General features: G+C 62.5%; 104 protein-coding genes and 1 pseudogene (2 of these 105 cut by a window edge). 42 read left to right on the top strand and 63 right to left on the bottom strand.

Annotated features, from left to right (window positions below):
• Window positions 1-460, top strand: the 3' portion of a protein-coding gene (locus tag P3T24_RS02360) for a ThuA domain-containing protein (protein ID WP_429432039.1). 65 nt of this gene lie to the left of the window's left edge; 460 of the gene's 525 nt are visible here — the last part of the coding sequence; its start codon lies beyond the left edge, outside the window; its stop codon occupies window positions 458-460.
• Between the two features lie 254 nt (window positions 461-714).
• On the opposite strand, the gene P3T24_RS02355 is transcribed toward P3T24_RS02360, so the two are convergent.
• Window positions 715-1,020, bottom strand: a complete 306-nt coding sequence (locus P3T24_RS02355; RefSeq protein ID WP_074268876.1) for a DUF4148 domain-containing protein — start codon at window positions 1,018-1,020, stop codon at window positions 715-717.
• A 1,551-nt stretch (window positions 1,021-2,571) separates the two neighbouring features.
• On the opposite strand from P3T24_RS02355, the gene P3T24_RS02350 reads away from it, so the two are divergent.
• The 4 genes from P3T24_RS02350 to P3T24_RS02335 all read left to right on the top strand — a co-directional run bounded on the left by P3T24_RS02350 (window position 2,572) and on the right by P3T24_RS02335 (window position 6,834).
• Window positions 2,572-3,864, top strand: coding sequence for a hypothetical protein (locus P3T24_RS02350; protein ID WP_429432036.1), 1,293 nt, complete (start codon window positions 2,572-2,574; stop codon window positions 3,862-3,864).
• 330 nt (window positions 3,865-4,194) lie between these two features.
• Complete coding sequence (locus P3T24_RS02345) at window positions 4,195-4,374, top strand: hypothetical protein (RefSeq protein ID WP_429432033.1); 180 nt, start codon at window positions 4,195-4,197, stop codon at window positions 4,372-4,374.
• Between the two features lie 102 nt (window positions 4,375-4,476).
• The gene (locus P3T24_RS02340) at window positions 4,477-5,163 is read left to right on the top strand and encodes an HD domain-containing protein (protein WP_429432031.1); all 687 of its coding nucleotides are present in this window, start codon (window positions 4,477-4,479) and stop codon (window positions 5,161-5,163) included.
• 219 nt (window positions 5,164-5,382) lie between these two features.
• A complete protein-coding gene (locus tag P3T24_RS02335; protein WP_429432028.1) occupies window positions 5,383-6,834 on the top strand; it encodes a catalase in 1,452 nt (483 codons plus the stop codon).
• Window positions 6,835-6,860: 26 nt separating this feature from the next.
• Here P3T24_RS02335 and P3T24_RS02330 read toward each other — a convergent pair whose 3' ends face one another.
• Entirely contained in the window at window positions 6,861-7,526 is a 666-nt protein-coding gene (locus P3T24_RS02330) for an O-methyltransferase (protein WP_429432025.1), read from the bottom strand.
• Between the two features lie 2 nt (window positions 7,527-7,528).
• On the opposite strand from P3T24_RS02330, the gene P3T24_RS02325 reads away from it, so the two are divergent.
• Complete coding sequence (locus P3T24_RS02325; RefSeq protein ID WP_429432022.1) at window positions 7,529-8,251, top strand: TetR family transcriptional regulator; 723 nt, start codon at window positions 7,529-7,531, stop codon at window positions 8,249-8,251.
• Window positions 8,252-8,287: 36 nt separating this feature from the next.
• Here the strand turns inward: P3T24_RS02325 and accD are convergent, their stop codons facing one another.
• Window positions 8,288-9,160 carry an acetyl-CoA carboxylase, carboxyltransferase subunit beta gene (accD, locus tag P3T24_RS02320; protein ID WP_074268884.1) on the bottom strand — a complete coding sequence of 291 codons (873 nt, stop codon included), beginning with the start codon at window positions 9,158-9,160 and terminating at the stop codon, window positions 8,288-8,290.
• 392 nt (window positions 9,161-9,552) lie between these two features.
• Between accD and P3T24_RS02315 the strand changes: the two genes are divergently transcribed.
• The gene (locus tag P3T24_RS02315; RefSeq protein WP_429432019.1) at window positions 9,553-10,167 is read left to right on the top strand and encodes a thioredoxin fold domain-containing protein; all 615 of its coding nucleotides are present in this window, start codon (window positions 9,553-9,555) and stop codon (window positions 10,165-10,167) included.
• 48 nt (window positions 10,168-10,215) lie between these two features.
• On the top strand, window positions 10,216-11,283 hold the full coding sequence (locus P3T24_RS02310; RefSeq protein WP_429433224.1) for an SDR family oxidoreductase: 1,068 nt from the start codon (window positions 10,216-10,218) through the stop codon (window positions 11,281-11,283).
• 15 nt (window positions 11,284-11,298) lie between these two features.
• Here P3T24_RS02310 and P3T24_RS02305 read toward each other — a convergent pair whose 3' ends face one another.
• The 3 genes from P3T24_RS02305 to P3T24_RS02295 all read right to left on the bottom strand — a co-directional run bounded on the left by P3T24_RS02305 (window position 11,299) and on the right by P3T24_RS02295 (window position 13,963).
• On the bottom strand, window positions 11,299-12,567 hold the full coding sequence (locus P3T24_RS02305; RefSeq protein WP_429285836.1) for an ATP-binding protein: 1,269 nt from the start codon (window positions 12,565-12,567) through the stop codon (window positions 11,299-11,301).
• Complete coding sequence (locus tag P3T24_RS02300; protein ID WP_429285837.1) at window positions 12,551-13,291, bottom strand: response regulator; 741 nt, start codon at window positions 13,289-13,291, stop codon at window positions 12,551-12,553. Before P3T24_RS02300 ends, P3T24_RS02305 begins: the two co-directional genes overlap by 17 nt.
• Before the next feature lie 63 nt (window positions 13,292-13,354).
• Window positions 13,355-13,963 carry a TetR family transcriptional regulator gene (locus tag P3T24_RS02295; RefSeq protein ID WP_429433222.1) on the bottom strand — a complete coding sequence of 203 codons (609 nt, stop codon included), beginning with the start codon at window positions 13,961-13,963 and terminating at the stop codon, window positions 13,355-13,357.
• A gap of 304 nt (window positions 13,964-14,267) precedes the next feature.
• Between P3T24_RS02295 and P3T24_RS02290 the strand changes: the two genes are divergently transcribed.
• The 3 genes from P3T24_RS02290 (at window position 14,268) to P3T24_RS02280 (ending at window position 20,512) form a co-directional block, all read left to right on the top strand.
• Window positions 14,268-15,902 carry an efflux transporter outer membrane subunit gene (locus P3T24_RS02290; protein ID WP_429432016.1) on the top strand — a complete coding sequence of 545 codons (1,635 nt, stop codon included), beginning with the start codon at window positions 14,268-14,270 and terminating at the stop codon, window positions 15,900-15,902.
• 92 nt (window positions 15,903-15,994) lie between these two features.
• Complete coding sequence (locus P3T24_RS02285; protein ID WP_429285840.1) at window positions 15,995-17,206, top strand: efflux RND transporter periplasmic adaptor subunit; 1,212 nt, start codon at window positions 15,995-15,997, stop codon at window positions 17,204-17,206.
• A 12-nt stretch (window positions 17,207-17,218) separates the two neighbouring features.
• Window positions 17,219-20,512 carry an efflux RND transporter permease subunit gene (locus tag P3T24_RS02280; protein WP_429407934.1) on the top strand — a complete coding sequence of 1,098 codons (3,294 nt, stop codon included), beginning with the start codon at window positions 17,219-17,221 and terminating at the stop codon, window positions 20,510-20,512.
• 100 nt (window positions 20,513-20,612) lie between these two features.
• Here the strand turns inward: P3T24_RS02280 and P3T24_RS02275 are convergent, their stop codons facing one another.
• The 3 genes from P3T24_RS02275 to P3T24_RS02265 form a co-directional block, all read right to left on the bottom strand.
• Window positions 20,613-22,073 carry an amino acid permease gene (locus tag P3T24_RS02275; protein ID WP_074268893.1) on the bottom strand — a complete coding sequence of 487 codons (1,461 nt, stop codon included), beginning with the start codon at window positions 22,071-22,073 and terminating at the stop codon, window positions 20,613-20,615.
• A 186-nt stretch (window positions 22,074-22,259) separates the two neighbouring features.
• The gene (locus tag P3T24_RS02270; RefSeq protein WP_074268894.1) at window positions 22,260-22,931 is read right to left on the bottom strand and encodes a GntR family transcriptional regulator; all 672 of its coding nucleotides are present in this window, start codon (window positions 22,929-22,931) and stop codon (window positions 22,260-22,262) included.
• A gap of 96 nt (window positions 22,932-23,027) precedes the next feature.
• Entirely contained in the window at window positions 23,028-23,858 is an 831-nt protein-coding gene (locus P3T24_RS02265; protein WP_429432014.1) for a MipA/OmpV family protein, read from the bottom strand.
• 414 nt (window positions 23,859-24,272) lie between these two features.
• On the opposite strand from P3T24_RS02265, the gene P3T24_RS02260 reads away from it, so the two are divergent.
• The gene (locus P3T24_RS02260) at window positions 24,273-25,370 is read left to right on the top strand and encodes a porin (RefSeq protein ID WP_074268896.1); all 1,098 of its coding nucleotides are present in this window, start codon (window positions 24,273-24,275) and stop codon (window positions 25,368-25,370) included.
• A 113-nt stretch (window positions 25,371-25,483) separates the two neighbouring features.
• On the opposite strand, the gene P3T24_RS02255 is transcribed toward P3T24_RS02260, so the two are convergent.
• Both P3T24_RS02255 and P3T24_RS02250 read right to left on the bottom strand, forming a co-directional pair.
• Window positions 25,484-26,350, bottom strand: coding sequence for a class I SAM-dependent methyltransferase (locus tag P3T24_RS02255; RefSeq protein ID WP_429432011.1), 867 nt, complete (start codon window positions 26,348-26,350; stop codon window positions 25,484-25,486).
• A 54-nt stretch (window positions 26,351-26,404) separates the two neighbouring features.
• Window positions 26,405-27,298, bottom strand: coding sequence for an AraC family transcriptional regulator N-terminal domain-containing protein (locus P3T24_RS02250; RefSeq protein WP_429432008.1), 894 nt, complete (start codon window positions 27,296-27,298; stop codon window positions 26,405-26,407).
• Window positions 27,299-27,451: 153 nt separating this feature from the next.
• On the opposite strand from P3T24_RS02250, the gene P3T24_RS02245 reads away from it, so the two are divergent.
• Window positions 27,452-28,222, top strand: coding sequence for an SDR family NAD(P)-dependent oxidoreductase (locus P3T24_RS02245; RefSeq protein WP_429432005.1), 771 nt, complete (start codon window positions 27,452-27,454; stop codon window positions 28,220-28,222).
• A 58-nt stretch (window positions 28,223-28,280) separates the two neighbouring features.
• Here the strand turns inward: P3T24_RS02245 and P3T24_RS02240 are convergent, their stop codons facing one another.
• The 6 genes from P3T24_RS02240 to P3T24_RS02215 form a co-directional block, all read right to left on the bottom strand.
• Window positions 28,281-30,203 carry a PAS domain S-box protein gene (locus P3T24_RS02240; RefSeq protein ID WP_429285842.1) on the bottom strand — a complete coding sequence of 641 codons (1,923 nt, stop codon included), beginning with the start codon at window positions 30,201-30,203 and terminating at the stop codon, window positions 28,281-28,283.
• Window positions 30,204-30,372: 169 nt separating this feature from the next.
• A complete protein-coding gene (locus P3T24_RS02235) occupies window positions 30,373-31,749 on the bottom strand; it encodes a sensor histidine kinase (RefSeq protein WP_429432002.1) in 1,377 nt (458 codons plus the stop codon).
• Window positions 31,739-32,416, bottom strand: coding sequence for a response regulator transcription factor (locus P3T24_RS02230; protein ID WP_074268902.1), 678 nt, complete (start codon window positions 32,414-32,416; stop codon window positions 31,739-31,741). The genes P3T24_RS02235 and P3T24_RS02230 overlap by 11 nt, the downstream gene beginning before the upstream one ends.
• A gap of 20 nt (window positions 32,417-32,436) precedes the next feature.
• Window positions 32,437-33,762: an MFS transporter gene (locus P3T24_RS02225; protein WP_429431999.1), complete on the bottom strand. Its 1,326-nt coding sequence runs from the start codon at window positions 33,760-33,762 to the stop codon at window positions 32,437-32,439.
• Window positions 33,763-33,854: 92 nt separating this feature from the next.
• A complete protein-coding gene (locus P3T24_RS02220; protein ID WP_429431996.1) occupies window positions 33,855-34,874 on the bottom strand; it encodes an ABC transporter substrate-binding protein in 1,020 nt (339 codons plus the stop codon).
• A 155-nt stretch (window positions 34,875-35,029) separates the two neighbouring features.
• Entirely contained in the window at window positions 35,030-35,947 is a 918-nt protein-coding gene (locus tag P3T24_RS02215; RefSeq protein WP_429431993.1) for a LysR family transcriptional regulator, read from the bottom strand.
• Between the two features lie 139 nt (window positions 35,948-36,086).
• Here P3T24_RS02215 and P3T24_RS02210 point away from each other — a divergent pair, with 139 nt between their 5' ends.
• On the top strand, window positions 36,087-36,851 hold the full coding sequence (locus tag P3T24_RS02210) for an SDR family oxidoreductase (protein ID WP_429431990.1): 765 nt from the start codon (window positions 36,087-36,089) through the stop codon (window positions 36,849-36,851).
• Between the two features lie 83 nt (window positions 36,852-36,934).
• On the opposite strand, the gene P3T24_RS02205 is transcribed toward P3T24_RS02210, so the two are convergent.
• The 3 genes from P3T24_RS02205 to P3T24_RS02195 all read right to left on the bottom strand — a co-directional run bounded on the left by P3T24_RS02205 (window position 36,935) and on the right by P3T24_RS02195 (window position 39,863).
• Window positions 36,935-37,699, bottom strand: a complete 765-nt coding sequence (locus P3T24_RS02205; protein ID WP_429407950.1) for an SDR family NAD(P)-dependent oxidoreductase — start codon at window positions 37,697-37,699, stop codon at window positions 36,935-36,937.
• Between the two features lie 67 nt (window positions 37,700-37,766).
• A complete protein-coding gene (locus P3T24_RS02200) occupies window positions 37,767-38,780 on the bottom strand; it encodes an aldo/keto reductase (RefSeq protein WP_429433220.1) in 1,014 nt (337 codons plus the stop codon).
• A gap of 159 nt (window positions 38,781-38,939) precedes the next feature.
• Complete coding sequence (locus P3T24_RS02195) at window positions 38,940-39,863, bottom strand: LysR family transcriptional regulator (RefSeq protein ID WP_074268909.1); 924 nt, start codon at window positions 39,861-39,863, stop codon at window positions 38,940-38,942.
• Window positions 39,864-40,040: 177 nt separating this feature from the next.
• On the opposite strand from P3T24_RS02195, the gene P3T24_RS02190 reads away from it, so the two are divergent.
• Both P3T24_RS02190 and P3T24_RS02185 read left to right on the top strand, forming a co-directional pair.
• Entirely contained in the window at window positions 40,041-40,760 is a 720-nt protein-coding gene (locus P3T24_RS02190) for a carboxymuconolactone decarboxylase family protein (RefSeq protein ID WP_429431987.1), read from the top strand.
• A gap of 64 nt (window positions 40,761-40,824) precedes the next feature.
• Window positions 40,825-41,616 (top strand): shikimate dehydrogenase family protein, encoded by a 792-nt coding sequence (locus tag P3T24_RS02185; RefSeq protein ID WP_429431984.1) that lies wholly within the window; start codon window positions 40,825-40,827, stop codon window positions 41,614-41,616.
• An 89-nt stretch (window positions 41,617-41,705) separates the two neighbouring features.
• Here P3T24_RS02185 and P3T24_RS02180 read toward each other — a convergent pair whose 3' ends face one another.
• From P3T24_RS02180 to P3T24_RS02145, 8 genes are all read right to left on the bottom strand, one after another.
• Window positions 41,706-42,038 (bottom strand): Rieske (2Fe-2S) protein, encoded by a 333-nt coding sequence (locus P3T24_RS02180; RefSeq protein ID WP_074268912.1) that lies wholly within the window; start codon window positions 42,036-42,038, stop codon window positions 41,706-41,708.
• A gap of 3 nt (window positions 42,039-42,041) precedes the next feature.
• Complete coding sequence (locus P3T24_RS02175) at window positions 42,042-42,350, bottom strand: YciI family protein (RefSeq protein ID WP_074268913.1); 309 nt, start codon at window positions 42,348-42,350, stop codon at window positions 42,042-42,044.
• Between the two features lie 28 nt (window positions 42,351-42,378).
• Window positions 42,379-43,446: a maleylacetate reductase gene (locus tag P3T24_RS02170; RefSeq protein WP_429431980.1), complete on the bottom strand. Its 1,068-nt coding sequence runs from the start codon at window positions 43,444-43,446 to the stop codon at window positions 42,379-42,381.
• A gap of 7 nt (window positions 43,447-43,453) precedes the next feature.
• A complete protein-coding gene (locus P3T24_RS02165; RefSeq protein WP_429431974.1) occupies window positions 43,454-44,920 on the bottom strand; it encodes an aldehyde dehydrogenase family protein in 1,467 nt (488 codons plus the stop codon).
• 48 nt (window positions 44,921-44,968) lie between these two features.
• Window positions 44,969-45,988: a hydroxyquinol 1,2-dioxygenase gene (locus P3T24_RS02160; protein ID WP_429431971.1), complete on the bottom strand. Its 1,020-nt coding sequence runs from the start codon at window positions 45,986-45,988 to the stop codon at window positions 44,969-44,971.
• A 44-nt stretch (window positions 45,989-46,032) separates the two neighbouring features.
• Complete coding sequence (locus tag P3T24_RS02155; protein WP_074268917.1) at window positions 46,033-46,527, bottom strand: hydroxyquinol 1,2-dioxygenase; 495 nt, start codon at window positions 46,525-46,527, stop codon at window positions 46,033-46,035.
• Window positions 46,528-46,645: 118 nt separating this feature from the next.
• On the bottom strand, window positions 46,646-47,575 hold the full coding sequence (locus P3T24_RS02150) for a LysR family transcriptional regulator (RefSeq protein ID WP_074268918.1): 930 nt from the start codon (window positions 47,573-47,575) through the stop codon (window positions 46,646-46,648).
• Between the two features lie 153 nt (window positions 47,576-47,728).
• Window positions 47,729-48,988 (bottom strand): MFS transporter, encoded by a 1,260-nt coding sequence (locus P3T24_RS02145; RefSeq protein WP_429431968.1) that lies wholly within the window; start codon window positions 48,986-48,988, stop codon window positions 47,729-47,731.
• 616 nt (window positions 48,989-49,604) lie between these two features.
• Between P3T24_RS02145 and P3T24_RS02140 the strand changes: the two are divergent.
• A pseudogene (locus P3T24_RS02140) lies at window positions 49,605-49,826 on the top strand (PLP-dependent aminotransferase family protein); the annotation flags it as partial.
• A gap of 23 nt (window positions 49,827-49,849) precedes the next feature.
• On the opposite strand, the gene P3T24_RS02135 reads toward P3T24_RS02140, so the two are convergent.
• Together P3T24_RS02135 and P3T24_RS02130 are read right to left on the bottom strand one after the other, a co-directional pair.
• Entirely contained in the window at window positions 49,850-50,251 is a 402-nt protein-coding gene (locus P3T24_RS02135; protein WP_074268922.1) for a DUF302 domain-containing protein, read from the bottom strand.
• 79 nt (window positions 50,252-50,330) lie between these two features.
• Window positions 50,331-50,945 carry a TetR/AcrR family transcriptional regulator gene (locus P3T24_RS02130; protein WP_429285855.1) on the bottom strand — a complete coding sequence of 205 codons (615 nt, stop codon included), beginning with the start codon at window positions 50,943-50,945 and terminating at the stop codon, window positions 50,331-50,333.
• Between the two features lie 94 nt (window positions 50,946-51,039).
• On the opposite strand from P3T24_RS02130, the gene P3T24_RS02125 reads away from it, so the two are divergent.
• On the top strand, window positions 51,040-52,182 hold the full coding sequence (locus tag P3T24_RS02125; protein ID WP_429407973.1) for an MBL fold metallo-hydrolase: 1,143 nt from the start codon (window positions 51,040-51,042) through the stop codon (window positions 52,180-52,182).
• Between the two features lie 33 nt (window positions 52,183-52,215).
• Here P3T24_RS02125 and P3T24_RS02120 read toward each other — a convergent pair whose 3' ends face one another.
• The 7 genes from P3T24_RS02120 to P3T24_RS02090 all read right to left on the bottom strand — a co-directional run bounded on the left by P3T24_RS02120 (window position 52,216) and on the right by P3T24_RS02090 (window position 59,823).
• A complete protein-coding gene (locus P3T24_RS02120) occupies window positions 52,216-52,872 on the bottom strand; it encodes a DUF2894 domain-containing protein (RefSeq protein WP_429433218.1) in 657 nt (218 codons plus the stop codon).
• 37 nt (window positions 52,873-52,909) lie between these two features.
• On the bottom strand, window positions 52,910-53,560 hold the full coding sequence (locus P3T24_RS02115) for an OmpA family protein (protein WP_429431966.1): 651 nt from the start codon (window positions 53,558-53,560) through the stop codon (window positions 52,910-52,912).
• Window positions 53,557-55,653, bottom strand: a complete 2,097-nt coding sequence (locus P3T24_RS02110; protein ID WP_429431963.1) for a DUF802 domain-containing protein — start codon at window positions 55,651-55,653, stop codon at window positions 53,557-53,559. Before P3T24_RS02110 ends, P3T24_RS02115 begins: the two co-directional genes overlap by 4 nt.
• A complete protein-coding gene (locus P3T24_RS02105; protein WP_429431960.1) occupies window positions 55,638-56,420 on the bottom strand; it encodes a DUF3348 domain-containing protein in 783 nt (260 codons plus the stop codon). Before P3T24_RS02105 ends, P3T24_RS02110 begins: the two co-directional genes overlap by 16 nt.
• 68 nt (window positions 56,421-56,488) lie before the next feature.
• Complete coding sequence (locus P3T24_RS02100; RefSeq protein ID WP_429431958.1) at window positions 56,489-57,532, bottom strand: alpha/beta fold hydrolase; 1,044 nt, start codon at window positions 57,530-57,532, stop codon at window positions 56,489-56,491.
• Window positions 57,533-57,763: 231 nt separating this feature from the next.
• On the bottom strand, window positions 57,764-59,086 hold the full coding sequence (locus tag P3T24_RS02095; RefSeq protein WP_429431955.1) for an ATP-binding protein: 1,323 nt from the start codon (window positions 59,084-59,086) through the stop codon (window positions 57,764-57,766).
• Entirely contained in the window at window positions 59,083-59,823 is a 741-nt protein-coding gene (locus tag P3T24_RS02090) for a response regulator (protein ID WP_429431952.1), read from the bottom strand. The genes P3T24_RS02095 and P3T24_RS02090 overlap by 4 nt, the downstream gene beginning before the upstream one ends.
• A 409-nt stretch (window positions 59,824-60,232) precedes the next feature.
• Here P3T24_RS02090 and P3T24_RS02085 point away from each other — a divergent pair, with 409 nt between their 5' ends.
• Window positions 60,233-60,802, top strand: a complete 570-nt coding sequence (locus tag P3T24_RS02085) for a thioredoxin family protein (protein WP_074268932.1) — start codon at window positions 60,233-60,235, stop codon at window positions 60,800-60,802.
• The gene (locus tag P3T24_RS02080) at window positions 60,753-61,073 is read left to right on the top strand and encodes a DUF4148 domain-containing protein (RefSeq protein ID WP_429285861.1); all 321 of its coding nucleotides are present in this window, start codon (window positions 60,753-60,755) and stop codon (window positions 61,071-61,073) included. Before P3T24_RS02085 ends, P3T24_RS02080 begins: the two co-directional genes overlap by 50 nt.
• 16 nt (window positions 61,074-61,089) lie before the next feature.
• Here P3T24_RS02080 and P3T24_RS02075 read toward each other — a convergent pair whose 3' ends face one another.
• The 4 genes from P3T24_RS02075 to P3T24_RS02060 all read right to left on the bottom strand — a co-directional run bounded on the left by P3T24_RS02075 (window position 61,090) and on the right by P3T24_RS02060 (window position 65,419).
• Window positions 61,090-62,202: an acetoin dehydrogenase dihydrolipoyllysine-residue acetyltransferase subunit gene (locus P3T24_RS02075; RefSeq protein ID WP_429431949.1), complete on the bottom strand. Its 1,113-nt coding sequence runs from the start codon at window positions 62,200-62,202 to the stop codon at window positions 61,090-61,092.
• A 2-nt stretch (window positions 62,203-62,204) separates the two neighbouring features.
• Window positions 62,205-63,209, bottom strand: coding sequence for an alpha-ketoacid dehydrogenase subunit beta (locus P3T24_RS02070; RefSeq protein ID WP_074268934.1), 1,005 nt, complete (start codon window positions 63,207-63,209; stop codon window positions 62,205-62,207).
• Between the two features lie 38 nt (window positions 63,210-63,247).
• Complete coding sequence (locus P3T24_RS02065; protein WP_074268935.1) at window positions 63,248-64,231, bottom strand: thiamine pyrophosphate-dependent dehydrogenase E1 component subunit alpha; 984 nt, start codon at window positions 64,229-64,231, stop codon at window positions 63,248-63,250.
• Window positions 64,232-64,330: 99 nt separating this feature from the next.
• Window positions 64,331-65,419 carry an ATP-NAD kinase family protein gene (locus tag P3T24_RS02060; RefSeq protein ID WP_429431946.1) on the bottom strand — a complete coding sequence of 363 codons (1,089 nt, stop codon included), beginning with the start codon at window positions 65,417-65,419 and terminating at the stop codon, window positions 64,331-64,333.
• Window positions 65,420-65,839: 420 nt separating this feature from the next.
• Between P3T24_RS02060 and P3T24_RS02055 the strand changes: the two genes are divergently transcribed.
• The gene (locus P3T24_RS02055; protein WP_429431944.1) at window positions 65,840-67,801 is read left to right on the top strand and encodes a sigma-54-dependent Fis family transcriptional regulator; all 1,962 of its coding nucleotides are present in this window, start codon (window positions 65,840-65,842) and stop codon (window positions 67,799-67,801) included.
• Window positions 67,802-67,846: 45 nt separating this feature from the next.
• Here P3T24_RS02055 and msrA read toward each other — a convergent pair whose 3' ends face one another.
• The 3 genes from msrA to P3T24_RS02040 all read right to left on the bottom strand — a co-directional run bounded on the left by msrA (window position 67,847) and on the right by P3T24_RS02040 (window position 70,820).
• A complete protein-coding gene (msrA, locus tag P3T24_RS02050; RefSeq protein WP_074268937.1) occupies window positions 67,847-68,350 on the bottom strand; it encodes a peptide-methionine (S)-S-oxide reductase MsrA in 504 nt (167 codons plus the stop codon).
• A 220-nt stretch (window positions 68,351-68,570) separates the two neighbouring features.
• The gene (locus P3T24_RS02045; RefSeq protein ID WP_429431940.1) at window positions 68,571-69,692 is read right to left on the bottom strand and encodes a sensor histidine kinase; all 1,122 of its coding nucleotides are present in this window, start codon (window positions 69,690-69,692) and stop codon (window positions 68,571-68,573) included.
• 234 nt (window positions 69,693-69,926) lie between these two features.
• Window positions 69,927-70,820, bottom strand: a complete 894-nt coding sequence (locus P3T24_RS02040) for an SDR family oxidoreductase (protein ID WP_429407998.1) — start codon at window positions 70,818-70,820, stop codon at window positions 69,927-69,929.
• Between the two features lie 108 nt (window positions 70,821-70,928).
• On the opposite strand from P3T24_RS02040, the gene P3T24_RS02035 reads away from it, so the two are divergent.
• A complete protein-coding gene (locus P3T24_RS02035; protein WP_074268940.1) occupies window positions 70,929-71,765 on the top strand; it encodes a helix-turn-helix transcriptional regulator in 837 nt (278 codons plus the stop codon).
• A gap of 57 nt (window positions 71,766-71,822) precedes the next feature.
• Here P3T24_RS02035 and mdeB read toward each other — a convergent pair whose 3' ends face one another.
• The gene (gene mdeB, locus P3T24_RS02030; RefSeq protein ID WP_429431937.1) at window positions 71,823-74,543 is read right to left on the bottom strand and encodes an alpha-ketoglutarate dehydrogenase; all 2,721 of its coding nucleotides are present in this window, start codon (window positions 74,541-74,543) and stop codon (window positions 71,823-71,825) included.
• Window positions 74,544-74,693: 150 nt separating this feature from the next.
• Here mdeB and P3T24_RS02025 point away from each other — a divergent pair, with 150 nt between their 5' ends.
• Window positions 74,694-75,221 carry an Lrp/AsnC family transcriptional regulator gene (locus P3T24_RS02025; protein WP_074268942.1) on the top strand — a complete coding sequence of 176 codons (528 nt, stop codon included), beginning with the start codon at window positions 74,694-74,696 and terminating at the stop codon, window positions 75,219-75,221.
• Between the two features lie 26 nt (window positions 75,222-75,247).
• Here the strand turns inward: P3T24_RS02025 and P3T24_RS02020 are convergent, their stop codons facing one another.
• The gene (locus P3T24_RS02020) at window positions 75,248-76,159 is read right to left on the bottom strand and encodes a LysR family transcriptional regulator (RefSeq protein WP_429431934.1); all 912 of its coding nucleotides are present in this window, start codon (window positions 76,157-76,159) and stop codon (window positions 75,248-75,250) included.
• Between the two features lie 116 nt (window positions 76,160-76,275).
• On the opposite strand from P3T24_RS02020, the gene P3T24_RS02015 reads away from it, so the two are divergent.
• Both P3T24_RS02015 and P3T24_RS02010 read left to right on the top strand, forming a co-directional pair.
• Window positions 76,276-76,923, top strand: a complete 648-nt coding sequence (locus tag P3T24_RS02015) for a glutathione S-transferase family protein (RefSeq protein ID WP_429431931.1) — start codon at window positions 76,276-76,278, stop codon at window positions 76,921-76,923.
• A 51-nt stretch (window positions 76,924-76,974) separates the two neighbouring features.
• Window positions 76,975-79,122 (top strand): pyridoxamine 5'-phosphate oxidase family protein, encoded by a 2,148-nt coding sequence (locus tag P3T24_RS02010; RefSeq protein ID WP_429431929.1) that lies wholly within the window; start codon window positions 76,975-76,977, stop codon window positions 79,120-79,122.
• 18 nt (window positions 79,123-79,140) lie between these two features.
• On the opposite strand, the gene P3T24_RS02005 is transcribed toward P3T24_RS02010, so the two are convergent.
• Window positions 79,141-79,278 (bottom strand): hypothetical protein, encoded by a 138-nt coding sequence (locus P3T24_RS02005; RefSeq protein WP_429285873.1) that lies wholly within the window; start codon window positions 79,276-79,278, stop codon window positions 79,141-79,143.
• 489 nt (window positions 79,279-79,767) lie between these two features.
• Between P3T24_RS02005 and P3T24_RS02000 the strand changes: the two genes are divergently transcribed.
• From P3T24_RS02000 to P3T24_RS01985, 4 genes are all read left to right on the top strand, one after another.
• Window positions 79,768-80,772, top strand: a complete 1,005-nt coding sequence (locus P3T24_RS02000; protein ID WP_429431926.1) for a sugar ABC transporter substrate-binding protein — start codon at window positions 79,768-79,770, stop codon at window positions 80,770-80,772.
• A 106-nt stretch (window positions 80,773-80,878) separates the two neighbouring features.
• Window positions 80,879-81,868: an ABC transporter permease gene (locus P3T24_RS01995; protein ID WP_074268947.1), complete on the top strand. Its 990-nt coding sequence runs from the start codon at window positions 80,879-80,881 to the stop codon at window positions 81,866-81,868.
• A gap of 17 nt (window positions 81,869-81,885) precedes the next feature.
• Window positions 81,886-82,680 (top strand): ATP-binding cassette domain-containing protein, encoded by a 795-nt coding sequence (locus P3T24_RS01990; protein WP_074268948.1) that lies wholly within the window; start codon window positions 81,886-81,888, stop codon window positions 82,678-82,680.
• Between the two features lie 30 nt (window positions 82,681-82,710).
• Window positions 82,711-83,958, top strand: a complete 1,248-nt coding sequence (locus tag P3T24_RS01985) for an ROK family transcriptional regulator (protein WP_429285875.1) — start codon at window positions 82,711-82,713, stop codon at window positions 83,956-83,958.
• A 143-nt stretch (window positions 83,959-84,101) separates the two neighbouring features.
• Here the strand turns inward: P3T24_RS01985 and P3T24_RS01980 are convergent, their stop codons facing one another.
• Window positions 84,102-87,179, bottom strand: a complete 3,078-nt coding sequence (locus P3T24_RS01980; RefSeq protein WP_074268950.1) for a transglycosylase domain-containing protein — start codon at window positions 87,177-87,179, stop codon at window positions 84,102-84,104.
• Window positions 87,180-87,341: 162 nt separating this feature from the next.
• Window positions 87,342-88,271 (bottom strand): LysR family transcriptional regulator, encoded by a 930-nt coding sequence (locus P3T24_RS01975; protein ID WP_429431922.1) that lies wholly within the window; start codon window positions 88,269-88,271, stop codon window positions 87,342-87,344.
• A 273-nt stretch (window positions 88,272-88,544) separates the two neighbouring features.
• Here P3T24_RS01975 and P3T24_RS01970 point away from each other — a divergent pair, with 273 nt between their 5' ends.
• The 5 genes from P3T24_RS01970 to P3T24_RS01950 all read left to right on the top strand — a co-directional run bounded on the left by P3T24_RS01970 (window position 88,545) and on the right by P3T24_RS01950 (window position 93,365).
• A complete protein-coding gene (locus P3T24_RS01970) occupies window positions 88,545-89,477 on the top strand; it encodes a dihydrodipicolinate synthase family protein (RefSeq protein ID WP_429431920.1) in 933 nt (310 codons plus the stop codon).
• A 362-nt stretch (window positions 89,478-89,839) separates the two neighbouring features.
• Window positions 89,840-90,412, top strand: coding sequence for an RNA polymerase sigma factor (locus P3T24_RS01965; protein ID WP_074268953.1), 573 nt, complete (start codon window positions 89,840-89,842; stop codon window positions 90,410-90,412).
• Complete coding sequence (locus P3T24_RS01960; RefSeq protein WP_429408012.1) at window positions 90,409-91,209, top strand: anti-sigma factor; 801 nt, start codon at window positions 90,409-90,411, stop codon at window positions 91,207-91,209. The genes P3T24_RS01965 and P3T24_RS01960 overlap by 4 nt, the downstream gene beginning before the upstream one ends.
• A 59-nt stretch (window positions 91,210-91,268) precedes the next feature.
• Window positions 91,269-92,546, top strand: coding sequence for an NAD(P)/FAD-dependent oxidoreductase (locus tag P3T24_RS01955; RefSeq protein ID WP_429431917.1), 1,278 nt, complete (start codon window positions 91,269-91,271; stop codon window positions 92,544-92,546).
• Between the two features lie 117 nt (window positions 92,547-92,663).
• Window positions 92,664-93,365: a TetR/AcrR family transcriptional regulator gene (locus tag P3T24_RS01950; protein WP_429431915.1), complete on the top strand. Its 702-nt coding sequence runs from the start codon at window positions 92,664-92,666 to the stop codon at window positions 93,363-93,365.
• Between the two features lie 33 nt (window positions 93,366-93,398).
• Here the strand turns inward: P3T24_RS01950 and P3T24_RS01945 are convergent, their stop codons facing one another.
• From P3T24_RS01945 to aroQ, 3 genes are read right to left on the bottom strand one after another with little or no spacing between them, the layout of a single operon-like run.
• Window positions 93,399-94,769 (bottom strand): MFS transporter, encoded by a 1,371-nt coding sequence (locus P3T24_RS01945; RefSeq protein ID WP_429431912.1) that lies wholly within the window; start codon window positions 94,767-94,769, stop codon window positions 93,399-93,401.
• A 49-nt stretch (window positions 94,770-94,818) separates the two neighbouring features.
• A complete protein-coding gene (locus P3T24_RS01940) occupies window positions 94,819-95,688 on the bottom strand; it encodes a shikimate dehydrogenase (RefSeq protein ID WP_429431909.1) in 870 nt (289 codons plus the stop codon).
• Window positions 95,685-96,140 (bottom strand): type II 3-dehydroquinate dehydratase, encoded by a 456-nt coding sequence (gene aroQ, locus P3T24_RS01935; protein WP_429431906.1) that lies wholly within the window; start codon window positions 96,138-96,140, stop codon window positions 95,685-95,687. The genes P3T24_RS01940 and aroQ overlap by 4 nt, the downstream gene beginning before the upstream one ends.
• Window positions 96,141-96,380: 240 nt before the next feature.
• Between aroQ and P3T24_RS01930 the strand changes: the two genes are divergently transcribed.
• The 4 genes from P3T24_RS01930 to P3T24_RS01915 all read left to right on the top strand — a co-directional run bounded on the left by P3T24_RS01930 (window position 96,381) and on the right by P3T24_RS01915 (window position 100,638).
• Window positions 96,381-98,276 carry a bifunctional sugar phosphate isomerase/epimerase/4-hydroxyphenylpyruvate dioxygenase family protein gene (locus tag P3T24_RS01930; RefSeq protein ID WP_429431903.1) on the top strand — a complete coding sequence of 632 codons (1,896 nt, stop codon included), beginning with the start codon at window positions 96,381-96,383 and terminating at the stop codon, window positions 98,274-98,276.
• Between the two features lie 181 nt (window positions 98,277-98,457).
• The gene (locus tag P3T24_RS01925) at window positions 98,458-99,639 is read left to right on the top strand and encodes a porin (protein ID WP_429285883.1); all 1,182 of its coding nucleotides are present in this window, start codon (window positions 98,458-98,460) and stop codon (window positions 99,637-99,639) included.
• A gap of 265 nt (window positions 99,640-99,904) precedes the next feature.
• Window positions 99,905-100,234 carry a hypothetical protein gene (locus P3T24_RS01920; protein WP_074268962.1) on the top strand — a complete coding sequence of 110 codons (330 nt, stop codon included), beginning with the start codon at window positions 99,905-99,907 and terminating at the stop codon, window positions 100,232-100,234.
• Window positions 100,235-100,434: 200 nt separating this feature from the next.
• Window positions 100,435-100,638, top strand: coding sequence for a hypothetical protein (locus P3T24_RS01915; protein ID WP_143787772.1), 204 nt, complete (start codon window positions 100,435-100,437; stop codon window positions 100,636-100,638).
• An 82-nt stretch (window positions 100,639-100,720) separates the two neighbouring features.
• Here P3T24_RS01915 and P3T24_RS01910 read toward each other — a convergent pair whose 3' ends face one another.
• From P3T24_RS01910 to P3T24_RS01885, 6 genes are all read right to left on the bottom strand, one after another.
• Window positions 100,721-101,056 (bottom strand): hypothetical protein, encoded by a 336-nt coding sequence (locus P3T24_RS01910; protein ID WP_074268963.1) that lies wholly within the window; start codon window positions 101,054-101,056, stop codon window positions 100,721-100,723.
• A 14-nt stretch (window positions 101,057-101,070) separates the two neighbouring features.
• Window positions 101,071-101,838, bottom strand: a complete 768-nt coding sequence (locus P3T24_RS01905) for a helix-turn-helix domain-containing protein (protein ID WP_429408023.1) — start codon at window positions 101,836-101,838, stop codon at window positions 101,071-101,073.
• Between the two features lie 72 nt (window positions 101,839-101,910).
• Window positions 101,911-103,203 (bottom strand): FAD-dependent oxidoreductase, encoded by a 1,293-nt coding sequence (locus P3T24_RS01900; RefSeq protein ID WP_429433216.1) that lies wholly within the window; start codon window positions 103,201-103,203, stop codon window positions 101,911-101,913.
• Between the two features lie 2 nt (window positions 103,204-103,205).
• Window positions 103,206-103,475: a (2Fe-2S)-binding protein gene (locus P3T24_RS01895; RefSeq protein ID WP_429408025.1), complete on the bottom strand. Its 270-nt coding sequence runs from the start codon at window positions 103,473-103,475 to the stop codon at window positions 103,206-103,208.
• Window positions 103,468-104,613 carry an NAD(P)/FAD-dependent oxidoreductase gene (locus P3T24_RS01890; RefSeq protein WP_429431900.1) on the bottom strand — a complete coding sequence of 382 codons (1,146 nt, stop codon included), beginning with the start codon at window positions 104,611-104,613 and terminating at the stop codon, window positions 103,468-103,470. Before P3T24_RS01890 ends, P3T24_RS01895 begins: the two co-directional genes overlap by 8 nt.
• A complete protein-coding gene (locus P3T24_RS01885) occupies window positions 104,610-105,557 on the bottom strand; it encodes a 4-hydroxyproline epimerase (protein ID WP_429431898.1) in 948 nt (315 codons plus the stop codon). Before P3T24_RS01885 ends, P3T24_RS01890 begins: the two co-directional genes overlap by 4 nt.
• A gap of 370 nt (window positions 105,558-105,927) precedes the next feature.
• Here P3T24_RS01885 and P3T24_RS01880 point away from each other — a divergent pair, with 370 nt between their 5' ends.
• Window positions 105,928-106,833 (top strand): dihydrodipicolinate synthase family protein, encoded by a 906-nt coding sequence (locus tag P3T24_RS01880; protein ID WP_429431895.1) that lies wholly within the window; start codon window positions 105,928-105,930, stop codon window positions 106,831-106,833.
• Between the two features lie 5 nt (window positions 106,834-106,838).
• Here the strand turns inward: P3T24_RS01880 and P3T24_RS01875 are convergent, their stop codons facing one another.
• A complete protein-coding gene (locus P3T24_RS01875; RefSeq protein ID WP_074268969.1) occupies window positions 106,839-107,558 on the bottom strand; it encodes a response regulator transcription factor in 720 nt (239 codons plus the stop codon).
• A gap of 202 nt (window positions 107,559-107,760) precedes the next feature.
• Between P3T24_RS01875 and P3T24_RS01870 the strand changes: the two genes are divergently transcribed.
• On the top strand, window positions 107,761-109,263 hold the full coding sequence (locus tag P3T24_RS01870) for an MFS transporter (RefSeq protein ID WP_429431892.1): 1,503 nt from the start codon (window positions 107,761-107,763) through the stop codon (window positions 109,261-109,263).
• 122 nt (window positions 109,264-109,385) lie between these two features.
• Here the strand turns inward: P3T24_RS01870 and P3T24_RS01865 are convergent, their stop codons facing one another.
• Together P3T24_RS01865 and P3T24_RS01860 are read right to left on the bottom strand one after the other, a co-directional pair.
• Window positions 109,386-109,658: a hypothetical protein gene (locus P3T24_RS01865; protein ID WP_429431889.1), complete on the bottom strand. Its 273-nt coding sequence runs from the start codon at window positions 109,656-109,658 to the stop codon at window positions 109,386-109,388.
• A 156-nt stretch (window positions 109,659-109,814) separates the two neighbouring features.
• The gene (locus P3T24_RS01860; protein ID WP_074268972.1) at window positions 109,815-110,246 is read right to left on the bottom strand and encodes a DoxX family protein; all 432 of its coding nucleotides are present in this window, start codon (window positions 110,244-110,246) and stop codon (window positions 109,815-109,817) included.
• Window positions 110,247-110,510: 264 nt separating this feature from the next.
• Between P3T24_RS01860 and P3T24_RS01855 the strand changes: the two genes are divergently transcribed.
• A complete protein-coding gene (locus P3T24_RS01855; RefSeq protein WP_074268973.1) occupies window positions 110,511-111,236 on the top strand; it encodes a DeoR/GlpR family DNA-binding transcription regulator in 726 nt (241 codons plus the stop codon).
• Between the two features lie 6 nt (window positions 111,237-111,242).
• On the opposite strand, the gene P3T24_RS01850 is transcribed toward P3T24_RS01855, so the two are convergent.
• The gene (locus P3T24_RS01850; RefSeq protein ID WP_074268974.1) at window positions 111,243-111,644 is read right to left on the bottom strand and encodes a VOC family protein; all 402 of its coding nucleotides are present in this window, start codon (window positions 111,642-111,644) and stop codon (window positions 111,243-111,245) included.
• Between the two features lie 163 nt (window positions 111,645-111,807).
• Between P3T24_RS01850 and P3T24_RS01845 the strand changes: the two genes are divergently transcribed.
• Window positions 111,808-112,575 (top strand): SDR family oxidoreductase, encoded by a 768-nt coding sequence (locus P3T24_RS01845; RefSeq protein WP_429431886.1) that lies wholly within the window; start codon window positions 111,808-111,810, stop codon window positions 112,573-112,575.
• A gap of 7 nt (window positions 112,576-112,582) precedes the next feature.
• Here the strand turns inward: P3T24_RS01845 and P3T24_RS01840 are convergent, their stop codons facing one another.
• On the bottom strand, window positions 112,583-113,471 hold the 3' portion of the coding sequence (locus P3T24_RS01840) for a tetratricopeptide repeat protein (RefSeq protein ID WP_429431883.1). 1,205 nt of this gene lie beyond the right edge of the window; only the last 889 of its 2,094 coding nucleotides appear in the window; its start codon lies off the right edge, out of view — the gene reads right to left on this strand; it ends in the stop codon at window positions 112,583-112,585.

The raw sequence follows: 113,471 nt of genomic DNA, 5'->3' as shown, positions 1-113,471 counted from the left end.
TGCCAACCAATCGCGGCGAGTTCGAGCGGTTCGTGGCGGTGTGGGTTTCGGAGGCTGGCACGGGGGCGCCGGCGACGCGTACCGTGCGAACCCCGACTACCAGTTCATGGTGGGGGGCCAATGGGTTGCGCATCCCGGCAACATCGTGGACTACACCGTTCAGATCACGGCACCCGATGATCCCGTTATGCACGGTCTCGCCGATTTCTCGATGCACTCAGAGCAGTACTTCATGCATTTTGATCCGAGCAACGAGGTTCTTGCGACGACCTGCTTCGACGGGCCGTATGTTCGGGAACATGAGCCACAGGTAACGGGTGTCGTCATGCCGGTCGCGTGGAAACGCAAGTGGGGCAAAGGCAGGGTGTTCTATTCTTCGCTAGGGCACGTCAACGCCGATTTCGAGGTCCCGCAAGCGCGCGAAATCATGTTGCGTGGACTGCTTTGGGCCGCGCGCTGAACGGGGTGAAGCAGTTGCCCGGACGTGAACCAGCATTGATGAATAACAAAAAGCGCCCAGACCGTGAAGGCCTGAGCGAAGCCATCGGGAATCCGACGGCGGAGGTGTTCAAAACAAAACCGGCTCGCTACTGCGGTCCAACCCGCTAGCGAGCCAGTTTCGTGGATGGTAACGTGTCGCGGCGCAATGCTTTGACTGCACGGTATTCGCTATGCCGACGCGTCAAGATCCTTCAGCGTGTGTCTGGCTAGACCTTAGTGGCCGTACATCTCGTTCCACTCGGCCTTCGAAATGGCCCGGTGTCCTGTATCCGACGAACCGTTTGCGACGCCGCCGACGTCAGTTGCACCGTTTTGTGCGGCGACTTTGGCTTCTGCAGCCTGCAGGTCAGCCGGGTACGTGGCATTGTCGGCCGAGGCGGGGTTATAACCGGCCTTTTCCAGTTGCACCAGTTGACTGCGCACTTCTGCACGCGTCAAAGGTTGGTTCGATTGAGCAAATGAAACCACCGGAGCGGAAAGAGCGACAGCGATGGCGACAGCCTTGATGATCGAGTTCATGATTAAAACCTCCACAAATTGTTTTACACGGCGCTGCAAACAGGTTGGTGTGCAGCAGGTGAATACAGTCTATGAGGCGAGCAGCCCAGGGTAAATACCTAAGTTTGGAAATGACTTTTCTCGGAAATCTGACAATCGGGACGCCCGCTCGGCGCAATGCCGACGGCCGCGGGCAGCGGGGCCGGATCAACACCTCGCCCCGGATCCTGCGCTCAGCCCACTAGCGCGCTCAGAAGTCGGTCGCCCGCGGTGGCGGCAGGAATGCCCGCTTCAGATGCGAACTCGAGTCGTCGTTATGGCGGAACAATGTGCCCTTCAGCGGGCCTTTCGACAGACCACGAACGCTCACCATCCAATTTGAATTGGTGTCCGAACTATCAGTCTTGGCCATCCGTGCCTGCGTATTGCTGCCGTCGGACGCGATGCTCGAACAGGCGCCGAAACGCGCGCGTGTAAAACATCCGAAGCACATCGAACTACACGTCAAAGCTGACATCGAAAAACTCGAAGCGTGAGGCGCGAACAACCTACTACGAATGCTCTGAGCCATGCATCGCTCATCTCATTCCCAGGTTTACCCTCGGCCGCCCTTGCATCAGCGGATGGCATTCACGCAAATTCGGTCGTTTTTGCAGCATTTTTCTCGCCGAGGAAATTTTTTACTCTCGATCAATGATCAGATGAGAGTGTCTCCCAGATTCTAAAATCCCCTCACCGCCAAATCTGTATGACCGACGTTTGACGGAGAAATCGCATCGGCCTCTGCGGGCGCAATCCCCTCTATCAACGCACTCCCATCTGTTTAAAACCAGCACGTTTAATTCGGATTCCATATTGATTGTCAGAAAATTCCATTTTCATTTTAGCCCGGTAAATCTAACGCTATTTGACAGTTTTTAACTTCGTATTACGAGTAAATCCGCTCGCATCTGCTCTATGCGTGTGGTGCCGAACAGTGTGTCTGTACCTGCTCCACTACCTTTCATTTGCGTCTGTATCAACGGGATGCATCCCCTTTGCGTCGGGTATAGAGGTGCACGCGCCACGCGCACGGATCACATTCCGTCATATCCAGATCTGTTCTACGAGCGGACTTCGGGGAATGGTTAGGAGACCCACGATTCCGCCTGACACGGTCACGAAGACCCGGCCTCTGTAAACGGGAGGACTTTGAACGGCTCCCCAGGAACCGGCTTCGAATAGATAATTAGGGGTACGATATGAAAAGATATAAAAGTGCATCCGGCTCGATCGGAATGTGCAGGATAGCGATTGCAACCGCAGTGACCTTATATGCGGGAATGGCTTGTGCCCAATCGAATCCATACGCCGCGCAAACTGCGCCACTCTGGAAGAGCGAGAGTAGTCCCCCGCAATTTGTGTTGGCTCAAGACCCGACACAAGATTGTCCCCAGTCAAGCACGCATGGATGCCGCAAGGAGGACGGTAATGGCCTGCCGGCGTTGCTTAGTGGCCTGCAAGATTCGGATACCGGTGGCACGGTAGGTCCGCAAAGCGCATTCGGCGCGGGTACCCCGTCGAGTGGAACGAATGGCACGGCGTCCGGAAGCCAGGGATCAGGGAGTAGTGGAACCGGCAATGCCGGGGCCGGGGCTGCGGGTGGTGGTGGTAAAGGTAGCGGTGGTGCGGGTAGCGGGAGTGGTGGGTCTGGGAGTGGTAGTTCGGGCAGTGGTGGATCTGGTACGGGTGGATCGGGTACGGGTGGGTCTGGTACGGGTGGGTCTGGTACGGGTGGGTCTGGTACGGGTGGATCTGGTACGGGTGGATCTGGTACGGGCGGATCGGGTACCGGTGGTACTGGCACGGGCGGCTCGGGTACCGGTGGTACTGGCACCGGCGGCTCTGGTACGGGTGGCTCTGGTACGGGTGGCTCTGGTACGGGTGGCTCTGGTACGGGTGGCTCTGGTACGGGTGGCTCTGGTACGGGTGGCTCGGGTACGGGTGGCTCGGGCACGGGTGGCTCGGGCACGGGCGGCTCGGGCACGGGCGGCTCGGGCACGGGTGGCTCGGGCACGGGTGGCTCGGGTACGGGTGGCTCGGGTACGGGTGGCTCGGGCACGGGTGGCTCGGGCACGGGTGGCTCGGGCAGTGGTTGTGCGGGCGACAGCGGCCACGGTAGCGGCGACGGCGGTCACGGCTCCGGTGACGGTGGTCGCGGCAGCGGCGATGGCGGCCATGGTAGCGGCAGCGGCCACAGTTCCGGCGATGGCGGCCATGGCAGCGGCGACGGTGGTCACGGCTCTGGTGACGGTGGTCACGGCTCCGGTGACGGCGGTCACGGCTCCGGTGACGGCGGTCACGGCTCCGGCGACGGTGGTCACGGCTCCGGCGACGGTGGTCACGGTTCCGGTGACGGCGGTCACGGCTCCGGTGACGGCGGTCACGGCTCTGGTGACGGTGGTCACGGCTCCGGTGACGGCGGTCACGGCTCCGGTGACGGTGGTCACGGCTCCGGCGACGGTGGTCACGGCAGCGGCAACGGTGGTCACGGCAGCGGTGACGGTGGTCACGGCAGCAGCAACGGAGGCCACGGCTCCGGCGATGGCGGTCACGGCAGCGGTGACGGAGGCCACGGCTCCGGCGACAGCGGCCATGGCTCCGGCGACGGCGGCGGTCACAGCAGCGGCGGCCATAGCGGCGGCTTCGGCAGCGGTGGCTTCGGCAGCGGCGGCCATAGCGGCGGTTTCGGCAGTGGCGGCTTCGGCAGCGGCGGTCACGGGGGCGGCTTCGGCAGTGGCGGCCACGGAGGCGGCAGTAGTGGCGGTTGCGGCGGTGGTCACGGCGGCCACTAACCTCAGCAACTCCGCACTAAAACCGCTCTAGCGAACCGAAAGCATCTTCGCGTAAGCCCTACGCGAAGATGCTTCATCCCATGCGCGAACGTCATCCAGACCCAACGCAACGAAACCCACACAACCACCAGAATCAAACCATCCGGGCCTTCACAGCGTGCACTGAACACGCACCCCAAGCCCGCGAATCGGCACTCCCCGCTCGCCCGAAAACGAGCCAATCACCTCAATAAACTCACCCTATCCCCCGCCACGGCAGAAAACGTCGTGCGCCTGGCAGTGATGCACGGTTCTTCGTCGTTGCCCGTCAAGGGGCGTTGACCAATACTGGTCTCCATCAACGCGACTTCGGACGGACATCATGAACCACCCTGTCGAACACCCCTCACTCGCTGCCGCGCCCGCTTCGGCTACCGTCCGCGCCACGTTTCGCGCACTCGCCGAACACGCTGTGCATGCGAGTGAAGACGATCTCCTCGACGAGTATTTGATGCTGACGTTTCCCGCCAGCGATCCAGTCTCACCTGGCTTTTTCACCTGAATAGCAGCATCGGGTCGCGGGCGCCCCGCTTCACCGCTCGCGGCCAGCACACTCGCCAGAACCACTATCAACAGCTCCTCAACCATCACTAAGGAATACTATATGACTACCACCATCGCCGGAATCAAGATCCCCGACAGCATCATGGCACGTGCTGCTACTGAACTGGTCCGCGACACCGAACCGGACCTGCTCTACAACCATTCCCGGCGTGTGTTCCTGTTCGGCGCACTCTCCGGTCAACGCAAAAATCTCAAGTACGATCCGGAACTGCTGTATATCGGCGCGATGTTCCACGACATGGGGCTCGTCGATGCATACAGCAGCAAGACAGACCGCTTCGAAGTCGATGGTGCAAACGCAGCGCGCGACTTCCTCACGCAGTATGGCGTGAACGAATATGACATCGAGCAGGTCTGGACCTCCATCGCACTGCATACGACGCCCGGCGTTCCCGAACACATGAAGCCCGTCGTCGCGCTGGTCACCGCCGGCGTCGAGATGGACGTGCTCGGTCTCACCTATCACGAGTTCAGCGAAGAACAACGGATCCAGGTCGTCGCCGCGCACCCGCGCGAGAAATCCTTCAAGAACGACATCATCGATGCGTTCGCTCAAGGCACGATCAAGAAACCCGGAACCACGTTCGGCAACGTCAAGGCCGACGTTCTCGAGCTTCGCGACCCGACCTACAAGCGCCTGAATTTCTGCCAGATTATCCTTGGCTCCGCATGGGACGACAGCCAGGCCGGTCACTCTCACCACGCCGGCTGCGGCTGCGCGGACTAAAGGAGGATCGTCATGCAGCACCTCGCACACGGAGAAAACGCAATGGGCGCGGTCAATCGCATGGGAGCGCCCGATACGCCGGCGCAGCTGGAACGGATCCTCTATCTCGCGAAGCCTTCTTCGTAATTCTGGACAGGAAACGGCGAGTCTGCAGGCAATGACCACTTCTGCACCTCTCGCCCTCCCTCTATATCTTTGGAATCAAAGGAGTTGATTAGCATGGCGAAGCTCACAACCGTATTCGGCGCGCCCGTCGTCGATAACCAGAACATCAGGACTGCCGGACAACGCGGTCCCGCATTGCTCGAAGACGTGTGGTTTCTCGAGAAGCTGGCGCATTTCGACCGTGAAGTGATCCCCGAACGGCGGATGCACGCGAAGGGATCCGGCGCATTCGGAACCTTCACCGTCACACACGACATCACGCAATACACGCGGGCAAAGATTTTTTCGGCGATCGGCAAGAAGACCGAGATGTTTGCCCGTTTCTCGACCGTTGCCGGCGAACGCGGTGCGGCTGACGCGGAACGCGATATCCGCGGTTTTGCGCTCAAGTTCTATACCGAGGAAGGTAACTGGGATCTGGTTGGCAACAATACGCCGGTCTTTTTCCTGCGCGATCCCCTTAAATTCCCCGACCTGAACCATGCAATCAAGCGCGATCCGCGCACGGGTCTGCGCAGCGCAGAAAGCAACTGGGACTTCTGGACGCAGCTTCCTGAAGCGTTACACCAGATCACGATCGTGATGAGCGAGCGAGGCATCCCGAAAACTTTCCGTCATATGCACGGATTCGGAAGCCACACGTTCAGCTTTATCAATGCGAAGAACGAGCGCTATTGGGTCAAGTTCCACTTCCGTTCGCAGCAAGGAATCGAAAACCTGACGGATGCCCAGGCTGAAGGGCTGGTTGGCCGCGATCGCGAAACACATCATCGCGACCTTTACGAAGCGATCGAGCGCGGCGAATTTCCTCGCTGGACTCTGTCCGTGCAGATCATGCCGGAGAAGGACGCCGGCAGCTATCACATCAATCCATTCGATCTGACCAAGGTCTGGCCGAAAAGCGACTATCCGCTCATCGAAGTGGGTGTGATGGAATTGAACCGCAATGCCGAAAACCACTTCGCCGATGTCGAGCAGGCAGCATTCGCGCCGGCCAACGTCGTACCGGGCATCAGCTTCTCGCCCGACAAGATGTTGCAAGGGCGCCTCTTCTCGTACGGCGACGCCCAGCGCTATCGTCTGAGCGTGAACTACCATCAGATCCCCGTGAACGCTCCGCGCGGCGCAAGGTACGTGCACAGCTATCACCGCGACGGGCTCATGCGCGTCGACACGAACTCGGGTGGCGCGACCTCCTATGAACCCAACACGCGCGGCGAATGGCAGGAACAACCCGATTTCCGCGAACCGCCGCTGTCAATTGAAGGCACAGCCGATCACTGGAATCATCGTGTGGACGACGACTACTATTCTCAGCCCGGCGCGCTGTTTCGCCAGATGACCCCCGCGCAAAAGCAGGTGTTGTTCGAGAACACCGCGCGGGCCATGAACGGCGTATCGAAGCCGATTCAGCAACTGCATATCGAGCATTGCACGATGGCGGACCCCGCCTACGGCGCGGGCGTCGCCAAGGCCATCGAGGCGCTGCAAAAGCAGTCTGTGTAGTCTTCGTCGCGGCGTGGCGCGGCGGCCTACAACTTGATCGAAACTTCTACGTCGTCCGCCAAGCCTTGCGAGAAGTATCTGCCGCTCGAACGCACGATTTCCAGGTACTCCGGGCTCCAGTCGGCGTTGTCGGCCACGAGCACGGAGCCTGCGCGCAAGCGCGGTTCAAGCAGCGAGCAAACCGCCGGGTACAGCGCCTTCGCTCCATCGAGCAGGACCAGGTCGACGTGCTCCGGCAGTCCGCTCGCAAGCGTTTCGAGCGCATCGCCCTCGCGCACCTCAACCAGGTCGCCGAGACCGGCAGCGGCAATCGTCCTGCGCGCCGCGGCAACCTTCGAAGACTCGAACTCGGTGGTGATCAGCAGTCCGCCGCCGTTGTCCCGCAACGCTGTGGCCAGGTGCAAAGTCGATACGCCAAACGACGTACCGAACTCGATAATCGAGTGCGCCTTCGTCATGCGCGCATACATATAGAGCAGCGCGCCGGTCTGCCTCGAGACCGCAAGATGGAATTCCTTCGCATGCCTATAAAACCCCTGATAGTCCTCGGATCGCGCGCTTGCCATCAATGCATCGCGTTCCGCGGATGAGAGAGCGGCCATCTGCCTGTGCATAAGCGCCCGCGATGCGTCTGCATCGGCGAATAGCTGTTCCAGAACGGTAGATACGGGCGGTTGAGTCAGTGTGATCATGAATGAACCCTTTGAATGGAATACACGTTGTTGTGCATGTGGATAGAATACGAACAATTAGTCGCATTTACTATTCGCATTCGGAAGGCACAGACATGAAACGCCGGCAAGGCCCCGTCGTGACAGCACGTAAGCGTCCACAGCAGGAACGTTCAACCCGCCTTGTAGCGGACATTCTTGAAGCCGCAGTTCGCGTTTTAGAGCGGGAAGGCGCGCCGCGTTTTACCGCAGCACGGGTAGCGGAAGCGGCTGGGGTGAGCGTCGGTTCTCTCTACCAGTACTTCCCGAACAAAGAGGCCATGCTGTTCCGGCTGCAGACAGAGGAATGGACAAGGACCCACGCGTTGCTGGAGAGCCTCCTCAACGACCCCACGCGCCCTCCTCTGGACCGGCTGCGCTCAGCCGTGCAGGCATTCTTCCAGACCGAATATGAGGAAGCTGCGTTTCGCATTGCACTCGAGGACGCGGCGCCGCTTTATCGCGAATCGCTCGAGGCGCGCGAGCAGAAACAAGCCGGTATGCGCGTGGCAGTCGCCTTCGTGAAAGAAGCGCTTCCTGATCTGACGACCGCGCGCCGTGCGTTTGTTGCCGAGCTGTTGGTGACAACCATGTCGCAAGTCGGTGAAGCGGTTTCCGAAAAGGCGAAGTCGAAAGCCGATGTCGAAAAATGGGTCGCGGAAATGGCCGACATGTTATGCGCGTATGTGGAACACCTGGCCGCGTGATAGCCGGCCAGCGCATCTAACTTTAGTCCGTCAACATCACATAATCGCATCCGTCGCCTGCAAGGTCAGGAGTGCCATCAGTTGTGCGATTTCGTCGCGCATCTTGCGGCGGTCCACAATCATGTCTATCGCGCCCCGCCGCAGCAGGAACTCCGGGCGCTGATATCCCGCCGGCAACGTCTCGCGTACTGTTTGCTCGATTACCCGCTCGCCCGTAAACGCGATCATTGCTTTCGGTTCGGCCATCACCACGTCGCCGAGAAAGGCGAAGCTTGCCGATACGCCACCTGTGGTTGGATTCGTGAGCACAGAGATGAACGGCAGTCGCGCGTCCGCCAGCCGGGTCAACATGGCGGTGGTTTTGGCCATTTGCATCAACGAATACACGCTTTCCTGCATGCGTGCGCCGCCAGACGCGGCAATGCAAACGAAAGGCGTACGTTGCTCGAGGGCGTTTTGTACGCCGCGCACAAATCGTTCGCCGACAGCCGACCCCATCGAACCTGCCATGAATCCGAACTCGAAGCACGCCACCACGGCCGGAATCGAGTGGATCGCCCCTCCCATGACCACCAAGGCGTCAGTCTCGCCCGTGTCTTCCATTGCTTCGCTCAGGCGATCGGGATAGGTGCGGTTGTCCTTGAAATTTAGAGGGTCGACCGGCAATACTTCGCGGCCAATCTCACAGCGCCCTTCCGCGTCGAGCAGATGGTCCAGCCGCTCACGGGCGCCAATAGGCATGTGATGAGAACATTTAGGGCAGACATGAAGATTCGCTTCGACGTCGCCGCGATAAAGCACCGCTTCGCACGCTGGGCACTTGAACCACAGGCCTTCAGGAATGACCTTGCGGCGCGCCGGATCGCTTTGCTTGATCTGCGGCGGCAATAAATTGTCGAGCCAGTTCATACCCTCTCCCGTTCACAGCGTCATCGCAACCACATTCAGTGCGACGACATGAATGACAAAAGTCAGCGAGCAGATAATCAGTAACTGGGCGTCCATGACCGATCCGGTAGTCGCGAGCCGTCCAAAGTCTACCTGATCGAGGAACGGCAACCGTGGGGTCGCCAACCAATCAAGGCCGAAGTCCAGGCAAGCGCGGGCCAATCTGATATTCGGGCACGGTCACGATCGCCAGATCGCTACGAGACCCCATTTTGCCGCTGTGAATACCGCGCGGCGGACCTCCTGCCTGCGTAGCTGCGCACGCCAAACTCCAGGATCGTGGACAATTAGCGAATTCACGCCGTGGTACGTTCAACCTGCGTACGTTCGACCTGCATCCAGAGGAGCGTTTTATGTTCAAACCTGTAAGACATGTCGCTGCTGCGGCCGCGATCATGGTGTCCGGTTTTGCTGTAGCGGCGGACCAGCCCGCCCCCACCTATCTGCCGGCCTCAGCAGCGGCGACGTTCGAGAACGCGCCGGCGATCGTGGAAGGCGCTTCGGGCAAAAACGTCAAATCGACGATCTATGTTTTCATGGACCCCAACTGCATCTTCTGTCACTACGCATGGAAAGCGTTCCAGCCCTACGAAGCCGCCGGCTTGCAGGTGCATTGGATCCCGATGGGCTTCCTGAAACCGGATTCGGCCGGCAAGGCCGCCGCGCTGCTCCAGGCACAGAATGGTCCGGCGTTGATGCATGAACTCGAGACGAAATTCTCCGAGAAAGAAGAGTCGGGCGGCATCGCACCGTTGGCAAAGGTGCCGCCAGCGACGCAAACCAAGCTGGACGGCAATATAAAAACGTTCCAAAGCCTCGGCTTCGACGGCACGCCGACCATCATCTACATGACGAGCGGTGGCCGCTGGGCAGATGTCAGCGGCTTGCCGCCTTTGAGCTCATTGCCGGCCATGCTGAATCTGCCGGAACAGCCGATTACCGATCCGTCTTTGCAGCGGTTCCGCTAGATCACCACTGCTTTCGACAGACATTTTCATTTTGTGACTATCAATCTCATGCAAAACCGGGCACTTATTATTGGCGCAAGCGGTATCGTCGGCAGCAACCTGGCCGATCAATTGCTTTCGACCGGCTGGACTGTTGCCGGTCTTTCGCGCGGCCGCACAGCGTTGCCGCAGGCGGTCGAACCGATTACCGCCGATCTGACCTCCGCGGCATCCGTAAGCGAAGCGTTGGCTGGAAAATCCTTTAGCCATATCTTTTTCACTGCATGGTCTCGCCAGGCGACGGAGAAGGACAACATTCGCGTGAATGGCGGCATGGTGCGTCACGTGCTGGATGCCGTTGGGCCCTCGGGCAGCGTTTCGCATGCGGCGCTTGTCACGGGCCTGAAACATTATCTCGGACCGTTCGAAGCGTACGCGACCGGCGCGGTACCCATTACGCCGTTTCGCGAGGAACAGGGCCGCCAGGTCGTGGAGAATTTCTACTACGAGCAGGAAGACCGTGTGTTCGAAGCCGCGCAACAGTATGACTTTAGCTGGAGCGTGCACCGGCCGCATACGATCATTGGCTACGCGATCGGCAACGCAATGAACATGGGCGTCACGCTCGCGGTCTACGCGACGCTTTGCAAACAGACGGGCCAACCGTTCCTGTTTCCCGGCTCCGCAGCGCAGTGGAACAGCCTGACCGACATGACCGACGCGCGCCTGCTCGCACGTCACCTTGAATGGGCCGCCACGTCCGACGCTGCGCGCAACGAAGACTTCAACGTGGTCAACGGCGATGTGTTCCGCTGGAAATGGATGTGGTCGCAGATTGCCGGCTATTTCGGCATCGAGGCCGTGCCATTCGACGGCGAAGTCCGTCCGCTCGAGACACGCATGCAGAAAGCCGCGCCGGCATGGAGCGAGATCGCCACACGCTTCAACCTGGAGGAAGCGGATATTGGCAAGCTGGTGTCATGGTGGCACACCGACGCTGACCTTGGACGCCCCATGGAAGTGGTCACGGACATGACGAAGAGCCGCAAAGCCGGCTTCCTCGATTATCAAAGCACTCCCGACTCGTTTTTCGCGCTGTTCGACAAGCTTAAGACCGAGCGGATCATTCCTCAGTAAGGTACGAACTCCTGACTATCCCGCACGGTCCGGAAAGGTCAGCGTAACCAGCAAGCCGCCGTCCGCCGCATTGACCAGACAAAACGTCCCGCCATTGCGGCGCACCAGTCTTCGCACAATCGAGAGTCCCAGCCCGCAATGGGCATCGCCGCCACGAGCCTCATCGAGACGGACGAACGGTTGCAAGGCGTGCTCGAGCTGGTCGTCGGGAATCCCGGGGCCGTGATCGCGCAGCGTCAAAACGCATTTGCCGTGCTGCAAGCTGGTCGCGATTTCGACGGGCGGTTCGCCGTACGTCATGGCATTCTCCAGCAGATTGGCGAGGATGCGGTCGAGGTCGACCAGCGGCAGTCTGAAGTGTCCAGCAGCACGCAGATCCAGCGTCACGAGCGAGCTTTCCGTGTCCCCGTCCTGCGGAACGTTGCCGTACTGGCTCTGACAAAACGAGTCCACGGACACGAGCGGCGATCCATCCGCACGGTCGCGCACGAAATCGAGGAACTGCTTGACGATGCGCCCGAGCGATTCGACATCGCCCAGGAAACCCATCCGCTCTGCCCCGTGCGGCAGCAGATCGGCGCGAACCTGCATCCGCGTGAGCGGCGTGCGCAGATCATGAGCGACGCCCGCCAGCATCATCGCCCTCTCCTGTTCGTATTCGCTGATCTCGCGAATCATCTCGTTGAAGCTGACGATCAGTTCCGCCACCTCGCGCGGCCCGCTCACACTGACGACGGGTGTGCTGACGCCAATACGAAACTCGCGTGCCGCATTGGCCAGCCTGCGCAGCGGCCGCTGGGCCTGCCAGGCTCCGAGGAACGCCACCGCGATGGCCAACGCGAGCATCAAGGCCAACGCGGTGTGCATGCGGGCTTCGGTCAACGTAGCGCCCGGTATGCGGATCCAGTTGGCGTCGCCGGCATAGCGCACCCAGACCGTGCCTGTGTCGCCGGACAACACGACCTGACTGCCCGGCGGCAGATTCTCACGCAACGCGTTCTCGTACAGTCCGTGTGTTTCGCGCCGTGAAGGCGGTCCGTCGCCTGGGTTCGTATCGCGCCCGTCGAGATAGGTGGCGCCGAGCGCCGAAGCAATGTGCCTCGTCGCCTCGATACCATCACGCCGCGACTCTTCGACCACCTGGATGCCGCGCGACGCATGCTCGGCATGCATCTGGTTGGCTTCGCGGCCGAGCATGAACACCATGGCCGCGTAGGCCAGCACGAGCAGGCTCGTGGTCATCAGTGCCGCGCGTCCAAAGAGTGTATTAAACGGATTTTTCATTGCCGTCGCCGCCATCGCTCGGAGCAAACATATAGCCCACCCCGCGTACGGTCTGGATCACGCAGGGTTGGGAGGGGTCCTCTTCCAGCAGTCTGCGCAGGCGCCACACGGCCAGATCCATGCCGCGCTCGGTGATGTCCGCGTCGGGGCCGTACAGCATGTCGAGCAGTTTTGTGCGCGACAGCGTCTCCATCGGATGCGTCACCAGCACTTCAAGCAGCGCGTAGTTCGTGCCCGTCAGCTTGATGCGCTTGTCGTCGCAGAACAGGGCGCGCGCAGTGAGATCGAGGCGAAACCGGCCAAAGCGGTAAATCGCCTGGCGTCCATTGACAGCTGGGGACGGCTGGCCCGAATGGCGGCGCAGCACCGCTTTGATACGCGCCAGCAGCTCGAGCGGCGTGAACGGCTTGCCCAGATAGTCGTCGGCGCCGAACTCGAGCCCCACGACCCGATCCATTTCGTCCGCAAGCGAAGTCAGCATGATGACGGGAATAGTGTCGCCCGCCTCGCGCAATTGCCTGAGTGCGGTCAAGCCGTCCACGCCTGGCATCATGACGTCAAGCACTACGATGGATGGCCGCTCGAGCGCGAGGCGATTGGCGATATTGGTGGCGTTATGCAAAACCGAGAACTCGATGCCGCGCTGCTGAAAAAATTTCCTGAGGAGGTCACGTAGACCGGCATCGTCGTCTACGAGCAGGACCTGAATCGCTTCACTCTCCATCCACACCCTCCTGTCAGTCCTGATTGAAACGTGAACCCGCAGGCGAGTCGCCGGGGGCTCATGTCAGTGCCGTGACAGACACTGAAACGTCAAACCGACAATCCTACCCAGATTCAGCCTGGTGTTGTGCCGGCGTCTCAGCAGGTCATTTCGAAAGACTCCTGTAAGGGTGGCGTGAATAAACAAGGCGGATTGGTACGCGTCGAGGTCGGCGGACAACTGGTCGCACGAGACCGCATGGAGCAACGCCTGCTCGATCTGGGTCTCCGCCAGACGGTTGGCGGCCCGGACGCGCCGCCAGAACCGCGCCGTCTCCTCAGTCGATTCACAGCGCGCAAACACGATGCTGTAGAGGTGGCGCATACGCGTTTCGCGCAACGCCCGCGAGAGCCGCACTTCAAGTTCCGTGCGCAGCGTACCGAGTGGATTGGGCTCGTCCGGAGGCAGGGGAACGCCGAAAGGGTCGAGCGGCAGAGCAAATCGCTCAAAAATGGCATCGAAGATCGCGTCTTTATTTCTAAAATGACCGTAGATCGCCCCTCGGGTCACCCCGGCCGCATCGGCGATTTCGTCCAGCGTGGTTTGCGTGACGCCATGACTGAAGAACATGGCCTCTGCTGCATCGAGAATCGTTGCACGCGTGTCGAGCGCTTGCGCCTTCGTCCGCCTCATTAGCATTCAGCCGCTTTCTGTCGCGCATCCATGCCCTGCGACACCGCGGCTGCTCAATAGCTCAGATGATGCGATCATAGCCGCCGTGCATGGGAGCGGACGTTAGGCTTTTTTTCGGATTATTTCAAAGTGAAATTTATCGAAGTGCGATTTCATTTAACGTGCTCCTGCTTTTTGCACATCGAGTAAGATCACCGCTCATTCTGCTGTTGCGGTTCCACCGATGTCGGGTGCGCAAATCAGTGTGGCGCTCATCTGTTGCCCGACAACATAGAAGTTTTGAATACGGCTAAACGGAGTTCACTTGAGCAACCAGTCTCCACTCGGTCGACTCGCTCTATATGTATCCAGGATGAGTAGTCCGGTTCGCACGGACGCTTCCTCCCGGTCGACCTTTGTATCACCCGACTCACGCCGTCCCCGCAAGCCAGCGCCAGCAACGGCGCCGCTACGCACCCTGCGCTCCGGCTGCGCGCTGGCGGCTACGCTATGCCTCGCGGCTTGCGCCGTCGGTCCCGACTATCACAAGCCGCCGCAGGACATTCCCGCCACCTTCAAGGAAGGCGCCGACTGGCAGCGCGCGCAGGCCAACCCGCAAGGGGCGCTTTCCAGCACCTGGTGGCTCGACTATCACGACGACACGCTGTCCCACCTTGTGGATCAGTCGCTTAAGGCCAACCAGTCGATCGCCGCAGCGGAAGCCGCCTACCGGGTCGCCAAGGCCACGATCGATGCGAATGTCGCGAGCCTGTTCCCCACCATCGGGGTGGATGCGTCGGGCTCGCGCTCCCGTACGGCCGCTGTCGAGAGCATCACGGGTCAGCCTTATACGAGCAACCTCGTGTCCGCCAGCGCGTCCGCCAGCTGGGAAATCGACCTGTGGGGCAGTGTCCGGCGCTCGATCGAGTCGGCCAAGGCCAGCGCTCAGGCCAGCGACGCCCAGCTCGCCGGCGAGCGTCTGTCGATCGCCGCCAGCCTCGCCATCGATTATTTCGCACTGCGTCAGGCCGATATCGACATCGATTCGCTGAAACAGCAGCAACAGATCGACGCCAAAATTCTGGAGATGGACCGCGCGGGCTTCCTGCAGGGAACGGTCTCGAACGACACGCTCCTCGATGATCAGGACAACCTCGAACTGGTGATCGCCGACCTGCAAGCCACGGAGACCTCCCGCGAGCAGGACGAACACGCCATCGCGGTGCTGATCGGCGAGCCGCCGGCCAGCTTCACGCTGCCGGCGCAAAGCGACTACACGTTCGCGACCCCCGCCGTGCCGCTCGGATTTCCGTCGGAATTGCTGGAACGGCGCTATGACGTCGTGAGCGCGGAACGTACGGCCGCCGCGGCTAACGCCAAGATCGGCGTCGCCGAGGCCGCTTTCTTCCCAACGCTTACGCTCTCGGCGCAAGGCGGCTTCGAACACAACGCCCTCGCGCATCTGTTCTCGATGCCGAGCCGCTTCTGGACGCTCGGCCCGGATCTCGCCGCGACGATCTTCGACGGCGGTGCGCGCTCTGCGGCGGTCCACGAGGCCGAGGCCACGTACGACCAGCAGGTCGCCACGTATCGCGGGACCGTGCTGTCCGCGTTCCAGAGCGTCGAGGACAGCCTGTCGTCTTACAACCATCTGCAGCAGCAGGAGCAGGCGTTCGCCAACATCTACAAGCGCAACCAGCAGCTTTTCTCGAGCCAGCAGGCCCAGATGCAGGCCGGCACGGCGAGCCAGGAAGCCGTGTTGACGCAGCAGCTCACGCTGTTGCAGGCCGCGCAGAATCTGAAGGACACACAGGCAGCGTTGACGGAAAGCAGCGTCACGCTGGTCAAAAATCTCGGCGGCGGCTGGCAGTGGGATGACGCCAAGGGTGTAGCAGTCAGCACCAGTGCGAATGCCGCGCCGCAATCGTCGAATCAAACATCGGGAGCCCCGTCGCAATGAAAGATCGCCTTGAACGTGATCGCTTTGGAGAGCGAAGCGTCCAGTCCAGCGACGGCCGGTTGCGTCGGGAATCGGAAAAAAATGGAGTCTCCATGAAGTCAATACCGTTGCTGTGCGTTGCCCTGTTTGCACTGTCCGCGCTTTCCGGTTGCGGCAAATCCGGTCAGGCGTCGGCGCCGCCTCCGCCGCAGGTCGGCGTGGTCACCGTCCAGCCGACCACCGTGGCGCTGACGCGCGATCTGGTCGGACGTCTTTCGCCTTACCTGAGCGCCAACGTCACCGCGCGCGTTTCCGGCGTGCTGATCAAGCGCGTCTACAAGGAAGGCAGCGACGTCAAGGCCGGCCAGGCGCTGTTCGAGATCGACCCGACCTTCTATCAGGCGCAGTTGAACAACGACCTCGGCATTCTCGGCGAAGACGAGGCCACGTATCTCAACGACAAGGTCAACGCAGCGCGCTTCCACAAGCTGTTGCCGGTTGGCTCGGTTTCGCAACAGACGGTCGATAACGCCGATGCGCTGGTGCGCACCGACGCGGCCAAGGTCAAGGCCGACCAGGCACTCGTGGATAGCGCGAAGGTCAACCTCGGCTATACCAAGGTGACCTCGCCGATCAGCGGCATCGCCAGCCAGCAGCAGGTTACCGTCGGCGCCGTGGTGGGCAGCAGCACCGCCGACGCGGGTTCCAGCGGCACCTTGCTGACCACGGTCAATCAGGTCGATCCGCTCTACGTGAACTTCACCATCAGCGCTTCGGATCTGCTGACACTGCGCGAAGCGGCCAGCCGCGGCAACGTCGCGCTGAGCCAGCAGGACAAGACGACCGTGCAGATCGTGTTGCCCAATGGCAGCCCGTACAACCAGACAGGCACGCTGGATTTCTCCGACGTCACCGTGAACGCAACCACCGGCGCCGTGAACCTGCGCGCGCTGGTGCCGAACGCACAGCACACGCTGCTGCCGGGCATGTACGTGACCATGAACGTCAACCTCGGCCAGCAGCACGACGTTTTCCTCGTGCCGCAGGAGGCGCTGCAACGTGACACGGTCGGCGCCTATGCGCTTGTCGTCGATGGAGGCAGCAAGGTCGTGCGCAAGGACGTCACGGCAACTGACAACTCCGGCAACAACTGGATCGTCACCGGCGGCCTCGCAGCCGGCGATCAGGTGATCGTCACCGGGCTGCAAAGCGCGCACGAAGGTGCTCAGGTGAAGGCAAGCCCGTGGCAGGCACCGGCTGCTGCACAAGGTGGCTCGGCCACCGCCGCAGCATCAGGGGTTCAGACCGCCGGCAACGCACAATAAGGACTTCGTCCCATGCCAAAGTTTTTTATCGATCGCCCAGTCTTTGCCTGGGTGATCCCGATTCTCATCTGCCTGATAGGGGTGATTTCGATGCTGAATCTCGGCATCGACTCCTATCCGGACATCGCGCCGCCAGAAGTAACGGTCACGGCAACTTACCCTGGCGCCAGCGCGGCGACCATGGAATCGACCGTGACCCAGGTGATCGAGCAGCAGCTGACCGGCATCGACAACCTGCTGTACTTCAACTCGGCATCCAATTCCAACGGCACTGTCACCATTACGCTGAGCTTTGCGACCGGCACCAATCCGGATACGGCGGAAGTGCAGGTGCAGAACAAGGTTGCACTGGCCCAGCCGCTGCTGCCGGCCGCGGTGACCCAGCAAGGTGTGGTGGTCGCCAAGGCGAGCCCTGACATTCTGCTGTTCATCTCGCTGCAGTCGAGCAACCCTGCCATCGACGCTTACCGTCTGAGCGACATCGTCGCCTCGCAGATCCAGCCGGTGATTGCGCGGGTCAATGGTGTGGGCAACACGTTCGAGCTGGGATCGGAATACGCCGTGCGCATCTGGCTGAATCCGGACAAGCTGCAAGGCTATGGCCTGTCCACGACCCAGGTGCTCAACGCCGTGAGCGCACAGAACGCGCAGTTCGCCACGGGTTCGCTCGGTGCCGATCCGGCAGTCAAGGGCCAGGTCTTCACCGCGACGGTGTCCGGCGATTCGCTGTTCTCCTCGATCAAGCAGTTCAACGACATCATCCTGCTCACCAACAGTAACGGCACGGTGGTCAGGCTGAGCGATGTTGCACACATCACCTTCGGTGCGCAAAGCTACGGCTCGGCTGCGGTCTACAAGGGCAAGGCGGCCGGCGGTATGGGCGTCTACCTGCTGCCGGGCGCCAACGCTCTTGCCGTCGCCAAGGCGGTGAAGGCCGAAATGGGCGTGCTCGCCAAGGATCTGCCGCCGGGCGTCACCTGGAATGTGCCTTACGACACGACACCGTTCATTACCGCTTCGATTACCGATGTGGTGCGCACGCTGATCGAGGCCATTGCGCTCGTGTTCGTGGTGATGCTGATCTTCCTGCAGAACCTGCGTGCCACGATCATTCCGACCCTCGTCATTCCGGTCGCGCTGCTGGGCACGTTTATCGGCCTCTCGCTGCTGCATTACACGCTGAACCAGCTGACACTGTTCGGGATGGTGCTCGCCATCGGCATTGTGGTGGACGATGCGATCGTCGTGATCGAAAACGTCGAGCGCATCATGACCGAGGAGAACCTCCCGCCTCGAGAGGCGACCCGCAAGGCGATGGGCCAGATTACCGGCGCCATCATCGCGATCACCGTGGTGCTGTCTGCCGTGTTCATCCCTTCGGCTTTGCAGCCTGGCGCCACCGGCATCATCTATGCGCAGTTCGCGCTGACCATTGCGGTCTCGATGGCGATGTCGGCGTTTCTCGCCATGTCGTTCACGCCAGCCCTTTGTGCCGCGATTCTCAAACCGACGGACCACCACAAAAAGAATGTCGTGTTCCGCTGGTTCGACAAGGGCTTCGACCGGGTCAACGCAACCTACTTCAGGCAGATCGGCGGTGCGGTACGTCACGCGCCGCGCTGGATGATCGTGTTCCTGCTGCTGGTCCTGCTGACGGGCTTCCTGTACACCCGTCTGCCGACCAGCTTTGTGCCGGACGAAGATCAGGGCTTTATCCTCGCCCTCGTCAATCTGCCGACTGGCGCCACGCTGCAGCGCACGGATGCGGCAATGACCGCGATGTCGCAGAAGCTCGAGCATAGTGCGATCGCCAAGGACATCGACAGCGTGTTCCAGGTCGAGGGGTTCAGCTTCGTCGGCAGTAGCGAGAACGTCGGCATGGCGTTTATCAAGTTGACCGACTGGGGCCAGCGCTCGCAAACCGCAATGCAGCTGATTCCGCAGGTCAACAGGCTCTTGCATGGCCAGCAGGACGCGCAGATCTTCGCCGTCAATCTCCCGACCATCCGCGGCTTGAGCCAGTTCGGCGGTGTCGACATGTATCTGCAGGCGCGTGCGGGCCAGTCGCGTGCGGAACTGGCGAAGGCGGAAGGCATCCTGCTCGGCAATGCTGCCAAAAATCCGACGCTGTACGGCATTCGTCCCAATTCGCTGCCCGAAGCGCCGCAGTTGCAGGTGTCTGTCGATCGTGTGCAGGCGCAGGCCATGGGGCTGTCGCTCACGGATGTCTACAACTCCATCCAGATGGAGCTCGCGCCGTTCTATGTGAATCAGTTCACTTATGGCGGCCGGGTCAAGCGCGTGTATCTGCAGGCCGATGCCCCGTACCGGATGGGCGTGGACGCGTTCCAGCACATCTACACGCCGAGTGGCATCACCAGCGCATCGACGGGCGCGACCAGTACAGCCACGAGCACGACCAACACCAGTGGCTATCTGACCAACGTCAACCCCTCGGCAACCGATACCTCGCTTAGCCCGTACAACATGGTCCCGTTGTCCAGCGTGGTGAAGTCGCACTGGGATGTGGGTCCGGTCGCGCTGCCGCGCTATAACGGCTACTCCGCAATCGAAATCGTGGGCAACCCTGCGCCGGGCTACTCCACGGGTCAGGCCATGGATGCGGTCCAGAAAATCATCAACACCCAATTGCCATCGGGTTTCGCCGCGGACTGGACAGGTCAGTCCTACCAGGAAATCATCGCCGGCAATTCGGCAACGTTGCTGATGATCCTGTCAATCGTGGTGGTGTTCCTGTGTCTCGCGGCCCTGTACGAAAGCTGGTCGATTCCGGTCGCCGTGCTGCTCGTGGTGCCGCTGGGCATGCTCGGTATGTTGTCGTTCTGTCTGTTGACCGGCGTGCCTAACGACATCTACTTCAAGATCGGTCTTGTCACCGTGATCGGTCTGGCTGCGAAGAACGCCATTCTGATCGTGGAGTTCGCGGTGGAAGGACAGGCCCACGGCATGACGCTTTACGATGCCGTGCTGACCGCGGGCAAGCAGCGCTTGCGCCCGATCCTGATGACCTCGATGGCCTTCATTCTTGGGGTATTGCCGCTCGTGCTGTCGTCAGGGGCTGGCGCCTCTTCCCGGCATGAAATCGGCACGGGCGTGATTGGCGGGATGATCTTTGCGACCTTCTTCGGGCTCTTGCTGATCCCGGTGTTTTACGTGGTCGTGCGGCGTGTGCTGGGCGATAAGCTCGACGAGGTCTCGCACAGGCTGCCGCACCATGGTGGAGATGATGCAGGTGGCACAGGCGGTACGGGTGGCACAACAACCACAGGTGACGCGAATCCCTAAGACGGGGTTTCCGTGATCTGAAACGCCTCGGTGCTACCGAACGGGCGATGCCGGCAGAGATGCGCGGCAACGCCCGTTTTTTATCGAGGCTCGTTATCGGTCAGTGACGCTCGGGAAAGCGCAGCTTCGAATGATTGCGGCCGTACGAAAAATAGATGATCAAGCCGATCACCAGCCACACGACGAGCCGCATCCACGTGACGAGCGGCAGCCCCACCATCAGCAACAGGCAGAACAGAATCCCCAGCACCGGCACGATCGGCACGCCCGGGGCCCGGAACGGGCGAGAAGCGCCGGAGTCGCTGCGCCGCAGATAGATCACGGCGCCGCAGACGAGAATGAACGCGAACAGCGTGCCGATGCTGACCATCTCGCCCAGCACGCTGATCGGCGTCAGCGCCGCCACGATGGCGACGATCGTGCCGATCATGATCTGGCTCAGATGCGGAGTCTGAAGACGCGGATGAACCCGCGCGAAAAGCGGCGGCAGCAAACCGTCCTGCGACATCGTGAAGAAGATCCGGCTCTGTCCATACAGCAGCACGAGAATCACGGTGGTGAGCCCCGTCAGCGCGCCGATCTTGATCAGGACTGAGAACCATGTGAGGCCGATGGCATCCACGCCCTTGGCGATCGGATCAGGCACGTTCAGATCCGCGTACGGTACGAGCCCGGTGAGGACCCCGGCGACGAGGATATACAGCACGGTACAGATAATCAGGGATCCCAGGATACCGATCGGCATGTCGGTCTGCGGCTTTCTCGCCTCCTGCGCCGCGGTGGATACCGCATCGAAACCGATGAACGCGAAAAACACCACGGCCGAGCCACGCAGAATGCCGCTCATGCCGAAGTTGCCGAACTCACCTGTATTCGCAGGAATGAACGGATGCCAGTTGGCCGGCTTGATGAAAAACATCCCCAGCGCGATGAAGGCCACCACCACGATCAGCTTGACCGCCACCATGATGTTGTTGAGCCGTGCGGACTCCTTCGTACCGAGCACCAGCATCGTAGTCAGGATGGCGATGATCACGATGGCCGGCAGATTGACGATACCTGTGGCCGTGGTGCCGTCGGCGAGCTTGATGATCGTGCCGGGGGCGGTCGACAGGGTCGGCGGGATGTTGATTCCCGCGTTATGCAGCAGACTCACGATATAACCGGACCAGCCGACCGCGACGGTCGCGGCGCCCATTGCATATTCGAGGATCAGGTCCCAGCCGATGATCCACGCGAAGATCTCGCCGAGGGTTGCATAGGTGTACGTATAGCTGCTGCCGCATACGGGCAGCATGGCAGCCAGTTCCGAGTAGCACAGGCCAACGAACGCGCACGCGATGCCACCGAGGATGAACGAAAGAATGATGCCCGGGCCGGCGAACTGCGCCGCCGCGGTGCCGGTCAGGACAAAGATGCCGGCGCCGATGATGGCGCCGATTCCCATCGCTGTGATGCTGGTGGCGCCCAGCGTTTTCGACAGCGAGTGGCCTCCCTCCGTATCCGCGCTTCCGACGATATCGGCGACGGATTTCCGTGCCATGTAGCTCGTATCAGCCATGATGAGTCGTCCCGTTCAAATGGTTTTTGGACGCGAACCGACTCGGCTTGCTTCGGCCCGCGAAGCACGACAAAAGCATCTGTTACCGAATACTGGCAGGGCTAAGGTGGAGAGAAAGTGGAATTAAGTGTAGTCCGAATCAGAAGTAAAGTGAAATAACGGCTCGGCGCCGCTCGCAGAGTCTTGTCAGCCCTGGTCCGTCTCAAGCATCCTCATCGCGGCTTTTTCCGCATTCGCCACGTGTAGCCGGGCGGCTGCCTCTGCAGCTTGCGCATCGCGCGCCTTGAGCGCTTTGTATAGCTTGTCGATTTCCCGCAAGCTGGCTGGCAGGCGGTCGGGATGCATCAGGGACGTGGCGCGTAGCAGATTGACGCGTGAATAGAGGCTCGTCAGGATCTCCTTGATCAGGCCGTTGCCGCAGTTGCCGAGCAGCACGTCATACAGGTCGCCCTTGGCCTTCAGCACGGCATCCTGATTGCCGGAGTGCGCCGCCACCTTCAATGCCTGGGCGCGCTCGCCAAATTGTGCGATCGCCGCATCGTCGGCGTGACGGGTAAACTCGGCGGCGGCAAATCCTTCGAGCAGGCCGCGGATCGCATACAGCTCGGTCGCTTCCTCCCTGGAAATGACCGCGACAGTCGGCCCCTTGTGCGGCACAATGCGCACCAGCTTCTCGGCTTCGAGCCGGCGCAGCGCTTCGCGGATCGACGTGCGGCTCACGCTCAACGACTCGCAGAGTTCACGCTCGATCAGGCGCGCCCCAGGCGCAAAGCGTCCCGACATGATCGCCTGCCGGAGCACGTGCTCCACCTGGTGACGTAGCGTCTCAGGCCGTATCAGCTCCATATCGGCTGCCATGATTGTATTCCCGTCTGACAATTCACATGGCTGCTATGGTACTCGAATCCCTGTGACAGGCAAAATCCCCGGCAGGAACCGGGGCTGAGGCTTCGCTCAGAACCGGTAGCTCGAGAACAACCCATATGTGAGCTGGGTTTTCTTCTCGACAATGGGACTGCCGCCGACATCGCCGCGGAGCCTGGCGGCGATCACGGTAGCGCCCACGTCCCATTGCCTGGAAAGCCTGTAGTCAGCCTTGACGGAGACGTTCAGCGAAGCGACGCCCGCCCCCGGCGCGTATTCAGGCAGACCGGAACGCTGGCTCTGGCCGGGGTCGACACCGTAGAAAGTCCGGTTGTACTGGCTGCTGCCCCACGTCAGTCCGGGCCCAGCGCTCAACGTGAGCGCGTCGACCGGCTGATACTTTCCTTCCAGGCCCAAGGTGGCCACCGTGCCCTCGTGCTTGCCGAGAATGTCGGTCATGACGCTGCCGCGCGCCGTGAACCAGTCGAGCGTATAGCTGCCGAACAGGCCGGCATGGGCGGTACGGGAGATGTCGCCGAGGCCTTGCAGGCGTGCATCGTCGGACTGGTCGCGCGGCTGGATGAAATCGTACGACAGCAACGCGGCGAGCTGCCAATGCGAGTCCTTATAGAGGTAGGCACCCATCCCCAGCGGCGTATTTGCCTCGGGCACCGTACCGATGAAATAACGCCCGTTGCTCGCGCCGAGTAACGGAATCGGCTCAAATTTGCGATCGCTCGCGCCCGGATATTCGGGCAGGCTCAAAACTCCCGCGCCGACGGTGAAATGCCAGCCGTCGGGCAACATCGCGTTCGGCGATGCGGGCGCTGTAACGTCATCAGCCATTGCGTCAATCGAACCGGCACACAGTATTGCGCCGAGTAACAGATATTTTGAATAATGATGGACGCGTACTTTCATCGAAATCTCCGGGCTGGAAGCTCATGACTTCAGCCGATCAGGGAAGGGAAGCGGCATGATGCGCAGCGCGGGCATGGGCGGCCAGCCGCTTGCGATGAAACGACGGGAGGTGGCGCGAGAAGGGATAAAGACGGCGCGAGTCGCGGGAGGCTTTCAATCAAAAAAGCCGTCAACCGGTTTCAACAAAAAAACGACATTTATCGTTCGAAGCTATTACCGCTGTAATCGTTGAAACGGCTTTATCGTAAAATCAGCCCGCGGCGGTAAGGGGTATTAACAAAGCCATCGCGCTGCACAAAATAGTCGCGGATCTTCATAATCAGGATCCCTCGACAAAAACTCGCTCAGCTGCGTGCGCTCGCCTCGAAGACCGCCTAAACAAATTTTCAAACAATAGAAAAGATGGAGAGACGGATGAAAAAATTCCACCTGATGGCGAGTTCCGGCGCAGCCGCTGCAGCACTCGCAATGTTCGCGCCCAGCGCATTCGCCCAAAGTTCAGTCACGCTGTACGGCCTCGTCGATACGACGGTTCGTTACCTGTCGAATGCAAATGCGAACAACGACGGCCAGGTTGCGATGGGAGAAGGCGTCGAAACACCGAGCCGGTGGGGCTTGAAGGGTACCGAAGACCTGGGCGGCGGCCTCTCGGCCGTGTTCCGGTTGGAGAACCAGTTCCAGCTCTGGTCGGGCAAGCTCGATAACAGCAGCAACCAGTTGTTCCAGCGTCAGGCGTACGTCGGGCTGTCGAGCAGCCAGTACGGCACGGTGACGTTGGGCCGCCAGCAGACGCCGTTCTTCGAGCAGATGGGCAACACCTACGACCCGTTGACCGTCGCCGACTTCTGGCAGGACAGTTACGTGTATAACCCGGTCGGCCCGTTCCTGTTCACGAACAGCTCGGTCAAGTACAGCGGCACGTTCGCCGGCCTGACGGTCGAGGGCATGTACGGCTTCGGCGGCGTGCCGGGCAGCGTCGGCTCGAACAGCATGTACGGCTTGACGGCTTCGTACTCGATTGGACCGCTGTCGGCCGACGTCGGCTTCCAGCAGAATGACGTCGAGGGCAAGAAATTCAACATCGTCAACGTAAGCACCGTGTATGCGTTCACCCCGGCCGTGAAGGTGCTTGCGGGCTGGCTGCATTCGCAGGACGAAACCGGTACGGCCGACTTCGCCCAGCAGCAGGTCGGCGCGCCGTTGCTGGCATCCGCGAGCCCGGACCGTATTGACGACAGCTTCTATGTCGGTTCGAGCTGGCAAGTGACCTCGCCGCTGACGTTGACGGTGGCAGGCTACTACGATCACGCCCGCAACGCGGCGTTCCTCGACGGCGCGCTCGGCGTCGGTATCAACTACTCCGCCACGGTGCTCGCCGAGTATGCGCTGTCCAAGCGCACCGAGGTCTACGGCACGGTCGACTTCACCCGCGGCAACGGCGCGTTCCTCTCCGACTACCCGGGCCGCAACAACCAGACCGGCGTCGCAGTCGGCCTGCGCAATCTGTTCTAAATCCGCAGCATCTCCGCGAGGTGGCTGAAACGGCCGCCTCGCGGACGATCCTTTGCTGCTAGCCTCACCCTCTGAAGGCATCGCGTCAACAATGGCGCTCCAAGCAATGCACGCTAACTGCTGGTCGTTGCGACCAGCAGTTCCTCAGCGTTGTTCGGCGGGCGCAAGCCATCGGTCCTGCCGGCGAAGTAGCGTTGTGTCAGATCAGCCGCGGATACGTGCCGTGCTTCTTCAAAGCCCGCTTCGCAGGCCATTTCCCGGATCTCCGCCGGGGTGAAGAAACTCACGAAAGGCGTACCGCTTGCCCGCGCGCCCTTCTCCGCCATCTCGAGCCCGGGTCGCACCTCCGGGTCCGCCAGTTCCAGCGGTAGCAGAAACGTCATGGCGAGCGTCGACCCTCGGGCGAGCGCCGCCACTTCGCGCAACGTGGCCGAGTTCGCCTCTTTGCTGAGATACATGCTGACGCCCGTCGACACGACAATGGCCGGCTGGCTCTCATCGAAGCCGGCAGACATGAGCCCTTCCCGCCAGCTTCCCCCCGCCTCGAAGTCCACTGGCACGAAACGTAACCAGTCCGGCACGCCGAAGCCGAGTTCGATCAGGCGCTGACGCTTCCATGCCTGCGGGCCGGGCTGATCGATCTCGAAGACCTTGAGATGGGACGCAATCTCCGGGCGCCGCTGCGCGAAGCTGTCGAGGCCGGCGCCGAGAATCACATACTGACCGACGCCGCGGCCGGCCTGTTCCACGACCAGATCTTCGATGAAGCGGGCACGCGCCACGATCGAGGCACGAAACGGCCGCGTGAACTGCGGGTCCATGTCGCCACGGCTGCGCCAGTTCTCGTCCGGCGACAGCAGCTTGAGGCCGATCTCGTCTTCCAGCACATGCGGCAGCGAGTCGGACTGGACATGCAGTGCACGCCACAACGCGACTCGCGCTGCGGTGCTGTCGGGTGCGATATCGTGCCCGTCGGTCATGACTGTGGCTCCTGTGGGTTCGTGTTCGTCTGGACAAAAAAACCATGCGCAACGCTAGGCCACGACCGTCTTCAATGAGGCGATATCGCGCCGGGGCGGCGCGCCAAACATGCGCGCGTATTCACGGCTGAATTGCGATGCGCTTTCGTAGCCCACCTGATACGCGGCCACTTCGGCGTTGGCGTCCCCTGTCACCATCAGATGCCGCGCTTCGAGCAGGCGTAGCTGCTTCTGGTATTGCAGCGGCGTCATCGAGGTGAGCGCCTTGAATTGCCTATGGAATGCGGAGGGACTCATTTGCGCCACGGCCGCCAGTTCCTCGATGCGAATCGTCTCGGCGAACTGGTCCCGTAATGTATGGATCGCTGTAACCACTCTCTGCGCATGACTGTTCGCCAGCACAACCTTGGCGACCTCGCCGCCATGAGGCCCCGTCAGCAGCCAATAGCAGATCTCCCGCATGATCATCGGCGCAAGGATAGGAATCGCCTGCGGCGTATCGAGCAGACGCACCATGCGCAGCACGCAGTCGGCGAGCGGACCGTCGAAGTCGGTGACAAATACACCGCGGCCCAGATTGTCTTCCAGTTCGGGCGGCGCCTCGAGACGCTCCATCACATCGCGCATCACCGCAAGGTCGAACTGAATCACGATGGCGAGGAACGGTTCGGCTGGACTCGCCTCAACCACCCTGCTGAATGCCGGCATCTCGACGCTAACGACGAGCGCTCGCCCTGCCGGATAGTCGTAGCGCCGGTCGCCGAAAGTCGTCCACTTGGTGCCTTGCACGACGACGCACAGCGCGGGCTTCATGATCAGATGAGACGCAGGTTTTTCATGATCCGCGCGAAGGATGGCCATTCCATCAATCGCGGTAATGAACGGGCTCCCCTTCCCGGCCTGCTGGTCGGTATAGCGTTTGACCGCTTCAATCAAGGCATTGGACATATGCATTCCCTCCTTTCCTGAATGGTACATGCTCACGTATCCAAAGGAGGCGCTCCGAGCAGGATCAGGCAAGAACCGAAGCAGTTCGGGCATTCAGCGCCTGGGGAGGCCGGAATAAGCTTGACTCCTGTTCAACCGGAAGTGGAGCACAGCATGACCGCAGGAAATACAGGCACAAAAATCGCAATCGTTACCGGAGGCAGTCGCGGTCTGGGACGCAACACGGTGATCAACCTTGCGCGGCGCGGCGTCAATTCGCTCTTCACCTATCGCGCGAATCGGGCAGAAGCCGACAAGGTGGTCAGCCTCGTGGCAGAGGCGGGGCAAAAGGCCATTGCGCTACCGCTCGATACCGGCAAGGTGAACACGTTCGACGCCTTCGTGGAACAGGTTCGAAAGTCGCTTCCCGAGTTGGGCGCCGAGCGTTTCGACTTCCTCGTCAACAACGCCGGCACTTCGAATCACACCCCATTCGAGCAGACGACCGAGGAAGAACTCGACGGTCTCTACAACGTCCATTTCAAGGGCGTTTTCTTTCTCACGCAAAAACTTCTGCCGCTCATCAACGATGGTGGCCGCATCGTGAATATTTCCTCGGGACTGACCCGCGTCGCTTTTCCTGGCAGCGGATCGTACGCGTCCATGAAGGGTGCGGTCGAAGTGCTGACCCGTTATCTCGCGAAGGAACTCGGTCCTCGCAAGATCGCCGTCAACACCGTCGCTCCGGGCGCGGTCGCGACCGACTTCAGCGGCGGCATGGTGCGCGACAATCCCGAGATTAACAGGCGCGTGGCGGAAGCGACCGCGCTCGGCCGCGCGGGCGTGCCAGACGACATCGGCCCGATGATCGCCTCGCTGCTGTCCGAGGATAACCGCTGGGTCAATGCCCAGCGTATCGAAGTCGCCGGCGGCATGGTGATCTGAGAAGGCGCTCGTGCCCGGTTAGCCCCTCTACGTACCAAGGGGCTACCCAGGCACCCGCTCAACCAGCGCGCAAGGCCTTCGCGAGATCGGCGAGGCGATACGGCTTGTGGACGAACGTGAACTCGCCGAGCTCGCCATGTTCGCGGCGCAGCACCGCAAGGGGATAGCCCGAGGCAAGCACGATCTTGACAGCCGGAAACTGCTCGCGAACCAGCCGCGCCAGCTCCAGTCCACTGATTCCGTGCGACATCACGATGTCGCTAAAGAGAATGTCGATCCGCGAACGCCGCATCAGGATATCGACGGCGTCCAGGCCATTACTGGCCGTCACCACCTCGTAGCCGATGCTTTGAAACAGCTCGGACGCGGCGGCCAGCAGGTCAGGCTCGTCTTCCACGAGCAGGACGGTTTCCGCCGTCAGATGCGCTGAATAGTCCTTGGCAGGGACGGGAGCGCCCGCTATGGCGGGAAGATAGATCTCGATCGTCGTGCCATTGCCGCCCACGCTGCGGATCACAACATCGCCGCCCGACTGGGTAATGAACCCATACACCTGGCTCAAGCCGAGTCCCGTCCCTTTGCCTATCTCCTTCGTGGTAAAGAACGGCTCAAACGCTCGTGCCGCAACTTCGGGCGACATGCCCGTGCCGGTGTCCGATACCGCCGCCCTGATATAAGTGCCGGCCGGAAGTCCTCCGACGTCGCCAACCTTGAGCTCGACGCGCTCAGTGCTGATCGCGATTGTTCCGCCCCCGGGCATCGCATCGCGCGCATTCACTACCAGGTTCAGCAAGGCGGCCTCGAAACGTGCAGCGTCCAACAGCACCACCGTCTGCTCCGCGGCCAACTCGACCTCGAGACTGATTGAGTCGTTCACGGCCCGATGCAGCACCGGTTCGAAGGCCCGGATGATCGTGTTCACGTCATGGGACTCGGCCTTGAGTGGCTGTTGCCGGGCGAACGAGAGAAGCTGCTGGGTCAGCGAGGCACCACGGTCGACGGCACGCTGCATCGCATCCAGCATGCGCGTGTCCAGATGGGTGCGCGATTGCGCGGAGAGCACCTGCAGCCCGTTCGAAATCACGGCCAGCAGATTATTGAAGTCATGCGCGACACCGCCTGTGAGCTGGCCGATGGCCTCCATCTTCTGCGATTGAAATAGCGCGGCATTGGCGCGTTCCAGTGCAGCGGCCGCTTCCTTGCGCTCGGTGATATCGCGAGTCACTTTCGCAAATCCGAGGAGCGTGCCGAATTCGTCGCGGATCGCATCCACCACCACGTTTGCCCAGAAGCGGCTCCCGTCTTTGCGAACCCGCCAGCCCTCCAGTTCCGCCCGGCCGTCGCGCGCCGCCATCGCGAGCGTCAGCGCCGGCACACCGCGGGCGCGATCTTCCTCGGTATAAAAGCGGGAAAAGTGCTGACCGACGATCTCGTGTTGCTGATATCCCTTGATACGCGCTGCCCCGGCATTCCAGCTGGTTATTTCTCCGGCGGGGGACAGCAGATAGATGGCGTAGTCCGTGACCCCATGGACAAGGAGACGGAACTGTTGCTCGCTCTTGCGCAACTCTTCCTCAGCCACCTTGCGTTCGGAAATATCACGCGTGATTTTCGCAAATCCCACCAGCTCGCCGGAATTGTCGCGGATGGGATCGACCACGACGCTGGCCCAGAAGCGCGTGCCGTCCTTGCGCACCCGCCATCCCTCGTCTTCGAACTTGCCCTCCTCGAGCGCCGTGCGCAACGCCCGTTCCGGGACGCCGGATGCGCGGTCCTCATCCGTGTAGAACTGGGAAAAGTGTTTTCCTATGATCTCGCTGGCGACGTAGCCTTTGAATCTTTGGGCCCCGGCATTCCAGCTGACGATGTAGCCGCGCGTATCCAGCATGTAGATCGCGTAGTCCTTTACGCTGGTCACAAGCAGTTCGAATCGCTGGGCATCGGTCAGTCCGGCGGGCGCTGCGTGATTGTCGGTTGTCATCGTCGTGGGTGGAAAAGTCGATACCTGGCCGGAGACACTCTATCCTGCCAGCGAAGTCAGCACACAACCTCCTATGAGGCAAATTCTAGATCAACCCCACCGGCAGGGGTGGCGTATTACCGATTTTTGACAAGAAACCCGCCTACGCCCCTGAACCTCGTGGGTCAAATCACCCACGTACGGCCGGAAACACCACCGAAGCAGTCAGCCCCACCCCGCCCGCGCCATCGCCATCGCCATCGCCCAACACGACTTCGGCCCGATGCGCCCGGGCGATTTCGCGGACGATCGACAATCCGAGCCCGCTGCCCTCCTCGCCGGAGGCCCGAAAGAACGGCTCGAACACCCGGTCGCGTAACTCGGGGCCGATCCCCGGGCCTTCATCCGCGATGGTCAGAACGACCCGGCCGTCCTGCGAGCTCAAGGTAAGCGCGACATGGCCACCGGCTGGCGTATAACGAATCGCGTTGTCGAGCAGATTGAACAGCAGCACCGAAAGCAGCGGCTCGTTGCCCATCACTTGCCCTGGTTCGTCGAGATGCGCGGACAATTCGACGCGGCGTCGTTGCGCGAGCAATGCGAGCTGTTCAAGTGTCCCGGTCGCAACCGCGCGCAGATCCACGGGCGCACCTTCGAAGTCGGCGTAGTCCGCGGCCTCCGCTTGCGCGAGCAGCAACAACTGGTTGGTGAGCGCCACCAGCGACTGGTTGCTGCGGTGCATGGCCAGCAGCGTCTCTTTCAGTTGACCAAGATCGTCCTGGCGTCGCGCGTATTGCAGTTGCGTGCCGAGCAAGGTGAGCGGCGTACGCAACTGATGCGCCGCATCTGCGATAAAGCGCCGCTGCATGGCGGTCTTCCGTTCGATGATATCGAGGCACTGGTTGAACGCGGTGACGATGGGGCGCAACTCATTGCGCAAAGGATCGGCATGCACCCGCAGCGAGGCATTCGGCGCACGCGCCAGCATGTCTTTCGCGAGCCGCATCAATGGCTGCAGTTCGAACGTGAGTCCGACGCAAACCAGCACCACGGCAATCGTCACGATGCCGGCAAAATGCAGCATCTGCGGCCGCCATAGTTCGGTGGCTGCCGCATCGCGTTGCATGAGTGTGCGCCCCACCGAAACGACAACCTGCTTCGTCGCGCCCGAGTCGTACATTGGGCGGATCAGCGACACCGCGCGAATCGGGTGTCCGCTCACCGCTGCGTCATACCAGAGGGGTGTATCGCCCGGCACGCGCAACGGAAAATCCGAGGTGCCTGCAATCGTCGCACCACCCACTTCGCGAATGCTGAAATACACCTCGTCGCCATACGGCGAACTCAGGATCTCGATCGCGCTCGGCGAGATCTCCGCGTGCAGATAGCCATTTTCCCATTGGATGTCACCGGCCATCACGCGCGCCGACGACAGCAACGCTTCGTCCTGCAACAGGCTCGCTGTGCGCTGCGCGTTGTCGCGGGCGATCAGACCCGCCGCGAAGACATAGACGGTCATCGGCAACAGCAGCCACAGCAGAAGCCTTAAGCGCAGGCTATTCGTCATCGGCGCCGTCTTCGAGCAGATAGCCGAGGCCGCGCAGCGTGATGATGGTCGCAGTGCTCTTTTCAAGCTTCTTGCGCAGCCGCGACACGTAAATCTCGATGGCGTCTTCGCTGGTCGCCGTATCGGCGTTGCTGAGCGAATCCGCCAGCAGCGCCTTCGCCACCGTCTTTTTGGCACGCAGGATCAGCGCCTCGAGCACTGCGTGTTCACGCGGCGTCAACGTCAGCGGCTCGCCTTCCACCGCGAACTGGCAGCGGTCCATGTCGTACGTGAGATTGCCGCATTTGAGGCGGTTCGAGCGCGACGACGATTGCCGCCGCGCCAGCACCTTCACGCGCGCAACCAGTTCACGCGCATCGAATGGCTTGACGATGTAGTCGTCGGCGCCTGCGCCTAGACAGATCACTTTTTCGTCGACGGCGCCGGTCGCTGTCAGGATCAGCACCGGCGTTGCATCGCCCCGCTCGCGCATACGGCGCAACACGCTCTTGCCAGAGAGCTGTGGCAGATTCAGATCGAGCAGCACGACGTCGTAGGGCACGGCGCGCACGGCGGTGTCGGCCGCTTCGCCATCGCTCACACGGTCGAGCATGAAGCCGTCGTCCTGCAGAATCCGCGCGAGCCAGTGCGCGAGCTGATCGTTGTCTTCGACGAGCAGTAGCCTCATCGCCTCTATCCCCAATGCGTTCATGCCGTCCTGTACTGCTCCCGCGACTGGGTCGAACGGTACAGAACGAGCGTTGCGACTATCCCGCACAGCGCAGCAAACGACATCCATGCGCCCGGGGAAGCCTTGTCACCCGTAGTATGAATCAGCCAGGTCGAGATGGCCGGCGTAAACCCGCCGATCACCGTGGCGAGACTGTACGCCATCGAAAAACCGGTGGTCCGCACATGCGCCGGCATAAGCTCCGTCAATGCGACGACCATCGCACCGTTGTACCACGCATAAAGCAGCGACAACCACAGTTCGACCAGCAGCAGACGGGCGAACGACGGTTGCGTCACCATCCATTGCATGACCGGATACGCAGTCAGGATCGCGAGCACGGTGCAGGCGATCAGCACAGGACGGCGGCCGATGCGATCGGACACGGCACCAGCGATCGGCAACCAGATGAAATTCGACACGCCCACACAGACCGTGACCAGCAGCGAATCGAGCGAAGACAGCTTCAGCACGACTTTGCCGAACGTCGGCGTGTACGCCGTGATCAGATAGAACGACGCCGTCGTCATGATGACGAGGCCCATGCCGGCGAGGATCAGCCGCGAATGCTGCACCATCGACTTCGCGATCTCGGCCATACCCGGACGATGGCGGCGCGCGGCGAATTCTTCGGTCTCCTGCAGAGAACGACGCACGTAGAACAGGAACGGCACGATCAGACAGCCGACGATGAACGGGATACGCCAACCCCATGCGTTCATCTCCGAAGCAGGGATGAGACGGTTGAGCAGCACGCCGAGCGACGCCGCGAACACCACCGCCACCTGCTGGCTCGCGGACTGCCACGAGCAGTAGAAACCGCGATTGCCCTTGGTCGCGATCTCCGAGAGGTAGACCGATACGCCACCCAGTTCGACGCCCGCGGAAAAGCCCTGCAGCAGCCGTCCAAACAGGACGATAGCGGGCGCGAGAAGACCGATCTGCGCATAGCCCGGCACAAACGCGACGCACGCAGTGCCGACCGCCATCAGCATCAGCGAAAGGATCAAGCCCTTGCGGCGGCCGTGATGGTCGATGTAGGCGCCGAGCACGAGCGCGCCGATCGGACGCATCAGAAAGCCCGCGCCAAACACGGAAAGCGCGAGCATCAACGAGGCGAACTCGTTGCCGGTCGGAAAGAACGTGGCTGCGATTGCGGCCGCGTAATACCCGTACACGGTGAAGTCGTACATCTCGAGAAAATTGCCGCTGGTGACGCGAAACACCGAGCGCAGGCGCGATTCCCTTGAAGCAGCAGGGACGGCAGCGGCAGCCGTTTCGTTCGATGAAGTTGCAGATGTCATGGTGACCTCGATTGGGAGGGACAGGCCCGTGCCCGGCGGCCATCGGGGCAACCAGGTACGGCTTCGTTCAAAGTGGAAATGCGTCGAATGCCTCAGTGGGCCGGTACGGCATTGGCCTCGTCGGCAAAGCGGTTGGTGTAGGTTCGCGCCAGATCGACATGGCGCGGCTCAATGGCCGGATTGACTGCCGCGAGCGCAGCCAGAACCGTCTCGGGCGCGCCGTCCGGCATCCTGCCGTCGCGCGAAAACGCTGGCATCGATGCAGCGAGCGTCTGTTGATAGAGCGCCCCGTTCGCGCCGATAAAGTCCTTCGGCAAAACCGCCATAACGTCGCCGGCACTGTGCGATGAAATAAACGCGAGAGCCCGTGTCATCGCGCGGACCAGGTGCCGGGTTTCGTCCGGATGGGTGGCGACCCACTTGCGCTGCGCATACACACATGCGCCGGCAAAGGGGCCGCCCAGCACCGCACGCGTGCCCTCGACGCTGCGCATGTCCACCAGCACCTGCGCGGTGCCGGCGGACAGCAGCCGCGAGGCCGTCGGCTCTTCGATCATGCCGGCGTCGACCGTGCCTTTCGTCATGGCATCGACGAAGCTGTTGTCCGAACCGAGCGGCACGACCGTGTACGAGTTGGTGGTGAGGCCCGCACGCTGCGCGAGATAACGGCTCAGGAAATACGTGGACGCGCCAAACCCCGTCACACCGAGCCTGCGGCCGTTAGCGTCAGCCATGGTCTGCATCGGCTGCGGCACTTTGGTCGACGCCAGTTCGGCGAGTCCCGCCGCGCGGTTCAGAACGACAATGGCTTCGACTTCGAGACCGCGGCTCTGCAGATCGATCGTATGGTCGTAGATACCCACTGCGCCCTGGACGGCACCCGCGATCAGTTCGGTGGCGGTATCGACGCCGGCCGGTTCCGAGAGAATCTCGACGTCCAGCCCTTCGTCGCGGAAGTAGCCGAGGCGGGCCGCCAGCGTGACCGGCAGATACATGATCTTCGACGCGCCACCCGTCATCAGCGTCAGCTTCTGCGCGTCGGCAGGCGGCGTCCAGCACAGAACCGCGCAAGCGGTCGAAGCTAGCGCCGTGAAGCGGGCGAAGGGTGGCATATCGGAAGGGTCTCCATGGTCGAGGGCGCCGGCCCGCTATCTACGGATCGTCTGGTGCAGCGCTTGCCGCGAGTATAAAAAACCGACGCCTTCTGCCTGCTTTCGGCAGGGAGGAAATGTTGTGGGTGTTTACCCTCGTCCGGCGCGAACTCCGCTCAAGCTCCGTCGGCCCGATCCCACGGAGCCACTCCACCGAACGCATCGACCAGGAAATCGATCACCGCGCGGGTCTTGGCGCTCAGGTGCCGGCGACTGGGGTACAACGCGAGCACATCGATGTCGGGCAACCGATACTCCGGCAACACCTGAACCAGCTTGCCGACGCGCAGGTCGTTGCCGACCAGAAACGTGGGTTGCCAGATGACGCCTTGCCCAGCGAGTGCGGCTGCGCGCGCCGTATCGCCGTTGTTTGTATGCATGTGACAGTTGACCTTTACGGTGTGAGCTTTGCTCTCGCTGTCGATCAGTTGCCACTCGTCGCCGGTGGCCGCATACGAGTAGCCGATGCATCGATGCTCGATCAGGTCGGCTGGTTTAACGGGATGTCCGCAACGCGCCAGATAGGTTGGCGACGCACAGAGGATGTTTCTCGATGTTGCCAGCTTGCGGGCTGCCTGGTTAGTCGAGCCGGCGCGGGAGATGCGAATGGCGAGGTCATAGCCTTCATCGACAATATCGACGACGCGGTCGATCAACGCCACGTCGAGTTCCACTTCGGGATATTTCCGCATGAACTCGGGCCATAGCGGCGCCAGGTACAGAATCCCAAAGCTCACAGGCGCATTGATGCGCAGACGGCCACGCGGTTCGACCGAGGCCGAGGATACGAGCCCCTCAGTCTCGGCGACGTCGTCGAGGATCGATTTGCAACGCGAGTAAAAGGTCTCGCCGCCCTCGGTAAGAGACAGCCTGCGTGAAGTGCGATTCAGCAGGCGCGTGCCGAGATGCGCTTCCAGCTCACTCACGTAGCGGGTCACGTTGGCAGGCGACGTCTCGAGCACATCGGCTGCGCGCGTGAAGCTGCCACGGCCCACAACGGTCACGAAGACTTCAAAAGCACGCAGCCTGTCCATGGGATTCCCCGATCATTCACAAATGCTGAATGATATACCCATGTTTTGTGCCTTTCTGCATTTATGGCTGAAGCCTATATTGCTTCTCACGGACCAGGGCATTGGGCACTGGTCAACAAACTGCAGCAGGAGATTGAACATGCAACGCTTGACAGGGAAAGTCGCTATCGTGACCGGCGCCAGTGCCGGAATTGGCCGTGCCACCGCAAAATTGTTCGCCGCGGAAGGCGCAAAAGTGGTGATCGCGGCGCGCCGCGAAGCCGAACTTGAAACGCTCGCTGCCGAGATCGCGAGCGCAGGCGGTGAGGCCGCGTTTCTGGCGGGCGACGTGCAGTCAGAGGACTTCGCGAAAGCGCTGGTCGCGCTCGCAGTCAGCCGCTTCGGCCGTCTTGACATCGCCTATAACAATGCCGGCACGCTGGGCGAAATGGGCCCGACCACCGGTGTGTCGGAGGCAGGCTGGTCGTCCGCATTGGCGATCAATCTGACGAGCGCCTTCCTCGGTGCGAAGCATCAAATCCCCGAAATGCTGAAGCAAGGCGGCGGATCGATCATCTTCACGTCGACGTTCGTCGGTTATTCATTCGCTTTCCCGGGCACCGCCGCATACGCTGCGAGCAAGGCCGGGTTGATCGGACTGACCCAGGCACTGGCTGCCGAGTACGGACCACAAGGGGTACGCGTCAACGCCATCCTGCCGGGCGCAGTGGACACGCCGATGTCCCGGGACATGAATGACACAGCCGAGTCGCAGGCCTTCGTGACCGGGTTGCATGCGCTCAAGCGGGTCGCACGGCCGGAAGAACTCGCGCGCTCGGTGCTGTATCTCGCGTCCGATGATTCATCCTTTGTGACCGGCACCGCTTCGCTCGTCGATGGTGGCGCATCGATTACGCGTACCTGAATCCCCTCGCGCCATGAGACGTTCAAGACGCTTCGTTTGACGCCGTTGTCGGCGTCAACGAAAGCGCCTTGTCCGGATCTCGCTCATCGCATGATGAAACCCCCATCGACGGAAATAGACTGACCGGTCACGTAGCTCGAGGCGTCGCTGCAAAGCCAAAGCACAACATCGGCTATCTCTTCTGGTTTCCCATACCGGCCCATCGGAACCGCTTTCAGCAGTGCGTCGAGAGCCTCGCTTTGGCCAGAGGCCGCCATCTGCGCGGCCATCGGTGTCCAGAACAAACCTGGACAGATGGCATTGATCCGGACACCGCGTGACGCATATTCAAGGGCGGCACTCTTCGTCAGCCCCAGTACCCCATGCTTTGCAGCGTGATAGGTGCCGCGCTCCGGTCCGCCAACCAGTCCGCCCAGCGACGAACAATTGACGATCGCACCATTGCCCTGCTTGCGCATCTGTTGCAATTCGAATTTCATGCAACTCCAGACACCGCCCAGATTGATCGACATCACGCGGTCGTAGTCGTCCCGGGACGAATCGGCGGTTTCAGCAAGGACATTCTGAACGCCGGCGTTGTTGTAGGCGACATCCAGCCTTCCAAAGACCGCCACGGTTTGCGCAACCATTGCTTCCACCTGCGCATCGTCGGCCACATCGCACTGGACGGCGAGGACTGCACAACCTTGGGCCTTCAGTTCGTCTGCCGCTGACTCCACGGAGTCTTTGTGCCAGTCTGCCAGTACGACCGAGGCCCCCGACAAAGCAAACGCCTTCGCCGTGGCCAGACCCAGCCCGGAGCCCGCGCCCGTGACGAGTGCGACCTTGTTCTCAAAAGTTATATTCACAACGCGTTCCTCCAGCCTCTTACGGCTCAGGTTTTCAGTGCTGTTTCTGGCTGGCGCGAGCGGCAGATCAGCCCATCACGCGCCGGCCTTCCACCGGGTAGTTCGGATCCGTATATCCGGGCGTCGATGCATGGCCCGGAGGGACCAGACTGTCCACAAACTTTTCGTCTTCCGCTCCCAGTTGCAGCGTCAGTGCGTCCATGTAGCTGTCCCAGTGCGCTTCCGTGCGTGGCCCGGCGATGGCGGAACTCACCAACTGGTTCCTGAGCACCCACGCGATGGCGAATGCAATCGAGGTGGTATTGCGCTCAGCGGCGTGCGCCGCGACCTTCTGTGCAATGGCGAGAGATTCCGGACGCCACTCGGTCTGCTGGATGCGCTTGTCACCGCGCGCAACGCGAGAGTCGGCAGGCGGGGCATCGTCGAGTGCGTATTTGCCCGTCAGCACGCCCCGTGCGAGCGGGCTGTACGGCACGACGCCGATGCCGTAGTGTCCGGCGGCAGGCATCAGTTCGACCTCGGCCGTGCGGTCGACCATGTTGTAAACCGGTTCGATTGCAACGGGACGATCAATGCCGAGCTGATCGGCCAGGCGCACGATTTCCGCGATACGCCAGGCGCGGAAGTTGGACAGACCGAAGTAACGCACCTTGCCTTGGCGAATGAGGTCGCCGATGGCACGAACCCCTTCCTCGAGCGGCGCGTCAACAAGCGACCGGTGGAAGTAGAGAACGTCGATGTAGTCAGTGCCGAGGCGTCTCAGGCTGGCGTCGACTGTCTGGCAGATCCATTTGCGCGACTGCCCCTGTTCGTTCGGACGGGCGGTTGCCGAGGCCGGGTAGCCGAACTTGGTTGCCACGACCCAGTCGTCGCGTCGTTCCGCGATTGCCCGGCCGATAATTTCTTCAGATCGGCCAGCGTGGTAGACATCCGCGGTGTCGAGGAAGTTGACACCTTGATCAAAGGCCTTGTCGATAATCCGGCGGGAGGTAGCTTCATCCGTTTCGCCGCCAAACATCATCGTACCCAGACACAAGGGCGAAACCTTGAGGGCGCTGCGACCCAGATACCGATAGTCCATTCTCATCATCTCCATGCAGGCTGCGCCTGCGGTTACCAGAGCGTGCGCGCCGGAAACGGCGCACCTGCCGGCGTTTTGATCGCCGTCTGTATGGAGGATGATAGGTCGAGGGTATCTAGCGATAAAGCCCGTAAAACGGCAAACCCTCATGAGCTGAAATCATGAATCCCGTTTTCGGCGTCCGGGCTCTTCCGTGCGATAACGGATCGCATCGATCACCACGGTCATCGCCCGTGAGAACTCACGACGGGTCGCGTAGCAGGCGTGCAGCCCTGGGAACGTAGGACACCATTCGTCCAATACCTTCACGAGACGACCCGCTTCGACATGAGACTGGGCGAGATCAGCCGGGATGTAAGCGAGGCCGTATCCCGACAACGCTGCAGCCAGCATCTGATACGTCCCGTTGAACGCGAGCTGTCCGTCCACGCGAACCTGCACTGCACGGCTGCCTTTCTTCAACTCCCATGGATAAAACCCGCCCAGCGTCGGCAAACGAAGATTGATGCAGTTGTGTGTGGTCAGGTCCTGAGGCTTCTTTGGCAACGCACGCGTCTTCAGGTACTCCGGTGCTCCGACAATTGCCATCCGCATTTCGGGCGCGAGGCGGACCGCGATCATGTCCCTGGCTACCTGGTCGCCGTGACGAATGCCGATGTCGTACCGGTCTGCCACGATATCCGAGAGACCGTAGTCGGTGATGATCTCCACCTTGAGGTCTGGATATTCACGAAGGACCGGCGACAACCTGGGCCACAGGACTGTCTCAGTCGCGTAATCGGTTGCGGTAATGCGGATCGTACCCGCGGGTTTGTCCCGAAACTCGGTGACGGCTGCCAGTTCGGAATCGATCTCTTCAAAGCGGGGCGCGATGGTCCGGATGAGTCGCTCGCCAGCCTCCGTCGGCGCGACGCTGCGCGTGGTTCGGGTCAGGAGCCGCATGCCGAGCCGGGTTTCAAGCGCCCGGATGGTATGGCTCAAGGCCGATTGCGATACGCCGAGTTGCGCAGCCGCACGCGTGAAGCTGCGCTCGCGAGCCACGGCAATCAGCGCCAGCAGGTCGTTGTAGCTTTCTCGACGCATTGATGAACTCATCTCATAGGTGTTTGCCGATTCTAGCGCCTAGTCGGCCATGAGTGGGTACGTTAAATTTCAGATATGGCGCTATCGAGGAAACTGCCGATGAGGATATTCGCTATGGCCATGATGTCGCTTGCGCTAGGCACCGCGGCCTGTTCGCAGTTCGAAAGGAAACCTGATATGGAAACTCTGGATCGCTCGTCCTCCGTCAACCTGCTTGCCGGGATGGACACCGTTTCACCCGCCCTTGAGCGCTATACGCACGATGTGGTGCTGGGCGACCTGTGGAAACGTCCGCAGCTTTCCGCGCGGGACCGCAGCATAGTCACCCTCTCGGTATTGATTGCGCGTAACCAGAGCGCAGAGTTGCCGTTCTATCTCGATCTCGCACTCGACAGTGGCCTTAAGCCGAGCGAGATTTCGGAAATCATCACGCACCTGGCGTTCTATTCCGGTTGGGCCAATGCGACCGCGGCGGTGAAGATAACGAGCGCCGTTTTCGAGCGCCGCGGGATTACGGCGGCGCAACTCCCGCCAGCGGCGGTTGACCTTCTCCCTCTCGACGAGGCGGCAGAAGCCCAGCGCGAAAGCACCGTACAGCAAAACTTCGGCGCCGTCTCACCCGGAGTCGTTCAGTTCACGCGGGACGCGTTGTTTAACGACCTGTGGCTGCGACCAGGTCTTGCGCCCCGCGACCGTAGTCTCGTCACGGTCAGCGCGCTGGTTGCGACCGGGCAGGTCGCGCAACTGACCTATCACCTGAACCGTGCAATGGATAACGGACTGACGAAGGCACAGGCGTCGGAGGTGATGACACAACTGGCGTTCTATGCGGGTTGGCCGAATGTATTTACGGTACTTCCAGTCGTCAAGGACGTACTTGAAAAGCGACCCGGCTGAGGTCTCGCACCGGGTCTGATGGCAGGAGCAAACGTTCCTGCCGATTCAGCACAAGAGAAACTGGATGTCACAAAAACTGAATGGCGCCACCCGGCTGTACCCGATTATCGGCGACCCGATCAGATTCGTGAAATCGCCGCAACAGCTGACCCGTGGTTTCGAGGCACGAGGCCACAACGCCTTGTGCCTGCCCATGCAGGTCGCGAAGGACAACCTCGATGCGGTCATGCATGCGCTGACACTGACCGGCAATGTCGATGGCCTGCTCGTCACCATGCCGCATAAATTCTCGGCATTCACATACTGTGCGACCAGTTCCGACACTGCAAGGTTGCTAGGTGGAGTAAGCGTCATGCGGCGCAATGCGGGCGGCACATGGCACGGCGACATGCTCGACGGACTCGCATTTGTAAAAGCGCAGATCGATCACGGCGCGCGCGTGAAAGACGGTCGTGCATTACTGGTGGGCGCCGGCGCTGCGGGCAGCGCGATCGCTATCGCTTTGCTCGAAGCAGGCGTGGGCGAACTCATCATCCACGACGCCGACGAATCTCGCGCAACCCGCCTGAACGGACTTGTTGCCGAACTTGCCCGGGGTCGTGTACGCGTTGGCGCAGCCGATCCGGCGGGATGTACTTTGGTATTCAACGCAACACCCATGGGCCTGGCAGAGGACGACCCGCTTCCGGTCTCCGGCGAACTGCTGGATTCGTCGATGTTCGTTGGCGATGTGATTGCGGGGCATGGAGTGACACCGTTGCTGATTGCCGCCCAGTCAGCGGGCTGCAAAACGGCGAACGGCGTCCAGATGGTCGACGCAGTGCAAGAGATGATGCTTGATTTCTTGCTGCGCTAGAAGCACGACGCCATCCAAAGTCACACGCACAAATGTAGCGTTCCGGATGCGCCTGCCAGATCGGATGTGCATGGTAACGCGCGTCGGCGCTATTGTTTCAATACGATCCACGCATCCCTATCGACACCCACCCGAATCGCATCCAGACTCGCCCCTGCGCACGGACCTTCGATGCAATGTCCGTCCTCGAAGCGAAACAGCGCGCTGTGGTGCGCGCACATCACCACCTGCTTGCGATAGCACAAGACTTCGCCGGGCTCGAAATCGAGCGGCACCGAAAAATGCGGGCAGCGGTTGGCATAGGCCCAGACCTGCTCGCCACGCCGCACGATCACCATGGGCACACGCTCATCCGTTCCATCCACAACCCGCGCGCCGCCATCCGGCACGTCGGCGAATAGACAGAGGCGCGTCCCGTTCATTGCCTACACCCTCCGCTCGGGATTGCCGAGGCTCCAGTCCCACGGCCGCACTTCAACGCGATCGAACAGTCCCGCCTGCATGTACGGATCGTTGCTCACGAACGCCATCACATCGTCGATACCTTCCGCTTCGACGACCAGCAAGGTGCCGTTCATCGCGTCGCATTGCGGCGCCAGCGTCGGACCGCCGAGGCGCACGAGCACCCCGTGTGCGGCGCTGCGCAGCCAGCTTCGATGATTCGGGCGCACGCGTTCGCGCACGTCGCGCATGCCAGGTTTATCGGTGGCAAATACGGCGAAGAAACGTCGCATGTCTTCCTCCATGAATTCGTCTTTGTGCTCAGGCCGGCGCCGAACCTTGCCACGCGCGCTGCAGCAGCGCACGAAGCGCGTCGCGTTCGATGGGGCGTGGATTCGCATAGGGATTCTTGCACGCGAGGTCCGCCGCTTCGTCGAGCCCTTCTTCCGGCATGCCGATCTGCTCAAGCGCCGCCGGAATATCGAGTGTGCGGTTGAGCTCGAACAGCAGCGGACCAGCATCGGCGGCAACGTTGCCGCCGAGCGCGCGTGCCACGCGCGCCAGCGCTGCGGGTGCCGCGGCATGGTTATAGTGCGCGGTATGCGGCAGCATCGCTGCATGTGTTTGCGCGTGCGGCAGATTGAACGTGCCGCCGAGCGTGTGACACAGTTTGTGATGCAGCGCCATGCCCACCGATCCGAGGCACGTTCCCGCGAGCCACGCGCCGTATAGCGCGCGGCTGCGCATCGCCTTGTCATCAGGTGTACGGACGATGACGGGCAACGCTTCGCCCAGCGCGCGGATCGCTTCTTCCGCCATCAGGCTGATGACAGGGTTCGCGTCTTCGGCATAGAGCGCTTCCACCGCGTGCGCCATCGCGTTGATGCCCGACGCTGCCGACACCGCCGCCGGCAACGATAGCGTGAGCGACGGATCGTAGATCACCGTGCGCGGCAACACGCGCGTGTCGCGGCCCGTGCGCTTGAGACGGCCTTCGGTGAGCCCGTAGATCGGCGTCATCTCGGAACCGGCGTAAGTCGTCGGCACTGCAACGATCGGCAGCGACGATTCGAGCGCGATCGCCTTGCCAAGCCCGATCGTCGAGCCGCCGCCAACGGCCACGCAACAGTCGGCATCGAGCGCTTGTGCTGCATCGCGTGCAGCGCGCGCCACTTCGACTGGCACATGCATCACGGCCTGCGCATGCACGCCCGCGGCGCGGGCGCCGAGCACGCGCGCTACTTCATCGGCTAGCGGACGCTGGTCGGGCGTCGCGAGAATCAGCGCGCGGCCGGCGCCGAGGCGCTCCACTTCCGCGGGCAGCGTCGCGAGCGCGCCCCATTCGAACACTACGCGCGAAGGCATGCCCTGATAGACGAAGCGCTCCATGCGAACCTCAGCGCTGGAAATGCGGCAGCACATTGCCATCGACATTGACCCATACCGATCGCGCTTCCGTGTAGTCGTGCATCGCCTCGAAGCCCATCTCGCGGCCGTAGCCCGATTTCCCCACACCGCCGAACGGACTACCCGGATTGACGCGCTTGTAGCAGTTGATCCAGCACATGCCCGCCTGAATCTGCCCAGCGATGCGATGCGCGCGCGACAGATCGCGCGTCCACAGCCCGCTGCCAAGGCCGTAGTCAGTGCCATTGGCGATCGCCAGCGCTTCTTCATCGGTACGGAAACGCAGCACCGTCACGAACGGTCCGAACACTTCTTCCTGCGCGATGCGATCGTTCGGGGTCGCAGCTTCGACGACGGTCGGCCGCACGTAATAGCCGTTCGCGAGCGCAGCCTCGCGCGGCGCGGTGCCGCCGGCCAGCACGCGGCCACCCTGTTCGCGCGCGACATCGACATACGCGAGCACGCGTTCGAGATGCTGCCTGGATGTGAGCGGCCCCATTTCGGTCTCGGGATCGAGCGGATTGCCAACGCGAATCGTCGAGGCCAGCGCGACGAAGCGCTCGAGGAACGCATCTGCGATACGCTCGTGCAGGATCAGTCGCGATCCAGCGATGCAGGCCTGCCCCTGGTTGTGGAAGATCGCCCACGCTGCACCGTTGATGGCTGCGTCCAGATTGGCATCGTCGAAGACGATGTTGGCGCCCTTCCCGCCCAGTTCGAGTTGCACGCGCTTGAGATTGCCCTGCGACGCCTCGACGATACGCCGCCCCGTCGCCGTCGAACCGGTGAACGCGATCTTGCCGACACCTTCATGTTCGGCGAGCCGCTGTCCGGCCGTGTGGCCGTAGCCCGCGACGATATTGACGACACCTGCCGGAAAGCCGACCTCGGCCATCAGCTCGACGATGCGCAGCGTCGAAAGCGGCGTGATTTCCGAGGGCTTGAGCACAACCGTGTTGCCGGCGGCCAGCGCGGGGCCCATCTTCCAGCTCGTGAACATCAGCGGGAAATTCCACGGCACGATCTGCCCCACGACGCCGATCGGCGCGCGTTGCACGTAGTTGAGAAAGCCGGTTTCGACGGGAATCACGGAGCCTTGCAGCTTGTCGGCCATGCCTCCGAAGTAGCGGAAGCACGCGGCCGTACGCGGCACGTCGAGCGCACGCGAATCGCGGATCGGATGGCCGGTGTCGAGCGATTCGAGTTGCGCGAGTTCTTCGGCGTTGGCTTCGATCGCGTCGGCAAGACGCAGCAGCAGACGGCCCCGATCCGCGGCCGCCATCGCGGACCACTTCGGGAATGCGCGCGCGGCGGCTTCTACGGCGAGATCGACATCGGCCGCAGTGGCGGCGGCGATTTTCGTGATCAGCGAGCCGTCATGCGGATTGAGCACATCGATCGTGCCGCCTTCGACGGCATCCGTGAACCGGCCGTCGATGAACAGTTGGGTTTGCATAGTAGTCCTTCAGGGAATGCAGGCGCAGTGAACCGAGTAACCGGTGGCTCAGAAGTCGACCGGATAGGGCTTCAGTTCGCCGCTCTCGTAGCGCTTCGGCAGGCCTGGCGTAGCGTTCTCCCAGACGAGCAGCATCGAGCGTTTGGTCGAATAGCCTTGATGGCGGATATCGGCCGGCATCGCGCAGATGTCGCCCGCGCGCATCGTGATCCGCGCGCGCGGCGCGCCCGTGTTCTTGTCGCCGATATCCCAGACGATCTCGTCGGAGAGCTGCAGGAACCACTCGACGCGATCGTTGCCATGAAAAACCGGCAGGATGTATTCCTCGGTGGTCGGACAGAACAGGCTTTGCCCGCACACCGACGTGACCGACGGATTCCACGTGACGTCCGAGCGCGACAGATACTTGAACAGATTGAACGCGTGCAACTGCCCTTCGAAGCCGGGTTCGACATGCACTTCGGGCTCGTCCTGCACGACGTCGGCGAATGCGCGGTTCACGGGAAGCTCGTCGCGCAGCGGCGAGTCGCCTTCGAGGCCCGGCATGCGGCGTGTCGCAACACGCGTGCGTTCGATCGCTGCGTCGTTGTCGCCGTGCTTGCGGCCGAATGCCGTGCCGGTTTCTTCCGGCGCCGCGAACGGATCGAAACCTTCGTTGGTCCAGTCGTGCAGGATCGCCTTGAAGGTCGCCATGATTGTCGGCGTTTCGAAGGTCTCGATATAGTCGACGCCCGCCTCCTTCATGATGCCGTTAAACGAGCCCGCGTACACATCGACCTTGCCGTAGTGATTACGCGTGCCGAACACATGATCGAAATTGACCCAGCCGTAGAAGAAGCCCCACGCGACATCGCGCATCATCGCGCGCAGGAAAGCGTCGGCGGGAACGTTATGGGTGCGGGTCTGACCTTTGGCCGGCCAGTTGATCTTGACGAAGTACTCGTCGCGCGTGAATTCGAATTCGCCGAGCGTGAAGCGGCGATAGCCGGTTACGGTGTCGGGTTCGCTTGCGCGCACGGTGTCCGCGGCAAAGCCGGCCGGATGGTCGTTGGTCGTGAGGGTTGCCATGGCTTGTCTCCTGAATGGGGCGATGTTCGGTTCGGCGATGCGTTTCAATGCAGGCAGATGTCGGCCCACTTCTGTACCGAGAGCTCGCCGACCATCGTCTGCACGAGCGCGACGCCGCTTTTCTCCGCGCTGAAGCGGTACGCACAGCCGGCCGGCAGCAGCGCCTGGTGGCCACGGCGCAGTACCACGTGGCCCATCGGACGGCCAGCGGGGTTGGCGCCCGCGTGAACGGTGCCGATGCCGCTCTTCGGCGGCGCAGCCAGCTGGATAAAGTCGATGCGGACTTCGCCATCCATCAGGATCACGAATTCGTCGTGCGCGCAGGCAAACCAGGCGGACTGTCCTTCGGTACGCAACGTCTCGATCACATAGTCGAGGTTCTTGCCGACCACGACCTTTTCGTAGGGCGCGGAGTGGGCCGCGACTTCGAAGACGTTGGAGAACACGTAGTGGCGCGCGTCGCCGCTCGTGATTTCGATCTCGCCCTTGCGGTAGCCGTCGAGCGAGGCAAAAACGGTGTGGAATGACGACTCGGTCATCGCTGTCTCCTGTGATGAAAAGTGTTTGTCGTTGGATTGAACTTTAGGAGCACAGCAGGGTGGCAACAACCGGCAATCGGGCGACTACGGCATTTGCGCTTTGCAAATAATCGCCGCGCTAGCTCACCCAGCCGCGCTCGATCAGCGGCCGATCCCATGCGGGCTCGGGGCCGAGATATTCGGCGAGAAACTCGACGAGCGCTTTCACCTTCAGCGCCTGTCGTTGCGTTGCGGGATAGACGGCGGCGAAGCTCAGCGCCGACAACGTGTACTCCGTCAGGATCGGCACGAGCGAGCCGTCCAGCAGCGCGGCGCTCGCCACGAGCGTCGGCAGACACACCACGCCGCCGCCCGTGAGCGCGTAGTCGCGCAGCAGGTGCACGGAGTTCGACCGGATCATGCCCGGCAACTCCATTTCGACGACTTCGTCGCCGCGCGTCATGGTCCATCGATTGCGCGACGGATAGCCCGAATACAGCGCCGTGGTGTGCTGCAGCAAATCGCGTGGATGTTGCGGCGCGCCATGTTCGCGGACATACGCGGGGGTCGCGCAGAACAGCCGGCGCACCGCGAAAAGCCGTCGCTCGATCAGCGACTCGGAAATGGGTGGGAAGATCTGGAACGCGACGTCGAAACCTTCTTCGATGGGATCGACGACCCGGTCGTTGACGATCACGTCGAGCTGGATGCCGGGATAGCGGCGGTTGAATTCGGCGAGCGGCGCCCCGAAATGGCCTAGCGCGAAGCCCGGCAGCACCTGGATGCGCATCCGGCCAGTGGGCGTCGCGCGCAGTTCGCGCATCTGGTCGGTCAGTTCGTTGACGCGCCCGACCACTTCCGCGCATTCGCGATAGAACGCCTCGCCCACTTCGGACAGCCGCACATGCCGCGTGCTTCGATGAAATAGCGGTGCATTGACGAACTTCTCCAGTTGCTGGATGCGGGTCGTGATGACCGAGCTCGTCACGCCGAGTTGCCGCGATGCTTCGGCAAAGCTGCTGGTCTCCGCGACGCGCACGAAAGCTTCGATACTCAGAAAACGGTCCACGCTGCTTCCCTCTCCGCCGATCGCACCGGCCTCTCCGGTTCAGCACGTCAGTGTACATGGGCGGTGCTGCAACAGCCGGCGGCGCATCGCTCCGGAATGCCTGGGGTTTTTCCGGAGCAATGCGCCGCGCGTAATCGTGCGGAATCGGACGACCTAGTCGGGCCGTCCAGTCGCTGGCAATTCGAGCGAAGCGCGGATATTGCGCCGGCGCAGGATAGCCGGCGCAGTTTCTTCGAGCAGCAGACTCACACCGATGCCGAGCAGCACTGCGCAGATCGGCAGCCAGAGAATGTTCTGGATTCCGAAATGCGTTGCGACGAAGCCGGCGAGCGCCGGGGCGACGCCGCCGCCAAAGATCTCGCCCGCGCCCACCACGACACCGATTGCTGTCGAAATCATTCCCACGGGTGCGGCCTCCGTCGCGACGGGTCCGGACAGCAGCGAAACCAGGCCAAGCGTGAAGAACGACGCGACGAACAACACTGCGAACAGTTCGACCGGCTGCGCGCCGAGTCCACGGAACAGGTACAGCATGACCGCCGTGCCCGCAAAGCCGACGATGCTCGCCACGCGCCGCCCGACGAGATCGGACAGGCCCGGCAAGCCGAACTGTCCGATGAATCCACCGAATCCGATCGCCGATACGACGACGCCCATGCGCTGCGTGTCGAGCGACAGATATTCGGTGAGATAGAGCGGCAGCATCGCGCCCAGCACGAACACGCCCGTCATCGCGCAGAACAGCACTGCCATCGCGACGCGAATGTTGCGGCTCTTCAGCACGTCGCGCCAGTTGCCACGGGCGGCGGTCGTCGCGACGGGCTTCGGCGCGCCTTGTGGCTCGCGGATCACGCGGAACATCAGCAGACCGAGAATCAGGCCAGGAATCGACACCAGCGCGAACACCCCGCGCCACGACATCACGCTAAGCAATTGCGTTGCGATGATCGGCGACAGTGCAAGTCCGAATAACGCGAAGCCGCTTTGCTGGAGGCCGAGATTGAAGCCGCGCCGCTTCGGATGAGACGCATCGGCGGTGGCGGCGAAGCTCGTCGGACAAAACGATCCTTCAGCGACGCCCATCAGCGCGCGCACGGCGAGCAGACTCATCAGGCCGCCGGCGAGCCCGGAAAAGCCCGACAGCAGCGAAAAAACGATGATTGCAGGAATCAGTACCTTGCGACGTCCGATCTTGTCGGAGATGCCGCCCATCAGTGCCGCGAAGATGCCCCACGAAAGCCCGAGTATGCCGATGCAGTTACCGACGTCCTGCGCGGTCAGGTGCAGGTCTCGCATGATGGACGGGAACAGCGGCGCGATCAGCCACCGGTCGAGGCCCACCAGCCCGAAGCCGAGTGCCAGCAGCACCACGGCTTTCCACTCATACGCCACATCCCAGTCGTTCGATTTCATCTTTGTCTCCTTGAGCCGCTCGCCGCATGCGGGGCGCCTGGCGACCGGCGCCTTCGCTGCTGACGAACGACGTTTGCATGCTCCGGCCGCGCCGTCGGGTTCGTTGAACAGGTATCGATCGGCGCGCGTGGATGCACGACATCGATGCTGCAAAGATAGGTGCAAGAGCGGCATGGCCGGTACGGCACAACCGCCGAATACGTCATTCGCGAATCGCAAACAATGACGGGCGGATGCGCTGAAAACGAGAGTGGGTAAGGCGAGGCAGTGGGACCCGGCAGGAAAGCGAACCCGTTTTCAGGCGTACCAGGAGAAGTACGGGGGTATGGGAATCCGGCGAAATCAGCGCTTTGGACGACGCTTGCGAAGGCCCGAGGCGCCACGCGAACAACTGCGAGAGGCGTTACTGCAAAGACTTTCTCGCTTGCAGCAAAGCGACGGCACGATTAGCGCGGGATGGGGTCTGCGATTGATTACGGCTCAGGCTGCCTGATGTCGCCTGAACGTTCTGCATACCGAAGCGGCGGCCCACGACGGCGCCATTTGCGTAGCCAGCGCGCAAACGACCAAACTCAAAAGCCAATAGCGGCGATTCATGATGCGCTCCTTGCGAGAAGTGCCGCCGCCCTGGCGCGCCGACGATTTCGCCGCCAACGCGAAGGCGCGCGGCGTGGTGGTGATGCCGTCGTCGGCGTTTGCGGTAGACCGCTCCGAGATCGAACATGGCGTGCGGATCAACCTCGCCTGCGCGACGAGCCGCGATCAACTGGTGAGTGCGTTACGGTTGTTGACGGGCACGCTAAAAGACCGTCCGAGAGCGCTGTTCGGCACGATCTGAATCTGACTCGTACGCCGCTGCGCTCACTCAGCCGCGGCAGCCTGCACGAGCGAGACAACGGCGTCTATGGGTTTCATCAGATCCGCGGCGAGGCCATGCCGTTCCTGCAGATAGCTTGTCGCGTTATACGAGTACCAGACGCGGCCGTCGCCGTCCTGCCACACCAGCACCTTGAGCGGCAAATCGAGCGCGGCGGTGGGCACAGCCTGCATCAGCGGCGTACCGGCTCGCGGATTGCCGAACACGATCAATTGCGACGGATTCATCGCGAGCCCGGCGCGCTCCGCATCCGCCGCGAAATTGATGCGTGCAAACAGGAGGATGCCCTTGGCTTCGATCAGCGAGGCGAGTCTGTCGGCGGCTTGCTCCACCGTACGATGCGTCGGCACCGTGACGATGCCGTTTTCAGTTGCGGGTATGGACATGGTCGCTCCGAAGATCGCAGAAAGGACGGACGCTATAGCATAGGCCGGATTTCCCACTCCTCTTCAGCTTTCACGCGCTTCACGCATAGCGCGCCAGAAACATATCCACTGCGGATTCCGCTACGTGCGTCTGTTCGGCCTTGCCAAGCGGCGGCTGCCCCATCGTCACCTGCGGCCAGAAAGCGAACGCTTTCACAAGACTCTGCAACTGCAGCGAAGCGAACACCGGATCCGTGGTCTTAAGACGCCCATCGGCCGCCGCCGCGCGGACCCATACGGTCAGGTCTTCTTCGCGCTCACCCATGCGGGCCACCATGTCGCGTGCGCGCTCCGGCGAATGAATGCCCGCCGCAATCGCCACCCGCGCGAGCGAGAGAAACGCCTCGTTATTCAGCAGGCTGAGCTTTTTCAGCAACAGTTGGAGCAACTGCGGGCGCAACGGCTCCGAGGGGGAATAAGCCGGCGCCGCACCAGCGTCGCTCGACTCCCACAGTTGCCGCATGATCGCGGCGAACAGCGCTTCCTTGCTCGGAAAATGGTTGTAGACCGTGCGTTTCGAGACGCCGGCCCGAGCGGCGACGCGGTCCATGCTGGTGGCGTCGAAACCGGCCGCAAGGAATTCCTCGATCGCCGCACTGATGACGGCGGCGCGCTTGCGGTCGGTCAGACGAAGAGGCGTATCGCGGGTATCCATAGCCAAATTTTACACTATGCAGTTTACTTTTTTTCAGGATAAACTACACTGAACAGTCTACTTTCCGCCCACCTTCTGCATCGGGACGCCTTACATGACATCGTTCACCGGATCTATCCGCCGCGCTTTGGGCCTGACAGCAGCCCGTCGCGGGCGTGAGTCGTTCGACTCCTCAGCCCAGCACGACGGAGAACGCTTTCGCAACGTCAAGCCGCGTCCTGTAGAAGGATTCGGCAAGACCTTGAGCATCGCCTGGAACGTGTTGCTCAACAAGCCGGACGGTACGGTGCCGGCGGCCGCGATGCCCGTCGACGCGCTGACTCGCGAACAGCTCGATGCGGCGCCGGATCGCAGCCTGTATCGCCTCGGGCATTCGACCATGCTGCTTAAGCTGCGCGGCGAATTCTGGATAACCGATCCGGTCTTCGCCGAACGGGCGTCGCCTTTCCGGCGCTTTGGCCCGAAGCGTTTTCACGCGCCGCCGATCGCGCTGGCCGATCTGCCGCCGCTGCGCGGCGTGATTCTCTCGCACGACCACTACGATCACCTGGACCGCGAGACGGTGCTCGCGCTCGCCTCCAAAACCGGCGTGTTCCTGACGCCGCTGGGTGTCGGCGACCGCCTGATCGAGTGGGGCATCGATGCGTCGAAGGTTCGTCAGTTCGACTGGTGGCAAGGCACCGACATCGACGGCCTGACGTTTACCGCAACGCCTGGCCAGCATTTCTCTGGACGCAGCCTCTTTGACGGCAACAGTACTTTGTGGGCCTCGTGGGTGATCGTCGATGGCGATCTGCGCGTGTTCTTCAGCGGCGACACCGGCTATTTCGATGGTTTCAAAGCCATCGGCGAGCGGCTCGGTCCGTTCGATGTGACGCTGCTCGAAACGGGCGCATACGACGCGCAATGGCCGTATGTGCACATGCAGCCCGATGAAACCGTGCAGGCCCACGTCGATCTGCGCGGCCGCTGGATGGTGCCGATTCACAACGGCACGTTCGATCTGGCCATGCATCGCTGGCAGGAACCGTTCGAGCGCGTGGTAGGACTCGCCATGTCACGCGGGATTCTGCTGGCGACGCCGCGCATGGGAGAACGGCTGGATCTGGGCGCGCCGCATCGCGGTCAGCGCTGGTGGCGCGAGGTTGCGGAGGCTGGCGTGGTGGTGGAAGAACCTGGGACGCTGCGGCGTCTGTTGGGCTGCCGCAATGCCGAGCAGACAAACTCGTCGAGCTAGCCTCTGCAGCGCGATTAACGATAACCGTCAGCGCTAGCGGTGTTTGGCCCGGGCGCCCTTCTTCGCGCTTCCGGCACGAGGCGCGTCTTTACTCGCTGCAGTGTCGTCACCGTTCAGTTGCTCCATCCACGATAAAGCGTCGACGTACGACAGAAACTGCTGCAGATAACCCGGCGAGAGCTCACGCATTAGCGAAAGCGACCGATGCACGAGGCTGCTCGAATTGAGCGGCCCGGCATTGCCAGGCACCTGCTCCAGCGACTGGCGCAACTGACTGTCGGCGCTGAGCTTCGACCAGATCTCTCTGAAGTAATCGAGCAGCTCGAGTTCGGGATACGAATGCAAGCGCGACGTGGGGTCATCCGCCGTCCGCGCATGATTCGCGATATATATGGTCAATTCAGCAAGCGCTCCGCGAGCGGACGGCACATTGCCCAACGACGACGCCACGGCCGTAGATCCAGCATCTGTATCACACGACGCGGTGCGTTCAAGATCCTGCGCATATGCCTCGACCAGCACAGAAAGCCTGTCGTCGAGAATACGTCGTGCCTCGCCGTTATGGCCGGCGGCCCGCCGCTCCAGCGCCTCAATGAAACGAAAGCGAACAGGGTTCAGACGATCCGCGCCGCGCTCGCGCCAGGCGTCGAGCGTCGCGCGGACTCCGCTTTCCATATCGCTGCCGCTCATCTCGCCGCTGCCGTTACCGTTACCGTTACCGTTACCGCTAGTCACCGGATTTCACCGTAGCGCCAGACGACGGCCTCGGAACCGGTGCGATTTCCACGCGCCGGTTGCGGGCACGTCCTGCTTCGTCGGCATTCGAACCGACCGGCTGCCCGGAGCCAAATGCGGCCGCAAATACTGAGGATGACGGAATACCTTCATCGATCAACGCACGCGTCACCGTCAACGCGCGCTGCGCCGAGAGCTCCCAGTTGTCGGCAAAGCCGCGGTTAGCCCCCTTCACCTGACGGTCGTCGGTAAAGCCGCTCACCATCAGGATCTGGTCACTGGCCCGAAGATACGCAGACAGCGGTCCGGCCAGGCTCTTCAGTATCTCGCGGCCCTCAGGCTGCAACTGATCCGAGTTCAGCGCAAACAACACGCTGCCGTTGATGCCGATACGTCCGTTCACCAGTGTCACGCGTCCCGCAGCCAGCGGCCCCGCCAACGCCTGCTCGAGAGTCTTGCGGCGCTGCGTTTCCATCTGCCGCTGCTTGACCTCCTGTTCGAGCCGCGTCGACAGTTCGAGTTGCACGCCAATCACACACACGAGGATCAGCACGAACGCGCCCAGCAACGCCGACATCAGATCGGCGAAGGCAGGCCATATCGGCGCGATCGCTTCCGCGCCGCCATCGATATCCTCGCTCATGCCGCATCGGCTCCGGCGGAAGCGCGCTGACTCGCGATCGTCTGCAGATCCTCGACGATCTGCTTCTGCGACATCATGCTCAGGTCGATCACTTCGCGAGCCTGCGCCACGTAGTAGGCAAGCTGTTCGTCGCTGCGCGCGAGGGACTTGTCCAGCGCGGTTTCGATGCGCTGCAGATGGGCGACGAGCTTGTCGTTCGACTCGCCGAACATCTGCACGGCCGCCCCGAACGCTTCGCCGAGGCTCGCCACTTCGACGGCGCTGCCGGTCACCTGCGCGGCCACAGCGCCGAGCTTGCCGGTTTCAGCTTCGACCTTGTCGGTGAACTGCGTGCCGACGCGATCCAGCAGATCTGCCGAGGTGGACACCAGCGCATCCACGGCCGAGCGCTGTTCCGTGGACGCGTGGTTGACGGCGTCGAGCAGCGTCTCCAGCGTAGCCAACAGACGGCTGCGTTCTTCGAGCATCGCGGTATCGCGGACCATGCTGTCGGAGAGTTTCTGGCGCAATTCGGCGACGACTTCGGCCGCCGCTTTCGGTGCTTCCGACGCCGCTTGCACAAGCCGCGAAATCTCGGCAATCGTCTCGCTGGCGTGCGCCTGACTCTGAGCGGATATGTCCCGCGCGGTTTGCTCCAACGTTGTGCAGATTTCCTGTTGCCGGTTCGCGGTGCTGGTACCCGCCTGCTCCCACTCCCTGGCAAGGGACGCCGCCATCGAGCCAAGCACCTGGGTCCACGCCGCCAGACGTTGTTCGTCGCGCGAAGCCAATTCCGTCTGCAAGTTCGCATGCGACTCGCTCACGGCGCGCAGGAGCGTCGCCGAGTGCTGTTCGAAGGTCGCCGCGGCGGCAGCCAAAGCCTGCTCGTTGTGGCCAGCCAGCGTCTCGCCTGCGCGTTCTTGCCGCGTCAGAGCTTCGCTCCACGCTTGCGACACGCTGCCTGCCGTGGCATCCATGCGCGTAGATACGCTTTCCAGCAGCGCCGCCGAGCGTTGCTCGAACGTCTCGGTGAAGCGCTGCAGCGAAGTATGCAGATTCTCCGCGAGCGCCTCGCTCGAACGTTGCTGTCCTGCCAGCGCCTCGGTCCAGATGCCCGCCACGTTCGTGGTAGCCGCTGCGAAGCCGCTCGACAGCCCATTCAATTGCCGTTCTACGGCCTGCGTCACGGTGTTGTGCAAGCCAGCGGTTTCGCGCGCGAGACCGGCCATCGTCGCTTCCATGACCGGCTGCAGCGCCGCGCTGGCGGCGCGGGCGCTATCGGCGACGCTCGCCCTCATCGACTGCTCCACCGAAGCCGCGAGGCGCGTGTAGGCGGCTGCAGCCTTGCTATGGAAGGCATCCTGCGTGGCGATCTGCCGTTCGCTCAGGGCGACGCTCTGCTGCTCGATGGTGGCCATCATTGCCTGCAGACGATCGACCAGCGTCGGCATCGTCTCAGCCTGCCGCTGTAGCAGCTTGAAGGTCTCGTCACGCTGATGGGCCTGCGAGTAGACGCGTAGAGTCGTCGCCACCTTGAGGTCGAGCAGTTGCGCCGCTTCGACCCGTTCGCGCCGGCACAGCGCGGAGAGCAGCCCAAGCATGGCGGAGGTGGCCACCCCGGCAATGGATGTACCGAACGCGAATCCCAACCCTTTGACCGGTGCGGCGAGCGAGGAGCGGATCGCATCGAGATCCGTCGCGCTCTGCAGCGCCTGGCCGGTGCCCCGCAGGGTCGCTACCATGCCCAGCAGCGTCCCCAGCATGCCCAGCAACACGAGCAGGCCGACCAGATACGGCGTCAACGCCGGTCCCGGCATGGCCACGCGCTCGCCCTCGACGCGCAGACGCACTGCATTGCGCAGGCTCGGATCGATCGGTTCGAGCCAGGCGCCCAGGCTGGACGGTCGCGCGGACAGGCCGGCGACGGCCCGCGTCAACGTGTTCGTACCCTGACTGTAGCGCCACAACTCAAGCGCGCCAGCGACGTAGCAGGCGCCCACAAGCAACGTCACGGTCAGCGCCAGCGGATTCGAGCCGATGTAGCCAACCCCAATCCAGCACACGGCGGCCAGACCGGCCAGAAAAACAGCGAGATTAATCAGATACTTGGACATAGCGTCCCGGTTACGGGGTGCAAAGGGGTGCGAAGAGCCGCAAGCAGCCCCTCGACCGGTTGAAAACGAACCTCCAGTTCGGCGAGCAACACGCTCTGCATATCCTTGCGGAACACGTTCTGCCATGTGCCGGCTTTGACCGCTGAGGCCTCGCCCGCGGCTTCTGCGTCGGCAAGGGAAGCCTGCTCGGCCAGACGCAGACGGTCGAAATGTCCGGCGAGCATGCCGGGGACAGCCGTCAGCAGATTCCGCTCACGCGGGCTCAGAGCACGCTCCATGACGGCGTCGACGACCGCGAGGCGGGCCATGGCCGGCGTTCTGGCGGCCAGCATGGCCCGCAGCCGGCCGCGCAGGTTGCCGATGTCGGTCTCCATGGTCTGCTGGATCGACTGGTATTGCTGACGAAACACCGCGTAATCGAGCACCGTCCCGGTAGGCTCAGCTTGAGCACGCTCTCTCGGCGAACCGCGCCGGTTGGTGGCGGAGAGCGTGGTCTCGCGGACGATGGTACTCGTCAACGAAGCGCGCACGCGGGCGCACTCGCTCTCCTCCGCGCTGCCGAACGCCCGCGCACCGGGCGCGACGACCGGCGGGTTGCCGCTCAGCGCGGTGGAAAGCCCAATGGCATCGGTCCAGCCGAGCCATTGGCTGAGCCGGTCCGAGAGCGATTGGCTCGATTCGGCGACCTCGACGTCCGTCAGACGGGCGAGTAAGCGAATAAGTGCCGGACCGCTGGAAGCTGCTGTACGCTGCGAAGCTTGCACCATTCCGTCAGAGGCAAAAAAGGCAGCAGTTTACACTCAGACGGGAGGAAGGCGGCCGGATTGCCTCGCGGTTAGAGTCGGGCGACGTCGAGGATGGCGTCGGCAAAGGCCTTCGGCGCCTCCTGGGGCAGGTTGTGTCCGATGCCGCCGTCGATGTTCCGGTGTTGATACTTGCCGGTGAACTTCTTCGCGTAGGCGGCCGGTTCGGGATGCGGTGCGCCGTTGGCATCGCCTTCCATGGTGATGGCCGGAACCGAGATGGCCGGCGCTGTCGCGAGACGCGCTTCGAGTGCGTCGTACTGCGGCTCGCCCTGAGCCAGACCAAGACGCCAGCGGTAGTTGTGAATCACCACGGCAACATGGTCCGGATTGTTGAACGACTCAGCCGAGCGGTCGTAAGTCGCGTCGTCGAAATTCCACTTAGGCGACGCGAGGCGCCAGATCAGCTTGTTGAAGTCGTGACGGTTCGCTTCATAACCCGCCTGGCCACGCTCCGTGGCGAAATAGAACTGATACCACCACTGCAGTTCCGCCTTCGGTGGCAGCGGTGCCTTGCCCGCCGCCTGATTGCCGATCAGATAGCCGCTCACAGAGACGATCGCCTTGACGCGTTGCGGCCACAGCGCGGCGATGATATCGACCGTGCGTGCGCCCCAATCGAAGCCGCCCAGGATTGCCTTGTCGATCTTCAAGGCGTCCATCAGCGCAATGATGTCCACGGCGACCACAGACTGCTGCCCGTTGCGCGGCGTGTCCGTAGAGAGGAAGCGCGTCGAACCATAGCCACGCAGATACGGCACGATGACGCGATAGCCCGCGGCAGCAAGTATCGGCGTCACCTCGGCGAAGCTGTAGATATCGTACGGCCATCCGTGCAGCAGAATGACGACAGGGCCGGTCTGCGGGCCCGCTTCTGCATACCCAATGCTCAGTGTCCCGGCGTTGATCTGGCGAAGGTTATCGAACGAAGCAACACGCGTTGCGCCAGGTGTGTTCGCCGACGTGCCGTTCGATTGTGCTTTGGCGAGTCCGCTCAGGCCCAACTCCAGCAGACTGATCCCCGCCACGGTCGTCCCCAGCAGAAGACGACGTCGACTATTGATCTGTTCCGGCATCACTGATTCTCCTCAAAGAATGGTCACAGGTGGTTCGCATACACGCCCTTTAGGACGTCTGATTTGCGAAGCCAGAGCGTCTGGCGTGGAAGTATTAAAGCCCGTGGACGTATCTGGCTTGTGTCCTGGAGTAGCACCAGTGCAAGCGTTTGTATTTATCGAGGATGCAGATACATTGCGATACAAAACGACGGAGGCGGCAGGTTCAACCGCCGCCTCCGTCCGGAAACGCTAGCGAACGCTCTTCAATACGAGCCTGGCTTCCAGACCGCCTTCGGGACGGTTCTGCAATGAGAGCGATGCGTCCATCGCCAAAGCGAGTTGACGAGCAATCGCGAGGCCGAGTCCCGTACCCCCCGTGCCGCGGTTGCGCGATCCTTCCAGCCGATAGAACGGTTCGAACACCGCGTCAAGCGATTCGGCCGGAATACCCGGCCCGCGATCAAGCACGGAGATTGTCACTTGCCCATTCGGCGATGCGGCCAATCTGATTTCAGCCGAGCCGCCGAACTTCAGCGCGTTGTCGACCAGATTGCCCACGATCCGGCGCAACGCCTGGGGGCGCGTCACTAACGCGGTGGAGATTTGCCCATGCAACGACACGTCCTTGCCGGCATCCACGTAGTCGAGCACAAGGCTGTCGAATAGTGCATCCGGATCGATCCGCAACGGCGCCTCGGTGGCGCCGTGCATGGTGCGCGCGTACGTGACACCTTCCTTGACCATCGTTTCCATTTCCCGCAGGTCCTGCTGCAGTTTTACGCCCTCGGCACTGTCGTCCATCACATCTAGGCGCAAACGCATGCGTGTGATCGGTGTTTGTAAGTCATGCGAAATTGCCGCGAGGATCTGCAGGCGCTCGGTCATGTACATCTTTATACGATCCTGCATGGCATTGAACGCCCGCGCTGCGCGTGCCACTTCGTCCGGTCCGTCTTCGGGTAGACGTTCCGCTTTGAGATCGGGGCCGAGCGTATCGGCCGCCCGCGCCAACTGGCTCAATGGGCGCGTCGCAATGCGGACGGCCAGCCAGCAGCATGCGGCCAGCACCACCAGCTGCAGCACCAGCACCCACGACAACCACGGTGACAGCGGCGCGCTGGGCATGGGGTGATAGTCGATCGTCAGCGGCGTGCCGTCACTCAGTTGCAGATGAACCTGCAGGCGATCCGGGTCGCCCGGTACGGCGTTGGCCGTGAGCGGATAGCGCTTGCCGATGCCATCCGCGATGGATTGCGCCACCTTCGCCGAGAGCGCCGCGTCAGGAGGCGTACCGCTTACGCCGGGCCCCAGAGCGAAGGTATAGGTGCGCCGCGCCAGCCGCGGCAGCCATTCCGCACGCTCGCTGGGCGGCAGATGATCGAGCAACGCAACCGAGCTCGTAACCTCGCGCTCGATGTAACCCATCATCACGTTGGTCATGGTCTGGTCCCGCTCCGTCCTGGTGAGCCAGACCGACAGCGTTTGCACCAGCGCAAGGCTGACAAACAGAATCAGCGCGAGCCGGGCGAACAGCGTGCGCGGCGGCCATCGCAGCAAGGCATTGCGTTTCATTGATCGCCTTCGACCATGGTCACGGCAGCAGAGAACACGTAGCCCTCGCTACGCAGCGTCTTGATGTAGCGCGGTTCGCGTGCGGTGTCCTGCAGGCGCTGCCGCAAACGGCTCACCAGCAGATCGATCGAGCGGTCGAACGCGTCGGCCTGACGGCCCTGGGTCAGATTGAGCAACTGGTCTCGCGTCAGCACGCGTTGCGGGTGATCGAGAAATACGCGCAGCAGGCGGTACTCCGCGCCACTCAGGGCCACCATGGTGCCCTCGGTGTCGAGCAGATGACGCGCGACAGTGTCGAGCCGCCAGTCGCCAAAGCTGATCATCGGCGAGGTTTCCGTCACCTGCATGCCGGGCGGCAGCATCCTCGCGCGGCGCAAGACCGAGCGGATGCGCGCCAGCAGTTCGCGCACGGCAAACGGCTTGGACAGGTAATCGTCGGCGCCCATTTCCAGCCCGACAATGCGATCGGTCTCTTCGCTGCGGGCGGTCAGCATCAAAACCGGCACCGCGCGAAACTTGCCCGCACGCAATTCGCGGCACAGGACGAGACCATCCTCTCCGGGCATCATCAGGTCGAGCACGATCAGATCAGGCGCACCCTGCTCCAGCACGGCGCGCATCTGGCGACCGTTAGCGGCCAGCGATACGCGCATGCCGTTCTTCTCGAGATAGGTCGCAATGAGTTCGCGGATGCCGCGGTCGTCATCGACGATCAGGATGTGGTCGGTGTTTTCCATCAATGGCTCAATCCTTCCGACGATTGACGCGCACACGGTTCACGTTGACCAGCAAACACTGCACGGGGTGCGCCATCTCCGCTGCAAGTCCGCCCGCCAGGAAGGCGAGAATTGCCATCAGCCGCCTCATACGTCCTCCGCGACTGACTGGTTCGCGCCATTGGCCACGCTGACCTCCAGCGTATACGGGTCGATGCCTTCAAGGCAATCGACGGGCAGTTGGGCACTCATGGGATTCTCCACCATAGGAATGGCTGCTTTATAGCCTGGTACCGGCGAGGCTTTGTATCCCAATGTATCTGGGCATTCCCGCGACACAAAACATTGCACTGTAGCCACCGCGGCGACACAAGCCAGATACGAACGGGCGTTCCAATACAGCCATCCCGTTCAACGAAAGGCCCCTGACATGTTCTCCAACTTCAAATCCGTCGCCGCCACGATCCTGTTTGCCGCCACCGTGGCTGGCGGTGCCGCTGCCATTACCGCTCTCGCGGCGAGTCCGGCCGCGGCCCCGGCTGCCACCCTTCCCGGCAAAAACAATACCGCTCCGGATTTCACCGGTATCGACAACTGGATCAATAGCAGCCCGCTGACTATGCAGCAGTTGCGCGGCAAGGTGGTGCTGGTCGACTTCTGGACCTACACCTGCATCAACTGTATCGACGTGCTGCCTCACGTGAAGGCCTGGAATCAGCAGTTCAGCAATCAGGGGCTGGTGGTAGTGGGCGTCCACACGCCCGAGTATCCGTTCGAACGCAACACGGACAACGTCAAGGAAGCGATCAAGCGCCTCGGCATCACCTACCCGGTCGCGCAGGACAACCACTATGCGACGTGGAACGCCTACGACAACGAGTATTGGCCGGCGTTCTATCTGGTCGACAAGAAGGGACGCGTCGTCTACACGCATTTCGGTGAAGGTGCTTATGACCAGACCGAAGCGAAGATCAAATCCTTGCTGGCGGAAAACCCGTGATTCGTATCGCCATGCATCTGGGCATCGAGGTGATACACGACATTGCAATTCGCCGCTTTCCCAACACAACCCCGATACGTCTGCGGGTTCAAATGCATCAACGCCGGCAACGACCGCCGCTCAACCGACGGTCGCCGCACAAACGCAGCAATGGAGTCCGAATCAAATCAACGCGGCGCCGAAGGCGCGTGCCGAAGTTCGTCATGAACTGGCTCAGGCCGAGCACGATGGCGAGATCGCCCGTCTGAACAAGTTGTATCAGGGTGGTTGATCGGCCTGCGCCACGGCTAGTCTCCGAAGAAGTCGTTGAGCAGGCGGTTCACCTCCGATGCAGCCTCCATCTGCACCATGTGTCCCTTCCCTTCAACGACATGCACAGAGACATCTCCCGCCAGTCCTTGCGCGTGACTGGCGGGAATGATCTGATCCTGCGCGCCCCAGATCACCAGCGTGCGCGGTGCGAGCGTTGCGAGGCGATCGCGATAGAGCTTGCGCTGCACGTTGCCTTCGAAGGCCGACGCGGCGATCTTCTGCAAAGCCTCGTTCACACCCTCCAGACGCTTGTACTTGACGATGTCTTCGACCAGTTGACGGGTCACCAGCGACGGATCCGCAAACAGCTTCGTCAGATGCGGTTTTATCGTGTTGCGGCTGCTGCCAGCCACAAAGCCGTCGATATACTCGCGATTGATCTCCTTGCCGAGACCTGCGCCCGCGATCAACGACAACGAAGCAACCCGCTGCGGCGCCTTATCGGCGACCGTCATCGCGACGAGACTGCCCATCGAATGTCCGACCAGATGCGCGCGCCCGATACCGCGATCGTCGAGAAACGCGATTACGCTCGCCGCCAGTTCGTCCGCGTCGCCTGCCTCGACCGCCTTGCCTGACTCGCCATGCCCCGGCAGATCAAGCGCCCATACCGCGCGATGAGCGGCAAGATCGGCGTGATTGAAGAGCCAGTTATTGAGGTCCCCCCCGAAACCGTGGATCAGGACCACAGGCGTGCCGCCCTCGCCGATCTTCAGATAGCGGATGGTGCGCCCGCCGATCTGCGCCTTCTCGGGTTGCGGCCCTACGTCGGCGGTATCGGCGCTGGCCGGCACGAAGTCGCGCTGGAATGCTTCGACTGCCTGATCGATTTCCGCCTCCGTGGTCGCTTCGTCGGACACCACCGCCAGCAGTGCGCCCACCGGCAATGTATCGCCCTCCTGCGCGATCTGACGACGCAGGATGCCATCGAAAGCGCACTCGACGCCGGACGCGATCTTGTCCGTTTCGACGTCGAGCACTTCATCGCCTTTGCCGACTTTCTCGCCCAGCGCCTTGAGCCATCCGTTGACCTGCCCCTGCTCCATCGAGAGGCCCCACTTGGGCATCGTAATCATGTGAACCGGCATTGCTAGCTCCTCACTTTCCGCACCGCAGCGGCGATTTTTTCGGCCGACGGGATGTACATGTCTTCGAGCACTCCGGCAAAAGGCGCCGGCGTGTGCGGCGCCGTGACGAGTTCGATCGGCGCTTTCAGCGAGTGAAACGCGCGTTGCGCGACCAGCGCGGCGATATCCGTTGCCATCGAGCAGCGCGGATTGGCTTCGTCGACCACCACCACGCGTCCAGTACGTTCGGCGCTCTCGAGGATCGTTTCTTCGTCGAGCGGCGAGGTGGTGCGCAAATCGATGACTTCCACCTGGATGCCTTCCTTGGCGAGTTTCTCTGCGGCCTCGGTCGCGAAATGCACCATGCGTCCATAGGTCACGATGGTGACGTCGTCGCCTTCGCGCACCACGTTCGCTTCGCCGAACGGAATCGCATACGACTCTTCGGGCACATCGCCTTCACGGCTGTAGAGCAGCTTGTGCTCACAGAAAATCACCGGGTCGTTGTCGCGGATCGCCTGGATCAGCAGGCCCTTTGCGTCATACGGTGTGGACGGACACACCACTTTCAGCCCGGGAATGTGAGTGAATAGCGAGGTCAACATCTGCGAATGCTGGGCCGCTGCCCGCAAGCCGGCGCCCTGCATCGCGCGGATCACTACCGGCGTCACCGCTTTTCCGCCGAACATATAGCGAAACTTGGCGGCCTGATTGAAGATCTGATCGAAGCACACGCCCATGAAGTCGATAAACATCAACTCCGCGACCGGACGCATTCCACAAGCGGCCGCGCCCACTGCCGCGCCGATATAACCGCCTTCCGAGAGCGGCGTATCGAGCACGCGCCCCGGATATTTGTGAAAGAGCCCCTTCGTTACACCGAGCACGCCGCCCCATGCGTCCTGCTCGCCGGGCGAACCTGCGCCGCCCGCGTTGTCCTCACCCATCACGATGACGCTTTCGTCGCGCGCCATCTCCTGACTCAGCGCTTCGTTGATCGCCTGAGAAAATGTGATCTTCCGTGCCATTTCCGCCTCCAATGCCAATGGTTAGATATGCTTTGCGTTTACGGATAAGACACGTAGACATCAGTCAACAGATCCTCGGCGGTCGGCAAAGGCGCCGCCTTGGCCTCTTTCACCGCATCGTCGATCAGTTGCCTGACCTTGGCATCGACACCACGCAACTCATTGGAAGTAAGCATTTCCGCGCGTACAACACGCTCTTCGAAGCGCTTCAGGCAATCCTTCTCGTCACGCAGCTTCTGCACCTCACCCGGCGCACGATAGGTTTGCGCATCGCCTTCGAAATGGCCGAAATAGCGCGAGAACTTCACTTCGACGAGCGTCGGGCCGCCGCCATTGCGGGCACGCTCGATGGCTTCGCCCAGCGCCTCATGCACCGCGAAGAAATCGAAACCGTCGACGATCACGCCCGGCATGCCGAAGCCGCTCGCCCGGTCGGCAATGTTGTCGGTAGCCACCGACCACGTCGACGAGGTCGCCTCGGCATAGCCGTTGTTTTCCGCCACGAAGATGGCCGGCAAGCGCCAGACCGAAGCGAGATTCATCGATTCGAAGATCACCCCCTGATTCGACGCACCGTCACCGAAGAAGCACACGCCGACGCCGCCGGTTTTCTTGTACTTGGCAGCGAGCGCCGCGCCGCAGATCAGCGGGCCGCCCGCTCCGACGATGCCATTCGCGCCGAGCATTCCCTTCGACAGATCCGCGATATGCATCGAGCCGCCCTTGCCATGGCACACCCCTGTCTGACGACCATAAATTTCGGCCATCATGCCGCGCACGTCGACGCCCTTGGCGATGCAATGGCCGTGACCGCGGTGCGTGGTGGCCACATAGTCCGCAATATCCAGATGCATCATCGTGCCCACCGCCGACGCTTCCTCGCCGGCATACAGGTGCACAAAGCCGGGAATCTCGCCGGTGGCGAATTCGACGTGCAGCCGCTCTTCGAATTCGCGGATCGTGCGCATCAACCGGTACGCCTCCAGTAGCTTTTCCTTGCTCAACTGACTCGAAACCGACATGGCGTGTCTCCTTGGAATGAATCAAATGCACTGCTACCTAAACAAGCGTCGCGCACGGCAGTTTGGAGCCACGGCTGACGCTGACTCAAATACGCTCTGCTAAGCGCCTGCGCCGGCCGCTGTCTGCATGACAGCGCCAGCCCTATAAGCCGCCTCGCGCATGAGCTGATGCGAAGCGCAATAGCGCAAGGTGCGCTCGACATCCACCGTGAGCGGGCCGTCCCAATCGAGCGAAATCTCATAGCGGTCGTCGCGCTCGAGCTCGATCTCACGCTCACCGTCGAAGGCGAGCGTGCCGTGCCCGGTATTCAGCGGCGTCCACACGCCGGCCTCAAAGCGTTCGCAGGTGCGCAACGTCACCTGCTCGACGCGGCCAGGCGCAATCGGCGCGACGAGCGGCACACCCGGTTCGCCGTTGCTCCCAAAACACAAATGCAAGCCGTGTGGCGCGCTGCGTTCCACCGGAGCCCATGCGCCGCCAATCGACGACAGTCCGATGCCGTCGGGAGCCGCAAACGTCAAAAACAGCGTTTCGATATCCGCTGGTTCCGATACGGCCCGCGCGCCGACGAAGCGTTGACGGCTGACACACACGTCGACCAGCGCAATCTCTTCGCGGCCACGATTTGGCCCTGCCACGCAGCGGACCACGAGGCGTTTGTTGCGCCTCAACGCGACCTCGGCCGGCACCGCGCCGGACGCGACGAGCGCGCCCGCGAGGCCGGCGACGGTTGCCTCGCGCATCTCAGGGAAGGCGTTGTTGGTGCCGGTGGAAAGCGTCAGCAAGGGCACTTGGGCGCAATGTGCGGCCACTGCGCGATGCGTGCCGTCGCCGCCCAGCACCGCGATCAGCCCAACTTCTGCGCGCACCATCGCAGCGACGCCGGCATGGGTGTCCGCCACGCTATCGGCAATCGGTTGTTCGAGGAATTCGACTTGAGGCCAGGGCTGTGGGCCGGCGAGCGCCGTATGGGTATCGATTGCGCGCAGCAGGAGCGCCGCGACGCCGGTGCGATCACGCAGGGTCAGCACGCGCTCGACACCGACCACGCCGAGTCCCGCGAGCAGCCGCACGACCATGTTGGCCTTTTCCGATGTCGGGAACACCGACGCGTGGCTGGTGAGCCGGCGAATATCGCGTCCCGATGCGGGGTTCGCGATCACGCCGACCGTAATGGGCGATGGCACTGTCTTGTCTCCGGTCTTTTTTTGTGAAGCGCTGCCGACTGCTGCGCTTTCATGCATGACAAAGACACTGCAAAGGATGTGCCAAAAAAACCAAGCGGCACCGCATGACAACGAAAACCGCTTGTTTAAAGGGGTTTCCGTGGGCGACGCACTCGCTGGTCATGCGGAACGAACAGCATCAGATAGCCATTGAGACGTCTCAAGCCCTCGACTCGTACGCTCGCAGGCGTCTCACCGGGCCACGCAAAGATCACGGCAAGCCCCACCGCATAAGCATCAACGCGACAACCCCGCAGTCTCACGACCCGCTTGAGACAATCGTCTCAGCCGTCTCGTATGCTGCATTGCAGTGTGATTGCGCACGTCAGATGTGCTACAAAAACAGCCTGCACTCACCGCGTGACTCGACGGGAGCCGGCCATGCCCTATGTCTCTCAAACCCAGCACGTCGACCGGGTGCGCGGCGCCATCGAGGGACGGCTGCCTGCGCCCGCTGGTTCGCCGCGTCTCGTGTCGTCATGGCAGCGCTCGTTCGAGGAATACCGGCTCGATCCGAGCTCCGTGATCGGACCGCGGGTCCTCACCTCCAATGAACTGCGCGAAGTGCGAAGCAAGGAGGAGGCCTTTCTGCGCGCATCGGGCCAGTGTCTGGCGCGCCTGCACGAGATGATTCGCGTGGCCGACTATTGCGTGATGCTGACCGATGCACATGGCGTCACGATCGACTACCGGATCGACCGCGACCGCCGCAACGACTTCAAACGCGCGGGGCTGTTCATCGGTTCATGCTGGTCGGAGCGCGAAGAAGGCACCTGCGGTGTGGCAAACGTCCTGACCGATCTGGCGCCGATCACCGTCCACAAGACCGATCACTTCCGCGCAGCCTTCACCACGCTGACCTGCAGCGCGGCCCCGATCTTTGCACCGAACGGGGAGATGATCGGTGTGCTCGACGCGTCGGCGGTGCAGTCGCCGGATAATCGCGATAGCCAGCGCCTCGTGCTGCAACTGGTGCGGCAAAGTGCGGTGCTCATCGAAGATGGCTATTTTCTCAATCAGACGGCACAGCACTGGGTTCTCTTCGGCCACGCGAGCCGCAACTTCGTCGAAGTGCAACCCGAAGTGCTGATCGCACTCGACGAAGGCGGCAACGTGGTCGCCGCGAATCGCAAAGCGCACGAATGCGTCCCAGGACTCAAGGAACCGCGTCACATCGACGAAGTCTTCGATGTGTCAGCCGAGCATCTGCATGACGCCGCGCGCAGCGATGCGATTGTCGGACTACGGGTGCGAGCCACCGGCATGATGCTGTATGCACGAATCCGCGCACCGCTTAGGCGCTCCGCACGCCACAGCAGCAACAGCAGCGGCAATCTCACGGCGGCAAGCACGGCGCGCGAAGCGCAGGCGGACAGCAACCTCGGTTCCCTCGCTCGCTTCCTGCATAGCGCGGATCGCCGTATCGCACAGAACGCGCAGGTAGCGTTGCGCGTTGCCGGCAAACGGCTACCGCTCCTGGTCCTCGGCGAAACCGGCGTCGGCAAGGAAGTATTCGCGCGTGCCGTGCACGACGCTAGCGAGCGTCGCACCCGCCCCTTTGTTGCGGTCAATTGCAGCGCGATTCCCGAAGCGCTGATCGAAAGCGAGCTGTTCGGCTATGCGCCTGGCGCCTTTACCGGCGCTCGCAGCCGTGGCGCGACCGGCAAGATCGCGCAGGCCCACACGGGCACGCTGTTTCTCGATGAGATCGGCGACATGCCGCTGAATCTGCAAACGCGTCTGTTGCGCGTGCTCGCCGAAGGCGAAGTGATACCGCTCGGCGGCGATGCACCGCAACAGGTGGATATCGACGTGATCTGCGCCACCCATCGCGATCTCGCGCAGATGGTGATGGACGGGCTCTTCCGCGAGGACCTGTACTACCGGCTGACCGGCGCGACGCTAAGCATGCCGCCATTACGCGAACGCGCGGACATCCGCGATGTGATCGATGCGGTTTTCGACGAGGAAGCGCGCACGGCCGGCCATGTGCTGACGCTCGATGCGCGGCTCGCAGCGCATCTGTGCACGTATGCGTGGCCTGGCAACATCCGCCAGTTACGCAACGTGCTGCGCTACGCGTGCGCGATGTGCGAATCGACGCGTGTGGAGATGCGGCATGTGCCGCCGGATATCGCGGCGCTGCTCGCGCCTGACGGCGATGGCCGGCGTGCGCAGGAAGCCAGCGGATGCGATGAACACGACGAACGCGCCCGGATCATCGAAGCGCTCACGCGTCACCAATGGCGGCCCAATGCAGCCGCGGTCGCGCTCGGCATCTCGCGAGCGACCTTGTACCGGCGCATTGCCCGCCTGAAAATCTCCGGCCCGCATCGCGTGTGAGATGCCGCGGCCCGGCGGCTCAGCGGCACAGTCAGGCGGCTCCGCTCAAGCAGCGGGCAGCTTCCAGCCTTGCCGCACGAAGTGGCAGGTATATCCATTGGGAATCCGCTCCAGATAATCCTGATGCTCCGGCTCCGCCTCCCAGAACGGACCTGCGGGCGCGATCTCGGTGACAACCTTGCCAGGCCACAGATCCGATGCGTCGACATCTGCCACGGTCTTCAACGCCACCTGCTTCTGCTCATCGCTGAGATAGAAGATGGCTGAGCGGTAGCTCAGCCCAATGTCGTTGCCCTGGCGGTTCTTCGTGGTCGGATCGTGGATCTGAAAGAAGAATTCGAGGATCTGGCGATAGCTGATCTTGCCCGGATCGAACACGATCTCGATGGCCTCGGCGTGCGTACCGTGGTTGCGGTAGGTGGCGTTGGGTACGTCGCCGCCCGTGTAGCCCACACGCGTGGACAGTACGCCGGGGTAGCGGCGCAGCAGGTCCTGCATGCCCCAGAAGCACCCGCCAGCCAGTAGGGCGGTTTCGGTTTGCGTCGTCATATCGGTTCTCTCCATGAGTGCGGTGACTTCACTGAGTCCGTCACTCGTCAATGAATAAGTTAGCGTGTTGGGGTTTGCCGCCGGGAGCTGCGGTTCGCATCAGGCAGGCATCGGAAGCAGCATGCCAGAAGTCGACCATTTCCGTCGACTCACAGGTCAGGCCGATCCTGTCGCGATTGGCATCGACGCGCCTGGCGGCGAATTCGGAAACTCCCGTGGTCTACGAACCCACAGGAATGCGAACGGAAAACCGGGTTCCAAACTCCACGGTAGACTGCACTTCCAGGGCTCCCGCGTGGGCACTGACGATCTGCTTGCAGATGTAAAGGCCGAGGCCAAGGCCGCCTCCGGGCGCACTGGACGCTGGACGCCAGTAAGGCTCGAAGACACGCGACAGCGTTTCCGGCGCGATCAGGTCGCCACCGTTGGTGACGGAAAGCACCAGCTCACCGGCATCGATCGATCCTTCTATCACGATGGGCGCATCCGGCGCGCCGTGGCTAATGGCATTGCCCAGAAGATTGGACAGCAACTGCTGCATACGCGCCAGATCGCAACGAACGGGAGCGGCAATGGCCAGATGACACAACACTTCGCGCGACGGGTTCGCTTCGCACAGTTCGTCGACGACGGCACGCAGATGCTGCCCCAGGTCATCTACCGGCTGAAGAGAAACCGTGATTCCCGAGCCCAGACGACCGCGTGCGAAGTCCATCACATCGTCGATCAGCCGCGCCATGCGCGACGCGGTGGTTTTCAGACGCTTGCCGATATTTGCAATCTCGGGGTCCTGGACGCGGCGGCTCAAAAGCTCCGCGGTCGCTCCCACTGCAGCAAGCGGATTGCGCAAGTCATGCCCCAGCACCGCAATAAACTGCTCGCGCAGGGTCGCCGTCTCGCGTTCGTTCGACAGCAGCGCCTCCGTCGACCATTGGCGCTTTTCGCTGTCCAGTTGCATCCCGATCAGCGTCGCAAACACCTCGAACATGCGAACGATGCGCGGTTCCGAAACCTTCGCCGGGCGCGCATCGATCGCGCACAGGTTGCCGAAGTATTCGCCGCTCGGCAGGATGATCGGCACCGAGATGTAGCTTTCCAGACCGTAGATTGCAGGCGTGTGATGCCCGCAATAGGTCGCGTCCTGACTGAACTGGTCGATCACGATGGCGGTTCTCGCGGCGCGCGATTCGAAGCACAGCGTAGTGTGCAGGTCCAACTGGCCGCCCGGTTGCAGGCCGAAGTCGACGGTATCGCGCACCGCACAGGCTGTCCAGGTCGCGTCGGTGACGCGTGCAACGGCCGCGAAACCCATGCCGGTTTCGTCGCAAATCATTTGAAGCATGGACGGTACGGCCCCAATGCGCGCGACTGCGCCTATGTCGCGCGCGAGGGACTCCCGCGAGTCAATCGAGCTTGGTAAGTTGTTCACGTGTGGGATGTTGGCCGTCCGGATGGGTTTTATTTTGCCCTATTCCGGATCGGACTGGGGCCGCGAACAACCGGCGTTGCCCGCGGCAGGCGGATGCGCTGGCGGCGATCGCTTACCGTCAGGCTAACAGACCGCCGTCATCCGGTGTCACGAATGCTCGAAATAGCCGGGCTGGTCGATGTCGCCCAAAAGGTCCGGCCCGACTGCGTGCCAGTCCAGCATTGCCTGAGTGCGATGGCTCGAGGTCGGCGCATCCATTGCCGCGAACATCCCAAACCAGCCGAAATGCTCGTTCATTGCCTCTGGACGCTTGCTGACGACAGGCAGGTTCAGACGACGGCCGATCACGCTGGCGATTTCCCTGAACGGAACCCCCTGATCGGCAACCGCGTGGTATCGCGCGCCGGCCTCGCCTTTCTCAACCGCAAGCCGGTAAAGACGGGCCGCATCGCGACGATGAACGCCAGGCCAGCGGTTAAGTCCTTCGCCCACGTAGGCCGACACCCCTTTCTCACGCGCGATAGCGATCACCCTCGGAATAAAGCCGTGGTCGCCGACGCCATGCACCGAGGGCGCAAGGCGCACGGTGCAGACATTGATGCCGCGCGCGAACAGCGAGGCCGCCACCTGCTCCGGCGCACGCGGGAAGGCGGGATCGAAAGGCCGGACGTCCTCTTCGGTCGCGAGGCGCCCCGGTGCCAGCAGCGCGACCCCGGAGGTGACGATCAGTTGCCGGTCGGAGCCTTCGAGCGCGTCGCCGAGCGCCTCGAGCGCACGCCGTTCCGTCTCGCAGTTCTCGGCAAACTTCGTAAAGTCATGATTGAAGGCGGTGTGAATCACGCTGTCCGCGGCGAGTGCGCCGCGCTGCAGGCCGTCCAGCTCTTCGAGCGAGCCGCGCTGTACTTCGGCGCCTGCCGCGGCAAGCGCCGCGGCTGCCGCGTCCGAGCGCGCGAGACCGAGCACCTCATGCCCCGCCTCGATCAATTCCTTGACGACCGCAGAGCCGACAAAACCCGTTGCGCCGGTCACAAAAACTTTCATGGAAACTCTCCTGAGCCAAAGTGGACAGGAGAGATTCTTGGCGCGTACCCTATCAGGGTAAAGTAGTGACGTTATACAGGTATAACGACTAACAGCGTGAGGGTAAGCATGCCGGCCGCGAATGAAAATCCGCTGGGCACCTATTTGAGGGATCGCCGTACGAAACTGGATCCCGCCACCTTCGGCATTGCGTTGACCCGCCGGCGCACACCGGGGTTGCGGCGCGAAGAAGTCGCGCAGCGGGCCAACGTCAGTGCGACCTGGTACACCTGGCTCGAACAGGGCCGGGGCGGAGCGCCCTCCGCTGAAGTGCTGGAACGCATCGCGCGGGCGCTGCTGCTGACTGATGTCGAGCGCGAACATCTGTTTCTACTCGGACTGGGCCGCCCGCCGGAGGTCCGCTATCAGACAAGCGGTGGGGTGACACCGCGCTTGCAGCACGTGCTCGATGCGCTGGAGCCAAGCCCCGCCCTGATCCGCACTGCTACATGGGACGTCGTCGCGTGGAACCACGCCGCCGCTGCGACGCTCGTCGACTACGGCGCGCTGCCGCCGGAGCAACGCAATATCCTGCGCAGTGTTTTCTGCGACCCCCGCGTGCGCGCCGCGCAAACCGATTGGGAAACCACCGCGCGTTTCGTCGTAGGCGCATTCCGGGTGGATGCCGCGCGCGCCGGAGCCACCAGCCAGGTCGCCGCGCTAGTGGAGGAACTCTGCCAGGTCAGCCCTGAATTCGCCGCAATGTGGCGCGACCATGACGTGCGCGCACACGGCGAGGGGGTCAAGCATTTGCGGCATCCGATCGCCGGTATGATCGCGTTCGAATATTCGGCGTTTGCCGTCGACGGTCGACCGGATCTTCATATGGTGGTCTACAACCCGGCAACGCCACACGATGCGGACCTGGTAAAGTCGTTGATCGAGTCGCGTGCCGTCACGGCTTAGTGACAGCACGACAGCACGGGCACGCTGACGTAACGGTGATTCGGGCGTACCGCGCCCTCACCGTACCCAGGCCGCGCCATCAGGCCAGCCGCTTTTGCCATATCGCTCCACCGCGTCCCGAACCACCCGCGCCTCCACTTCTCCCTCATCGGCCAGCGCCTTCAACGCAGCAATCGCGATCGAAGCCCGATCCACTTCGAAGAACTCCCGCAGCGCGGCGCGAGTATCGCTGCGGCCGAACCCGTCGGTCCCAAGCGTCACATACCGGCGCGGCACATACGCCCGAATCAGTTCCGGCACTGCACGCACATAGTCCGTCGCGGCAATTACAGGTCCTTGCGAGGCGCCAAGCGCCGAACTCACATAAGGCTGAGTCTCCACGCCGCCCAGTCTGGAAGACCGCTCGGCCGCCATGCCGTCGCGCTGTAACTCGGTAAAGCTGGTTACGCTCCACACGGCGGCGTCGATGCCCCAATCGTCCTTGAGCATCGTCTGGGCGGCGATCACTTCGCCGAGAATCGCCCCCGCACCAAGCAACTGCACGCGCGCTACTGCGGTCGACCCGGTAGGCAGCGGGTAAATTCCCTTCAGAATTCCGTCACGTACCGCCTGCAAATCGCCCGCGGGCACCGAAGGCTGTGCGTAGTTCTCGTTCATCACCGTGACGTAATAGAACACATCGCGCTGCTGCTCGACCATCTCGCGCATGCCTTCATCGACGATCGCCGCTACCTCATACGCGAACGCAGGATCGTAGGCACGGCAATTCGGAATCGTCGATGCCGCGAGGTGGCTGGTGCCGTCCTGATGCTGCAGGCCCTCACCGCCAAGCGTCGTCTTGCCCGAGGTGGCGCCGATCAGGAACCCGCGTGCGCGCTGATCCGCCGCTGCCCAGATAATGTCGCCAATCCGCTGAAAGCCGAACATCGAGTAGTAGATGTAGAAGGGCAGCATCGGCAGGTCATGCACGCTGTACGACGTGGCCGCCGCAATCCATGACGACACCGCGCCCGCCTCCGAAATCCCCTCCTCGAGAATCTGTCCTTTGGTGTCCTCACGGTAATACAGCATGGAACCGAGATCCTCCGGCTCATACAACTGCCCGAGCGGCGAATAGATTCCAACCTGGCGAAACATGTTCGCCATCCCGAACGTGCGCGCTTCGTCGGCCACGATCGGCACCACCCGCTGACCGATCTCGCCATCCTTCAACAGCGCGGTCAGCATCCGCACGAGCGCCATCGTCGTGGACATCTCGCGCCCGTTCGCATCCAGCGCGAATTGCCCCCAGGTCTGGATCGAAGGGACGGTCAGCCCCTTCGATGCCACTCTCCGCCTTCTGGGCAGATAGCCCCCCAGGGCAGTCCGGCGTGCATGCAGGTATTGCATTTCCGGGCTGTCTTCCGCTGGTTTGTAAAACTTGACCTGCTCGACGTCTTCGTCCGGAATCGGCAAGCGGAAGCGGTCGCGGAATGCCTTCAGGTCGTCGAAATCGAGCTTCTTTTGCTGGTGGGTCGTCATCCTGCCCTGCCCGGACGTGCCCATGCCGAAGCCCTTCATCGTCTTCGCAAGGATCACCGTAGGCTGGCCGCGGTGGGCCAAAGCCTTCGCGTAGGCTGCGTGCAGTTTGCGCACGTCGTGACCGCCGCGGCGCAAGCGGTCGATTTCCTGATCGCTCAGTTGCGCAGCGAGCGCCGCGACTTCGGGATTCTGGCCGAAGAAACGTTCTCGGTTATACGCACCGTCATTCGCCGAAAAGGTCTGGAACTGGCCGTCCACGGTGTGAGCGAAGGCACGCGCGAGAGCGCCGGTACGATCGCGCGCAAACAACGCGTCCCAGTCCGAACCCCACACCACCTTGATCACGTTCCAGCCGGCGCCGCTGAAGTGCGCTTCGAGCTCGTCGATGATGCGGCCATTGCTGCGCACCGGACCGTCGAGCCGCTGCAGGTTGCAGTTGATCACGAAGATCAGGTTGTCGAGCCCTTCGCGCGCCGCCAGCGACAACGCGCCGATCGATTCCGGCTCGTCCATCTCGCCATCGCCGAAGAAACCCCACACCTTGCGGCCTTCGGTCTGCGCGAGGCCGCGATTCTGCAGATAGCGCATGAAGCGCGCCTGGTAGATCGAATTGATCGGCCCAATGCCCATCGAGCCAGTCGGAAACTGCCAGAAGTCCGGCATCAGCCACGGATGCGGATAAGAACACAGGCCAGGCCCGGCGATTTCGCGCCGGTAGTGCTGCAGATTTTCTTCGTTCAGGAATCCTTCCAGATATGCCCGCGCATACACACCCGGCGACGAGTGCGGCTGGAAATACACGAGATCGCCGCCGCTGCCCTCGCCTGCGTCGGGCGCTGCGGCGCGAAAGAAGTGATTGAAGCCCACTTCGAACAGATCCGCCGCCGATGCATAGCTCGCAATGTGGCCGCTTAGTTCGCCATACGCCTTGTTGGCCCGCACCACCATGGCGAGCGCATTCCAGCGCAACGCGGCCGCGAGCCGCTCCTCGAGTTCGAGATCGCCCGGATAGCGGGGCTGCTGATCGAAGGCAATCGTATTGACGTAGGGCGTCACCCGCGCGCGGGACGATTCAACGCCCTGCGCGAGCGCATGCGCCGCAAGCCGCTCGAACAGAAAGTGCGCGCGGTCGCGACCGACGTGTTGTACGACGGCATCGAACGCTTCCAGCCACTCGGCTGTTTCTTCGGGGTCGCTGTCGTCCTGAGCGCGCCCAGGAGAACCCAACTGCAATGCACCGCTCGACAAATCCGTCATGACGCCACTCCAGGAGGAGGTATCCGGTTAAACAGGGTTGACACCATGGTAACCATCAATCCGCAAAATAGGCCTCTGATTTGCTTGTCATTCCGGGTCTGGATAGTGTATTTATTCTTCATAGACGCCAATTTCCGGAATATGTCATCTATGACAACAACGCCGAAACGGTTGGACCGCATCGATATCGGCATCCTCAGCCAATTGCAGCAGAATGCGCGTATCACCAATTCCGAGCTGGCGCGCGCGGTCAACCTGTCGCCCACGCCGTGCTTTAACCGGGTGCGCGCGCTCGAGAAACTGGGGTTGTTCAAGCAACAGGTCACGTTGCTGAATCCGGAGCCGCTCGGGCTGCGCATCAACGTGTTCATTCAGGTGAGTCTGGAGAAACAGGTGGAAGAAGCGCTGCAGCGCTTCGAACAGGCCATTGCCGAGCGCCCGGAAGTGATGGAATGCTATCTGATGACGGGCGACGCGGACTACCTGCTGCGCGTCGTGATGCCGGACATGCAGACGCTCGAGCGCTTCATCCTCGAACATCTGACGAAAATACCGGGCGTCTCGAACATCCGTTCCAGCTTTGCACTCAAGCAGGTGCGGTATAAGACGGCACTGCCGTTGCCGTCGTCGGGGCTGACGCTGATCGACCCGGACGATGTTTCGACGGACTGGCGGTGAGCGGCATACGAAGGCTGCGTTTTAGTTCACGCCGCTTCTGACCCAATATGGGCGCGAAGTGCATCGACAAAGGCGCGCACCTTGGGCGGCGTATAACGCGCAGGCGGAAACAGCGCATGGATGCCGGCGGGGGGCGTCGACCAGTCCGGCAGCAAACGGACGAGGCGTCCTGCCGCGACATCCTCGCCCACCGAGAAATTCGTCAGTGCTCCGACTCCACCACCCGCTAGCGTCGCTGCCAGGCACGCCGGCGCGGTGTCCGCAAGAAAGCCCGCGGTGAATCGGACCGTCTGCTTCTTGCCACGTGAATTCTCGAGCGAGACCGTCAACGGCTTCGGCAACACTGCGTTCCCTACGAACGGCAACCGCACCAGCGCCGCAGCTGTGGTCGGCGTACCCCACGCCTCGACAAACGCGGGGCTCGCCACCAGCCAGCGCTCGAAGCTGTCGACCTTCACCGCGCGGTGGCTCGAATCGGCCAGCTTTCCCACGCGGATCGCCACGTCGACACCTTCCGCCAGCAGATTCACCAGCCGGTCGTTGGATACCATTTCAATGTGCAACTCGGAATGCTGCTGCCGCAGCGCGACGAGCACGGGTGCCACCACGATCGCACCGTAGTCGACCGGCGTGGCCACCCGCAATGTGCCGCGCAGCGCGCCGCCGTCATCTCCCGCCGCCTGCAGCGCCTCGTCGGCAATGCTGAGGATTTGCCGGCTCGCTTCGTAGAACGCCCTGCCGGCCTCGGTGACGCTGATCCGCCGCGTGGTGCGCACTAGCAGGCTCGCCCCCACTTCCGCTTCGAGCCGCTGCATATGGGTGCTGACCATGGTCTTGGCGATGCCCAGCCGCTCGGCGGCAGCCGTCAACGAGCCTGCTTCGATCACCGCGACCAGAACCGCCAGCCGGTTGAGATTCACATCGCTCGCGCTTGCCATTCGATTGTCCACTTTGAGAGGATAGAGTAACCACGATTATCCATCTTCTCAGGCCAGTCCGCGAAGCATAAGCTTCATCAACACCCCGAATTTAACTTTGCTTCAAGGAGCACCCGATGTCCTCTACCAAGCCCGCTCAACCCATCAGGCTGCATACGACGCTGCTGTCCGGCCATGGCCACCGCGTCAAACTGTTCCTGACGATGCTCGATCTGCCGTTCACGGTGGTCGAACTCAATATGGCAGCCGGCGACAACCGCACGCCCGCTCATCTCGCGCTCAATCCGTTCGGCGAGGTGCCGGTGATCGAAGACGGCGACGTGGTTCTGAGCGACTCGAATGCGATCCTGGTTTACCTCGCGCGCAAATACGGCGATCCGTCCTGGCTGCCCCAGGATCCGCTCGGTGCCGCCGCTGTGCAGCGCTGGCTTTCGCTGGCTGCGGGCAAGATTGCCTACGGCCCGTGTGCCGCACGCCTGGTGACGTTGTTCGGCGCACCGCACCACCTGGAGACCGCGCAGAAGATCGCCGCCGGTCTGTTCAGAGTTCTGGACGCCGAGTTGAGCGACAAACGGTTCGCAGTCGGCGAAACGCCGACGATTGCCGATATCGCGGCGCATTCGTACATCGCGCACGCGCCTGAAGGCGGCGTGTCGCTCGAGCCGTACCCGCATATCCGTACGTGGCTTAAACGAGTCGAAGCGTTGCCGCGCTTCTTGCCAATGCCTGCGAGCAAAGCCGGTTTGCTCGCCGAAGCCTCATAGCTCATGCGGGCGTGCTACGCCTGCCAACGCTGACCGTCGATCGAGGTCATCATGTCTACCCCTGCTCCCGCCCCTGCCTCTGCCCCAGTTCGTGTTCCCGCGCCCGGCTGGCGCGCCGCGGAATCGCCGTTTCATGTAGGCGAACTCGCAGCGCAGGAGCGGGTCGGCGTGCGGGAACGCATGAACGTCGACGCACGCCGCGGCATCCGCGACTACATGCCCGAGCAGCACCGTACGTTCTTTGCGGAACAGCCGTTCATGGTGTTGAGTGGACTCGATGCGAGCGGCCAGCCGTGGGCCACGCTCCGCGTGGGCGAAGCGGGTTTTGTTTCGACTCCTGATGAACGGACCGTGCGCATCGCCGCACGTGCTCTGCCAGGCGATCCGTTGGCAACATCGTGGCAGGTCGGTTCGCTGATCGGCGGCCTTGGCATTCAGCCGGCTACGCGTCGGCGCAATCGCGTCAACGGTGTGATCAGCGCGCTCGATCACGACACGCTTACTTTCAGCGTGAGCCAGAGCTTCGGCAATTGCGCCAAATATATTCAGAGCCGCGCGCCGAGTTTTATCTCGTCTGCGCTGGACGAACCTGTCACGCCGGAGGTGTCTGCCGAACTCAGTGACGCGGACCGCGCGCTGTTGTCCCGTGCGGATACGTTTTTTATCGCCACCGCCAACGCTTCCAGCGAGGCCGGTCTGGCCCGTGGCGCCGATGTCTCGCATCGCGGGGGCAAGCCCGGCTTTATCCGCGTCGACGACGCGCATACGCTGACCGTGCCGGATTTCAGCGGCAACCTGTTCTTCAATACGATTGGCAACCTGCTTGAGGATCCGCGCGCGGGTTTGCTCGCGATCGACTTCGAAAGCGGCGATCTGCTGTACCTCGCTGTGGATGCCGAGATCATCTGGGAAGGCGCGGAAGTGGCGTCGTACGAGGCGGCCGAGCGCCTCATGCGCTTTCATATCCGCGAGGTGCGGCGCACGCCGCGCGTGTTGCCGTTTCGCTGGTCTGCAGTGCAATACGCGCCTCAGCTTGCGAAGACGGGTAGCTGGAAAACGCAGCCCGAAGCGGTTGCTCCGGCTGCAGGTGCGTGGCGTCAGATGAAGGTGGTCGAGGTTCGCGAAGAGACGCCGACCGCGCGTTCGTTCTATCTGCAACCGGTGAACGGCGCTCCATTGCCGCGCTTCGAACCCGGTCAGTTCCTGCCCATTCGTCTGAACGTGGCGGGACATGCTTCACCGCTGATCCGGACATACACGCTCTCCGACGCCGCCGACGGCCGCCACTACCGGATCACCGTAAAGCGCGAAGGTGTCGCATCGACGTGGCTGCATGAGCACATCGCTGAAGGCGCAATCATCGAGGCCAGGGCCCCGTCAGGCGCGTTTACGCTGGTGCGGGCCAACACGCGTCCGGTCGTGCTGCTGTCGGCAGGCATTGGCATTACCCCGATGATCGCGATGCTTAACAGCCTGCTCGCCAGCCAACCTGGGGACGCGCAGCCCGAACACATCTACTTCGTTCACGGCGCGCGCGACGCCAACGATCATCCGTTCTCCGAACAGTTGATGGCCGTGGCCGCGGCGCATCCACACGTTTCGGTGCATCTGCGCGACAGCCGGCCCAACGAGGTTACGCGGGAAGATGGAGTGCGTTCCGTGGGGCGCGTGGATATCGAGTTTCTCAAACGCGTGCTGCCGTTCGGCGATTACGATTTTTACCTGTGCGGCCCTGGCGCGTTTATGCAAGACCTGTATAGCGGTCTGCGTGCTCTGAATATCGCGGATGACAGGATTCGTTTCGAGGCTTTCGGGCCCGCGAGCGTCAAGCGGACTCAAAGCGCTGCGGTTGTTCCGGTTGCAGAGGCTGCTGCGACTGCTCTGGCCGCAGGGCAGCGCGCGTCGGCTCCGGACCCCGCGAAGGTGTCGAAAGTCGTATTCACGCGGACGGGGCGCGATGCGATGTGGTCGAAGGAAGCGGGAACGCTACTCGACTTCGCCGAAGCGAATAACGTGCCGGCGCAATCCAACTGCAGATCCGGCGTATGCGGGACATGCTCGACACGCGTGCTGTCCGGCGAGGTCAGTTACCCCACCCCGATAGAAGGGGACGTCGCGCCGGGGCATGCGCTGATCTGCTCGGCGATTCCCGCGAGAACGGGAACCGGAGAAGAGTCCACCGTGGTGTTGGACCTGTAATGCCCAACCCGGCGATGCTTAATTCGGGCGGCGATGTGCTTCGGCAATGATGGCGCACGTTTGCAGATGCAGTTGCAGGGCATGGCGCGCGACGGCGGCGATGCGGGCAAACCAGCTGCTGGCGACGGGGGTAGAAGTCGTGGTGATGTGGCTCATGGCAAGCTCCAGTTCAGGCTACGCTTAAGAGATCTAGGTTAACTACCTAGGTAATAACCCTATTATAGACCGATCATGCCGCAGCGCAACAAGAGAAAACAATTCCGCTAGACCTCCCCTTCTGCCTGAGTTTTCTTACATCCGAATAACAATCAAATTCACCGCGCGGCGTCATTTGGCCTCCAGACTTACCCCAATCCGGCGCCGCCGTTTCCGCATCGCATCAATCTGGCCAGACCTATACCAGTAAAGCCACACCGGGTGATTCAGACCGCTTCATTCGACCGCGCCGCACCAATTCCCCTCCTTGACTCTGCTCCGTCGTCCTGCTGTACTAAATAAACCAAAGTGATTTAATCGAAAGCGGCCAAGCGAACTGCGTCATTCGTCGCAGCCAGCGCGGCCACAAGAGGCGCAGCAGCGCCCATCAGCTATTGAATCGACCGCAGTCCAAAAACGTCGTTGTCAATTATCCGGAGGAGCGTCCCCATGAATCAGAAAACCCGCAGGCAACCCGTCGCCCGGCGTCTCGCCACCCTGTGCGTCGCCGCATCTGCCGTATGGTGCGCAAGCGCCACGCTGGCGGTCGCTGACCAGCCCATCGTCGGCCTGATCACCAAAACCGACACCAACCCGTTCTTCGTGAAGATGCGCCAGGGTGCAGAGGCCGCTGCGCAGAAGGATGGCGCCAAGCTGCTGACCGCGGCGGGCAAGTTCGACGGCGATAACGCCAGTCAGGTCACCGCGATCGAAAACATGATCACCGCGGGCGCCAAGGCGATTCTGATCACGCCGAGCGATACCAAGGCCATCGTGCCGAGCATCAAGAAGGCGCGCGACGCCGGCTTGATGGTGATTGCGCTCGATACGCCGACCGAACCGCAAGACGCAACCGACGCCCTCTTCGCCACGGACAACTTCAAGGCCGGCGTCCTGATTGGCCAATACGCGAAGTCGGCAATGGGCGGCAAGCCGGCCAAGATCGCCACGCTCGATCTGGCGCCGGGCGTGTCGGTGGGCGTGCTGCGTCATAACGGCTTCCTGCAGGGCTTCGGCGTCAAGGAAGGCGATCCGTCCATCGTCTGCAGCCAGGACACGCGCGGCGATCAGTCCAAGGGACAAACGGCGATGGAAAACTGCCTGCAGAAGTCGCCGGACATCAACGTGGTCTATACGATCAACGAACCGGCCGCAGCCGGCGCGTATCGCGCGCTCAAGGCGGCAGGCAAGGATAAGGACGTGATGATCGTCTCGATCGACGGCGGTTGTGAAGGTGTGCGTAACGTCAAGGCTGGCGCCATCGCGGCAACGTCGCAGCAGTATCCGTTGAAGATGGCTTCGCTCGGCGTGGACGCAGGTGCCGAATATGCCAAGACCGGCAAGAAGGTTTCGGGCTATCACGATACCGGCGTCACGCTGATCACCGACAAGGCAATGAGCGGCGTCGACAGCAAGGACACCAAGTTTGGTCTGGCCAACTGCTGGGGTCAATAAGGCAGGCAATCAGCCTTCCTAAGCAACCGGGAGACCCGCGCACGGGTCTCCCACAGATTTGCCGCGTGGCCGCCGCGCCACGGCTCTAGCATCGAGGAAACACATCATGTCGACCCCTTCTGCCCCGGCTGGCGGCCACCGCCCTCTCTCCGAGCGGCTGCCTTCACTCGCCGAAATCGGTCCGCTTGTCGCGCTTGTGCTCGCCTGCATTTTCTTTATCTCGCAGAGCAACCGCTTTCTGTCGTTCCAGAACCTCTCGCTGATTCTTCAGCAGACCATGGTAGTCGCCGTCATCGCGATCGGCCAGACGCTGATCGTGCTGACCGCCGGCATCGATCTTTCCTGCGGCATGGTGATGGCGTTCGGCTCCATCGTCATGACCAAGTTCGCCGTCAACCTCGGCGTGCCGCCGATCCTCGCGATCCTCTGCGGCATCGGGGCCAGCGCATTGTTCGGCGCGCTCAACGGGGTCCTGATTACGCGCATCAAACTGCCCGCGTTCATCGTCACGCTCGGCACGCTGAACATCGCCTTTGCGCTCACGCAGATCTACTCGAACGCAGAAAGCGTCTCGAACCTGCCTGATGCGATCATGTTCCTCGGCAACACGTTCAGCGTCGGTCCGGCCCAGGTGACCTACGGCACCGTGCTGACGCTGTTGATGTATCTCGTCACCTGGTTCGTGTTGCGTGATACCGTACCCGGCCGGCACCTGTATGCACTCGGCAACAACGCCGAAGCCGCGCGCCTGATGGGCCTCTCGTCGCAACGCATCCTGCTCACCGTCTACACTCTGGCGGGCGCGATCTACGGCGTTGCCGCGCTGTTGTCGGTTTCGCGGACCGGTGTGGGCGATCCGCAAGCGGGTCAAACGGAAAACCTCGACAGCATCACTGCGGTCGTGCTCGGCGGCACCAGTCTGTTCGGCGGACGAGGCTCGATTGTCGGCACCCTGCTCGGCGCGCTGATTGTCGGCGTGTTTCGCAATGGCCTGACCTTGATCGGCGTGTCGTCGGTCTATCAGGTGTTGATCACCGGCATGCTGGTGATTCTCGCCGTCGCCGCCGACAAGCTGTCCCATCGCGGCGCTCGATGATCCACCAGGAGCCTGTCATGTCTACACCCCAAACTGCTTCCCAAACGCCGGTTCTGCAGGCGCGTGGAATCGTCAAGCGCTATGGTCAGGTTACGGCCCTCGACGGCTGCGACTTCGAAGTGATGCCCGGCGAAATCATGGCCGTGATCGGCGATAACGGCGCGGGCAAGTCGTCGCTGATCAAGGCGCTCTCGGGCGCGACCGTGCCGGACGAAGGCGAGATTCTGCTCGACGGCAAGCCGGTTAAATTTCGCAGTCCGCTCGATGCACGTGCCCAGGGCATCGAAACCGTGTATCAGGATCTCGCGGTGGCGCCGGCCATGAGCATCGCCGAAAACCTGTTCCTCGCGCGCGAACTCGTCAAGCCCGGCTGGCGCGGATCGATCTTCAAGATGATCGACAAGCGCCGCATGCTCGAAGAGGCCACCGCACACATGAAGGGCTTGCAGATCGGCATCCGTTCGATGCGCCAGGCAGTAGAGACGCTCTCGGGCGGCCAGCGCCAGGGTGTCGCGGTAGCGCGTAGCGCAGCGTTTGCCCGGCACGTGGTGATTCTCGATGAGCCGACCGCAGCACTCGGCGTCAAGGAAGGCAACATGGTGCTCGAGCTGATCCGGCGCGTGCGCGACCGCGGGTTGCCGGTGATCCTGATCAGCCACAACATGCCACACGTGTTCGAGATTGCCGATCGTATCCATATCCAGCGGCTGGGCCGGCGCGCGGCGCTCGTCAACAAGAAGGACATTCATATGTCCGACGCGGTGGCGATCATGACCGGCGCGAAGGAAGCGGACGTCAAGGCAATCGCATGACGCACGCACCCTGCTGACGGGCCGCCCACGATGGATACCACCGGCACCCGCTCGCCGCTCAAGCGCACGGTCGGCTCGAATCAGGTCGGCATGCGGCAATTCAACGAGCGGATCGTGCTGCAGGCGATCCGCCTGCATGGCCCGCTCGCGAAAGCCGACGTGGGCCGTCTGACGCGTCTTTCGATGCAGACGGTTTCGATGATCGTCGACCGTCTGATCGACGACGGCCTGCTCGCGCGGCAGCCGCGCGTGCGCGGGCGCATCGGACAGCCGTCGGTGCCGATTGCGTTGCGTCCCGAAGGCGCCTACACGATCGGCATCAAGGTCGGGCGCCGCAGTCTGGATGTGCTGGCGATGGACTTCGTCGGGCACGTCTGCAGCCGCGATGTGCTCGAGTACGCGTATCCCGATCCGCGGGTGCTGTTTCCGGCGCTCGAAACCAAGCTCGCGCGGCTGAACGAAACGCTCGGCGAGCGGACGAGGCAAGTGGTTGGCGTAGGTGTGGCTGCGCCTTTGTGGCTCGGCGGCTGGCGCGATTTTCTGGGCGCTCCGCCGGACGCGCTCGATGCGTGGCACGACATCGATATCCGCGCGCGTATCGCGGCGATGACCGGCTTGCCGGTCGAATTCGCCAAGGACACCACTGCCGCTTGCGCCGCCGAACTGGTGATGGGTCAGGGACGCGGCATCCATAACTTTCTCTATCTGTTTGTCGGCACGTTCATTGGCGGCGGGATGGTGATCGACGGACGGCTCCACAGCGGTCCGCACGATAACGCAGGGGCCGTTGGTTCGATTCCCGTCGCGGGCGGTGGCGGCGGTACCGGCGAAGTCGGGGCGAAGCAACCGACGCGTCAATTGCTGCACGCCGCATCCGGCTTTGTGCTCGAACAACTATTGAGTGATGCCGGAGCGCCAGCCGCTGCCGCACACGATCATCGGGCCTTGTCGCCGGAATGGTGGCGTGTGACCGAACAATGGCTCGATACGGCTTGTCCGGCGATTGCCGGAGCGCTGATCAATGCGACTGCGCTGCTCGACCTCGAAGCGGTGGTGATCGACGGCGAACTGGACCGTCAACTGGTACGAGAAATCATCCGCCGTACTGAGCGCGTTCTGGATGGTTTCGTCTGGGAGGGCATGGTGCGGCCGCAATTGCTGGAGGGCACCATCGGCGCGGACGCGCGTGCGATGGGCGGCGCGATCCTGCCGCTCTACGCGCACTTTGCCCCAGTGCATGAACTGTTTCTCAAGCCCGCGACGGAAGCGGGATATTAAAAGGCGGGAGCCAGGAGCGACATGCGGCCGTTAAGAGCCAGTGCTAAGCATCAGGCATGCGGGCGATGCGTTAGACAGAAGTTCAAGGCCAAAGCAAGCGAAAGGTCGGCCTCGCCGAAGCCGCCCTCGCCCTTCTCCCCCACTCAGCTCCGCTTCACCGCATCCGCACCCGCCGTCGGCGCAGCCGGCGCCTTCGGTTCATCCATCAACGGCTGCAACGCGGGCGCAAGCGACTTCAGCAGTTGCACCGACATCGCACTCGTAAAGTCATACCGCGCCGCATACGGCTCGTGAACGTAGGCAGTCAGCGTGCCATAGAACCGGTCGCCCATAATGAACACAAACGTCGCACTCCGGTTCACCTTACGCGACTCGATCAGCCTGCCGCCCTTCGCCCACACCTCGAACCGCTGATCGCCCGTACCGGTCTTGCCGAATACCGGCAGGGTCTTGCCATCGGGGAACGTCATGCCGTCCGCGAGGCGCTTGGCCGTGCCGCCCTGCACCACATCGCTCAACATCCCATGCACGACATTGACGATCTGCGGCGACAACTGCGTCTGCGGCGCCACGCTTGCGCGCACGAAATGCGTTTCGTACGGTGTGCCTTTTGCGAAATCGAGTTGCGTGATGTTCTCGGTCGGCACCTTGTTGCCGCCGTTGGCGATCACGCCAATCAGTTCCGCCAGCGCCGCCGGCCGGTCACCCGATGCGCCGATCGCCGCCGCATACGAAGGCGTCAGGTTGGCGAACGGATAGCCGAGCGCCTGCCACGACTTGCCGATCGCATCGTAAGCGCGCAACTCGATCATGCGCTTGATGCGGCGGTCCTGAGTCGCGTGATAGCGTGTCTTGAAGAGCCAGGAATACGTCGAGGTCCGCACGTCGGCGCTCGCCTGCTGAACCTGATCGAGCGTAGCGTCCGGATGTTCGCGTAGATAGTTCACCAGCCACAATTCCAGCGGATGCACGCGCGAAATATAGCCCCGGTCGTTCAGATTGAAGCTGTCCATGCTGTACTTCGTATAGAGCTTCGCCAGATCGTCGTCGCCAAGCCACTGCGCCGGCGTGCCTTTTAGCTGGGCACGCATCTGCGCATCGAACCAGCTCTGCGATCCGTTGGGCGCCACACTGCGCAGCACGGTCGCAATCCGCGGCGGCGACTTGTGCACGCTGTGCAGCATCACACTGAGCGCGTCGTCGGGCGTCTTGCCGTGGTACTTCGCGTAAAAGCGCTTCATATAGACGCGGCTTTCCTGATCGGCGAAGCTCTTCAGATAAAGCTGGCGCGCGGCTGGATCGTCGAGCCATGCCGTCGACGGCCCGGAAGTCTGGATCATTTCGTAGCGCACGATGTCGCGCATCAATCGCACGAACACCAGGTTCACCGAGTGCTGGAACGCCCGCTGGATGGTCAGAATCTGGCCGTTGTCGCTCGATTCGAAATTGGTGAAAGTCTGCGCACCGCCGCCGGTGTAGAACGTTTCGCCTGCGTTGGCGGAGTATTTGCGCTGCACGGCGGCGTCGAGCATCGCCTGCAGCGAGCGGTCCTGAGTCTGCGCCAGATAGTCCAAAGACCACTTCGTCAGTGCATCTTGTGGATCGGGCTGAACCTTCTTGAGGTCGGCCGCGCTCATCGACGAGTAACGCGCGTGCAGATCGGACACGATCTGCAGATAGGTAATGACCGTGCGCAACTTCGCGGTCGAACCCAGATTCAGACGCGCGCCCGAGTTGATATCGAACGGTTCGTTGACGCTGTCCGTTTGCACCCGCACGAGGTTCGAACCGTTGTGGCGTTCATAGAGCGTCAGGCTGTAGGTGATTTTCGACGGGTCGTCGCCGGGACGCAGCATTTCGAAACCATACAGCCCCGCGGCCTGCGCGCCGTCCTTGGTCGCCGCACTCGCGAGCCGGTCGCTCACCGCCTGCTGAACCGCATTGTTGAGCGTGCCGGTCGCCTGCAGGTCGAGCCGGTCGAGTTCATAAAAGCTGCGCACGCCAAGCGCCGCCAGCAAATGCGCACGCATCGACGTGACCGCTTTGCGGCTGATAAACGACGCGTCCGCTTCCGGAATCTGCGTCGGGCTGAGCGCAAGCTGCGCGTTCAGTGCCGCGTCGCGCAATGACGTGGAGATGACACCGCCCGCCGCGAGCAGCCGCAAATAGCTGTCCGTCATGCGCCCGAGTTCAGCGTAGCCGTGGTGAAGAAAGAACGATGGCGCGCGCTGCGCGATCATCAGCGAGAGCACCTGGCGGAACGCCAGCGCCTGCTCGGTGAGATTGTCGGCTGACGTCGGCGCGTTCAGCAGCGCATTCACTTCGGCGAAATCGCGTCCGTACCACGCAGCAAGACCATCGCCGATACCGTTGATTTCGCCAGCCCCCGCCTGCGCCGACAGCGGCACTGTATTAAGGTACTGCACGACGATTTCGCGCCGCGCCGGCATGGTCTGCGGTCCGTCAAGATAAGCGCGAACCGAAGCGGAGGCGATCTGGCGCAATTTCTCAGGCGGCGTCGCGGTACGCCCATCCGGCGAGTGGCGGAATTTTTCGATCTGCGTGGCGAGTGTGCTGCCGCCCGGCTGCGCCTGATGGCGGTTGAAAAAGCGCGCGCCCTGGTCGAGCAGCGCGTGGCCGAACCGGCCCCAATCGATGGCCGGATTACGGTTCGGCTGGTTGGGGTCCAACAGTTCGCGGTCCTCGATAAATAGCAGCGACTTGACGACGAGTGGCGGCACCGCGTCGAAACTGCTATAGATCCGGCGCGGATAATTGGCGTCGAAAAGCGGTGCGCCGGTGCCGTCGAACAGTTGCAGGCCCGCCTGATCTTTCTCCTGATACGGCAGGAACAGGCCGTTATCCGCGAGCGAAAGCATGCGCTCGGAGTCGCGCGCCTGGGAAGCCACGACGAAACCGTGCGCGGTCAAACGTTGCTGAAACGAAGGCAGCAACGCGTAGCCGAGCCGTTCGTCGTACGGACCGTTAGCGGGAAAACGGATATTGGGGCTCGCTCCGTCCGCGAGCGTGAAGTCCACGTCGCGTGTCAGCTCGGACAGGTAGCGCGCCTGCAGGCGGGAGGTTTCTATTTCGATCTGGCAAAGCTTCGCCAGAATTGCTAGCGCCACCAGAACGGCAGCGACCAGCGACCATTTGATCCACTTCCACACCGACGGAGCGGCGGTAATGCGAAGCGGTAACCGAACAAGTGGCCGATTCATGGCGGCATCCCCCTAGCAGGCGTTTATCTGTGAAACGTGCCTGCATCCGGCTCAGTGTAGCGCGGATTGAGAGCGTACAAACGGTCCGAAATTACCCCACAGTCTCGCGCCAACAACACCATTTTAGCGAGACGTAGCGCAGCGGCTTGCGAAGTGCGATATTCATGGTTTCCGCGCACGCAATAGCTGGACAAACTGCTCCGCCGGCGGCGACAGCACCCCTCCCTTGCGCGACACAATCCCGAAGGTTTGCGACTGCGACTTGAGCTTGACTGGCAGGATGCGCAGCATCTTGTGCTTCGCGAACAGTTCGGCAATTCCGGTCGGCAGAACCGACACCAGATCCGCCGCTTCCTGAAGCAGCGCGACCGTGACGAACGTCGACGCGGTCGAGATCGGGCTTACCGGCATGCTCAGGCCGGCCAGATCCATTTCGCGCTCGAGCAGCGCATGCAGCGGCATATGGCTCGGGTAGGTCACCCAGCGGTGTCCGGCCAGATCGCGCAGCGTCAGTTTCTTGCGCGAGATGGGCGGATGCGCGTATCCCACCACGAGCGAAAGCGGTTCGTCACCCAACGACTGATACTGATATCTCGACGGATCGGCGCTGACTGCCGCGCGCCCGATTACCAGATCGAGCCTTCCCTCGTCGAGTTGCAGCAACATGCGCGCGCTCGTGTCTTCGACAATCTCGATCGACAGATTCGGCTGGCTCGCGTGCAACTCGTTGAGCACCGGCACGACCTGCTCCGGAATCGCTCCCATGATGGCGCCGATCGCCAGACGTCCGCCGCGCCCCGAGCGGAGTTCCGCAATGTCCTGGCACAACGAAGTGAGATCCGTTGCCAGTAGCCGCGCGTAGCGGATCACGCAGTGGCCGAACTGGTTCGCGATCATGCCGTTTTTTGAACGCTCGAAAAGCGGCGCTTCCAGCATCGACTCCAGTTCCTGCAGCGCCTTGCTCGCTGCGGACTGCGTCATCGCCATGGCGCCGGCCGCCTTGTGCAGCGACTTATGGTCGTCGAGCGCGATCAGCAGTTGCAACTGCTTCATTCGCAAGCGCGACAGCAGCACGTTCAACGTATCTTTCATGTGAGATGTGAAATGTGGGTTTCGTATAAGCGCGGGACGAATCCGGGTGAGTCGTAAAAGCGATCACAGGATGGAAACATTTCACTATACAGGCCGGAACGGACCGCCGTATAGTCGGTCCTGGAGACAATCAGATGCCCCCACGGGCGACCGAGCCGCGCGGCTGCCTACGCTTGCGCCGGGCGACACCGACCTTTTTCTCTACCCTCTGGCAACACGTTTTAGCCCATCCATCAGGTCAACACGAAAGCTCATCGTCAAGCACACCCAGCCATGAACCAAGCAACCCACCCGACACCTTATCGCGGCGTCTTTCCCGTCGCGCCGACCGTCTTCGACGACAACGGCCAGCTCGACCTCGAAGGTCAAAAGCGCTGCCTCGACTTCATGATCGACGCGGGCTCCAACGGCCTGTGCATCCTCGCGAATTTCTCCGAGCAGTTCACGCTCTCCGACGACGAACGCAGCACGCTGATCAACGTAGCGCTGGAGCATGTCGCCGGACGCGTGCCGGTGATCGTCACGACCACGCATTTCAGCTCCTACCAGTGTGCACAGCGCAGCCGCGCCGCGCAGGATGCGGGCGCCGCGATGGTCATGGTCATGCCGCCGTATCACGGCGCGACGATCCGGGTGGGCGAGCGCGGCATCTATGAGTTCTATAAGAAGGTCTCGGACGCGATCGATATTCCAATCATGATCCAGGACGCCCCGGTTGCCGGCACGGCCCTCTCGGCACCTTTTCTGGCGAAGATGGCGCGCGAGTTGCGCAACGTCTCGTACTTCAAGATTGAAGTCCCGCAGGCGGCCTCGAAGCTGCGCGAACTGATCGAACTCGGCGGCGACTCGATCGTCGGCCCGTGGGATGGCGAAGAAGCGATCACGCTGATGGCCGATCTGGATGCGGGCGCAACCGGTGCGATGACGGCCGGCGGCTATCCCGACGGCATCCGGCTGATCGTCGATGCCTATGCGGCCGGCGACACCGAAGCGGCCGCGGCTCAATATCAGCGCTGGCTGCCGCTCATCAACTTCGAGAATCGCCAAGGCGGGCTCGCGGCCTGCAAGGCGCTCATGAAGGAAGGCGGCGTGATCCGCTCTGAGGCGGTACGTCATCCGCTGCTGCCGATGCACCCCGCTACCCGCGCCGGCCTCTTGACCATCGCGCGTCGTCTCGACCCGCTGGTGCTGCGCTGGGGCAAGTAATCCGGCTCATTCCGGTCAGGCCGGTGGCGTTTTTCGCCAACCAGCCTGACCATCCCGCCAAATGAGTCTGCTCTACTCCATCTTTACTGCCTGCCCGCCAGACGCTTGCTGTCCCGCCCGGCGTGACGCTGTTCCCGGCACCTGCCCCCGTCGGAATACAGCACTGGTCACCACCACTACCCCGTCCTCCCTTCCCTGCGCGGCCATTGACACACGGCGGTTACGGCTCTTGGCGCAGGACTGCCTACGACCCCTATACGTAGCCACAGGCGCAACGGATGCAGATAAGGCGTTAGAAATGCGGATATAACCCTCGACGGAAATTGAGTAACATACCTCCGCATGCCATCACTCATTTCCCCATGACCGCAAACACTCACGAACTAACGCCGGAGACGCTCACCGAGTTGCTCGAACGCATTGCCAGGGAGGATTCTGCGGCACTGCGGGAGCTATATGACGCCGCGGCACCGAAACTGTTTGGCCTTGCGCTCCGTATATTGAGCAAGCATGAGTGGGCCGAAGAGGTCCTGCAGGATAGCTTCGTCAACATCTGGCGGTTTGCGGGAGACTACCGGCGCGGTTTGTCGGCTCCCATGACCTGGATGTCGGCGATCGTCCGCAACCGTGCGCTCGATCACCTGCGGCGGGTGAATACGCAGGAAACAGAATGGAGTGATGCGTTGGACGATCTTGTGGCCACGGGGGATCCTGATCCGGAAGCGCTGTCGGCAGTGAGCCTGCAGGCACGGCTTCTGGACGGCTGCATGCAGCAGCTCGAACCGGCGCAGCGGCAGGCAGTCGCGCTGGCGTATCTGCGCGACCAGAGCCATAGCGAGATTGCGGAAACGCTGACCGTTCCGCTCGGCACGGTCAAGTCGTGGATACGGCGCGGCCTCGCCAAACTGAAAAGCTGTCTGGGGGGTGTGCAATGAATCTGCACCGCTATCCCCAACTGGTCGATATGCTGGCCGCCGAATATGCCGTCGGCACACTGCGCGGCGGCGCGCGGCGACGGCTGCAGTTCTACGCGGAACACGACGTCGTGATTCGCCGCTTGCTGGAAGAATGGCAGCAACGGCTCGAGCCGATGGCTGAACTCGTCCCGGCGCGCATGCCGTCGGCGGCGGTCTGGGAGGCCATCGAGCAGCGGCTCGGTTTCGTCTCCGCGCGTAACGCGGCGGCTGGCCTGCAGCCGGTGCCGCCAGTGCCTTCGGAAGCAGCTGCCCGCCCGGCGCGCAACTGGTTCGACAATCTCGCCTTCTGGCGCGGCTGGGCGATCGGCGTCACCGCGCTCGCGGCGATTGCCGTGGTGGTCGCCGTCCGCTCGCTGCTGCCATTCGGCGCCGGTCCGTCCGGATCTTCGCAGACGGTGGCGGAGCAAGGCGAAGCCGTGGTGTCGCACGTGGCGGTGCTCAACAACAAGGACGCGCAACCGGTCCTGCTGGTGGCATGGGACGAAGCTCATTCGTCCATGACGCTGCACCGCCTCGGCGATGTCCAGTTGCCACCTGACCGGGCAATGCAGTTGTGGGGTATCCCGGCAAGCGGCCATCCGGTCTCGCTTGGGATCATGCCCAACAGTGGCAACGGCAAGGTCACGGCGGGCCAGCAACGGCCTGAAAACTACGCCGCCCTCGCCATCTCGATCGAGCCGCCCGGTGGCTCGCCGAATCCGGACGGCCCGAGCGGTCCGGTTGTATTCAGCGGCAAGCTGTTACCGGTGTCCTGATCTCAACGTCTTATGCCGGCGCCTGCCAGACAAAAGCAGGCGCCGGCTCTCTCCCTCTCATGCAAAGCTTTTACGAAGCCACCGTGGTTCGCCCCGAGCGGGCGTCTCTGTCCGGCAAGCGCGCCGCCGACGTATGCATTATCGGCGGCGGCCTCGCCGGTTTGTCGACCGCGCTTGGACTTGTCGAGCGCGGCGTGCGCGACGTGGTCGTGCTCGAAGCGCAGCAAGTGGGGTTCGGCGCGTCCGGGCGCAACGGCGGTTTCGTGTTCGGCGGCTACAGCCTCGACTGCGCCGATCTGCTCAACGTCCTCGGACCCGCACGGGCTCGCGAGCTCTACGCGCTCACCACCGACGCGGTCGATCTGATGCGGCAGCGTATCAGGCGCTACGGGATCGAATGCGACGACACCCACGCCGGTGTGATTCTCGCGAACTGGTTCGACGAACCGGCACGCCTCGAGACGCAGCGGCGTCTGATGAAAGACTCGTTCGCTGTCGAGTGGGAGCCAGTCGACGCCGCCACGCTCGCCACGCAACTGAAAACGCGGCGCTATCACGGCGGCCTGCTGGAGCGCAACGCGTTTCACTTCCATCCTCTGAAGTACGTCCTTGGCGTCGCGGCTGCCGTTGCCGCGGCGGGCGCGCAAATCTACGAGCACTCGGCAGTCGTACGGCTGCAGCGGCAGGGCAGCGGCTATCTGGTCGAAACCGCCAGCGGCGCCGTCGAGGCACGGCAAGTCGTGATGGCAGGCGGCGGCTACGCGCGCAACGTCTACCGGCAGGTCGAACGCGCGGTGCTGCCGATCGCCACCTACGTCATGGCGACAGAGCCGCTGGGCGAGCGTCTGAAAGAGGCGATCAATACCGCCGCGGCAATTTACGACACGCGCTTCGCCTTCGACTACTACCGCCCGCTGCCCGACACGCGCATCCTCTGGGGCGGCCGGATCTCCGTGCGCAACCGCGAGCCGGAGGCCATCGCCAGGCTGCTGCGGGCCGATCTGCTGAAGGTCTATCCGCAACTGCACGACGTGCGGGTCGAGTATGCATGGGGCGGCCTGATGAGCTACGCGCGGCACAAGATGCCGCAGATTGGCCAGAGCGCCGACGGTGTCTGGTACGCGGTCGGCTTCGGCGGACACGGGATGGCTCCCACTACCGTTTCAGGCGAACTGCTGGCGGCGGCGATTGCCGGCGAGCGGGCAGTCCCGGAAGCGTTCGCCACGTTCGGACTGACGCCCACGTTCGGCACGCTCGGGCTGGCCGCCGCGCAGTTGACCTACACCACCATGCAAGCCCGCGACGCTCTCGCGGCACGCCGCCGGACGCGTTCCTGATACCCTCCGCCCCGCGCCCGACATCAAGCAGCAAACCCGCCGCAAGCGGTAAAACGCAGCAACAAGCGGCGATTTTCGCCATGCTAGAATGCGCCGTCATCGCCGCTTAAGCACACAATGAAAAAGGGAAGCAAGGCCGCCGCGCCGGATCAGAGCGGCATCCCGTCCGAACCTCGGGGCAGCGACGCCCGCCGCAAGTACGATCCCGAAGAGACGAAACGCAACATCCTCGAAGTCGCCACCCAGGAGTTTTCCGCCATGGGGCTGACGGGCGCGCGCGTGGACGCCATCGCCGAGCGCACCAACACCACCAAGCGGATGCTGTACTACTACTTCGAGAGCAAGGAAGGCTTGTACCAGGCCGTGCTGGAGAAGGTGTACGGCGACATTCGTGCGCTCGAACAGGATCTGCACGTCAGCGAACTCGATCCCGTGGAAGGGATGCGCAAGCTGGTCGAATTTACTTTCGACTATCACGACCGTCATCGCGACTTCGTGCGCCTCATTACCATCGAGAACATTCACGGCGCCAAGTACGTCGAGCAGTTGAAGACGTTCAAAAATCGCAACGCGAGCGTGATCGAAACCATCGAAGATCTGCTGGCGCGCGGCGTCGCAAGCGGGCAGTTTCGCAGCGACGTGGATGCGATCGATCTGCACCTGCTGATCAGCTCGCTGTGCTTTCACCGGATCGGCAATCGCCACACGTTCGGCACCGCGTTTGGCCGCGATCCGTCGCATCCGCGTCTGCGCACGCGGCACCGGGCCATGGTGGTCGACGCCGTGCTGCGCTTCGTGCGCAACGAAGCGCAACACTGACGCGCGCGGCCGGACAGGCGCGCGCTGGCTGGCTTAATCGGTCAGCACGATCCGCTTGATATCGCCGACGATAAAGATGTACGACAGTGCGCCGATCAGCGCGATCGCGCCGATGAACACCAGCGCGCCGACGAACGAGCCGGTCCACGCCACGATCAGCCCCACCGCCAGCGGCGTAATGATCCCAGCCAGATTCGCCGCAAAGTTGAAGATGCCGCCCGTCACGCCGAGCAGGCCGTCCGGTGCGATGTCCGAGACGAGCGTCCAGCCGAGCGCCGCCATCCCCTGCGCAAAGAACGCCACAGACAGAATCACGATCACCGTCACGTTGCTTTCGACGTAGTTGGCCAGCACGATCGTCGAGGCAAGCAGCAGCCCGGCGATGATCGGCAGCTTGCGCGCCACGTTCGGCGAGACGCCGCGCCGCAGCAGCCAGTCCGAAAACGTGCCGCCGAACATCACGCCGATCGACGCTGCAATAAACGGCATGATCGCGAAGAAGCCGATCTTGAGCCAGGCCATATGACGCTCGGTGGCCAGATAGGTCGGGAACCACGTGAGGAAGAACACCAGCGTCGAATTGCCGGCGAACTGGCCGAGACAGATGCCGGTGAGCTGGCGATGCTTGAGCAGTTGTCCAATGGTGCGCCACTCGAAGCCGCCCGACTTCGGCTTTGCTTCGCCCGTGTTGTTCTTGCGATGGATAAGCCCGCCGCCTGCTTCGATGTAATCGAGTTCCGCCGCGTTGGCCGCCGGATGATCGCGCGGTTCGCGGTAGCAGAACCACCAGACGAGACCAAACACCAGGCCTACGGCACCCACCACGTAGAACAGCGAGCGCCAGCCGAACGCACCCATCAGCGCGAACAGGAATGGGCTGAAGAACGCGAGGCCGATATATTCGCCGACGGTGTAGGTGCCCGTCGCCATCGCCCGCTCGCTTTGCGGAAACCACGTCGCCACGACGCGGCTGTTGGTCGGAAAGCACGGCGACTCTGCGACCCCCAATCCAAGCCGGAATGCAAACAGCGGCGCAATGCCGTGCACCAGTCCCTGGGCGAGCGTGCACAGGGACCAGAACGTCATCGACAGAAAGTACGTGACCTTGCTGCCGAAGCGGTCGAGAAACAGTCCACCCGGAATCTGCGACGCCACGTAGCTCCACGAGAAAACCGAAAACATCAGGCCCATCAACGCTGCATTGATGCCCAGTTCCTTCGTCAGCTGCGGCGCCGCGATGCCGAGCACGGTACGGTCGAGATAGTTGATCATCGTACCGATCGCTAGCAGCGCGAGGATGCGGTAGCGCACCTTTGTACGGCGCGCGCCGGCCACGGCGGCGTTAGCGGTCTGCGGGCCCGGCTCCGGAAGATCGGAATGGGCGGAATGAAGCGGATGCGGCATCTTTGTCTCCTTCATGTCTCGTTAGATTTGCGGCACGGCCGGCCGCTGTCTACTCGCGCGGCAACAGCGTCTGGAAGTGAGCGAACATCCGCTCGGCATCCGGCTCCAGTCCGGTAAAGATGCGGAAGGCGTCGACCGCTTGATAGACCGCCATGCCGCCACCGGACAGCGTGCGGCAACCCGCTGCTTCGGCCGCCTGCAACAGTGCTGTACGAATCGGGAAATAGACGATATCGGCAACCCACAAGCCGCTGTGCAGCAACTCAGCCGGCAGCGGCATGCCGGGCAACTTGGCCATGCCGGTCGGCGTCGCGTGAATCAGGCCGTTGGCGTGGGCGAGCGCATCCGCAAGCGAGTCGCCTGCACGCACGATCGAAGCGGGGAAGCGCGCCTGCAATTCATCGGCGAGGATGTGCGCGCGGGATGCGTCCACATCGAACAGCGTCAGCGCCTGCGCACCCATCTGCAATGCCGCATGGGCGACGGCCGCACCCGCGCCGCCTGCGCCCAGTTGCACGACGCGTTCGAGCGACACGTCCGGCAAACCTCGCTCGAAGGCCCGGGCAAAACCGGACCAGTCGGTGTTGTGGCCGATACGCTTGCCGTCCTTCAGCAGTACTGTGTTGACGGCGCCTAACGCATGAGCGTCAGGAGATAGTTCGTCCAGCAGAGGAATGATCTGCTGCTTGCATGGGTACGTGACGTTCAGGCCGTTGAAACCCATCCGCTCGGCCGCGACGAGAATGTCGGGCAACGCGGAGACGTCGACCTTCAGCGCTTCCAGATCGATACGGCGATACACGTAACGCAGACCGAGCTGGCTACCCTCTTCCTCATGCATCGCCGGTGTCAGCGAACCGCCGATGCCGGAGCCGATCAGCCCGACCAGATACGATTTGTTGCTAGCCGACATCGTCATTTTGCAGTCCTCGCCTTCAGAATCACCGCCATCCGTTCCAGTGCCAGCACGTAGCCCTGCGTGCCGCAGCCGATGATCACCGCCTCGGCAATCGGCGACACATACGAGTGGTGCCGGAACGCCTCGCGGCGATGCACATTCGAAATGTGCACTTCGATCACCGGCTTGTCGATCGCGGTCAGTGCATCGGCTAGTGCCACGGACGTATGCGTATAGGCCGCAGGATTGATGATCACGCCGTCCACCTTGGTACGGGCCGCGTGCAGCCAGTCGATCAGTTGATGCTCCGCGTTCGACTGGCAGAAGTCGAGCGCCAGATCGAGCCGCTGTGCTGCGTCGCGGCACATGCGCCCCACGTCTTCGAGCGTTTCGGAGCCGTAAATGGCCGGTTCACGCGTGCCAAGCAGATTGAGATTCGGTCCGTTCAGGACCAGTACCGAGGCGAAACTCATTGCAGCCACTCCATAAGATCAGTGCACAGGTCAGGCGGCCGGCGCGCGGCCGCTTTTCCCCATCATGGCGCTAGTGTGCGCCCGATCGACAGTTTGGTCTTCTGGGGTTTATACGAATTTGTACGATCTAGTTAGTTTGTATAGAATCACGAAAAATCCAGCTAATGTGGCGGATAGCACCCCTTGAGTCGATACTCATAGGTAACGGATTGGTCCATTTCTCGCTTGCAGGAGCCGTTGATGCAAACTTCGATCGCCACCGTTTCGATTAGTGGAACACTGGTAGAGAAGCTGACCGCGATTCAGGCGGCGGGCTTCGACGGCGTCGAGATCTTCGAGAACGACCTGCTCTATTTCGACGGCTCGCCCGCCGACGTGCGCCGCATCGCCGCCGATCTCGGTCTGAAAATCATGCTGTTCCAGCCGTTTCGCGATTTCGAGGGCGTGAGCGCCGAGCGGCTCGCGCGCAATCTCGATCGTGTGAAGCGCAAGTTCGATCTGATGCATGAACTGGGCACCGACCGCATTCTGGTCTGCAGCAATGTGCAGGCGGATACGCTGCGCGACGACGCGCTGATCGTCGATCAGCTGGGCGCGCTCGCGCTGGCGGCGCAGCAGGCGGATGTGATTGCCGGTTACGAGGCGCTCGCCTGGGGGCGTCATGTGAATTCGTACCGGCATGCGTGGCGGCTCGTGGATGCCGTCGGTCATCCGAATCTCGGCATCGTGCTCGACAGCTTCCATACGCTGTCGATCGACGATCCGGTGGACGAGATTGCGGCCATTCCAGGCGAGCGCATCACCTTCATGCAGATCGCCGATGCGCCCAGGCTGGCGATGGATGTGCTCGAATGGAGCCGCCACTACCGCTGCTTTCCTGGCCAGGGCGATTTTGATGTTGCGGGGTTTACTGCGCGTGTGGTCGAAACCGGCTACCAGGGGCCGCTTTCGCTCGAGATTTTCAACGATGGATTTCGCGCAGCACCTACGGCAGCGACCGCAGCGGACGGGCATCGTTCGTTGCTGTTTCTCGAGGAGCAGACGCGTGCGAAGCTTGATCAGCAGGGCCACAGCAAGCAGCGGACCGAACAGCTCTATCAACCGTCTCCTGCCCCTGCTCACATCGGCTTTCAGTTCCTCGAATTCGCAGTGGACGACGCGGCACGCACGCATCTCGCCGACTGGCTCGGCAAACTCGGTTTCCGCAATGCCGGACGGCATCGCTCCAAGGACGTCACGTTGTATCAGCACGGCGCCGCTTCGATCGTGCTGAACGCCGAGGCCGATTCGTTCGCCAGCGCGTTCTTTCAGCAACACGGACTGTCGTTGTGCGCGTCGGCGCTGCGCGTCGATGACGCGAGACTCGCGTTCGAACGCGCGGCCGGGTTTGGTTATGCGCCGTTCTCGGGCCAGGTCGGACCGAACGAACGCGTGCTGCCCGCCGTGCGCGCGCCGGATGGCAGCCTCAACTACTTCGTCGACGAAACGCCCGACGAACCCACCCTGTTCGAAGCCGATTTCCTGTTGAACAAAAGCGGCAATATTGCCGAACCTGCGCTTCTGACGAACATCGACCACGTCGTACTGTCGCTGCCCGCGGACTCGCTCGATACGTGGGTGCTGTTCTTCCGCACGGCCTTCGGCTTCGAGGCGGAGCCGAGCTGGCTGGTGCCCGATCCGTACGGCCTCGTGCGCAGCCGGGCGTTACGCAGCCGCGACGGCTCGGTGCGCATCGCGCTGAACGCTTCAGTGGATCGGCACACGGCGGTGGCAGAGGCGTTGCACGCCTATCGCGGCTCCGGCCTGAATCACGTGGCGTTCCGCACAGGCGACATCTTCTCGGCGATTCCTCGATTCGTCGAAGCCGGTCTGCCGATCCTGCGAATCCCGCGCAACTACTACGACGATCTCGCCGCTCGCTACGCGCTGCCGGACGAGACGATCGAAGCCCTGCGCGCCCGCAACATTCTCTACGACCGCGACGAACGCGGCGGCGAGTTCTTCCACGCCTACACCGCACAACTCGATCAACGCTTCTTCCTCGAAATCGTCGAACGACGCGGCGGCTACGACGGCTACGGCGCTGGGAACGCCGCGGTCCGTCTGGCTGCACAGGCACAGCACCGCAAGCAGTAGATCAACCAGGCGCTCCACCAGGCGGCGCCCCGGGGGGCCTTCAACCAGACCCTGGCATTTTAGAAAGATGTACCCGAGCACCGAAGCAGTGTTCGGTAAGTTACGGGCCGCGACAGGCCACGTACAAAAAATCAACGCTTTACCTTGGCGATCTTTTCTCACAACGAAGGAGACACAGTCGATGAAGCAGTCCCGTAGCACACTCACCAAACTCGCCTTTACGGCCAGCGCAACCCTCCTCGCCAGTCCGGCTTTCGCGCAAAGCAGCGTCACGCTGTACGGCGCAGTGGACGACGCAATTGTCTATGCCAACAACCAGAAGGGCGCGTCGAACGTCTATCTGCGCCAGGGCAACCTGTATGCGTCGAAATGGGGTCTGCGCGGTGTCGAGGACATTGGCGGCGGCACCACCGTCGTCTTCGATCTGCAGAACGGTTTCGATCCGAATACCGGTGCGCTGTCGTCGTCCACGCAGATCTTCAACCGCCAGGCGTATATCGGCATGCAAAACCCGATGTACGGCACGTTCACCGTGGGTCGGCAATATACGACGTATTACCAGTTCGTGGGACCGCTCGCTTCTTCCAACTGGCTGACCGGCGCGACTGGCGCACATCCGGGCGATATCGACGGACTCGACACGACGATCCGCATCAACAATTCGCTGATCTACACCACACCGAACTGGAACGGCCTGCAAGCGAGCGGCATGTACGCCCTGGGCGGTATCGCCGGCAGCACCGGCAAAGGCGAGACGATCAGCGCCGGCGTGCGCTACACCACCGGCCCAGTCAATCTCGCCGCGGGCTATCTGCGCATGGACAACGCGCAAGAGACCACCGGCTTCGATGCGGCTTCGACAGGCAGTTTCGGCACCTCGTCGCTCAACACCGGTTACGTTTCGGCGAAGGCGCTTCAGCACATCGCAGCGGCAGCCGACTATACGATCGGCAACCTGATGATGGGTCTCACGTACACCAACGTGCAATACGTAGCAGGCGGCCGTTCCATTTTCCACGACACCGCGATCTTCAATACCTACGCTGCACTGGCCACCTACCGCTTCGCACCGGACTTCGACGTGGCCGGCGCATTCTCGTACACGCTGGCATCGCAAGCCAACGGCATCACCAGCGCCGCGCGCTATCAGCAGTATTCGCTCAAGCAGACTTATCACCTGTCGAAGCGCACCTCGCTGTACGCAGTGCAGGCCTATCAGCGAGCTAGCGGCGAGACGCTCGGTTCGAAGGGAGCGGGCAACATCGTCGAGGCGACGCCGGCGGTCGGTGACTCGCAGAACTCGACGCCGTCATCGACAAACGCGCAGTTCGTCGGCATGTTCGGTATCGCGATCCTCTTTTAAAAAACGGCTGGGCAGGTTTGTGGCGCGCGCGGGGTCGGCCATGCGTGAGCTTGAACGCGTTTTACGGATGCTTTACTTAGGCGTTACATGCGTTCAGGGTTTCGCAAGGTTCCCGCGGCGTCCGCGTCTTCCAAGGGGCACGCTTTTTGCGCCGATATAATGGCGTTTGATCCGCCATCCGCCACCTGACGCGGCGCGCTATCCGCGGCCGACGCCCGTCCGGCGCCGCCCCGCAGGCCGCGAGGACCGATACCCCTGGAGACCTATGAAGAAGTTTGCCGTAGTCCTGTCCGTTCCCCTGCTGCTCAGCGCATGTGCCTATTTCCAGAATCCGGATTCGGGCGAGCCCGTGATCGACGGCAACACGCAGCGCCCCGTAAGCGACGTGGTGGCGTGCATGACGCAGGAAGCCGCCAAACACAACGCGACGTTCAAGACCACGCCGCTGCCGGAAGGGCAAATGCTCGATTTCGGCGACTCGAACGTCGTCAAGATCCGCGCCGACAACGGCGCTACCACCTACCGCTTTTACGCGGGCAAACGTCACGCCAGCAACCTGTGGATCGAAGGCGCGAGCAAAACCTGCGCTCCGTGACATTCCTGTGACGTAAGTGCCGGTAATCGACGCGACATCGAATGCAACACATTCCTACCGAATGAGGCTCGAGTCTTAAGAATCGTTTAAGACTTGGGCCCCATGATCCACCGGACAATGAAAAGCTGGAGGTGGATATCTTGAACCTGAACAAAACAAATCGCGACGTAAGCGACCCGGCGGTGCCGGCCAAGCGGACCATGCTGCGCCGCCTGTTGAGTCACCATGAACTCGCTACGCTGTTGCTGTTGCTGCATGCGCCGATCGATGCGTCCGCGAAACCCGAGATTCCGATGCTGCATGAAGCGGGGCTCGTCGAAACGGTCGCTACCGAAGCCGGTGCACCGCACATTCGTCTGACGCCGGAAGGCAATGCAGTCTTGCGTGGACTCGGCATCCGTTAATTTGGTGGATTGTCTGCCTGCGCAACAGAGCCGGTAACGTTTCCGTTACTCGTCGTGCCATTCGTTTGACTATTGGCAGTTTTCACGCCTGCCATACCGCGTAGCCCGCTTCACGCAGGCCGATCGCCAGTTCCACTTCCATGTCGCGCGCGCCGTCGTAGGGCATCGGATTGAATACTTCATACAGCTCCGGCAGTAGCCGCAGGCCGTAATCGCGCACATAGCGATTCGCCTGGATATCCGCCTTGTGCCGGTCGAAGCGCAGGTCCGGGTCCAGCCCCGTCATTCCCACATACACGCAAGGCTTGTCGAACCGGTAGTCCGGATTCGCACGGCGAAAGCGCGCCTCGTTCCAGACGGTGTCTTCCAGTACGACCACGTAGACGTAATAGTGATGACTCGGACGGCGACGGGCCATTGCGACGCGAACGCTCAGCTAGAGGTGGTCCCGTGCAGCAGCATGCGGTACTCGGTCGGTGTAATGCCGACGGTCGCCTTGAACTGCCGCGTGAACGCGCTGTGATCGGTATAGCCGCACAGGGCGGCCACATCCGTGACCTTGTCGTGCGACACCAGGAGCGCAGTGGCCGCATCCAGCCGCGTTTTCAGCAGCACCTGGCGCGGCGTCAGATGAAAGACCTTGTGAAAGTAGCGTTCAAGCTGCGCTACCGACATATCCGCCATGGCCGCGAGCTGCTTCAGGTTCAGCGGCTGCACGTAATTGTCCTGAATGTACTGCACGACCGCGGCGAGCCGGCTGTACGCGGGATGACTGCCCTCGTCCGCTTTCAGATCGCGCGAAATGCCCGCGAGCCCCACCACCTGCCCCGCCGGATCGCGCAACGGCTGCTTGCAGGTCAGGCACCAGCCGGGTTGCCGTCCGGGGTACAGATGCAGTTCCAGCTGATCGACCATCTGGTTGCCGACATTGATGATCGCGATGTCCTGCGCCGTGTAGATGCGCCCGAAGCGGCGCGGGAAGACGTCCTCGGCGGTCCTGCCGAGCAGCGCCGCCTTGTCCTTGTAGCCGCAGCGCGAAGCCAGCGTGCGGTTCACCAGCGCATAGCGCGCCTGGGCATCCTTGACGAAAAACACGACGTCCGGCATCGCATCGAAGACCGGCTCGAGCAGCGTGAAATGCGAGAGCATGCCGGTCAACGTGGCGTCGGGCGGGTCGAGCGGGTGAGCCAGCGTGTTCATCTTGCGTATCCCGTGCATCCGGTGCGTGATCTTGTGCGCTCGATTATAGGTCCGCGCGATGGGGCGAAAAAATCAGGGGCTCGACGAGGGCGATGCGACGCAATCGGCGGCCTTGATGAGCGTGCCGATCTGCGCCGGGTGAAACGGTGGACGCGGCTGCGCTGTCTGCCAGCCGAAATACGTGCTGGCGGCCGTGCCGCAGATACGCCCCTGACACGCGCCCATTCCACAGCGCGTGTGCAGCTTGGCGTCGCGCCAGTCGCGATGCAGGCGCACTTCGCCGAGCGTCACGTCTTCACAGCGGCAGAGTATGGTCTCGTCAGCAGGGAGCGCGCGGGCTGCGTCGCCCAAGGCGAAAGCGGTCTCAACACGCTGCGCGAAACGTTGCCAACGCTGGCGTTGCGTGCGCAGTGCGCGCAGGTCCAGCGTGGCATCGCCGCTCGCAATGCATCCTGCCAGCGCGCCTTCGACCCGCGCCAGTTCCATGCCGCCAATCCCCGTGCATTCGCCCGCAGCGAGGACGCCCTCCACCGAGGTGCGCTGCATGTCGTCGACGCGAATCGCGCCGTGTTCATCGAGCGCACAACCGAGCGCCTGGGCGAGCGTCACGTTTGGCACCAGACCATAGCCGCATGCAATGCGGTCGCAGGCGAGCGTGACTTCGCGGGTGCCGCGCACGATCGTCGCCTGCTCCACTCGTCCTGCGCCGCGCGCTTCGCGCACTACGCTGCTGGTCCAATAGGGCAGCCCTGCTCCTCCACGCGTGAGCTGCGCGGCCTGCAGCAACTTCGAAGGCGTGGCCGCGAGCGAGGCGACGAAGCGCGCCAGCGCAAGCGCCGGTGCCTGTTCGACCACCGCCACCACGTGGGCGCCCGCCGCGCGAGCGGTGGCGAGCGCGGCGAGCAGCAATGGGCCGCTGCCGGCGATCACGACGCGCTCGCCGCGTACCGGCGTGCCGCCTTTGATCAACGCCTGCAACGCGCCCGCGCCGGTCACGCCTGGCAGCGTCCAGCCGGCGAACGGCAGCAGCCGCTCACGCGCACCGGTCGCGAGGATCAGTTGGTCGTAGCTGATGCATACGCCACCGTGCCCAGCCGTTTCGAGCAGCAGCGCACGTGGCCCCAACGGAACAACGACACGCGCGGATGACCACACGGTGACGTTCGAATGCTTGCGCAAGGCCGCGTCGACTTCGCTCAATGGCGCCTGCGGGGCGTGGCCAGGCCCTTGCCGCCAGACCTGACCGCCGACGCACGGATTGTCGTCGAACACCGCCACGCGTGCGCCCTTCTGCGCTGCGGCTCGCGCCGCGTTCAGCCCGGCCGGACCGGCGCCCGCGACGACGACGTCGTAGTGTTGATCCACGCTCACAAAGGCCCCGTCGTGTGAATGATCTGGCCGTCGCGACAAAGCGTCTGGCACGCGAGCACATGCGCGCGGCCGTCGATGGTGACGCGGCATTCCTGGCATACGCCCATGCCGCACAAGGCAGCACGAGGCTGGCCAGCCACCGAAGTGCGCGTGCCACGCAGGCCTGCAATCGCGAGCGCCGCCACGACCGTCGTTCCGGCTTCGACCTCGATCGTGCGGGAGTCGATCGTCACGCGAATGCGCGCTTTGATGCCCCGGCTAGACATGACACACGCTCTGCGCGAAACGTTGCGGCAAATACGGCTCACATGGGATCGGCGTGGCGTCTCCCGTGATCTGCGATGCAAGCAGTTTCGCCGTCGCGAGAGATGTGGTGACGCCAAGACCTTCGTGCCCCACCGCCACCCATAGATCTGCTGCTGCATCGCTCATCCGGCTCATCCGCCCCATGCGGCCGATCAACGGCAAGCCATCCGGCGTCGCGGCCCGAAACCCCGTCCACGCACGAATCCCGTTGAGCGATGGCAACGTCGGCAGATAACGCGCCGCGCGCTGCAACATCTGCGCGAGCACGGGCATTTCGACAGCGGGATCGGTCGTGTCGAACTGGCGCGACGAGCCGATCAGCAGTTGGCCCGTCGGCCGCGGTTGCGCGTTGAACGCCACGGAGGTGCCCACCGCGTGATGGGCGCTTTTGATGTATCCGAGTTCGAGCAGTTGATGCCGGATCAAACCGGGGTAGCGGTCCGTGATCAGCAGATGACCCTTCTTCGGCTGCAGCGGCAGCGACGGCACCAGCTTCTGCGCGCCCGTGCCGTTAGCCACGATCACATAGGCCGCCTGCTTGCGTTCGCCGTTCGCGAGGGTCGCGCCATGCGCGTCGACGGCTGCCACCTCCATTGCCAGCGTCACGCGAATATTCGCCGCCGCCGGTGATTGCGTGAGCAACCACTCGGCCGCGGTCGGCGCGTAGACGATGCTGTCGTGTTCGATCCGCAGGCCGCCCGCCATGCCAGGTGCGAGCGCCGGTTCGCAGGCACGCAACGCGGCGCTGTCAAGCAGTTGTGCGGCGACGCCTTGTGCCACAAACGTATCGTGCATCGCGCGCGCGGCTTGCCATTCCTCGTCGTCGGTCGCGACCCACAGCGTGCCGCAGCGCGAAAACGCGTCACGTGTTCGCAGTTGCGGCGCAAGTTCGAGCCACAAGTCGCGCGAATACGCGCTTAAAGCAAATTCCGCGGGGGAGTCGTTCATCACGACAATGTGGCCCATCCCGGCAGCCGTTGCGCCACCACCGATGCCATGCGTATCGAGCACCTCGACCTGCATGCCGCGCGCGGCGAGTTCCGCCGCGCATGCCGCGCCGATAATCCCCGCACCGACGATGAGCGCATCCGCCGTCATGCCGCGCGCAGACCCCAGGCAAACGGATCGCGTTCATCGAAACACAGACGCCCTTCCGCCATGATGTGCGCATGTCCCGTGATGGTCGGCACCACCGTCTTGCCGTCGCCGCTCCCTTGATACGTCGCTTCGAAGACGCTGCCGATAATGCTTTCCTGACGCCACACCGCTCCCTCGGCGAGCTTGCCGTCAGCGGCGAGGCAGGCCACTTTGGCGCTCGTGCCGGTGCCGCACGGCGAGCGGTCGTAAGCGTTGCCCGGACACAGCACGAAGCTGCGGCTGTCGAGACCGTCGCGCGAGCCGGGTCCGAACAGTTCGATATGGTCGATCAGGGCGCCGTCCGCACCCGTGATGTGCTGGGCGATCAGCGCGTCGCGGATTGCCGAACTGAATGCCGTCAACTCGGGAATATGGCGCGCCTCGAGCGTATGACCATGCTCGGCGATGAGGAAAAACCAGTTGCCGCCCCACGCGATATCGCCGGTCAACACGCCGTGACCGGGCACGTCGACGCTCACCGCCTGACGGTAACGATAAGACGGCACGTTGCGCACCGCGACGCTGCCATCGCCATTGAGCGTGGCCTCGACGATGCCGACCGGCGTCTCGATGCGGTGCTGCCCCGCGCCGATGCGGCCCATATGCGCCAGCGACACGACGAGTCCGATCGTGCCGTGTCCGCACATGCCGAGGTAGCCGACGTTATTGAAGAAGATTACGCCGGCCGTGCAATCGGCGGCATCCGGCTCGCACAGCAGCGCGCCGACGACGACGTCCGAGCCGCGCGGTTCCGTGACGATGCCGGCGCGCCAGTCGTCGAAACGCGTGCGAAACACGTCGAGCCGCTCGGCCAGCGTTCCGTTACCGAGATCCGGGCCACCGGACACAACCAGGCGGGTCGGTTCACCGCCGGTGTGCGAATCAATCACGTTCAAGGTTTTCATGCTGCAATCTTAGAAATGCCGGCACGGCCAGTCTTGGTGTCATTATGCGCGGATTGTGACGATTTCAGCATAGTGGTCGGCGTGGCTCGTCCGCCTTGGCGACGGTCGCCCCTGACTTCCATTCCGCGAGCCCGAACGCTTCCGCACAGCGTTGGCTCCGTATGCCGGGAAGCCTCCCTCGCGCGGTCCCGACGCGGTACGCCCAGATCCCCGTAAGACAGCATAGCCACGGGGCATTCAGCGGCCCGGCCGAGCGATTCCCGCATACCGCTTGTGCTGAAATCGTCATCGAAGACGCGCGAATCGCGCAAGACGGCGGCTTTTTCCCTGCTTACACTGCGGTCAACTCATCACATTCAGGAGAGACGTCGTGGCGCACATCTGGGAAGGTGTATTACCCGCAGTCACCACCAAATTTCACGCGGATTTCAGCATAGACCGTGCGTGGACGGCAAAGAATATCGAAGCGCAGATCGAGGCCGGTGTGGATGGCATCATCGTGTGCGGCTCGCTCGGCGAAGCCTCGACCCTGTCGCTGGACGAAAAGCTCGAAGTGCTCGATATCGCCGTGGACGCCTCGCGGGGCCGCGTGCCGGTACTCCTGACAATCGCCGAAAACAGCACGCTCGACGCCTGCCGCCAGGCCGAAGCCGGCACGAAACATGGCGCGGCTGGTTATATGGTGCTGCCGGGTCTGCGCTATCTGTCGGACCGGCGCGAGACGCTGCACCACTTCCGTAGCGTCGCAAAAGCCAGCGCGTTGCCGCTGATGATTTACAACAACCCGCTCGCGTATGGCGTCGACACCACGCCTGAGATGTTCGCCGAACTCGCCGACGAGAAGAAGATCGTCGCCATCAAGGAATCGTGCGGCGACGTGCGCCGGGTCACGGACCTGATCAACGCGGTGGGCGATCGCTACGCGATTCTGTGCGGCGTGGACAACCTCGCCATGGAAGCCACCCTGATGGGCGGTCACGGCTGGGTGGCGGGTCTCGTATGCGCGTTTCCGCATGAGACGGTCGCGATTTACAAGCTGATCAAGGCAGGCCGCGTTGAAGAAGCCCGCGCGATCTACCGCTGGTTTGCGCCGCTGCTCGCGCTCGATGTCTCGCCGAAGCTGGTGCAGAACATCAAGCTCGCCGAAGCGATGGTGGGACTCGGCACGGAGCATGTGCGCCCGCCGCGTCTGCCGCTTGCAGGCGACGAACGCAAGGCGGTCGAAGCGCTGGTTCGCCACTCGCTCGAAACGCGGCCCACGCTGCCGTCGCTCTGAGCAGATCAGGCCGCGGCTTTCTCGATCTCGGCTTCGGCCTGATGCAGGCTTAGCAACCGGTAGCCGCTCTTGTAGACCGGTTGCAGACGAAAGCCGTTGTCCTGATCGATCTCGAGCAGCAGACGCAAACGCGACACGTGGCTGTCGATGGTCCGCGTGAACTCGCGGAATTCGCGGCCCCACACCATCGCGAAGATATGGTCGCGCGACAGCACGCGGCCGATGTTGGCGAAGAACAGCGACGCCAGACGATACTGCGTGCCGGACAGCTGCACGGGCACCCCCCGCAACGTCACCAGCTGGCGATGCGCGTCGAAGTGATACGGGCCGGCGTCGAACGTCGCCACGCTAAGGCGGTCCGGGTAGGCGCGCCGCAGCAGCGCCGCGATGCGCTCGCGGAATTCCGCCGGGCGCACCGGCAACGGCACATAGTCGTCCGCACCCGCCGCGAAGGCGCGCACCGCGGCGGCCTCCGAGCGGTCGTGCGAAGCGAATACCACCGGCATCCGGTCGCCGCCTACGGCGCGCACCGATTTCAGCACGTCGATACCCGATAGACGCATGCCGTTCCAGTCCAGCACGAGCAGGTCGACGGTCGAACGTGCGAGGGCCTTCGACATGCTCAGACCGTCGTCAAAGGTCGCGCAGGTGTGCCCCGCCTGCTGCAGGATCTGTTCGATCGACTGACTCTGCAGGGGGTCGCGCTGAAGGATGGCAATACGCATGAGAAAAACTCTTAACTGTTGGATCGGACGCGATTCTGTTAGTCGCCCGGCCGCCAGCCCATAGGAGCAATCCTAATTTACCCAATGATCGGCATCGTCCGACAGATGAGCCCCGCGTTCTGACGCCGGTGTTCTCCGCCATACATCGACACTTCATGCCGCACCGAAACGTCGGCTGCCGCTGAAGCTTACGATGGGCCTTATGAAAACGACCACCGCCCCCTTCACCCCCGCTATCTCGCGCATTGTCGCGACGGTCAGCGTCGGGTTCGTCGTCACGCAGCTCGACGTGACTATCGTCAACATCGCGCTCGCCAAAATCGGCGGCGATCTGCACGCGGACGTCACGGGCCTGCAATGGATCGTCGACGCCTACGCGCTGGCTTTTTCGGTCCTGATGCTGTCCGCCGGCGTGCTCGGCGACCGGCTCGGCGCGCGCCGCATGTATGCCGTCGGCATCGTGATCTTTGCCCTCGCGTCGCTCGCCTGCGGGCTCGCGTTCGACGCCACTATGCTCGTGGCAGCGCGGGCGCTGCAGGGCATCGGCGCCGCCGCGATGCTGCCCAACTCGCTCGCGCTGCTTAACCAGGCCTGCGGACACGATCCAAAGTTGCGGGCGCGCGCTGTGGGTCTTTGGACCGCGGCAGGCGCTGTTTCGATTGCGGCCGGACCGGTGATCGGCGGTCTGCTGATCGCGGGCTTCGGCTGGCGCAGCATCTTTCTCGTCAATCTGCCGATTTGCGCAGCCGGCCTGTTCGCGACCTTCGCCTGGGTGCCGCGGCCGGATGCGACCGCCATCCCGAACACAACCGTCCCAGGAAATGCACAATCCACCGCACAGGCTGCCCCGCAGCCACGCAGCGTCGACCTGCCCGGCCAATTACTGGCGATCGTCGCGCTAACGGCATTTACCGGCGCAGTTATCGAAGGACGTCCGCTCGGCCTCAGCCATCCGCTGGTCGCAGGCGGCTTCATCCTCGCCGTGATCGCGGTCATTGCGTTTGTGACGGTGGAAGCGCGCGTGGCTACCCCGATGTTGCCGCTCTCGCTGTTCCGCAAGCGCACCTTCAGCGCTGCGGTGCTGTTCGGCATCTGCGTGAATCTGACGTACTACGGCATGGTGTTCGTGCTGAGTCTGTATCTGCAACACGTGCGGGGCTACACGCCGCTCGAGGCTGGATTGGCGTTCCTGCCGCTGACCGGCGGATTCCTCGCTTCGAATGTGCTTAGCGGCTGGGTGGTCGGGCGCTATGGCGTGCGTGTGCCGATGATCTGCGGTGCGCTGACCGCTGCGCTCGGATATGGGCTGCTGCACCTGGTGGGCGCAACGACGCCGCTGATCGGGCTGCTGGTGCCGTTCCTGCTGATTCCGTCGGGCATGGGCCTCGCGGTACCGGCCATGACGACCGCTGTGCTGGCGTCGGTGGAACGCCAGCGTGCCGGCACAGCGTCAGCAGTATTGAATACCGCGCGGCAAGCAGGCGGTGCTGTGGGTGTCGCCGCGTTCGGCGCGCTGGTGAGCGGAGCGGGCGCGGCGCATATCGTGTTCGGCATGCAGGTCGCTACCGCGATCTCGACGGGTCTGTTGCTCGCCGCCCTCGTGCTCGGGTGTCTCGTCCATCCGGAACCGCATGCACAGCAACCGGAGAACGATGGCCGCAAGGAATCATCGGGACGTCGTCTGCGAGCTATTGATCGCGGTTAGCACCGCTAGCGCACAATTCAGATCCATCCCCTGAAAGCACAACGCCCACGCTGAGCCCAGCGTGGGCGTTGTGCGTCGCGGCGAACCAGGCAGCAGTGGACCGTCCGCCTATGGCCCTACAGCTACAGCGAGGTCTCCTGAATCTCACCGGATTCGAGCGCGCGCGCAATCAGGCCCTCGCTTTCCACCTTGCCGATCGCATCGGCAATCAGCTTGGCCGGTTCTTCAATCTCGGCCTTGATCGTGCTGATCAAACCGGACGCGTCGAGGACCACCAGCGTTTTCGCGGAATCGGCGAGGCTGATGATCACACGATGCGGCGTCGGCCCTTCGCCGAGGCTCGCGCAAAACTGCATGACGTTGCCACCGATCGTTTGCTCAAAATTTTGAATCATTGTCGACTCCCTTGAAGACACCCTGAATCGGAACGGCATGTTGGATGGAACATGCCCTGCGCAAACGGTCCTGATGCAGCTATCCCAGCAGCAACCTCCGTACCGGGCCCAGTAAACGCCGCTTTGCTCACGCTCTCGCGCTGGGAACGCGATTCCTCAGCGCCCCAGACCGCTACGCGGCGCGCGGGCGCCGTCGATACTGATACGGCCCGCACCCGTCACGAACAACAGCAGGAAACCACCCGCAATGCCGATGTTCTTCCAGAAGTGAATCACCATGTCATGCTGCACCACGGCATCCGTCACATTCCAGAAATCGTGTCCGAGGACGGCTGTTGCGACCGTGTACACCGCCATGATGAGCGCCAGCGGGCGAATCTTGAAGCCGAGCACGAGAAACAGGCCGCCGAGCGCCTCGACCGCAGTGGCAAGCGGTGCAGCAATCTGCACGAACGGTACGCCCTTCGAATGCAGATAGCCCACGAAACCCGCGTAACCCAACAGTTTCATCACGCCGCCCCAAAGGAACAAAACGGCAAGGGCAAGACGTGCAATGAGGATTACGCCGGAATCGACGGGTCGCGTCATGAGAAAGGGCTCCTGTGAACAGATAAGCAAAAGACCGGGCGATGCGCTGTCAGTTCCCGGAAGGTGCATGTCAGAATATGTGCATTGACTCGCTTCTCCAAGCGAAAACGCGTCACGTCGTGCCCTGATACAGAGAATTTTTCCCTTCGAAAAGCGTCCGATTACACTCCTGATTACTCGCCGCGCGCGTCCGGTCTTGTTATAATCCTTTCACGATTCCGAACAAAATATAACGAACCCATTGCGTCAGGGCCCGGGACTTCCATGCTGAAAACTGACCGCCTGCGCGCGCTCGCTGACGCGCTGGGCAGACAAAACGTGATGCGCCTGCGCGATGCCGCCGCACTGCTCGGCGTGTCGGAAATGACGGTGCGCCGCGACGTCGCCGCAAGTCCGGGGCAATTCACTTATCTGGGCGGCTACATCGTCAGCGCGACTGACGTACCCAACACCGCCGGGTATTCGCTGGAGCAGGAGAAGGACCACTTCGCGCAAGCCAAGGCTGAGGCCTCGGCGTTCGCCGCGAAGCTGATCGCCGACAACGAAACGCTCTTCATCGACTGCGGCACCACCCTCACCACATTGGCGCGGCTGATTCCTGCCGAGCGGCACGTCACCGTGGTCTGCTACTCGCTGAACGTCGCGGAGATTTTACGGCGCAAACCCAACGTGCGGATGATCCTGCTGGGCGGCGTGTATGTACCGTCATCGGATTCGTTCGCCGGGGAAGAAAGCATCGAGATGCTGCGCCGCATGGGCATCAACAAGGCGTTCATTTCAGCAGGCGGAGTAGATCCGGCACGCGGCGTCACCTGCTGGAATTTTCATGAGGTCGCGCTCAAGCAGGCGGCCATGGCGAGTGCGGTGGAGCGGCATCTGGTGGTCGATACGAGCAAGTTCGGCGCGGTTAAAGCGGTCCGGTTCTCGCAGGTCGACGATTTCGATTCGATCATCACCGAGAAAGGCCAGGAGTTGCGCCGGCGCAAGTGAGCGCGATCACGGATACGTGGCTACTTCAATCAGGTTGCCATCCGGGTCGCGGCAATACACCGAGGTCATCGGACCACGCGCACCGGATCGTGCCACCGGGCCGGCCTCGATTTCGATACCGTGTGCCAGCCAATGCGCCTTGACCGTCTCTGGATTCGCCTGCGTCACGAAACACAGATCGGCGCTGCCGGCTACTGGCGCGACGCCGGTAAACCATGCCACCGTATCCGCATCTTTCGGCCGCAGATTGATCTTATGCGAGCCGAAATGAACGGCGACCCGCACACCGGTGCGCGAATCGAAATCGATACGCTGCATGCCCAGTGCGCGGACGTACCATTCAGCACTGGCCTCCACATCCGCTACATTCAGAACGATGTGGTCGATGCTGTCTATCGAGAAGCTCATGATCGTCGAAAGTAAGTTGGTGCATCATCAGGTTGAAGTGAGCAGCAGCCTGCCGGAGGATGCGTCGGCAGCGCCGGCCAGGTGGGTGCCACTCCTGAAAAGTACCACGTGGAGGAGATTTGCATCGGCTCACTCCTGAATACCCGTCAAAAAGGAAACCCAGATGACTCAGCTATTTGATTTGAGCGGCCGCACTGCCCTCGTCACCGGCTCGGCGCGTGGCATCGGCTTCGCGCTCGCTGAAGGGCTTGCCGCCGCGGGAGCCCGCGTCGTATTGAACGGCACGCGCGCCGATACGGTCGCTCAAGCTGTGACGCGACTCAAAGACAAGGGCCTCGACGTCCAGGGCCGTGCCTTCGATGTAACTGACGAACAGGCTGTGGCCGACGCATTCGCGCAGTGGGACACAGACGGTATAAAGATAGACATCCTGATCAATAACGCCGGCATCCAGTTTCGCAAACCACTCGTAGAGCTGGAACTGAGCGACTGGCAGCGTGTGATCGACACCAACCTCACGAGCGCCTTCATTGTCGCCAGGCAGGCCGCCAAACGCATGATCGCGCGTGGCGCGGGAGGCAAAATCGTCAATATCGGCTCGATTATCAGCGAGAACGCGCGTGCCACCGTGGGCGCGTACGCGGCAGCGAAAGGCGGCATCAAGATGCTCACCAAGGCCATGAGCGCCGAGTGGGCGTCATCGAACATTCAGGCCAATGCGATTGGGCCCGGCTATATCCTGACCGATATGAACAAGGCGCTGGTGGAAAACGCAGCGTTCGATGCGTGGGTCAAAAGCAGCAACCCATCTCAGCGCTGGGGTACGCCCGAGGAACTCGTCGGCACCGCGGTGTATCTTTCGTCAGCGGCATCGAGCTACGTGAATGGCCAGATCATTTACGTCGATGGGGGTTGGCTCGCAGTGCTGTAAGCGATCCTCAGCTCTCCAAAGCAAGCGGCGCCGCGAATTCCACCATACACGCTTCACGAACCCGCTCGACCACCGCGGGCCAGCTTTCGCTTGCCGCTTGCCGGAACAGTCGCACCGTGTGCGGATACCACGGCGAGTCGCTGCGTTCGTGCATCCATCGCCAGTCGATACCGTGCCCTGGCAGCATGATCCAGCAAGGCTTGCCCATCGAGGCAGCCAGGTGACCAATCGACGTATCGACGCAGATCACCAGATCGAGCTGCGCGATGATCGCAGCGCTATCGGCCAGATCCGCTACTTCCGAGCCGAGATGCAGCAGTGGCTGCCCATCTGGAGGACACTGCGCCTCGTCTTCGGCCTGTCCTTTCTGCAGGCTCACGAACTGGACATCCGGCAAACTCCACAGCGGCGCCAGCGTTGTCAACGACGGTAGCGACCGGTTGGCGTCATTGTGATGTCGCGGGTTGCCTTTCCACACCAGCCCGACCTTGTGCCCTGCGGGCAGCACCGCGAGCCGCGAGCGCCACTGATCGAGAAGCGGCTCGGCGAGCTTCAGGTGACCGGCAGGCGGAATGGTGTCCGGGGTGGTATGCAGATGCAGCGGCGCACTGAGCAGGCTGGTCCAGCGGTCGAATCCGGACGCCAACCGCAACCCGCATTGATGGTCGAGCACCGCATCGACACCCTCCACCGCAGCCATCAGGCGGTGCAGCGGGGCCATGCAGACAACCGTAATCGTGGCCGCGCCCCGTGCCTTGAGGAGCGGAAGATAGCGGCTAAACTGCAGCACATCGCCGAGGCCATCCTCTTGCCAGATCAACAACGACTTGCCGGCGAGGTCATCGCCACGCCAGTGCTGACAGGGCAACATCGCGACAGTCTTCGGGTGGATATAG

Source organism: Paraburkholderia sp. GAS33 (assembly GCF_050436645.1).
Classification (GTDB): Bacteria; Pseudomonadota; Gammaproteobacteria; order Burkholderiales; family Burkholderiaceae; genus Paraburkholderia; species Paraburkholderia phenazinium_B.
The sequence above is the reverse complement of the archived record's forward strand: the minus strand, read 5'-3'. Positions and strand labels throughout refer to the sequence as shown.

Bases quoted from the DNA above. Each gene is read 5' to 3' on its own strand.
- P3T24_RS02355 (WP_074268876.1), bottom strand. From the start codon at position 1,020: ATGAACTCGATCATCAAGGCTGTCGCCATCGCTGTCGCTCTTTCCGCT.
- P3T24_RS02350 (WP_429432036.1), top strand. From the start codon at position 2,572: ATGGCACGGCGTCCGGAAGCCAGGGATCAGGGAGTAGTGGAACCGGCA.
- P3T24_RS02345 (WP_429432033.1), top strand. From the start codon at position 4,195: ATGAACCACCCTGTCGAACACCCCTCACTCGCTGCCGCGCCCGCTTCG.
- P3T24_RS02340 (WP_429432031.1), top strand. From the start codon at position 4,477: ATGACTACCACCATCGCCGGAATCAAGATCCCCGACAGCATCATGGCA.
- P3T24_RS02335 (WP_429432028.1), top strand. From the start codon at position 5,383: ATGGCGAAGCTCACAACCGTATTCGGCGCGCCCGTCGTCGATAACCAG.
- P3T24_RS02330 (WP_429432025.1), bottom strand. From the start codon at position 7,526: ATGATCACACTGACTCAACCGCCCGTATCTACCGTTCTGGAACAGCTA.
- P3T24_RS02325 (WP_429432022.1), top strand. From the start codon at position 7,529: ATGAACCCTTTGAATGGAATACACGTTGTTGTGCATGTGGATAGAATA.
- accD (WP_074268884.1), bottom strand. From the start codon at position 9,160: ATGAACTGGCTCGACAATTTATTGCCGCCGCAGATCAAGCAAAGCGAT.
- P3T24_RS02315 (WP_429432019.1), top strand. From the start codon at position 9,553: ATGTTCAAACCTGTAAGACATGTCGCTGCTGCGGCCGCGATCATGGTG.
- P3T24_RS02310 (WP_429433224.1), top strand. From the start codon at position 10,216: ATGCAAAACCGGGCACTTATTATTGGCGCAAGCGGTATCGTCGGCAGC.
- P3T24_RS02305 (WP_429285836.1), bottom strand. From the start codon at position 12,567: ATGAAAAATCCGTTTAATACACTCTTTGGACGCGCGGCACTGATGACC.
- P3T24_RS02300 (WP_429285837.1), bottom strand. From the start codon at position 13,291: ATGGAGAGTGAAGCGATTCAGGTCCTGCTCGTAGACGACGATGCCGGT.
- P3T24_RS02295 (WP_429433222.1), bottom strand. From the start codon at position 13,963: ATGAGGCGGACGAAGGCGCAAGCGCTCGACACGCGTGCAACGATTCTC.
- P3T24_RS02285 (WP_429285840.1), top strand. From the start codon at position 15,995: ATGAAGTCAATACCGTTGCTGTGCGTTGCCCTGTTTGCACTGTCCGCG.
- P3T24_RS02280 (WP_429407934.1), top strand. From the start codon at position 17,219: ATGCCAAAGTTTTTTATCGATCGCCCAGTCTTTGCCTGGGTGATCCCG.
- P3T24_RS02275 (WP_074268893.1), bottom strand. From the start codon at position 22,073: ATGGCTGATACGAGCTACATGGCACGGAAATCCGTCGCCGATATCGTC.
- P3T24_RS02270 (WP_074268894.1), bottom strand. From the start codon at position 22,931: ATGGCAGCCGATATGGAGCTGATACGGCCTGAGACGCTACGTCACCAG.
- P3T24_RS02265 (WP_429432014.1), bottom strand. From the start codon at position 23,858: ATGAAAGTACGCGTCCATCATTATTCAAAATATCTGTTACTCGGCGCA.
- P3T24_RS02260 (WP_074268896.1), top strand. From the start codon at position 24,273: ATGAAAAAATTCCACCTGATGGCGAGTTCCGGCGCAGCCGCTGCAGCA.
- P3T24_RS02255 (WP_429432011.1), bottom strand. From the start codon at position 26,350: ATGACCGACGGGCACGATATCGCACCCGACAGCACCGCAGCGCGAGTC.
- P3T24_RS02250 (WP_429432008.1), bottom strand. From the start codon at position 27,298: ATGTCCAATGCCTTGATTGAAGCGGTCAAACGCTATACCGACCAGCAG.
- P3T24_RS02245 (WP_429432005.1), top strand. From the start codon at position 27,452: ATGACCGCAGGAAATACAGGCACAAAAATCGCAATCGTTACCGGAGGC.
- P3T24_RS02240 (WP_429285842.1), bottom strand. From the start codon at position 30,203: ATGACAACCGACAATCACGCAGCGCCCGCCGGACTGACCGATGCCCAG.
- P3T24_RS02235 (WP_429432002.1), bottom strand. From the start codon at position 31,749: ATGACGAATAGCCTGCGCTTAAGGCTTCTGCTGTGGCTGCTGTTGCCG.
- P3T24_RS02230 (WP_074268902.1), bottom strand. From the start codon at position 32,416: ATGAGGCTACTGCTCGTCGAAGACAACGATCAGCTCGCGCACTGGCTC.
- P3T24_RS02225 (WP_429431999.1), bottom strand. From the start codon at position 33,762: ATGACATCTGCAACTTCATCGAACGAAACGGCTGCCGCTGCCGTCCCT.
- P3T24_RS02220 (WP_429431996.1), bottom strand. From the start codon at position 34,874: ATGCCACCCTTCGCCCGCTTCACGGCGCTAGCTTCGACCGCTTGCGCG.
- P3T24_RS02215 (WP_429431993.1), bottom strand. From the start codon at position 35,947: ATGGACAGGCTGCGTGCTTTTGAAGTCTTCGTGACCGTTGTGGGCCGT.
- P3T24_RS02210 (WP_429431990.1), top strand. From the start codon at position 36,087: ATGCAACGCTTGACAGGGAAAGTCGCTATCGTGACCGGCGCCAGTGCC.
- P3T24_RS02200 (WP_429433220.1), bottom strand. From the start codon at position 38,780: ATGGACTATCGGTATCTGGGTCGCAGCGCCCTCAAGGTTTCGCCCTTG.
- P3T24_RS02195 (WP_074268909.1), bottom strand. From the start codon at position 39,863: ATGCGTCGAGAAAGCTACAACGACCTGCTGGCGCTGATTGCCGTGGCT.
- P3T24_RS02190 (WP_429431987.1), top strand. From the start codon at position 40,041: ATGGAAACTCTGGATCGCTCGTCCTCCGTCAACCTGCTTGCCGGGATG.
- P3T24_RS02185 (WP_429431984.1), top strand. From the start codon at position 40,825: ATGTCACAAAAACTGAATGGCGCCACCCGGCTGTACCCGATTATCGGC.
- P3T24_RS02180 (WP_074268912.1), bottom strand. From the start codon at position 42,038: ATGAACGGGACGCGCCTCTGTCTATTCGCCGACGTGCCGGATGGCGGC.
- P3T24_RS02175 (WP_074268913.1), bottom strand. From the start codon at position 42,350: ATGCGACGTTTCTTCGCCGTATTTGCCACCGATAAACCTGGCATGCGC.
- P3T24_RS02170 (WP_429431980.1), bottom strand. From the start codon at position 43,446: ATGGAGCGCTTCGTCTATCAGGGCATGCCTTCGCGCGTAGTGTTCGAA.
- P3T24_RS02165 (WP_429431974.1), bottom strand. From the start codon at position 44,920: ATGCAAACCCAACTGTTCATCGACGGCCGGTTCACGGATGCCGTCGAA.
- P3T24_RS02160 (WP_429431971.1), bottom strand. From the start codon at position 45,988: ATGGCAACCCTCACGACCAACGACCATCCGGCCGGCTTTGCCGCGGAC.
- P3T24_RS02155 (WP_074268917.1), bottom strand. From the start codon at position 46,527: ATGACCGAGTCGTCATTCCACACCGTTTTTGCCTCGCTCGACGGCTAC.
- P3T24_RS02145 (WP_429431968.1), bottom strand. From the start codon at position 48,988: ATGAAATCGAACGACTGGGATGTGGCGTATGAGTGGAAAGCCGTGGTG.
- P3T24_RS02135 (WP_074268922.1), bottom strand. From the start codon at position 50,251: ATGTCCATACCCGCAACTGAAAACGGCATCGTCACGGTGCCGACGCAT.
- P3T24_RS02130 (WP_429285855.1), bottom strand. From the start codon at position 50,945: ATGGATACCCGCGATACGCCTCTTCGTCTGACCGACCGCAAGCGCGCC.
- P3T24_RS02125 (WP_429407973.1), top strand. From the start codon at position 51,040: ATGACATCGTTCACCGGATCTATCCGCCGCGCTTTGGGCCTGACAGCA.
- P3T24_RS02120 (WP_429433218.1), bottom strand. From the start codon at position 52,872: ATGAGCGGCAGCGATATGGAAAGCGGAGTCCGCGCGACGCTCGACGCC.
- P3T24_RS02115 (WP_429431966.1), bottom strand. From the start codon at position 53,560: ATGAGCGAGGATATCGATGGCGGCGCGGAAGCGATCGCGCCGATATGG.
- P3T24_RS02110 (WP_429431963.1), bottom strand. From the start codon at position 55,653: ATGTCCAAGTATCTGATTAATCTCGCTGTTTTTCTGGCCGGTCTGGCC.
- P3T24_RS02105 (WP_429431960.1), bottom strand. From the start codon at position 56,420: ATGGTGCAAGCTTCGCAGCGTACAGCAGCTTCCAGCGGTCCGGCACTT.
- P3T24_RS02100 (WP_429431958.1), bottom strand. From the start codon at position 57,532: ATGCCGGAACAGATCAATAGTCGACGTCGTCTTCTGCTGGGGACGACC.
- P3T24_RS02095 (WP_429431955.1), bottom strand. From the start codon at position 59,086: ATGAAACGCAATGCCTTGCTGCGATGGCCGCCGCGCACGCTGTTCGCC.
- P3T24_RS02090 (WP_429431952.1), bottom strand. From the start codon at position 59,823: ATGGAAAACACCGACCACATCCTGATCGTCGATGACGACCGCGGCATC.
- P3T24_RS02085 (WP_074268932.1), top strand. From the start codon at position 60,233: ATGTTCTCCAACTTCAAATCCGTCGCCGCCACGATCCTGTTTGCCGCC.
- P3T24_RS02080 (WP_429285861.1), top strand. From the start codon at position 60,753: ATGACCAGACCGAAGCGAAGATCAAATCCTTGCTGGCGGAAAACCCGT.
- P3T24_RS02075 (WP_429431949.1), bottom strand. From the start codon at position 62,202: ATGCCGGTTCACATGATTACGATGCCCAAGTGGGGCCTCTCGATGGAG.
- P3T24_RS02070 (WP_074268934.1), bottom strand. From the start codon at position 63,209: ATGGCACGGAAGATCACATTTTCTCAGGCGATCAACGAAGCGCTGAGT.
- P3T24_RS02065 (WP_074268935.1), bottom strand. From the start codon at position 64,231: ATGTCGGTTTCGAGTCAGTTGAGCAAGGAAAAGCTACTGGAGGCGTAC.
- P3T24_RS02055 (WP_429431944.1), top strand. From the start codon at position 65,840: ATGCCCTATGTCTCTCAAACCCAGCACGTCGACCGGGTGCGCGGCGCC.
- msrA (WP_074268937.1), bottom strand. From the start codon at position 68,350: ATGACGACGCAAACCGAAACCGCCCTACTGGCTGGCGGGTGCTTCTGG.
- P3T24_RS02045 (WP_429431940.1), bottom strand. From the start codon at position 69,692: ATGCTTCAAATGATTTGCGACGAAACCGGCATGGGTTTCGCGGCCGTT.
- P3T24_RS02040 (WP_429407998.1), bottom strand. From the start codon at position 70,820: ATGAAAGTTTTTGTGACCGGCGCAACGGGTTTTGTCGGCTCTGCGGTC.
- P3T24_RS02035 (WP_074268940.1), top strand. From the start codon at position 70,929: ATGCCGGCCGCGAATGAAAATCCGCTGGGCACCTATTTGAGGGATCGC.
- mdeB (WP_429431937.1), bottom strand. From the start codon at position 74,543: ATGACGGATTTGTCGAGCGGTGCATTGCAGTTGGGTTCTCCTGGGCGC.
- P3T24_RS02025 (WP_074268942.1), top strand. From the start codon at position 74,694: ATGACAACAACGCCGAAACGGTTGGACCGCATCGATATCGGCATCCTC.
- P3T24_RS02020 (WP_429431934.1), bottom strand. From the start codon at position 76,159: ATGGCAAGCGCGAGCGATGTGAATCTCAACCGGCTGGCGGTTCTGGTC.
- P3T24_RS02015 (WP_429431931.1), top strand. From the start codon at position 76,276: ATGTCCTCTACCAAGCCCGCTCAACCCATCAGGCTGCATACGACGCTG.
- P3T24_RS02010 (WP_429431929.1), top strand. From the start codon at position 76,975: ATGTCTACCCCTGCTCCCGCCCCTGCCTCTGCCCCAGTTCGTGTTCCC.
- P3T24_RS02005 (WP_429285873.1), bottom strand. From the start codon at position 79,278: ATGAGCCACATCACCACGACTTCTACCCCCGTCGCCAGCAGCTGGTTT.
- P3T24_RS02000 (WP_429431926.1), top strand. From the start codon at position 79,768: ATGAATCAGAAAACCCGCAGGCAACCCGTCGCCCGGCGTCTCGCCACC.
- P3T24_RS01995 (WP_074268947.1), top strand. From the start codon at position 80,879: ATGTCGACCCCTTCTGCCCCGGCTGGCGGCCACCGCCCTCTCTCCGAG.
- P3T24_RS01990 (WP_074268948.1), top strand. From the start codon at position 81,886: ATGTCTACACCCCAAACTGCTTCCCAAACGCCGGTTCTGCAGGCGCGT.
- P3T24_RS01985 (WP_429285875.1), top strand. From the start codon at position 82,711: ATGGATACCACCGGCACCCGCTCGCCGCTCAAGCGCACGGTCGGCTCG.
- P3T24_RS01980 (WP_074268950.1), bottom strand. From the start codon at position 87,179: ATGAATCGGCCACTTGTTCGGTTACCGCTTCGCATTACCGCCGCTCCG.
- P3T24_RS01975 (WP_429431922.1), bottom strand. From the start codon at position 88,271: ATGAAAGATACGTTGAACGTGCTGCTGTCGCGCTTGCGAATGAAGCAG.
- P3T24_RS01970 (WP_429431920.1), top strand. From the start codon at position 88,545: ATGAACCAAGCAACCCACCCGACACCTTATCGCGGCGTCTTTCCCGTC.
- P3T24_RS01965 (WP_074268953.1), top strand. From the start codon at position 89,840: ATGACCGCAAACACTCACGAACTAACGCCGGAGACGCTCACCGAGTTG.
- P3T24_RS01960 (WP_429408012.1), top strand. From the start codon at position 90,409: ATGAATCTGCACCGCTATCCCCAACTGGTCGATATGCTGGCCGCCGAA.
- P3T24_RS01955 (WP_429431917.1), top strand. From the start codon at position 91,269: ATGCAAAGCTTTTACGAAGCCACCGTGGTTCGCCCCGAGCGGGCGTCT.
- P3T24_RS01950 (WP_429431915.1), top strand. From the start codon at position 92,664: ATGAAAAAGGGAAGCAAGGCCGCCGCGCCGGATCAGAGCGGCATCCCG.
- P3T24_RS01945 (WP_429431912.1), bottom strand. From the start codon at position 94,769: ATGCCGCATCCGCTTCATTCCGCCCATTCCGATCTTCCGGAGCCGGGC.
- P3T24_RS01940 (WP_429431909.1), bottom strand. From the start codon at position 95,688: ATGACGATGTCGGCTAGCAACAAATCGTATCTGGTCGGGCTGATCGGC.
- aroQ (WP_429431906.1), bottom strand. From the start codon at position 96,140: ATGAGTTTCGCCTCGGTACTGGTCCTGAACGGACCGAATCTCAATCTG.
- P3T24_RS01930 (WP_429431903.1), top strand. From the start codon at position 96,381: ATGCAAACTTCGATCGCCACCGTTTCGATTAGTGGAACACTGGTAGAG.
- P3T24_RS01925 (WP_429285883.1), top strand. From the start codon at position 98,458: ATGAAGCAGTCCCGTAGCACACTCACCAAACTCGCCTTTACGGCCAGC.
- P3T24_RS01920 (WP_074268962.1), top strand. From the start codon at position 99,905: ATGAAGAAGTTTGCCGTAGTCCTGTCCGTTCCCCTGCTGCTCAGCGCA.
- P3T24_RS01915 (WP_143787772.1), top strand. From the start codon at position 100,435: ATGCTGCGCCGCCTGTTGAGTCACCATGAACTCGCTACGCTGTTGCTG.
- P3T24_RS01910 (WP_074268963.1), bottom strand. From the start codon at position 101,056: ATGGCCCGTCGCCGTCCGAGTCATCACTATTACGTCTACGTGGTCGTA.
- P3T24_RS01905 (WP_429408023.1), bottom strand. From the start codon at position 101,838: ATGAACACGCTGGCTCACCCGCTCGACCCGCCCGACGCCACGTTGACC.
- P3T24_RS01895 (WP_429408025.1), bottom strand. From the start codon at position 103,475: ATGTCTAGCCGGGGCATCAAAGCGCGCATTCGCGTGACGATCGACTCC.
- P3T24_RS01890 (WP_429431900.1), bottom strand. From the start codon at position 104,613: ATGACGGCGGATGCGCTCATCGTCGGTGCGGGGATTATCGGCGCGGCA.
- P3T24_RS01885 (WP_429431898.1), bottom strand. From the start codon at position 105,557: ATGAAAACCTTGAACGTGATTGATTCGCACACCGGCGGTGAACCGACC.
- P3T24_RS01875 (WP_074268969.1), bottom strand. From the start codon at position 107,558: ATGCGTATTGCCATCCTTCAGCGCGACCCCCTGCAGAGTCAGTCGATC.
- P3T24_RS01870 (WP_429431892.1), top strand. From the start codon at position 107,761: ATGAAAACGACCACCGCCCCCTTCACCCCCGCTATCTCGCGCATTGTC.
- P3T24_RS01865 (WP_429431889.1), bottom strand. From the start codon at position 109,658: ATGATTCAAAATTTTGAGCAAACGATCGGTGGCAACGTCATGCAGTTT.
- P3T24_RS01860 (WP_074268972.1), bottom strand. From the start codon at position 110,246: ATGACGCGACCCGTCGATTCCGGCGTAATCCTCATTGCACGTCTTGCC.
- P3T24_RS01855 (WP_074268973.1), top strand. From the start codon at position 110,511: ATGCTGAAAACTGACCGCCTGCGCGCGCTCGCTGACGCGCTGGGCAGA.
- P3T24_RS01850 (WP_074268974.1), bottom strand. From the start codon at position 111,644: ATGAGCTTCTCGATAGACAGCATCGACCACATCGTTCTGAATGTAGCG.
- P3T24_RS01845 (WP_429431886.1), top strand. From the start codon at position 111,808: ATGACTCAGCTATTTGATTTGAGCGGCCGCACTGCCCTCGTCACCGGC.